This window comes from Corynebacterium sp. c24Ua_83, assembly GCF_039907245.1.
Lineage (GTDB): Bacteria > Actinomycetota > Actinomycetes > Mycobacteriales > Mycobacteriaceae > Corynebacterium.
Map to the genome: position 1 here is coordinate 1 of NZ_JASBOI010000004.1, position 115,343 is coordinate 115,343.

General features: G+C 62.0%; 100 protein-coding genes, 3 tRNA genes and 2 pseudogenes (1 of these 105 running past the window's edge). 85 read left to right on the forward strand and 20 right to left on the reverse strand.

The genetic code is table 11. From position 1 onward, the window contains the following. The 16 genes from QKE30_RS04320 to QKE30_RS04395 form a co-directional block, all read left to right on the forward strand. Window positions 1–450 (forward strand): type 1 glutamine amidotransferase domain-containing protein (locus QKE30_RS04320; protein ID WP_347934193.1); only part of this gene is annotated, 450 nt, incomplete at its 5' end. A gap of 201 nt (window positions 451–651) precedes the next feature. Then, window positions 652–724, forward strand: a tRNA-Thr gene (locus tag QKE30_RS04325). A gap of 73 nt (window positions 725–797) precedes the next feature. Next, a tRNA-Met gene (locus QKE30_RS04330) sits at window positions 798–871 on the forward strand. A gap of 306 nt (window positions 872–1,177) precedes the next feature. Beyond that, a tRNA-Trp gene (locus tag QKE30_RS04335) sits at window positions 1,178–1,250 on the forward strand. A 40-nt stretch (window positions 1,251–1,290) separates the two neighbouring features. Next, the gene (secE, locus tag QKE30_RS04340) at window positions 1,291–1,635 is read left to right on the forward strand and encodes a preprotein translocase subunit SecE (RefSeq protein ID WP_034986243.1); all 345 of its coding nucleotides are present in this window, start codon (window positions 1,291–1,293) and stop codon (window positions 1,633–1,635) included. A gap of 85 nt (window positions 1,636–1,720) precedes the next feature. Further along, on the forward strand, window positions 1,721–2,665 hold the full coding sequence (nusG, locus tag QKE30_RS04345) for a transcription termination/antitermination protein NusG (RefSeq protein WP_347934194.1): 945 nt from the start codon (window positions 1,721–1,723) through the stop codon (window positions 2,663–2,665). Between the two features lie 155 nt (window positions 2,666–2,820). After that, window positions 2,821–3,261 (forward strand): 50S ribosomal protein L11, encoded by a 441-nt coding sequence (gene rplK / locus QKE30_RS04350; RefSeq protein ID WP_034986238.1) that lies wholly within the window; start codon window positions 2,821–2,823, stop codon window positions 3,259–3,261. A gap of 85 nt (window positions 3,262–3,346) precedes the next feature. Next, complete coding sequence (rplA, locus tag QKE30_RS04355) at window positions 3,347–4,057, forward strand: 50S ribosomal protein L1 (protein ID WP_005292043.1); 711 nt, start codon at window positions 3,347–3,349, stop codon at window positions 4,055–4,057. Window positions 4,058–4,257: 200 nt separating this feature from the next. Further along, window positions 4,258–5,283, forward strand: a complete 1,026-nt coding sequence (locus QKE30_RS04360; RefSeq protein ID WP_347934195.1) for a DNA cytosine methyltransferase — start codon at window positions 4,258–4,260, stop codon at window positions 5,281–5,283. Beyond that, window positions 5,280–6,164, forward strand: a complete 885-nt coding sequence (locus QKE30_RS04365) for an NgoMIV family type II restriction endonuclease (RefSeq protein ID WP_347934196.1) — start codon at window positions 5,280–5,282, stop codon at window positions 6,162–6,164. Before QKE30_RS04360 ends, QKE30_RS04365 begins: the two co-directional genes overlap by 4 nt. Before the next feature lie 141 nt (window positions 6,165–6,305). Next, entirely contained in the window at window positions 6,306–8,072 is a 1,767-nt protein-coding gene (locus QKE30_RS04370) for a TIGR03773 family transporter-associated surface protein (RefSeq protein ID WP_347934197.1), read from the forward strand. A 116-nt stretch (window positions 8,073–8,188) separates the two neighbouring features. Then, window positions 8,189–9,640: an anchored repeat ABC transporter, substrate-binding protein gene (locus QKE30_RS04375; protein ID WP_347934198.1), complete on the forward strand. Its 1,452-nt coding sequence runs from the start codon at window positions 8,189–8,191 to the stop codon at window positions 9,638–9,640. Between the two features lie 74 nt (window positions 9,641–9,714). Next, window positions 9,715–10,758, forward strand: a complete 1,044-nt coding sequence (locus QKE30_RS04380) for a choice-of-anchor M domain-containing protein (protein ID WP_347934199.1) — start codon at window positions 9,715–9,717, stop codon at window positions 10,756–10,758. Further along, on the forward strand, window positions 10,740–11,474 hold the full coding sequence (locus QKE30_RS04385; RefSeq protein WP_347934200.1) for an anchored repeat-type ABC transporter ATP-binding subunit: 735 nt from the start codon (window positions 10,740–10,742) through the stop codon (window positions 11,472–11,474). The genes QKE30_RS04380 and QKE30_RS04385 overlap by 19 nt, the downstream gene beginning before the upstream one ends. Further along, window positions 11,471–12,349, forward strand: a complete 879-nt coding sequence (locus tag QKE30_RS04390) for an anchored repeat-type ABC transporter permease subunit (protein WP_347934201.1) — start codon at window positions 11,471–11,473, stop codon at window positions 12,347–12,349. The genes QKE30_RS04385 and QKE30_RS04390 overlap by 4 nt, the downstream gene beginning before the upstream one ends. Further along, window positions 12,342–15,074: a choice-of-anchor M domain-containing protein gene (locus tag QKE30_RS04395; RefSeq protein ID WP_347934202.1), complete on the forward strand. Its 2,733-nt coding sequence runs from the start codon at window positions 12,342–12,344 to the stop codon at window positions 15,072–15,074. The genes QKE30_RS04390 and QKE30_RS04395 overlap by 8 nt, the downstream gene beginning before the upstream one ends. A 37-nt stretch (window positions 15,075–15,111) precedes the next feature. On the opposite strand, the gene QKE30_RS04400 is transcribed toward QKE30_RS04395, so the two are convergent. Then, entirely contained in the window at window positions 15,112–16,035 is a 924-nt protein-coding gene (locus tag QKE30_RS04400; RefSeq protein ID WP_347934203.1) for an alpha/beta fold hydrolase, read from the reverse strand. A gap of 469 nt (window positions 16,036–16,504) precedes the next feature. Here QKE30_RS04400 and rplJ point away from each other — a divergent pair, with 469 nt between their 5' ends. The 6 genes from rplJ (at window position 16,505) to QKE30_RS04430 (ending at window position 27,013) form a co-directional block, all read left to right on the forward strand. Continuing rightward, the gene (gene rplJ / locus QKE30_RS04405; RefSeq protein WP_347934204.1) at window positions 16,505–17,020 is read left to right on the forward strand and encodes a 50S ribosomal protein L10; all 516 of its coding nucleotides are present in this window, start codon (window positions 16,505–16,507) and stop codon (window positions 17,018–17,020) included. 94 nt (window positions 17,021–17,114) lie between these two features. Further along, complete coding sequence (rplL, locus tag QKE30_RS04410) at window positions 17,115–17,501, forward strand: 50S ribosomal protein L7/L12 (RefSeq protein WP_296212616.1); 387 nt, start codon at window positions 17,115–17,117, stop codon at window positions 17,499–17,501. A gap of 195 nt (window positions 17,502–17,696) precedes the next feature. Continuing rightward, window positions 17,697–18,752, forward strand: a complete 1,056-nt coding sequence (locus QKE30_RS04415) for a DUF3068 domain-containing protein (protein ID WP_347934205.1) — start codon at window positions 17,697–17,699, stop codon at window positions 18,750–18,752. Window positions 18,753–19,041: 289 nt separating this feature from the next. Beyond that, window positions 19,042–22,554, forward strand: a complete 3,513-nt coding sequence (locus tag QKE30_RS04420) for a DNA-directed RNA polymerase subunit beta (RefSeq protein WP_347934206.1) — start codon at window positions 19,042–19,044, stop codon at window positions 22,552–22,554. A 134-nt stretch (window positions 22,555–22,688) separates the two neighbouring features. Then, window positions 22,689–26,660 (forward strand): DNA-directed RNA polymerase subunit beta', encoded by a 3,972-nt coding sequence (locus QKE30_RS04425; protein WP_239198745.1) that lies wholly within the window; start codon window positions 22,689–22,691, stop codon window positions 26,658–26,660. Window positions 26,661–26,818: 158 nt separating this feature from the next. Then, window positions 26,819–27,013 carry a DUF4236 domain-containing protein gene (locus tag QKE30_RS04430; RefSeq protein WP_239198742.1) on the forward strand — a complete coding sequence of 65 codons (195 nt, stop codon included), beginning with the start codon at window positions 26,819–26,821 and terminating at the stop codon, window positions 27,011–27,013. A 28-nt stretch (window positions 27,014–27,041) separates the two neighbouring features. On the opposite strand, the gene QKE30_RS04435 is transcribed toward QKE30_RS04430, so the two are convergent. Next, complete coding sequence (locus QKE30_RS04435; RefSeq protein ID WP_239198739.1) at window positions 27,042–29,435, reverse strand: ATP-dependent helicase C-terminal domain-containing protein; 2,394 nt, start codon at window positions 29,433–29,435, stop codon at window positions 27,042–27,044. Window positions 29,436–29,811: 376 nt separating this feature from the next. Between QKE30_RS04435 and rpsL the strand changes: the two genes are divergently transcribed. The 4 genes from rpsL (at window position 29,812) to tuf (ending at window position 34,670) form a co-directional block, all read left to right on the forward strand. Beyond that, window positions 29,812–30,183: a 30S ribosomal protein S12 gene (gene rpsL, locus QKE30_RS04440; RefSeq protein WP_034971062.1), complete on the forward strand. Its 372-nt coding sequence runs from the start codon at window positions 29,812–29,814 to the stop codon at window positions 30,181–30,183. 3 nt (window positions 30,184–30,186) lie between these two features. Next, entirely contained in the window at window positions 30,187–30,657 is a 471-nt protein-coding gene (gene rpsG / locus QKE30_RS04445; protein WP_005291999.1) for a 30S ribosomal protein S7, read from the forward strand. 244 nt (window positions 30,658–30,901) lie between these two features. Further along, window positions 30,902–33,016: an elongation factor G gene (gene fusA, locus QKE30_RS04450; RefSeq protein WP_239198736.1), complete on the forward strand. Its 2,115-nt coding sequence runs from the start codon at window positions 30,902–30,904 to the stop codon at window positions 33,014–33,016. 463 nt (window positions 33,017–33,479) lie between these two features. Then, the gene (gene tuf / locus QKE30_RS04455) at window positions 33,480–34,670 is read left to right on the forward strand and encodes an elongation factor Tu (RefSeq protein WP_239198733.1); all 1,191 of its coding nucleotides are present in this window, start codon (window positions 33,480–33,482) and stop codon (window positions 34,668–34,670) included. A gap of 130 nt (window positions 34,671–34,800) precedes the next feature. On the opposite strand, the gene QKE30_RS04460 is transcribed toward tuf, so the two are convergent. The 4 genes and pseudogenes from QKE30_RS04460 to QKE30_RS04475 all read right to left on the reverse strand — a co-directional run bounded on the left by QKE30_RS04460 (window position 34,801) and on the right by QKE30_RS04475 (window position 37,430). Next, complete coding sequence (locus QKE30_RS04460) at window positions 34,801–35,559, reverse strand: GntR family transcriptional regulator (RefSeq protein ID WP_347934207.1); 759 nt, start codon at window positions 35,557–35,559, stop codon at window positions 34,801–34,803. After that, window positions 35,560–35,907 carry a hypothetical protein gene (locus QKE30_RS04465; RefSeq protein ID WP_034986208.1) on the reverse strand — a complete coding sequence of 116 codons (348 nt, stop codon included), beginning with the start codon at window positions 35,905–35,907 and terminating at the stop codon, window positions 35,560–35,562. 164 nt (window positions 35,908–36,071) lie between these two features. Beyond that, a pseudogene (locus QKE30_RS04470) lies at window positions 36,072–36,404 on the reverse strand (LPXTG cell wall anchor domain-containing protein); the annotation flags it as partial. Between the two features lie 372 nt (window positions 36,405–36,776). Further along, on the reverse strand, window positions 36,777–37,430 hold the full coding sequence (locus QKE30_RS04475) for a sortase (protein ID WP_297666602.1): 654 nt from the start codon (window positions 37,428–37,430) through the stop codon (window positions 36,777–36,779). 989 nt (window positions 37,431–38,419) lie between these two features. On the opposite strand from QKE30_RS04475, the gene rpsJ reads away from it, so the two are divergent. Genes rpsJ through rpsQ form a run of 11 tightly spaced genes read left to right on the forward strand, consistent with a single transcriptional unit; the run spans window position 38,420 to window position 43,609 of the window. Continuing rightward, window positions 38,420–38,725 (forward strand): 30S ribosomal protein S10, encoded by a 306-nt coding sequence (gene rpsJ, locus QKE30_RS04480; protein WP_010120790.1) that lies wholly within the window; start codon window positions 38,420–38,422, stop codon window positions 38,723–38,725. A 46-nt stretch (window positions 38,726–38,771) separates the two neighbouring features. After that, window positions 38,772–39,428, forward strand: a complete 657-nt coding sequence (gene rplC, locus QKE30_RS04485; RefSeq protein ID WP_034986206.1) for a 50S ribosomal protein L3 — start codon at window positions 38,772–38,774, stop codon at window positions 39,426–39,428. Then, the gene (gene rplD / locus QKE30_RS04490; protein WP_011274166.1) at window positions 39,425–40,078 is read left to right on the forward strand and encodes a 50S ribosomal protein L4; all 654 of its coding nucleotides are present in this window, start codon (window positions 39,425–39,427) and stop codon (window positions 40,076–40,078) included. The genes rplC and rplD overlap by 4 nt, the downstream gene beginning before the upstream one ends. Beyond that, entirely contained in the window at window positions 40,075–40,380 is a 306-nt protein-coding gene (gene rplW / locus QKE30_RS04495; RefSeq protein ID WP_011274165.1) for a 50S ribosomal protein L23, read from the forward strand. The genes rplD and rplW overlap by 4 nt, the downstream gene beginning before the upstream one ends. Before the next feature lie 38 nt (window positions 40,381–40,418). Further along, window positions 40,419–41,261, forward strand: coding sequence for a 50S ribosomal protein L2 (gene rplB, locus QKE30_RS04500; protein WP_049048976.1), 843 nt, complete (start codon window positions 40,419–40,421; stop codon window positions 41,259–41,261). Window positions 41,262–41,277: 16 nt separating this feature from the next. Then, window positions 41,278–41,556, forward strand: a complete 279-nt coding sequence (gene rpsS / locus QKE30_RS04505) for a 30S ribosomal protein S19 (protein ID WP_005291963.1) — start codon at window positions 41,278–41,280, stop codon at window positions 41,554–41,556. A gap of 2 nt (window positions 41,557–41,558) precedes the next feature. After that, window positions 41,559–41,921 carry a 50S ribosomal protein L22 gene (gene rplV, locus QKE30_RS04510; RefSeq protein ID WP_005291960.1) on the forward strand — a complete coding sequence of 121 codons (363 nt, stop codon included), beginning with the start codon at window positions 41,559–41,561 and terminating at the stop codon, window positions 41,919–41,921. After that, the gene (rpsC, locus tag QKE30_RS04515; RefSeq protein ID WP_005291959.1) at window positions 41,921–42,664 is read left to right on the forward strand and encodes a 30S ribosomal protein S3; all 744 of its coding nucleotides are present in this window, start codon (window positions 41,921–41,923) and stop codon (window positions 42,662–42,664) included. Before rplV ends, rpsC begins: the two co-directional genes overlap by 1 nt. Before the next feature lie 5 nt (window positions 42,665–42,669). Next, window positions 42,670–43,086 (forward strand): 50S ribosomal protein L16, encoded by a 417-nt coding sequence (rplP, locus tag QKE30_RS04520; RefSeq protein ID WP_035010650.1) that lies wholly within the window; start codon window positions 42,670–42,672, stop codon window positions 43,084–43,086. After that, on the forward strand, window positions 43,086–43,319 hold the full coding sequence (gene rpmC / locus QKE30_RS04525) for a 50S ribosomal protein L29 (RefSeq protein WP_239198721.1): 234 nt from the start codon (window positions 43,086–43,088) through the stop codon (window positions 43,317–43,319). Before rplP ends, rpmC begins: the two co-directional genes overlap by 1 nt. After that, complete coding sequence (rpsQ, locus tag QKE30_RS04530; RefSeq protein ID WP_011274162.1) at window positions 43,316–43,609, forward strand: 30S ribosomal protein S17; 294 nt, start codon at window positions 43,316–43,318, stop codon at window positions 43,607–43,609. Before rpmC ends, rpsQ begins: the two co-directional genes overlap by 4 nt. A 395-nt stretch (window positions 43,610–44,004) precedes the next feature. On the opposite strand, the gene QKE30_RS04535 is transcribed toward rpsQ, so the two are convergent. The 7 genes from QKE30_RS04535 to QKE30_RS04565 are packed head-to-tail and all read right to left on the reverse strand — an operon-like array spanning window position 44,005 to window position 52,256. Next, window positions 44,005–44,229 (reverse strand): phosphopantetheine-binding protein, encoded by a 225-nt coding sequence (locus tag QKE30_RS04535; protein WP_011274159.1) that lies wholly within the window; start codon window positions 44,227–44,229, stop codon window positions 44,005–44,007. Further along, window positions 44,229–47,735 (reverse strand): isochorismate synthase, encoded by a 3,507-nt coding sequence (locus tag QKE30_RS04540; RefSeq protein ID WP_347934208.1) that lies wholly within the window; start codon window positions 47,733–47,735, stop codon window positions 44,229–44,231. Before QKE30_RS04540 ends, QKE30_RS04535 begins: the two co-directional genes overlap by 1 nt. Window positions 47,736–47,772: 37 nt before the next feature. After that, window positions 47,773–48,606: a 2,3-dihydro-2,3-dihydroxybenzoate dehydrogenase gene (locus QKE30_RS04545; protein ID WP_347934209.1), complete on the reverse strand. Its 834-nt coding sequence runs from the start codon at window positions 48,604–48,606 to the stop codon at window positions 47,773–47,775. Window positions 48,607–48,635: 29 nt separating this feature from the next. Beyond that, the gene (locus QKE30_RS04550; RefSeq protein WP_347934210.1) at window positions 48,636–49,481 is read right to left on the reverse strand and encodes an ABC transporter ATP-binding protein; all 846 of its coding nucleotides are present in this window, start codon (window positions 49,479–49,481) and stop codon (window positions 48,636–48,638) included. Next, window positions 49,478–50,581 (reverse strand): iron chelate uptake ABC transporter family permease subunit, encoded by a 1,104-nt coding sequence (locus QKE30_RS04555; protein WP_347934211.1) that lies wholly within the window; start codon window positions 50,579–50,581, stop codon window positions 49,478–49,480. Before QKE30_RS04555 ends, QKE30_RS04550 begins: the two co-directional genes overlap by 4 nt. Continuing rightward, window positions 50,581–51,606, reverse strand: coding sequence for an iron ABC transporter permease (locus QKE30_RS04560; protein WP_347934212.1), 1,026 nt, complete (start codon window positions 51,604–51,606; stop codon window positions 50,581–50,583). The genes QKE30_RS04555 and QKE30_RS04560 overlap by 1 nt, the downstream gene beginning before the upstream one ends. Beyond that, window positions 51,603–52,256 carry a GNAT family N-acetyltransferase gene (locus tag QKE30_RS04565; protein WP_347934213.1) on the reverse strand — a complete coding sequence of 218 codons (654 nt, stop codon included), beginning with the start codon at window positions 52,254–52,256 and terminating at the stop codon, window positions 51,603–51,605. Before QKE30_RS04565 ends, QKE30_RS04560 begins: the two co-directional genes overlap by 4 nt. Window positions 52,257–52,457: 201 nt before the next feature. Between QKE30_RS04565 and QKE30_RS04570 the strand changes: the two genes are divergently transcribed. The 9 genes from QKE30_RS04570 to QKE30_RS04610 all read left to right on the forward strand — a co-directional run bounded on the left by QKE30_RS04570 (window position 52,458) and on the right by QKE30_RS04610 (window position 70,451). Continuing rightward, window positions 52,458–53,870, forward strand: coding sequence for a SidA/IucD/PvdA family monooxygenase (locus QKE30_RS04570; protein WP_347934214.1), 1,413 nt, complete (start codon window positions 52,458–52,460; stop codon window positions 53,868–53,870). Beyond that, a complete protein-coding gene (locus tag QKE30_RS04575; protein WP_347934215.1) occupies window positions 53,867–55,534 on the forward strand; it encodes an amino acid adenylation domain-containing protein in 1,668 nt (555 codons plus the stop codon). Before QKE30_RS04570 ends, QKE30_RS04575 begins: the two co-directional genes overlap by 4 nt. Before the next feature lie 94 nt (window positions 55,535–55,628). Beyond that, a complete protein-coding gene (locus QKE30_RS04580; RefSeq protein ID WP_347934216.1) occupies window positions 55,629–56,636 on the forward strand; it encodes an ABC transporter substrate-binding protein in 1,008 nt (335 codons plus the stop codon). A 128-nt stretch (window positions 56,637–56,764) separates the two neighbouring features. Continuing rightward, window positions 56,765–64,138, forward strand: coding sequence for a condensation domain-containing protein (locus QKE30_RS04585; protein ID WP_347934217.1), 7,374 nt, complete (start codon window positions 56,765–56,767; stop codon window positions 64,136–64,138). A 57-nt stretch (window positions 64,139–64,195) separates the two neighbouring features. Then, window positions 64,196–66,253 carry a siderophore-interacting protein gene (locus QKE30_RS04590; RefSeq protein WP_347934218.1) on the forward strand — a complete coding sequence of 686 codons (2,058 nt, stop codon included), beginning with the start codon at window positions 64,196–64,198 and terminating at the stop codon, window positions 66,251–66,253. Window positions 66,254–66,571: 318 nt separating this feature from the next. After that, on the forward strand, window positions 66,572–67,528 hold the full coding sequence (locus QKE30_RS04595) for an iron-siderophore ABC transporter substrate-binding protein (RefSeq protein WP_347934219.1): 957 nt from the start codon (window positions 66,572–66,574) through the stop codon (window positions 67,526–67,528). Between the two features lie 36 nt (window positions 67,529–67,564). After that, on the forward strand, window positions 67,565–68,596 hold the full coding sequence (locus QKE30_RS04600) for an iron ABC transporter permease (RefSeq protein ID WP_347934220.1): 1,032 nt from the start codon (window positions 67,565–67,567) through the stop codon (window positions 68,594–68,596). A gap of 5 nt (window positions 68,597–68,601) precedes the next feature. Further along, on the forward strand, window positions 68,602–69,645 hold the full coding sequence (locus QKE30_RS04605) for an iron ABC transporter permease (RefSeq protein ID WP_347934267.1): 1,044 nt from the start codon (window positions 68,602–68,604) through the stop codon (window positions 69,643–69,645). Further along, on the forward strand, window positions 69,642–70,451 hold the full coding sequence (locus QKE30_RS04610) for an ABC transporter ATP-binding protein (protein ID WP_347934221.1): 810 nt from the start codon (window positions 69,642–69,644) through the stop codon (window positions 70,449–70,451). Before QKE30_RS04605 ends, QKE30_RS04610 begins: the two co-directional genes overlap by 4 nt. 9 nt (window positions 70,452–70,460) lie before the next feature. Here the strand turns inward: QKE30_RS04610 and QKE30_RS04615 are convergent, their stop codons facing one another. Next, window positions 70,461–71,378 carry a siderophore-interacting protein gene (locus tag QKE30_RS04615; protein WP_347934222.1) on the reverse strand — a complete coding sequence of 306 codons (918 nt, stop codon included), beginning with the start codon at window positions 71,376–71,378 and terminating at the stop codon, window positions 70,461–70,463. A 142-nt stretch (window positions 71,379–71,520) separates the two neighbouring features. Further along, window positions 71,521–71,862 (reverse strand): hypothetical protein, encoded by a 342-nt coding sequence (locus QKE30_RS04620; RefSeq protein WP_347934223.1) that lies wholly within the window; start codon window positions 71,860–71,862, stop codon window positions 71,521–71,523. A 613-nt stretch (window positions 71,863–72,475) separates the two neighbouring features. On the opposite strand from QKE30_RS04620, the gene rplN reads away from it, so the two are divergent. The 3 genes from rplN to rplE are packed head-to-tail and all read left to right on the forward strand — an operon-like array spanning window position 72,476 to window position 73,734. Continuing rightward, window positions 72,476–72,847 carry a 50S ribosomal protein L14 gene (gene rplN / locus QKE30_RS04625; protein WP_005291942.1) on the forward strand — a complete coding sequence of 124 codons (372 nt, stop codon included), beginning with the start codon at window positions 72,476–72,478 and terminating at the stop codon, window positions 72,845–72,847. Beyond that, the gene (gene rplX, locus QKE30_RS04630; RefSeq protein ID WP_005291939.1) at window positions 72,848–73,162 is read left to right on the forward strand and encodes a 50S ribosomal protein L24; all 315 of its coding nucleotides are present in this window, start codon (window positions 72,848–72,850) and stop codon (window positions 73,160–73,162) included. A 2-nt stretch (window positions 73,163–73,164) separates the two neighbouring features. Then, entirely contained in the window at window positions 73,165–73,734 is a 570-nt protein-coding gene (gene rplE / locus QKE30_RS04635) for a 50S ribosomal protein L5 (RefSeq protein ID WP_005291938.1), read from the forward strand. Window positions 73,735–73,892: 158 nt separating this feature from the next. Here the strand turns inward: rplE and QKE30_RS04640 are convergent, their stop codons facing one another. Next, window positions 73,893–74,294: a hypothetical protein gene (locus QKE30_RS04640; protein ID WP_347934224.1), complete on the reverse strand. Its 402-nt coding sequence runs from the start codon at window positions 74,292–74,294 to the stop codon at window positions 73,893–73,895. 474 nt (window positions 74,295–74,768) lie between these two features. On the opposite strand from QKE30_RS04640, the gene QKE30_RS04645 reads away from it, so the two are divergent. From QKE30_RS04645 to rplQ, 17 genes are all read left to right on the forward strand, one after another. Then, entirely contained in the window at window positions 74,769–75,152 is a 384-nt protein-coding gene (locus tag QKE30_RS04645; protein WP_347934225.1) for a hypothetical protein, read from the forward strand. Between the two features lie 359 nt (window positions 75,153–75,511). Beyond that, complete coding sequence (gene rpsH, locus QKE30_RS04650) at window positions 75,512–75,910, forward strand: 30S ribosomal protein S8 (protein ID WP_011274137.1); 399 nt, start codon at window positions 75,512–75,514, stop codon at window positions 75,908–75,910. 18 nt (window positions 75,911–75,928) lie between these two features. Continuing rightward, window positions 75,929–76,465 (forward strand): 50S ribosomal protein L6, encoded by a 537-nt coding sequence (gene rplF, locus QKE30_RS04655; protein ID WP_011274136.1) that lies wholly within the window; start codon window positions 75,929–75,931, stop codon window positions 76,463–76,465. Continuing rightward, a complete protein-coding gene (gene rplR, locus QKE30_RS04660) occupies window positions 76,465–76,869 on the forward strand; it encodes a 50S ribosomal protein L18 (protein WP_011274135.1) in 405 nt (134 codons plus the stop codon). The genes rplF and rplR overlap by 1 nt, the downstream gene beginning before the upstream one ends. A 40-nt stretch (window positions 76,870–76,909) precedes the next feature. Beyond that, entirely contained in the window at window positions 76,910–77,551 is a 642-nt protein-coding gene (gene rpsE / locus QKE30_RS04665) for a 30S ribosomal protein S5 (protein ID WP_035003035.1), read from the forward strand. Window positions 77,552–77,554: 3 nt separating this feature from the next. Continuing rightward, window positions 77,555–77,740, forward strand: a complete 186-nt coding sequence (rpmD, locus tag QKE30_RS04670) for a 50S ribosomal protein L30 (RefSeq protein WP_011274133.1) — start codon at window positions 77,555–77,557, stop codon at window positions 77,738–77,740. A 2-nt stretch (window positions 77,741–77,742) separates the two neighbouring features. Then, entirely contained in the window at window positions 77,743–78,192 is a 450-nt protein-coding gene (gene rplO / locus QKE30_RS04675; protein WP_034984966.1) for a 50S ribosomal protein L15, read from the forward strand. Between the two features lie 351 nt (window positions 78,193–78,543). Then, window positions 78,544–79,878: a preprotein translocase subunit SecY gene (secY, locus tag QKE30_RS04680; protein ID WP_269943980.1), complete on the forward strand. Its 1,335-nt coding sequence runs from the start codon at window positions 78,544–78,546 to the stop codon at window positions 79,876–79,878. Then, entirely contained in the window at window positions 79,875–80,420 is a 546-nt protein-coding gene (locus QKE30_RS04685) for an adenylate kinase (RefSeq protein ID WP_239387322.1), read from the forward strand. The genes secY and QKE30_RS04685 overlap by 4 nt, the downstream gene beginning before the upstream one ends. Window positions 80,421–80,556: 136 nt before the next feature. Next, entirely contained in the window at window positions 80,557–81,351 is a 795-nt protein-coding gene (gene map / locus QKE30_RS04690) for a type I methionyl aminopeptidase (protein WP_035003037.1), read from the forward strand. Between the two features lie 250 nt (window positions 81,352–81,601). Further along, on the forward strand, window positions 81,602–82,795 hold the full coding sequence (locus tag QKE30_RS04695) for a dicarboxylate/amino acid:cation symporter (protein WP_347934226.1): 1,194 nt from the start codon (window positions 81,602–81,604) through the stop codon (window positions 82,793–82,795). A gap of 250 nt (window positions 82,796–83,045) precedes the next feature. Beyond that, window positions 83,046–83,264 carry a translation initiation factor IF-1 gene (gene infA / locus QKE30_RS04700; RefSeq protein WP_003854422.1) on the forward strand — a complete coding sequence of 73 codons (219 nt, stop codon included), beginning with the start codon at window positions 83,046–83,048 and terminating at the stop codon, window positions 83,262–83,264. Window positions 83,265–83,511: 247 nt separating this feature from the next. Further along, on the forward strand, window positions 83,512–83,880 hold the full coding sequence (rpsM, locus tag QKE30_RS04705; RefSeq protein WP_005291872.1) for a 30S ribosomal protein S13: 369 nt from the start codon (window positions 83,512–83,514) through the stop codon (window positions 83,878–83,880). A gap of 3 nt (window positions 83,881–83,883) precedes the next feature. Beyond that, window positions 83,884–84,288, forward strand: a complete 405-nt coding sequence (gene rpsK, locus QKE30_RS04710) for a 30S ribosomal protein S11 (RefSeq protein ID WP_005291870.1) — start codon at window positions 83,884–83,886, stop codon at window positions 84,286–84,288. Between the two features lie 26 nt (window positions 84,289–84,314). Further along, the gene (rpsD, locus tag QKE30_RS04715; RefSeq protein ID WP_005291869.1) at window positions 84,315–84,920 is read left to right on the forward strand and encodes a 30S ribosomal protein S4; all 606 of its coding nucleotides are present in this window, start codon (window positions 84,315–84,317) and stop codon (window positions 84,918–84,920) included. A gap of 144 nt (window positions 84,921–85,064) precedes the next feature. After that, window positions 85,065–86,078 carry a DNA-directed RNA polymerase subunit alpha gene (locus tag QKE30_RS04720; protein WP_239199108.1) on the forward strand — a complete coding sequence of 338 codons (1,014 nt, stop codon included), beginning with the start codon at window positions 85,065–85,067 and terminating at the stop codon, window positions 86,076–86,078. Window positions 86,079–86,133: 55 nt separating this feature from the next. Next, entirely contained in the window at window positions 86,134–86,697 is a 564-nt protein-coding gene (rplQ, locus tag QKE30_RS04725) for a 50S ribosomal protein L17 (RefSeq protein WP_347934227.1), read from the forward strand. 166 nt (window positions 86,698–86,863) lie between these two features. Here the strand turns inward: rplQ and QKE30_RS04730 are convergent, their stop codons facing one another. Continuing rightward, a complete protein-coding gene (locus QKE30_RS04730; protein WP_239199114.1) occupies window positions 86,864–87,478 on the reverse strand; it encodes a cation transporter in 615 nt (204 codons plus the stop codon). 93 nt (window positions 87,479–87,571) lie between these two features. On the opposite strand from QKE30_RS04730, the gene truA reads away from it, so the two are divergent. Next, a complete protein-coding gene (gene truA, locus QKE30_RS04735; protein WP_347934268.1) occupies window positions 87,572–88,597 on the forward strand; it encodes a tRNA pseudouridine(38-40) synthase TruA in 1,026 nt (341 codons plus the stop codon). Between the two features lie 1,287 nt (window positions 88,598–89,884). Continuing rightward, window positions 89,885–91,180, forward strand: coding sequence for a type VII secretion protein EccB (eccB, locus tag QKE30_RS04740; protein ID WP_347934228.1), 1,296 nt, complete (start codon window positions 89,885–89,887; stop codon window positions 91,178–91,180). A gap of 218 nt (window positions 91,181–91,398) precedes the next feature. On the opposite strand, the pseudogene QKE30_RS04745 reads toward eccB, so the two are convergent. Then, a pseudogene (locus QKE30_RS04745) lies at window positions 91,399–92,262 on the reverse strand (S8 family serine peptidase); the annotation flags it as partial. Next, a complete protein-coding gene (locus QKE30_RS04750) occupies window positions 92,262–93,413 on the reverse strand; it encodes an EsaB/YukD family protein (RefSeq protein WP_347934229.1) in 1,152 nt (383 codons plus the stop codon). The gene QKE30_RS04750 and the pseudogene QKE30_RS04745, both read right to left, overlap by 1 nt. 231 nt (window positions 93,414–93,644) lie before the next feature. Here QKE30_RS04750 and QKE30_RS04755 point away from each other — a divergent pair, with 231 nt between their 5' ends. The 11 genes from QKE30_RS04755 (at window position 93,645) to QKE30_RS04805 (ending at window position 105,322) form a co-directional block, all read left to right on the forward strand. Beyond that, window positions 93,645–96,821 (forward strand): FtsK/SpoIIIE domain-containing protein, encoded by a 3,177-nt coding sequence (locus QKE30_RS04755; RefSeq protein ID WP_347934230.1) that lies wholly within the window; start codon window positions 93,645–93,647, stop codon window positions 96,819–96,821. Between the two features lie 53 nt (window positions 96,822–96,874). Beyond that, the gene (locus QKE30_RS04760) at window positions 96,875–98,203 is read left to right on the forward strand and encodes a type VII secretion-associated protein (RefSeq protein WP_347934231.1); all 1,329 of its coding nucleotides are present in this window, start codon (window positions 96,875–96,877) and stop codon (window positions 98,201–98,203) included. 150 nt (window positions 98,204–98,353) lie between these two features. Then, complete coding sequence (locus QKE30_RS04765; RefSeq protein WP_035003052.1) at window positions 98,354–98,641, forward strand: WXG100 family type VII secretion target; 288 nt, start codon at window positions 98,354–98,356, stop codon at window positions 98,639–98,641. Between the two features lie 60 nt (window positions 98,642–98,701). Then, window positions 98,702–98,983: a WXG100 family type VII secretion target gene (locus QKE30_RS04770; RefSeq protein ID WP_034984950.1), complete on the forward strand. Its 282-nt coding sequence runs from the start codon at window positions 98,702–98,704 to the stop codon at window positions 98,981–98,983. Between the two features lie 384 nt (window positions 98,984–99,367). Continuing rightward, complete coding sequence (locus QKE30_RS04775) at window positions 99,368–100,303, forward strand: PRC and DUF2382 domain-containing protein (RefSeq protein ID WP_035003054.1); 936 nt, start codon at window positions 99,368–99,370, stop codon at window positions 100,301–100,303. Window positions 100,304–100,600: 297 nt separating this feature from the next. After that, window positions 100,601–101,044, forward strand: a complete 444-nt coding sequence (gene rplM / locus QKE30_RS04780; RefSeq protein ID WP_034984948.1) for a 50S ribosomal protein L13 — start codon at window positions 100,601–100,603, stop codon at window positions 101,042–101,044. Beyond that, a complete protein-coding gene (rpsI, locus tag QKE30_RS04785; RefSeq protein ID WP_005291842.1) occupies window positions 101,044–101,604 on the forward strand; it encodes a 30S ribosomal protein S9 in 561 nt (186 codons plus the stop codon). Before rplM ends, rpsI begins: the two co-directional genes overlap by 1 nt. Window positions 101,605–101,764: 160 nt before the next feature. Beyond that, the gene (gene glmM, locus QKE30_RS04790) at window positions 101,765–103,108 is read left to right on the forward strand and encodes a phosphoglucosamine mutase (protein WP_035003055.1); all 1,344 of its coding nucleotides are present in this window, start codon (window positions 101,765–101,767) and stop codon (window positions 103,106–103,108) included. 176 nt (window positions 103,109–103,284) lie between these two features. Beyond that, complete coding sequence (locus QKE30_RS04795; protein WP_239317212.1) at window positions 103,285–103,593, forward strand: hypothetical protein; 309 nt, start codon at window positions 103,285–103,287, stop codon at window positions 103,591–103,593. Then, on the forward strand, window positions 103,590–105,092 hold the full coding sequence (locus tag QKE30_RS04800; protein ID WP_347934232.1) for a hypothetical protein: 1,503 nt from the start codon (window positions 103,590–103,592) through the stop codon (window positions 105,090–105,092). The genes QKE30_RS04795 and QKE30_RS04800 overlap by 4 nt, the downstream gene beginning before the upstream one ends. After that, the gene (locus tag QKE30_RS04805) at window positions 105,086–105,322 is read left to right on the forward strand and encodes a hypothetical protein (RefSeq protein WP_347934233.1); all 237 of its coding nucleotides are present in this window, start codon (window positions 105,086–105,088) and stop codon (window positions 105,320–105,322) included. The genes QKE30_RS04800 and QKE30_RS04805 overlap by 7 nt, the downstream gene beginning before the upstream one ends. Window positions 105,323–105,348: 26 nt before the next feature. Here QKE30_RS04805 and QKE30_RS04810 read toward each other — a convergent pair whose 3' ends face one another. Continuing rightward, the gene (locus tag QKE30_RS04810) at window positions 105,349–106,224 is read right to left on the reverse strand and encodes an alpha/beta hydrolase (RefSeq protein ID WP_035003060.1); all 876 of its coding nucleotides are present in this window, start codon (window positions 106,222–106,224) and stop codon (window positions 105,349–105,351) included. A 61-nt stretch (window positions 106,225–106,285) separates the two neighbouring features. Between QKE30_RS04810 and glmS the strand changes: the two genes are divergently transcribed. The 6 genes from glmS to groL form a co-directional block, all read left to right on the forward strand. Next, window positions 106,286–108,148, forward strand: coding sequence for a glutamine--fructose-6-phosphate transaminase (isomerizing) (glmS, locus tag QKE30_RS04815; protein ID WP_347934234.1), 1,863 nt, complete (start codon window positions 106,286–106,288; stop codon window positions 108,146–108,148). 79 nt (window positions 108,149–108,227) lie between these two features. Continuing rightward, window positions 108,228–109,949: an alanine racemase gene (gene alr / locus QKE30_RS04820; RefSeq protein WP_347934235.1), complete on the forward strand. Its 1,722-nt coding sequence runs from the start codon at window positions 108,228–108,230 to the stop codon at window positions 109,947–109,949. 257 nt (window positions 109,950–110,206) lie between these two features. Next, window positions 110,207–112,762, forward strand: coding sequence for a tRNA (adenosine(37)-N6)-threonylcarbamoyltransferase complex transferase subunit TsaD (tsaD, locus tag QKE30_RS04825; RefSeq protein WP_347934236.1), 2,556 nt, complete (start codon window positions 110,207–110,209; stop codon window positions 112,760–112,762). Between the two features lie 74 nt (window positions 112,763–112,836). Then, complete coding sequence (locus tag QKE30_RS04830) at window positions 112,837–113,265, forward strand: hypothetical protein (protein ID WP_034972438.1); 429 nt, start codon at window positions 112,837–112,839, stop codon at window positions 113,263–113,265. A gap of 177 nt (window positions 113,266–113,442) precedes the next feature. Beyond that, complete coding sequence (groES, locus tag QKE30_RS04835; RefSeq protein ID WP_034972436.1) at window positions 113,443–113,742, forward strand: co-chaperone GroES; 300 nt, start codon at window positions 113,443–113,445, stop codon at window positions 113,740–113,742. 12 nt (window positions 113,743–113,754) lie between these two features. Further along, on the forward strand, window positions 113,755–115,343 hold the 5' portion of the coding sequence (gene groL, locus QKE30_RS04840; protein ID WP_049049767.1) for a chaperonin GroEL. The gene runs 31 nt beyond the window's last position; 1,589 of the gene's 1,620 nt are visible here — the first part of the coding sequence; its start codon is at window positions 113,755–113,757; the stop codon falls past the right edge of the window.

The following is a 115,343-nucleotide window of genomic DNA, read 5'->3' on the forward strand; positions in this document are numbered from 1 at the left end:
GTCCGCAATGCAGGTGGCGCAGTGACTGTCCTAACCCCTGGTGGCGAGAAGATTGAGGGCAAGAACGGTTCTACCTCTGAGGCGGATGCCTCTACCGAGAGCTCTCGTGACGCTGAGTTTGACGGGATTATCCTTCCGGGTGGTACCGGAAACGCCGACCAGCTGCGCATGGACGAGGCAGCGGTCGAAATTGTGAAGAAGCATGTCGAGGCTGGAAAGCCACTGGCCGTGATTTGCCACGGGGCGTGGATTCTTACCGACGCGGACGTTCTCCGTGGCCGTACCTTGACCTCGTACCCATCGTTGAAGACTGACCTCCAGAACGCTGGGGCGAAGTGGGTAGACGAGGAGGTTCACGTGGATAACGGGTTGGTTTCTTCCCGTACTCCGGCCGATCTTGACGCGTTCAATGCGAAGTTGGTCGAGGAGTTCGCCGAGGGGCAGCACTAGAAACTCCCAGCGCGGAGCCGGGTCCCAGATGGGGCTCGGCTCCTTTCTCTTTAACTACCTAGTTTGCCGAAGGGTGAGATGCTTAAAAGCGTTCCTGAACAGCAGATTTGTGATTATCATTGAAAACTGGTTATGCTACTTCAGGCTTTGATCAACGGGCCAAAGCGGATAGCCCCGCTAGGTTTGATTGATTTAAGTTGTGCCCCCTTAGCTCAGTCGGCAGAGCGTTTCCATGGTAAGGAAAAGGTCGACGGTTCGATTCCGTCAGGGGGCTCTGTCATTTTATGCGCCCCGTCACGCGACGTTAGACACAGACCGTTGGCGGTCCGTAGCAAAGTGGCGACGATGGCGGTGTAGCTCAGCTGGTTAGAGCGCACGACTCATAATCGTGAGGTCGAGGGATCGAGTCCCTCCACCGCTACAAATTAAGACCAAGACCACCCGGTGATGTAAGTCGCCGGGTGGTTTTGCTTTTGCTGTCGCTACGCTCTGTGTCTCGCCTTAACCCGCCTGCCCTAAACCTGCGTGTCCCAACTCCGCAAGCCCCAGCACCCGCGCCCTATTTGGTCGCGCGGTCGTTATCCTGCTATTGTTTTTGAACGTTGCACTGAATGTGTGGCATGGAAGCTACGAGCCCTGCAAATGGGCACTGTGTTTCCTCGCTATCAGGATGTTGCTTCACCTATGTTGATCTGGTCGCGTACACTCGTGAACCAGAACTTCGATTAGGGGCGTGGCTCAATTGGCAGAGCAGCGGTCTCCAAAACCGCAGGTTGCAGGTTCAAGTCCTGTCGCCCCTGCACGATCTTCCTTGCAGGTACCTTTAAGGAGAACTTAGACGTGAGCGACGAGAGCAAAAAGACCGCAGCCGGTAAATCCGGCAATGGCGGCAGCCTTCGTCCGTCCGGCAAGCGTCAGGTGGCCGGTCAGGCCACCACGTCCCGCGCGGTCGCGAACTCCAACTCCAAGGCTCCGGAAGTTGTAAAGACCCGCAAGAACCCCTTCAGCGCCATCGTGGATTACATCCGCGGCGTGATTGCCGAAATGGGCAAGGTTATCTGGCCCACGGGTCGCGAGATGGTGAACTACACCATCATCGTCCTACTGTTCCTGATCTTCGTCTGCGCCCTTGTGGCCGGCACCGACTGGGCTGCTAGCTGGGGTCTGCGTCAGATCATGCGCTAACTTGTGTTAAGCTAGCGAACATCAACTTATATACCGCCTTCGCCGCCCGGCGATAGGCGGATTTTTAATGATGGAGGGTGCTTCCATGACCGAAGAGAACCAGAACAACAACCAGACCAGCGAGGCCGTTAGCGCAGAGAGCCTGGCTGCGGCCGCTCAAGAAGACGTACAGCAGGCTGTTGCTGAGGCGCACCAGGACGCTGCGGGTGCTGAGGCTGAGGGCGTCACTAATGATGACGCCGCAGCGCCAACCACCGAAGGGGCCGAAGAAACGACGAGCGCCGACGGCGCTGAGGCCTCCGAGGCTTCAGCAGCGGCCGAGGGTGCCGAAGGCGAGGCTGAGCAGTCCGCAGAGGACGCTGCGATGGCCGCCTACAAGGCTCGCCTACGCCAGTTCATGCGTGCGCTGAAGAAGCTGCCGGGCGAGTGGTACATCATCCAGTGCTACTCCGGCTACGAGAACAAGGTGAAGACCAACCTGGAGATGCGCGCCCAGACCCTGGGCGTGGACGAGCAGATCCACGAGGTTGTCGTGCCTATCGAGGAAGTTGTGGAGCTACGCGACGGCAAGCGCAAGCTGGTGAAGCGCAAGCTGCTGCCGGGCTACGTGCTGGTGCGTATGTCTCTGGATGACGCCTCCTGGTCCGTTGTCCGCGATACCCCTGGCGTGACCAGCTTCGTTGGCAACGAGGGCAAGCCCACCCCGGTGAAGATCCGTGAGGTTGCCAAGTTCCTGCTGCCGCCGGAGACCGCGAAGCCGCAGGAGTCCGAGGATGGCGAAGAGGCAGCAACCGGTGTGGACGTATCCGCAACGGGTGTGGCCACCCCGCCGAAGCCGGCCAGCGAGCAGGTTGTGGTGGATTACGAGGAGGGCGAGTCCGTCACCATCCTGTCTGGCCCGTTCGCTTCCGTTTCTGCAACCATCAGCGAGATCGATGCCGAGAACAACCGCCTGAAGGCCATGGTCTCCATCTTCGGCCGTGAGACCCCGGTTGAGCTGGAATTTGATCAGGTAGAGAAGCTGAACTAGAGTTATGCGGGTTGTCCGTGGGCTTATGTTCACGGCGCGACACGCAAGTTTTTCCATTTCCGGTAGCTGGTGAAATCCCGGCATCCGGTCGATGCGATTTTCCCGTGCTTACCTGTGCTACGGGATCGCGTTGATAACAGAAAGTAGGTTTTAAGATGGCTAAGAAGAAGGTTACTGGCCTTATTAAGCTGCAGATCCAGGCTGGTCAGGCTACTCCGGCACCGCCGGTTGGCCCGGCTCTGGGTGCGCACGGCGTGAACATTGTTGAGTTCACCAAGGCGTACAACGCTGCTACCGAGGCTCAGCGCGGCAACATCGTTCCGGTTGAGATCACCGTTTACGAAGACCGTTCCTTCGACTTCAAGCTGAAGACCCCGCCGGCAGCGAAGCTGCTGCTGAAGGCTGCGGGCATTCAGAAGGGCTCCGGCGTTCCGCACACCGACAAGGTCGGCTCCGTTACTTGGGATCAGTGCAAGGAGATTGCAACCACCAAGAAGGAAGACCTGAACGCTAACGACGTTGAGGCTGGCGCTGCCATCATCGCCGGTACTGCTCGCTCCATGGGCATCACCGTCAAGGACGCTCCGCAGAAGTAATTCCCTAACCGGATTCACAAACCGTGGCAAGGCTGCTTGCTTGGCCTGCACCACAACTCCAACGAAACTAAAGATTGGATTCACTATGAGCAAGACCTCTAAGGCATACCGCGCGGCAGCGGAGAAGATCGACGCTGGCCGCCTGTACACCCCGCTGGCAGCCGCTAAGGCTGTCAAGGAGACCTCTTCCAAGAACTTCGACGCTACCGTCGATGTTGCTATCCGCCTGGGCGTTGACCCGCGCAAGGCCGACCAGCTGGTTCGCGGCACTGTTTCCCTGCCGAACGGCACGGGTAAGGAAGTTCGCGTTGTCGTCTTCGCCGAGGGTCCGAACGCTACCGCCGCCGAAGAGGCTGGCGCTGACGTTGTTGGCACCGCCGAGCTGATCGAGAAGATCCAGGGCGGCTGGACCGACTTCGACGCTGCGATCGCTACCCCGGACCAGATGGCCAAGGTTGGTCGTGTGGCTCGCGTCCTGGGCCCCCGTGGCCTGATGCCGAACCCGAAGACCGGCACCGTCACCACTGACGTTGCTAAGGCTGTCGCCGAGATCAAGGGCGGTAAGATCTCCTTCCGCGTGGACAAGGCTGCTAACCTGCACGCCATCCTGGGCAAGGCTTCCTTCACCGAGAAGCAGCTGGCTGAGAACTACGGCGCTCTGATCGACGAGCTGCTGCGTCTGAAGCCTTCCTCCTCCAAGGGCCGCTACTTCAAGAAGGTCACCATGTCCTCCACCAACGGCCCCGGCGTTCCGGTGGACAACACCATCGTGAAGGACTTCACCGAAGAGGCCTAAGTCTCGTTTCCTAGTTTCCTTCTAGGATTTTCGCACCCTCGTTGCCTTCGGGCGGCGGGGGTGTTTTTTGCTAAATAGAGCATATGTTCTATTTATGACGTCAGAAGGTATTGAGTTTCTGCTGTTTTCGCAGGTCAACTATCAAAACAACCGGTTTTGAGGATTCCAGTTGTGTCATCGGGGCGTGGTATGTTCGAGCCATGCAAACACCGCTTACTTCGGTCGAAATCTGCGCTGGGGCTGGAGGCCAGGCGCTCGGGTTGGAGGCTGCCGGTTTTATTCACCGTGCGGTAGTCGAGCTCGATGGTCATGCTGTCAACACTCTTCGTGCGAACCGGCCAGCTTGGAATATTGTTCATGGTGATGTGCTAGATTTCGACATTTCCCCTTTTGCGGATGACCTCGATCTGCTAGCAGGGGGAGTTCCATGTCCGCCCTTCTCGATTGCTGGTAAACAGCTTGGGCAAGACGACGAGAGAGATTTGTTCCCGAGGGCGCTCGAGCTGACCGCGCAGTCGCGCCCAAAGGCGCTCCTGCTGGAGAATGTCCGCGGGTTAGCGCAGCCTAGATTTGCGCGCTACCGAAATGAGCTGGTCGCTGAACTGGAAGAGCTGGGTTACCGCACCTTCTGGGAGGTTGTTACCGCTGCAGATTTTGGAGTCCCCCAACTACGGCCTCGCTTCGTTCTGGTTGCTTTGAGGGAACCATATGCGGACTACTTTGCCTGGCCTGAACCTCTAGACACGCGAGTAACCGTTGGTGAGGCGCTTCATTCGCTTATGGCTGAGAATGGGTGGCCGGGTGCCGATGCATGGGCAAAGCGGGCAAACGATATTGGGCCGACGCTCGTTGGTGGCTCGAAGAAACATGGTGGTCCAGATGTGGGTCCATCACGCGCCCGTGAAGGCTGGAAGAGGCTCGGTGTGCGGGGTACAAGCATTGCTCACGAGGCGCCAGGGCCGGATTTCCCGGTTGGGCATGGTGCGGAAATGCCACGGCTAACTGTACGTATGGGCGCTGTGATTCAAGGATTCCCTTCTGAGTGGAAGTGGGAAGGTGGCAAGACCGCAGCGTGGAAGCAAGTAGGCAATGCCTTTCCACCGCCAGTGGCACAAGCGATTGGTGATCGCATTGTGGCGGCTTTGCGGCAGGATCCGTTGAGCGGAATGGTTCCGGCGGAGCCGGTGGTCCCAGAAATGAGTCTCTTGGAGGGAGTAGGGCTGTGAGTCACTCTGAATCGCTAATAACTCGGGCTCGTAAAGAGCTGCATCGAGAGTTAATTGATGAAGGCGTTTTGACCATTGCTGATGCAGTAAAAGGGAGGATTGCTTCAAATGCGGACAGTAGTAGTAATGCGTCCCGAGAAACTGCGCTTCATCTAGCTGATCAGCTAGGTGCGAGCGTTGCCCGTAAGAAGGCGGGACAGTCTATGGGTGCAGACTTCGAACGTGCGGTGGCTAAGTTTATCAAGAAGACTTTTACGCACATGCAGTCGGTGCGTCCGGGAACATGGGAGGTTCAGAATGTTGGAAGCTCTCGACGGCGCGAACATCTGTTCCTCTGTGAGCCGTACTCTCATTTGGCAGATCTAGCCGAATTGGTGCGCAGGTATCCGGAATTGGGGGCTGCCCTCGGAAATAGCTACTCGATTTCTCCTGACATCTTGGTTCTGCGTGAGCCCGTGACGGATGACGCGTTTAATGAGGGAGAGTTTCTGGTAGACGGTAATTCTGGTTTAGGTTCTCCTGTGAGGGCAAGTAATCGGGAGAATCCTGCCAAGATTGTCCATGCTGTTGTGTCGTGCAAGTGGACGATGCGGAGCGATCGAGCGCAGAACACCCGTGCGGAAGCCCTGAACCTGATTGAGCACAGGAAGGCGCGTGCTCCGCATATTGTTGCGGTGACGGGGGAGCCGTTGGTGACAAGAATCGCCAGCCTGGCTTTAGGTACTGGGGATATTGACATGACCTACCACTTCGCGCTACCAGAGCTCAAGAAAGCAGTGGAAGCTGTTGGTAATGACGACACTTGTGAGCTGTTGCATACGCTAATTGCAGGAGACCGTCTTCGGGACATCTCTGATCTTCCCTTGGATATGTCTGTCTAACCATTCGAGTGCTTACCACTTCTTTTTAGGGGTGGGGTAGCGCGGGAGGGGGGCTCCACACCCGTTGTTTGAAAATGGTTCCCACTTCACTATAGTCCTAAATGAAAACTAGACCCATTGTGTTTTAAAGGACTTAATCTGGTGCGCACATCACCCCTCGCGGCACTCTCAGTCGCTCTTCTCGCAGGCTTCGCAGCCTTCCTCGGCATTGGTAGCCTCGGCCCGCAGTCCCTACCTGAGGCAAAGGCCGATTCTGTCACCCTGAATCAGGGCCATATTGACGCCTTCCACGTCACCTCTTCGGGCAAAGGCAACCTCAAGCTCGATCTGACCGAGGATGCCACTGGTTCCCACGTGGTCCACGATCCGAACAGCGTCACCTTGGAGGTCGGGGCGCACGCCTACGAGCCCCGCACCAAAGATGTGGCAGAGGTCGGGGTGCCGACCTACTTCCTGCCGCAGACCCAAGAGCAGGACCTGATTTGGCCGGGCTGGGATACGCAAGGCGTCGCACCGCACTACCAGGGCGTAAAGATCAACTTCAATCGCGTGTGCGGCCCGGGCCGAGTGTTCATGTGGAGCCAGGCGTTCGGCGGCGCCACCCCGCTGCTCTCGGACGGGGTAGAGGTCAAGTCTGGCAACAGCATCGACCAGGCGAACCCAAGCCACGTCCACGCCAACTGGGGCTTCGAGCGCCCAGGCCGCTACTCCATGCAGGTGCAGGCCACCGCTGACGGTGCTGAATCGGAAGTGAAGACCTACACCTGGGTCGTCGGTAAGTCCGACCAGGATTCCAACGCCGACGAACCCGCCGAGGGTGCCACCCCGTGCGGAAGCGAGGACACAGACGCTGGCTCCGGGGCATCGGACAACTCGAACAGCGGTGGTAACGCCAGCGGTGGCGCTACCGGCGGTGGTTCCGCTGGCGCCAGCACTGGGAACAAGGCCGGTTCTGCGGGCAAGGCCGGCGCCACGGGTAAGTCGAGCCCAGCAGGAAAGTCCAGCTCCTCCAACAGCACTGCCAGTTCCGCCGGCTCCGCGGGAACACAAGGCTCGGCCACCTGCAAGAAGGGCGAACCTGCCCTCCGCCCGCAAATTAAGGATGACCGTCAGCAGCCAGCCAAGTGGACCAGCCCCAGTGCGCTGAACTTCGGTCTAGGATCCGCCGCGAAGACGAACCTTCCACAGTCTCTCGGCCCTGTTGGAGCTGGTACCGCCTGGATGATCGGTGCTACCCAGTCCAACGGAGTGCCGTGGGTGGGCGTCAACACCATGCACCCGGACCTCCTGGCGAATACTCAAGGTGATGTCACCTTCAAGCTGACGTCCTTCAGCGGACCGGGCAGCATGTACGTCTTCGAACAAGGCAACCTGGGCCAGGTTGTGGGCAAGGAATGGTTCAAGGCCAGCGGCGGGAATGCATCCGGCGCTCACGTGGTGCCGCGCAACTCGCACGTGCATCCGAACTGGGTTTTCTCTAAGCCCGGCACGTACAAGGTCGGCATAACCCAGACCGCCACCACCAAGCAGGGCAAGAAGATCAGCGCTCCCGCCACGCTGACCTTCACCGTCGGCGGCAGCGGCAACGCTAACAGCGGCCACTTCGACTTCGGCGCGACCGTCACCACTGACGGCGACTGCGCCTCCGGCGCAGAAGGCGGTTCCGGCGCAGCAGGAGCAGGCGGGGGCGCAGCCGGTGGAGATGCCGGCACTGCATCCGGCGCCGACGGCTCTCTTGCCGATACCGGATCGACCTCCGCGATGTTGGCCCTGGCCATCGCCGGCGCGGGTCTGATCGCTCTCGGCGCAGGCGTGGTCTACATGTTGCGCACGAACTCTCTGTCTGCTGATTCGGTGGCGGCTCTTCGTTCGATGACGCCACCTCGATCCCCGGGCGCAAAGTCCTAGGGATGGGGCACGCAGCTTCATCGCGGCGGGGGCTTGCCAAATCCTTGTGCGCGAATGTCTGTACGGTGCTGCTCGCAGCGGGCTTAACTGGGTGCGCCGCGGCAGGTGGTGCGAGTTTGCCCAGCAGGGATGATGGCATCACGGATGTCGTAGCCTCCACGCCGATCATCGCCGATATCGCCCGGCACGTTGCGGGCGATGCCGCCCGCGTGACCGCCCTGATTCCCAACACTGCTGATCCGCATACCTACGAGCTCACTTTGCGGGATGTGCGCAACCTTGCGAACGCGGACATCGCGTTCAACAACGGGCTGCTGCTGGAGCAGCAGTCGGTGCTGCGCACCATGGATAACGGAGTGCTGCCCGGCACGGAGGTCGTGGCTCTGGCCGACGTGGCCGCCAACCAGGGAGCCACCGTCATCCCGTTGGTGGAGAACATGGCGCTCGATACCGTCTGGTTGGGTCTGCGCGCCCAGGGGATCGGCGCCCGGCACGGCGGCTCCGCGCACTCCGAAGTGCACCTCAGTGTGACTGATGTGGAGGGGCCGGGCGATGCGGCGGCATACATCACCGGTACCTTCGGCCAGCCGGAGATCTTCTTCAACTCTCGCGATGGCTTCGATGCCTCCCGCGGGTACGAGGGCGATACGGCTACGCTGCCGGTCGACGCACACACCCACATGAGCTGGTCTTTCTCCAAGCCAGGCACGTACACCCTGCACTTGAGCGCATCTCTGGTGCCGGACGAGGGAAAACCGCCAGAGCACATTGCGGACCAGACCGTGCGTTTCAATGTGGGCACGGAAGACGGGGCGTCAAAAAAGATAGACAGCGGGCACTACGACATTGCGGTGAACGCCGACGACAACAGCATCAACCTCGTCGGCGATGGCGGCACGATCGACCCCAAGAAAGCCGTGGTTAGCGTGCCTAACCAGACCTTGCAGCCGATCCCGGGCGACCCGAACTTCCGCTTTCTCGGCACGGCGGGCGACGAGACCTACCTGCTGCCCCAAGCGGTGCTGGGCAAGCACGTCCACGGCGAGCTGGATCCGCACCTGTGGCACAACGCGAAAAACGCGATGGCTTACGTGAAGGTCATCCGCGACAAGCTCATCGCCGTAGACCCTGAGCACGCCGCCGACTACCAGCAGAACGCGCGAACCTACCTGGACGAGCTCGACCACCTTGACCGAGAGATCAAGCGCCAGGTCGGCACTATTCCCGAGGCCCGTCGGCACCTGGTGACGGCCCACGACGGCTACGCCTATTTTGCTGACGCCTACGGCCTGGACGTAGCCGGCTTCGTCACCCCGAACCCAGAAATCGAGCCGAGTACACGGGACCTTGTGAGCCTGACCCGCACCCTGGAAAACCTGCAGGTTCCGGCGGTGTTTATCGAGCCGACGATGGCGGGGCGTACGCGCGAGCTACAACAGATCGCCGACCGGCTGGGCGTGAGTGTGTGCCAGATACGCAGCGACACCCTCGACGACACTGCGCCGACGTATGTGGACCTGATGCGGACCAATGCGGAATCGATGGCGAACTGCCTGAGTGGCGCATAGACCACTGGCACGCAGGAACGACAACGACGTTTCAAGAACTAAGAAGAAAAAGAAGAATAAGGATCAAACAGAACATGCGAAACACACGGATCAGGAAGTCCTGTCTAGCTCCCGCGGCCGCCGCACTGCTGGCCGGGGGAGTAGTAGTGGCGGGAGTGCCGGTGGCCCCGCCGGTAGCAGTGGCGCAGGCGCAGAGCCAAGCACAGGACCCGGCGCTGCAGCAGACCGTGACAGACAAAGAGCAGCACGCTCCCGCGGGGACTTCGCACGTGTTTAGCCGCGGTCACGCGGACCTCGGCATGCGCCTGGACGGTGGCGAGTTGGACGTGCAGTTGCGCGACGATGCGGAGGAAAAGCCCATCTGGCGTGTGCTGGACGACGTGGTCTTCGACGTCTCCGACAAGGCCAAGCAGCAACTGCCAGCCGACGGTGGCTACGAGTTCACCGGCGCGCAGTCCGGCCAGGAAGTATGGGTGCTGCCGCAGACCGAGGTACAAGGCGTGCCATGGCTGGGATGGAACACACAGTCCCCGGCACTGATCGCCCAGGCCAGCCGCGGCGTGACCATGGAGTACCTGGGCCACCAGGGGCCCGGCCAAATGAGCATGTTTTTGCAGGCCGGCGGCTTTGAACAGCCCCAGGAGCTGTGGAACTCCGCGCAGCCCACTCCGCAGGACCTGTGGGTGGATCTGAACACGCACACGCACGCCAACTGGGTGTTCACCGAGCCGGGCGTGCACCGCGTGGCCATGGGCGTGCGGGTGAAGTTGAAGGATGGCTCCGAGAAGACCACCACGAAGGTTCTTAACTTTGCCGTGGGGGTGGACCCTTCCGAGGCACAGAACTCCAGCTGGGAGGGTGAGCTGCCGAAGGCAGGTGCTGCCGGTTCTTCTGGTGACGCCAACAGTTCCAACCCCAACAATTCCGCCAACGGTACAGATGCGAATGCCGACAACTCCGAGGAAGGCTCCGATGGCGGCAACTCTGCCCTGCCGTGGATCCTGGGCGGCATTGGCGTGGTTGTCGTCGCGCTGCTGGCTTTCGGTTTCCTCTCCCTGCGGAAGGGCGCCAAGGAGCGCAAGCGCGTCGAGGATGAACTATGGGGTCAGCTGAAGTGACCGCGCTGCAGATCGCGGATCTGAATGTCCGACTAGCTGGGCGGCAGATCCTCACCGACGTAAATCTCGAGGCACACCCTGGCGAGCTAATTGGCTTGCTCGGCCCCAACGGCGCGGGCAAGACCACCCTGATGCGCAGTGTCCTGGGTCTCATTCCGCGTACCAAGGGCAGCATCAAAGCCGCGAGCATAGGTTATGTTCCTCAGCGCCACGAGTTCGCGTGGGATTATCCCATCGACGTTCGCCACACAGTGCTGAACGGTCGCGCGGGGCTGATTGGCCCGTTCCGTCGGTCGCGCCGGGCAGACTTTGCGGCCACTGCGCATGCGCTGAAGCGCGTGAACTTGCAGCACTTGGCGGACCGTCCCATCGGTCAGCTCTCCGGCGGGCAGCGCCAGCGCGTGCTGGTGGCGCGCGCCCTGGCTGTGGAACCCACGCTGCTGTTGTTGGACGAGCCTTTCACTGGCATGGATTTCCCCAGCATCGAGTCGCTGGTGGAGATCCTGCAGGCCCTGGCCGCCGATGGCATGAGCATCCTGATGGTGACCCACGATCTGGCGCAGGCGGTGCACGTCTGTGATCGCGTGGTGCTGCTGAACGGTCGTGTGGTGGCCGATGGTGCGCCGGATCAGCTGCAGAACCCCGAGCCGTGGATGGAGACCTTCGACGTTCGCCCGGATTCGCCACTGTTGCGGGGAGTGGGGTTGGTGTCGTGATTTCCTTCTCCCAGTTCCTCGCCGACCTGACGAATCCCGCCCTGGCCTTCCTGCCGAAGGCGCTGCTGGTGGCTGTTCTCTCCGCGCTGGTCTGCGGTGTGATCGGCACTCACGTGGTGCTGCGCGGCATGGCGTTCATCGGCGATGCGGTCGCGCATGCTGTGTTCCCGGGCTTGGCCATCGCCTTCGCCCTGCAGGTCTCGGTAATCGCCGGTGGGGCGGTGGCCGGCGCCGTGGTGGCCCTGCTGATCGCCCTGTTCTCGCAGCGCAGGCGAGTGAAAGAGGACACGATCATCGGTATCTTCTTCGCCGCCGCGTTCGCCTTGGGCTTGGTAGTGATCTCGAAGGTGCAGGGCTATACGGCCAGCCTGAATAGCTTCCTCTTCGGCTCGATCACGGGCGTGTCCAATTCCGACATCATCTTCAGCGCCGTCGTCGGCGCCGTCGTAATTCTGGCCGTGGCGGCGCTGCACAAGGAGATCGTGGCGGTCTCCGTCGACCGCGAAACCGCCGCCGCCATGGGCATCCGCGTGCTGCTGATCGACGTGATCCTCTACCTCGCCGTCACCGCCGCCGTGGTGATGTCTGTTCGCACCGTCGGCAACATTCTCGTACTCGCGCTGCTGATCACTCCGGCCGCCGCAGCGCGACTCTGGACCGACCGACTGGTCGTGATGATGGCGCTGAGCGCCGTGATCGGCATGGTCGGTTCCTTCCTCGGCGTGTACGTGTCTTGGGCAATCGATGTGCCTACGGGCGCAACCATCGTCCTGGTGCTCACCGTTGTTTTTCTCTTTTCTTTCTTTGTGGCGACGCCCATTCGCGCCGCCCGGCAATCCAACAAACCCTCACAGGTGGTAACTACTGATGCATAAAAAAGATGAACTCTTCCAGCAGCTGGCCAAGCGGCAGCAGGCTGAGCTTAAACTGCTTAAGCAGCTCAAACGCAGCCAAAACAGGGCCGATCGGATGATGTGGGCAGCCAAGTCCACCCTGGCGGTATTGGGTGTGCTGGTGCTAACGGTGGTAGCCGGCGCCTGGAATGCGGCGTCACCACTAACCAGCGACCACCGCTCCGCCGAGGTGTTGCAGCGGGCGCAAGCAACACCGACAGGGCATAGGCCCGGAACGACCAGTGACGGACCGACCGTCGGCAAGGACGTGAAGAACCCGGCCACCGGAAAGATGCACGTTTGTGCGGGCAGGAAGCTGCTGTACAAGGCGCATGTGGATGCGATTTACGGAACGTATAACAAGGGCAAGCCGGACGTGATGGTCGTCGACGGACAGCAGCCCGTGCCCGCCGATGGCGTCTGTCTGCGACTGGCGCCCGACGCGATCGATGGCAAAGAGGCTTCCCGCATCAAGGTGCCTAACAAGAAGGCGCTGTCCTTCCTAGGCAAGCCCGGCACGGTGCTGTGGTACGCCCCGCAGAATGCGGACTTCACAAACCAATGGCGCCCGCTTTGGGCGGGGCTGGGGGCTTTTGACCCGGCGCATGAGCTTAAAGCGCCGACGGACTTTGCGGAGCCGAACCTGCACTTCCACATGAAGAAGTTCTCAGGCCCCGGCGACATGGAGGTCTTCTTCCACAACTCCGGCACCCCCACGCCGGAGCGTGTGCTCTCCACCAAGGGCGGTTTGAAGGATTACGACTACGAGGTCGGTGGGCACGGGCACTTCGGCTGGACGTTCTCTAAACCCGGGCTGTATCAGCTGACGATGCAGTGGGACGTCAAAAAGAAGGACGGCTCCACCGTAAAATCTGCAGAGCGCACCATCAACTGGCTGGTCGGCAGCGATAAGCAGGTGGGGCTGCCGGAGGGCACGACCACTGGGTTGAACGAGATCAAGAATCCGATCGCGCCGCTGGAGCCGGGCACGCCGGGAGATCAAGATCAGCCTGAAGAGCCCGAGCAGCCCGAAGACCCTGAGCAGCCAGGAGAGCCCGAGCCAGGCAAGAATGAAACGCCAGGCGACGAGGAAGATCCGAGCGATGGCACCGACACTCCCGCGCCGACCTGCGAAGCCCCGCAGGAGATCTCCGACGACGAGGTCCGCAGCGAGGTCAACGATGCCTTCGGTGAGGAGCAGGGATCCGAGCGCGCTGTGATTCCCAAGGGGCACATGGACATGGGCGTGGGTACGTCGGATGAATCGGACTCTGATCCGCACACCTTCCTGAAGGACAGCGCGGACCCGGCGAATGTGCAGGAGCGCGAGTCTGGAAGCTTTATTTTCCTAGTCAACAGCCCGAAGGCGAAAGTCGGAATTCCGGAAGGCTACCGGGAGGAACTGGGGGAGACCGCATACGCACTCCCGCAGGCACAGCAGGAGAACCCGGACGTCCCGTGGCTGGGCTTTTCCACCGAGCATCTGAACTCGGCAAAGAAGGGCGTGGACGTGACCATTAAGGACTTCGAGGGGCCCGGCCGAATGGTGACCCTGTCGGACAATGGGCTGGGTAGTGCGAGCCTGCGCCTGGATTCCGAGCACCGTGAGCACAAGGTCAGCTATGCGGTTGGAGCGCACGATCACCAGCAGTTCCTCTTCACCAAGCCGGGCGCTTACCGCGTAGTTTTCCGCTATCAGGGAACCACGGTAAACGGCGAGAAGTTCGACAAGGAGCTGGAGACATTCTTCGTCATCAAGGATGCGTGCGGCGACAGTGCCGGTGGGCCCGGGGATAGCACTGATCCCGGGGATAGCACTGATCCTTCCGACACCGACACAAGTGGAGACAAGTCCGGTCTCGAAGAGTTGCAGGAGTTTCAGAAGCACCTGGATAGCGAAAACGCGAAGCTCGGCAAGTACATGGATGAAATCGTCGGTGGCATCGAGGCGCTGCGCGGAAACCGCAAGGCACAGCAGAGTCCTTCCACCGGGGGAGCTGGCGGTGCCGGCACCAGTGATTCTTCGGCGGCAGGTGCCACTAGCAACAACTCTGCTGGCAAGAGTTCTGGTGGATCCCCTTCCAGCACCAACGCCGCATCGGATAACCACAGTGCTGCTAGTGAGGCCGAATCCGCGGGAGCTAGTTCCGGTGGTTCTGCCGGCTCGAATAGCTCCAGCAGTTCATCTGGGTCTGCCGACGGTGCTGCGGTCGCAAATGGTGGCGTCTCTGCTGGCGCCGCGGATGCAGGTTCTGCTGGCACAGTGGACGGAGCTTCCGCTGGCGCTGCGGCCGCAGAAGGCGGCGAAGTAGACGCCGAGTCTGAGGTTGAGGCTGAGGCTGCGGAAGGCGAAGGCGAAGCGGGCGGCGCCGGTGGCATCCATCGCATCAACGCAGCCCAAGGGCAGAAGAATGCCGAAGGGGCCGACAATACGGATGACGCGCAGAACGTAGCAACCGAGAAAACCGCCGTAGAGTCCTTTATGGATTCCCTTACCGGCGGTGGCTGGACGACTGGCTTCCTGCTGGGGCTGGGGCTGATGGGGCTGCTCGGCGGAGCACTCCTGTTCTTCGTAGCGGCCCGCAACATGCAGCGCGCCCATACCCTGCAGCTGCTGCAGGCGTACCGGGAAATCAGTCGTGACCGTGCGGAACAGGCCTATGCGGAGAGCGCCTACGCAGAAGACCTCCCCGCCGAGGAGGACTAAGGAAGGCTAGAGAAGTTTGGGACGGCGAGGAGCCTCGCTAGGCTTTCCGCCGCCCCGGCAGCCGGAACTCGCCCATCAGCGGAAGTACCACTCCGCGCTTCAGCGGGTGGGCGGCGCGGTAGGTGGCCGGACCGTCTTCGCCGGGCTCCAGGGCCTCCAGAATCAGATCCACCACGCGTGGCGAGTACAGCATCGCCAGGTGGCCGGAAAGGTCCAGCGGGTTGTCGTCCTGCACACTCAGGTTGCGCACCCGCGCGCCTTCCCCGGCGACCATCACCTGCTTCAAGCGAGGAGTCGCAATACCGTCGTACTTCGCAGTGATCATCGTGTAGTCCACACCCGGCGTAGTATCACCATCGCGGTTCAGGTGCTCGCCAAACTCACTGCCTAGGCGCTGGTCGATCGCCGCGCCGCCCAGGAACTTCTCCAGGAATCCCGCGAGCTTGTTGTTCGGGTCGATCTTGTCGCCCAGAGTCGAGATGCCCGACAGGGTAGTGCCGTGGTGCGCAGGTCCCACGCCCACCAGCCGGTCCACCTTGTTACGCGCCACATCCGCCCGGTCGGCGCCACCGGAATCGGAAAGGTATAGCCGCGCCTGCGCCACGCCCTGTGAGTGGCCGACCAGGTTCACTTTCTTCGCACCCGTGCGCTCGATCACCTCGTCGATGAAGGCCGCCACCTCCTTCTGGGAGGTGCGCAGGAAGTTGTTGGCGTACACGCCCGGCGCCTTGCCTGTAAAGGCAGACCGGTCTTTGCCGTAGTTCACGGCAAACACTGGGTGACCTGCCGCAATGAGGTGCTTGGCCACGTAGTCCCACGTGTTATATGCGTTGAGCCACGTGCCGTGGATCAGCACCGTCGGTGTCTTGCCGTCTAGCGGTGTGTCGAACTTATTGACGCCCTCCGGCAGTGGATTGTCGCGTCGCAGGCTGGATAGGAACTTCGGGATGAATGCGTCCATGAACCCCAAGGCTAATCAAAAATGCAGCCCCAGTTTTGGAAACGAAATAATTTCTCGCGCAGGGTGGCGTCAAAAAGGTAAAAACAGCGATTTGGAGGAAGGGGGAGCAGGGGTGTAACCTCCTTCGAGGAAGTTTGACTAGATCAACAACGAGATCACCAACGTCAAGTTTTCACCGAAGACCGTCGGTCATCACCGTCCGCGCGAACCTTAACTGGGGAGAGTGGGCAGGAGATTGAAGGATCATCGTCATAGATGACGGCCCACGCAGGTAACACGATTAGACGTTCGGATCGGATTCCAGCCCTAGAAAGCCGGGGATCCTACGAATGCGCCTTGTGCTTCTTGCGTAAAACGCCGGAAACGTGAGGCGCTTTGTCGTTTATGTACAGTGTTGCCCTTCAACAATGATCGTCGGTGGACGTACTGCAAAAACGTACACCGTAAACATCAGGAAGGAGGCGAGAGTATGGCTAATCCGAAGAACACCGCTTCGCTGGAAGAGCTCAAGGCACGCTTCGAGCAGGCACAGTCCACTCTGTTGACCGAGTACCGTGGCCTGTCCGTGGCTGAGACCACCGAGCTGCGTCGCGCACTGGGTTCGGACGTTACCTACTCCGTCGCCAAGAACACCATGATCAAGCTGGCTGCACGCGAAGCCGGCATTGAGCTTGATGAGTCCCTGCTGACCGGTCCTACCGCAATCGCATTCGTCAACGGCGAGGCCGTGGACGCTGCGAAGGCCATGAAGGACTTCGGCAAGGATCACAAGAACTTCGTGATCAAGGGTGGCTACATGGACGGTGCCGCGATTGATGCAGCTCAGGTTGAGGCAATCGCCGAGCTGGACAATCGCGAAACCACGCTGGCCAAGCTGGCCGGTGCCATGCAGGGTTCCTTGGCAAAGGCCGCAGGCCTGTTCAACGCACCAGCATCCCAGGTTGCACGCCTGGCCGCTGCACTGCAGGAGAAGAAGGAACAGTAAGTTCCCTCCGCTCATACATAAGACATAAAACATTTTGCCGGCCGGGTCGCCAACACTTTTCGGCCCACCGGCGCAACTACGAAAGGATGCCATCATGGCTAAGCTCACCAAGGACGAGCTCATCGAGGCTTTCAAGGAAATGACCCTCATCGAACTGTCTGAGTTCGTTAAGGAATTCGAAGAGGTCTTCGACGTCACCGCTGCTGCTCCGGTTGCTGCCGTTGCTGCTGCTCCGGGCGCTGAGGGCGGCGCTGCTGCTGAGGAGAAGGACGAGTTCGACGTCGTTCTGGAGGACGCAGGCGCTAAGAAGATCGGCGTTATTAAGGTTGTCCGCGAGATCGTCTCCGGCCTGGGCCTGAAGGAGGCCAAGGAGCTGGTTGAGGGTGCTCCGAAGGCTATCCTGGAGGCTGCTTCCAAGGATGACGCTGAGGCTGCTAAGACCAAGCTGGAAGAGGCTGGCGCAAAGGTCTCCCTCAAGTAAGCTCGCCTTACTTCCTGCACTTCGGCCTAGCGCCGACTGTGCAGGCCAATCAGAGCCGCTGGCAATCACATTTCGTGATTGCCGGCGGTTTTTTGTTGTCTTGCTACGCTTAAGTGACAAATATTGAATCGTGTGCCCAGTTCTCCGGGCGCGCGGGTAGCTAAAACTGATCTAATCGCAGATGGTGGCAGAGAAGTGACGAATAAAAAGGGCTCCGGCAAAGGCCTCTACATCCTGGGTGCGCTCGGTGCGCTGATTGGCGTAGCGCTGATCACTGTGGGCGTCATGCTCCCAAAGGTTGTATCGAACGACAAGGCCGTGCCTCTAGACCTGGCCGCGACAACGCTTACCCTGAACGACCCAGCGGCGGTCATCGGCCCGAACTACCAAGGGCTGGATGGTAAAGAGGACGTGACGGCGCCGGTCAATCGCCAGTTCAAGATCACGCTCGAGGAGCCCGCCACCGATGAGGAAGCCAGTGCGCGCGTCGGCGTGACCACCGCCCGTACGGACGTGGAGGACGACCTGGAATCGCTGCTGGACGCACAGGTCTGGAGCTTTACCGTGGATCGTCGCACGGGCGAGGCGAAGGGTAATGCGAAGGTCTCGGACACGCCCGCTACCCCGGCCACCGACGGCGAGATCGCCGGTTACTGGGCCAAGTTCCCGCAGGGTACTGAGCAGCGCTCTTACGACTATTTCGATATGACGCTACGTCGCGCGCTGCCTGCGGAGTTCACCGGCACCCGCAATGTCACCACCGCTGACGGGCGCGAGCACGAGCTGTACGTCTTCCGCCAGGAGATCCCGGCAACCTCCGTGGCCAAGGAGTACGCGGGAGTGCGCAACACTATCACCGTTGAAGGGGAGGACGGCAAGCCACAGCGCGCTCAGCTGTTCCACGAAGGCTGGCGCGAGCTGGCGGTAGAGCCGAAGTCCGGCCTGCTGGTGAGCGTGGAGGAGAACGTGAAGGACACGTACCGCGACGACTCCGGTAAGGACGTGCAGAACCTGCTGCAGTTCCACGGCAAGACCCCGCAGCGAGTGACGCAGTCCATGCTGGATCAGGCCATGGAGGTCAGCGGACAGCGCCACACCGATAAATGGGGGGTTGCATTGATTGTCGCGGGTGTTATTGTGGCAGCAGCATCCGTGGTGCTGGTTCTGTGGCGGCGCGCTAAGCGTAGGGCGGAGCACCGGAATGAGCGCCGGGCAGAGAAGCACCCTGAGAGCCCGGCTGAGGAAGCCTAGACATTCGCGCAGCGATGCTATAGGATAGTTCGTTGCGCTGGATTTGATTTGTTGAGCTATCGGCTACAACGAAACGACTACAAAGCTACGCAGAAGTGATGTGAAGACATTACACATGAAGCAGACTTTGCCAAACGAGCCAAAAAGGCCATTTGACAAGGTCGTTTAGTCGTTTCTGCGTGGGGATAGTTTGGCAGGGAAAATCCAACTAAATCGACCATCACGAGACCGTACACACACAATCACGGCCGCGCACTACAGCTCCACCACGTAGTGCCCGACCGATGTTGTGCTGGAAGGACCCATCTTGGCAGTCTCCCGCCAGACCAGCTCAGTGGCCGGAATTCCCGGAGCTCCGCAGCGACACAGCTTTGCGAAGATCGACGCTCCGATTGAGGTTCCAGGCCTTCTTGACCTCCAACGAGAGTCCTTCGCTTGGCTCGTTGGCACGCCTGAATGGCGTGCCCGCGCCCAAGCAGAGGCAGGGGAGGACGTCCGCATCATGAGCGGACTCGAGGAGATTCTCGAGGAGCTCTCTCCGATCGAGGACTACTCCGAGAACATGTCCCTCACCCTGTCCGACCCCCGCTTCGATGACGTGAAGTCCACCATCGACGAGGCGAAGGATAAGGACATCAACTACGCGGCACCGCTGTACGTGACCGCGGAATTCACCAACTCCATGTCTGGTGAGATCAAGTCCCAGACGGTCTTCATCGGTGACTTCCCGATGATGACCGACAAGGGCACGTTCATCATCAACGGCACCGAGCGTGTCGTTGTCTCCCAGCTCGTCCGTTCCCCGGGCGTGTACTTCGACGCCTCCATCGACGCATCCACCGAGCGTCCCCTGCACTCCGTGAAGGTGATCCCCTCCCGCGGTGCATGGCTCGAGTTCGACGTGGACAAGCGCGACACCGTCGGCGTGCGCATCGACCGCAAGCGTCGCCAGCCGGTAACCGTGCTACTGAAGGCGCTGGGCCTGACCACGCAGGAGATCACCGATCGCTTCGGCTTCTCCGAGCTGATGATGTCCACCCTCGAAAAGGACGGCGTGGACAACACCGACGAGGCCCTGCTGGAGATCTACCGCAAGCAGCGCCCGGGCGAGTCCCCGACGCGCGACTCCGCTCAGGCTCTGCTGGAGAACTCCTTCTTCAAGGCGAAGCGCTACGACCTGGCCAAGGTCGGCCGCTACAAGGTCAACCGCAAGCTGGGTCTGGGTGGCGATACCGATGGCGTGATGACCCTCACGGAAGAGGGCATCCTGACCACCATCGAGTACCTGGTACGCCTGCACGCCGGTGAGAAGTCCATGACCTCCCCGGATGGCACCGAGATCCCGATCGATACCGACGACATCGACCACTTCGGTAACCGTCGTCTGCGTACCGTCGGCGAGCTGATCCAGAACCAGGTTCGCGTGGGTCTGTCCCGCATGGAGCGCGTTGTGCGTGAGCGCATGACCACCCAGGATGCGGAGTCCATCACCCCGACCTCCCTGATCAACGTTCGCCCGGTCTCCGCGGCTATCCGTGAGTTCTTCGGCACCTCCCAGCTGTCGCAGTTCCTGGACCAGAACAACTCCCTGTCCGGCCTGACCCACAAGCGCCGCCTGTCTGCGCTGGGTCCGGGCGGTCTGTCCCGTGAGCGCGCCGGCCTGGAAGTCCGCGACGTTCACCCGTCTCACTACGGCCGCATGTGCCCGATTGAGACCCCTGAGGGTCCGAACATTGGTCTGATCGGTTCCCTTTCCTCCTACGCTCGCGTGAACCCGTTCGGCTTCATCGAGACCCCGTACCGCAAGGTTGTGGACGGGCAGATCACCGACGAGGTCTACTACTTCACTGCGGACGAAGAGGACCGCCACGTGATTGCTCAGGCGAACACCCCGTTCGACGAGAATCACCGGTTCACCGAGGAGCGCATTGAGGTTCGCCTGCGCGGCGGCGACGTGGAGGTCGTCCCGTACACCGAGGTGGACTACATGGACGTGTCGCCGCGACAGATGGTTTCCGTGGCAACCGCTATGATTCCGTTCCTCGAGCACGACGATGCTAACCGTGCACTGATGGGTGCCAACATGCAGCGTCAGGCTGTGCCGCTGCTGCGCTCCGAGGCTCCGTTCGTGGGCACCGGTATGGAGCTGCGCGCTGCTTATGACGCCGGCGACATGATCATCGCGCCGAAGGCAGGCGTGGTCGAGTACGTCTCCGCCGACTACATCACCGTCATGGACGACGAGGGTGTGCGCGATACCTTCATGCTGCGTAAGTTCGAGCGCACCAACCAGGGCACCTGCTACAACCAGACTCCGCTGGTGGACGAGGGGGACCGCGTTGAGGCCGGCCAGGTTCTGGCCGATGGTCCGGGCACCGACCACGGCGAGATGGCACTGGGCAAGAACCTGCTGGTTGCCTTCATGCCCTGGGAAGGCCACAACTACGAGGACGCCATCATCCTGAACCAGCGCATGGTTGAGGAGGACGTTCTGACCTCGATTCACATCGAGGAGTACGAGATTGACGCCCGCGACACCAAGCTGGGTCCGGAGGAGATCACCCGCGATATTCCTAACGTGGGCGAAGATGTCCTGGCTGACCTGGACGAGCGCGGTATCGTCCGCATCGGCGCGGACGTCCGCGACGGCGACATCCTGGTCGGTAAGGTCACCCCGAAGGGTGAGACCGAGCTGACTCCGGAAGAGCGCCTGCTGCGCGCCATCTTCGGTGAGAAGGCCCGCGAGGTCCGCGATACCTCCATGAAGGTGCCGCACGGCGAGACCGGTAAGGTCATCGGCGTTCGCGTGTTCTCCCGTGAGGATGACGACGACCTGGCCGCAGGTGTGAACGAGATGGTTCGCGTCTACGTCGCTCAGAAGCGCAAGATCCAGGACGGCGATAAGCTCGCCGGCCGCCACGGCAACAAGGGTGTTGTCGGCAAGATCCTGCCGCAGGAGGACATGCCGTTCCTGCCGGACGGCACTCCGATCGACATCATCCTGAACACCCACGGCGTGCCGCGCCGTATGAACATTGGTCAGGTCCTCGAGGTGCACCTGGGCTGGCTGGCTAAGGCCGGTTGGAAGGTCGACACTGATTCTCAGGATCCGAAGATCCAGAAGATGCTGGAGACCCTGCCGGAGGAGCTGTACGAGGTTCCGGCGGACTCCCTGACCGCCACCCCGGTGTTCGACGGTGCTTCCAACGCGGAGCTGTCCGGCCTGCTGCGTTCCTCGCTGCCGAATCGCGACGGCGAGCGCCAGGTCGACGACTTCGGTAAGTCCAACCTGATTGACGGCCGCTCCGGCGAGCCCTTCCCGTACCCGGTTGCAGTGGGCTACATGTACATGCTGAAGCTGCATCACCTGGTCGACGAGAAGATCCACGCTCGCTCCACTGGTCCCTACTCCATGATTACCCAGCAGCCGCTGGGCGGTAAGGCACAGTTCGGTGGCCAGCGCTTCGGTGAGATGGAGGTGTGGGCAATGCAGGCATACGGTGCCGCCTACACCCTGCAGGAGCTCCTAACCATCAAGTCCGACGACGTGGTTGGCCGTGTGAAGGTGTACGAGGCGATCGTGAAGGGTGAGAATATCCCGGATCCTGGAATCCCGGAGTCCTTCAAGGTCCTTCTGAAGGAGCTGCAGTCGCTGTGCCTGAACGTTGAGGTTCTGGCCGCCGACGGCACCCCGATGGAGCTGTCCTCTGACGATGACGATGAGCTGGAGAACGCTAACGCAGCTCTGGGCATCAACCTGTCCCGTGACGAGCGTCCGGATGCTGACATGGACGTCAGCTAGGGCGTTGACGACCCTAAACATCTGACTTTCGTACATTCGCCGTATTTTCGGCGCCTGAGCCCGACAAACAACACAGCTTAAGGCGCCGTAACTACCCAAAGCCCTCCGGGAAGAGGAGGGGAAAGGAAGTCCACGTGCTGGACGTCAACTTTTTCGATGAGCTTCGCATCGGTCTAGCGACTGCGGACGACATCCGTCGCTGGTCCCGTGGCGAGGTCAAGAAGCCTGAAACCATTAACTACCGCACTCTGAAGCCGGAGAAGGACGGCCTGTTCTGCGAGCGCATTTTCGGCCCCACCCGCGACTGGGAGTGTGGCTGTGGCAAGTACAAGCGTGTGCGCTACAAGGGCATCATCTGTGAGCGCTGTGGCGTTGAGGTGACCAAGTCCAAGGTGCGTCGTGAGCGCATGGGCCACATCGAGCTGGCCGCTCCTGTCACCCACATTTGGTACTTCAAGGGCGTGCCTTCTCGCCTGGGCTACCTGCTGGACCTGGCTCCGAAGGATCTGGAAAAGATCATCTACTTCGCCGCCAACATCATCACCTCCGTGGACGAGGAGGGTCGCCACAACGACCAGTCCACCCTCGAGGCGGAGATGCTGCTGGAGAAGAAGGAGGTCGAGCAGGAGCGCGATGCGGAGCTGGCCGACCGTGCCAAGACTCTCGAGGACGACCTGGCCGAGCTCGAGGCAGCTGGTGCCAAGAACGATGCCAAGAAGAAGGTGCAGAACGCGGCCGACCGCGAGATGCGCCACATCCGCGAGCGCGCCGAGCGCGAGATCGACCGCCTGGACGAGATCTGGAACACCTTCGTCAAGCTGGCTCCGAAGCAGATGATTGTGGATGAGAACATCTACAACGAGCTGGTCGACCGCTACGAGGATTACTTCACCGGCGGCATGGGTGCAGAGGCCATCCAGACCCTGATCCGTAGCTTCGACCTCGAGGCCGAGGCCGAGTCCCTGCGCGAGGTCATCCGTGACGGCAAGGGTCAGAAGAAGTTGCGCGCTCTGAAGCGCCTGAAGGTTGTCGCCGCGTTCCTGCGTTCCGGCAACGACCCGGCGGGCATGGTTCTGGACTGCATCCCGGTTATCCCGCCGGAGCTGCGCCCGATGGTGCAGCTGGACGGTGGCCGCTTTGCGACCTCCGACCTGAACGACCTGTACCGTCGCGTAATCAACCGCAACAACCGCCTGAAGCGCATGCTGGACCTCGGCGCGCCCGAGATCATTGTGAACAACGAGAAGCGCATGCTGCAGGAATCCGTCGACGCGCTATTCGACAACGGTCGTCGCGGCCGTCCGGTTACCGGCCCGGGCAACCGTCCGCTGAAGTCCCTGTCTGACCTGCTGAAGGGTAAGCAAGGCCGCTTCCGCCAGAACCTGCTGGGTAAGCGTGTGGACTACTCCGGCCGTTCCGTGATTATCGTTGGTCCGCAGCTGAAGCTGCACCAGTGTGGTCTGCCGAAGCTGATGGCCCTGGAGCTGTTCAAGCCGTTCGTGATGAAGCGCCTGGTGGAGAAGTCCTACGCGCAGAACATCAAGTCCGCCAAGCGCATGGTGGAGCGCCAGCGCCCCGAGGTGTGGGACGTGCTGGAAGAGGCCATCGCCGAGCACCCGGTGATGTTGAACCGTGCACCTACCCTGCACCGCCTGGGTATTCAGGCCTTCGAGCCGATTCTGGTTGAGGGTAAGGCCATCCAGCTGCACCCGCTGGCCTGTGAGGCCTTCAACGCGGACTTCGACGGTGACCAGATGGCTGTTCACCTGCCGCTGTCCGCAGAGGCGCAGGCCGAGGCTCGCATCCTGATGCTGGCTTCCAACAACATTCTGTCCCCGGCATCCGGTAAGCCGCTGGCTATGCCGCGTCTGGACATGGTGACCGGCCTGTACTACCTGACCCTGCTGAAGAAGCCGGAGGAGTTCGGCGGCCAGGGTGCCTACGCACCGGCCACCGAGGAAGGCCCGGCGCAGGGCGTGTACTCCTCCCTGGCCGAGGCGATCATGGCTTACGACCGTGGCGTGCTGGGCCTGCAGGCTCCGATCCACGTGCGTATCAGCCACCTGCGCCCGACCGCGGAGATCGAGGCCGAGCTGTTCCCGGATGGTTGGCAGCGAGGCCAGACCTGGCTGGCGGAGACCACCCTGGGTCGCGTGCTGTTCAACGAGCTGCTGCCGTGGAACTACCCATACGTAGAGGGCGTCATGGCGAAGAAGCCACAGGCTGCCGTCATTAACGACCTCGCGGCGAAGTACCCGATGATCACCGTGGCGCAGACGGTGGACAAGCTGAAGGATGCCGGCTTCTACTGGGCAACCCGCTCCGGTGTGACCATCACCATGCACGACGTGCTGGTTCTGCCGAATAAGCAGGAAGTTCTGGATAACTACGAGGCCAAGGCCCGCGTTATCGAGAAGAAGATGGCACGCGGCAAGATCAACGAGGCCGAGCGCTACCAGTCCCTGGTTGACCTGTGGAAGGAAGCGACCGACTTCGTTGGTCAGTCCGTCGAGGACCTGTACCCGGACGACAACCCGATTCCGATGATTGTGAAGTCGGGTGCTGCCGGTAACATGCGTCAGATCTGGACCCTGGCCGGCATGAAGGGCATGGTTACGAACTCGCGCGGTGAGTACATCACCCGCCCGATTAAGACCTCCTTCCGCGAAGGCCTGTCCGTGCTCGAGTACTTCAACAACTCCCACGGTTCCCGTAAGGGCCTGGCCGATACGGCACTGCGTACCGCCGACTCGGGCTACCTGACCCGTCGTCTGGTGGACGTGGCGCAGGACGTCATCGTGCGCGAGGACGACTGTGGCACCAGGCAGGGCGCTGTTATGCCGGTGGCCGTTCCGGTTCTGGACGTCGAGGGCAAGCCGACCGGTAACTACACCCCGGCGGACTTCGTCGAAACGTCTGTTCTTGGTCGTTACCTGGCTAGTGACGCCACCGCCTCCGACGGCACCGTCATCGTTGCCGAGGGCAATGTCGTTGGCGAGGGCGAGCTGAAGGCTCTCCTCGAGGCCGGCGTGGAGGAAGTAAAGGTCCGCTCCGTGATGACCTGTGCTACCAACACCGGCGTGTGCTCCACCTGTTACGGCCGTTCCATGGCGACCGGCAAGAAGGTCGAGATCGGCGAGGCCGTTGGTATCGTCGCCGCCCAGTCCATTGGTGAGCCGGGTACCCAGCTGACCATGCGTACGTTCCACCTGGGTGGTGTCGGTGGCGACATTACCGGTGGTCTGCCGCGTGTTCAGGAGCTGTTCGAGGCTCGCGTGCCGAAGGCGAAGTCCCCGATCGCGTCGGTGGACGGCAAGGTGCGCATCGAAGACGACGACAACTTCTTCACCCTCACCATCGAGCCGGATGACGGTTCCGACGATGTGGTGTACGAGAAGCTGTCCAAGCGCCAGGGCCTGGCAACGCTGGGCACCGGTGGCGTGGAGCGCCCGATCCGCGACGGCGACCACGTGAAGATGGGCCAGCAGCTGCTGAAGGGCGCTGCCGACCCGCACGAGGTTCTGCGCGTGATGGGCCGCCGTGGCGTTCAGCAGCACCTGATCAACGAGGTCCAGAAGGTCTACCGCGATCAGGGTGTGGCCATCCACGACAAGCACATCGAGATCATCGTGCGCCAGATGCTGCGCCGCGTGACCGTCATCGACTCCGGTTCGACCGAGCTCCTGCCGGGCTCCCTGGTGGATCACGCAGACGCAGTGGCTGCTTCCAAGGAGGCCGTCAAGACCGGCGGCCGTCCGGTGGAGGTTCGCGCCGAGATCATGGGTATCACGAAGGCCTCCCTGGCTACCGAGTCCTGGCTGTCCGCCGCCTCGTTCCAGGAGACCACCCGCGTGCTCACGGACGCTGCCATCAACAAGCGTTCTGACAAGCTGATCGGTCTGAAGGAGAACGTGATCATCGGTAAGCTGATCCCGGCCGGTACGGGCATTTCCCGCTACCGCAACATCAGCGTGGAGCCGACGGAGGAGGCCCGCGCAGCGGCTTACTCCCTGCCGTCCTCCTTCGGCGATGGCTTCTACGCCGACGACACCTACGGCGAGTTCACCGGCGCTGCCGTGCCGCTGGACGACATTGATCTGATGTAGGTCGGATCTGCTGCATGGTTGCCCGCAACTGACGGGCGGCCAGCAGCTTTTAGCGGGCGCTTCCCCTTGTACTAGAGGTCTTGAGCTTAAAGACCTCGTACTGCGGGCGGCGCCCACTTTTGCGTGCCTGCACTCGGCGGTGCTCTATGATGGCCTGCATGGGTATGATGTTTCGCAATTCCAAGAACTTCGGTCCGTTCCGCATTAACACCTCTTCCGGGGGCGTGGGCGGATCCACCCGTGTTGGGCCGATGCGCATTACGCAGCGCGCTGATGGCCGCCAGTCCGTCACGATCCGCACCCCGATCCGCGGCCTGAACTTCACCAAGACCTTCGGCAACAAGCGCCGCTAGGCGCGTGCGGGCCACGCGCCCGTGCGAATTAGCGACCTAGCGCCCGCTTTGTCTTCTTCGTCGCCGTCGCCGACCACGGATCCTCGGGCCACGGGTGCTTCGGATAGCGCCCGCGCATGTCCTTGCGCACGCCTTGGTAGGGGCCGTTCCAAAAGCTCTTCAGATCGTCTGTGACGGCCAGCTCGCGGCCCGCTGGCGATAGTAGGTGGAACAGAACTTTTTGCCCTTCGATGGTGGGGGATTCCGCCAAACCAAAGCATTCCTGCAGCTTAACACGCACAATCGGGCGCCCAGTTTCGTAGTGAACCGTTGGCGCCGATCCGCTGGGTACTTCCAGTCGTTCCGGCGCGAGTTCGTCCATTCGCCCCGCTTCGGGCCACGGCAGTTGGCGCATGATCGCCTGGTAAGCGTCGATGTCGGCGATCCTTTCGCCCGCCACGACCCGCTCGGCCTCGGGCGTGTAGTCGCCTGACGCAAGGTCCGGCCACGGTTCGCCGAGCTGCTCGCGGAGGTAGTCGACTCTTTCTTTTATTCTTGACGCCCCCTCCGTCATCCGTAGCCACCCGAGCCCCTCGGCAGCCAAGGCCGCGATGGCCTGGGTTTTCTCTTCTTCGCCTAGCTGGTTGACGGAGACTGGGGTGCTCGACAGCTCGATGGCTCCGAGGTGGCGAGTGCGCCGGGCGCGGAGCTTGCCCTCGGAGATGCGCGCGGTGACGTCCTCCCGCACCTGCGCTAGGTCCGGGTTGTCCAGCCGGGCGGCGGCGCGGATCAGAGGAGTGCGGCCCAGCTGGACCTCCGCCACCGCCAGCCATTCGGATCCGCCGAGCGGGCGGCGCAGCTCCGGCGCCAGGGTAGCGCGGGTGCCGGAGGCCAGCAGGTACTCGGCATCCTCGCCGCTACCGCCTCTATCCACTAGCTTCGCAACGCGGTCGGGGTATGCGGAGGCGACAACTTCGCCGGGAGCGGCCGGACCGTGGTCTTCCACCATCCGCGCGAAACGGCGCACCTCGGAAGTCTGTGGTTTCGCCTCGGCGAGGTCCCCCTGCAGGCCGGTCGACAGCGCAGCCACAACCTCGGCAGCGCCTGAGCCGTGGGCCAGCAGTGCCGCCCCCAGGCGTGGGTCGGCGGGAATGCGCGCGAGCTTCTGACCAGTCTCGGTAATCGCGCCGTTCCCGTCCAGCGCGCCCAAAGCGTGCAGCTCCTGGTTGGCGTCGGTGAGGGTTGCGGCCGGAGGGGCGTCCAGAAGAGAAATACCGGGCGAGCCCCAAGCAGCGAGGGTCAGGGCGGCGGCGACGAGATCCGACGAGAGGATCTCCGGGGTGATGTCCGGTGCGAAGTGGGAATAGTCGGCCGCGGAGTAGGCGCGATAGACCTGGCCGGGGCCGAGGCGACCGGCACGACCGGCACGCTGATCGGCGCTGGCCTTGGAAGTGGAGGTGGTGACCAGGCCCGTCATGCCGCGAGCTTGGTCGCGGCGGGGAGCGCGGGAAAGCCCTGCGTCGACAACCGCGTGCACGCCGGGGACGGTCAGGGAGGACTCAGCGATGGAGGTGGCGACGACGATGGGGGAGTTGCCTGTGAGCGCGGCATCCTGTTCGCGTGAATCCAGGCCGCCGTGGAGAGGGGCACTATCGGGTAGGTGAGAGCTCACCCAATCGATTTCCTTGCGGCCGGGAACGAATACCAGCGTGCGATGGCCGGGGTGGCCGGAGTCGCGGTGGTGGGCGTGGGCCTGCAGGGCCAGTTCTGCGACGTGGCGGTAGAACGCGGGCGATCCCTGGGCGCGTTCGGGGTGCGGGTGATAGGAGATGTCTAGCGGATGGGTGACCGCTGGGGTAGAGACGACCTTCGCACCCATGTAGTCGGCGAGCTTTTGAGTGTCGACGGTGGCGGACATTGCACAGAGGTAGAGCTCCCCGGCGGGGTCGCCTTCGCGCAGCAGTGCAACCTCCTGGCACATCGCGAGCACAAGGTCGGAATCCAGTTGGCGCTCGTGGACTTCGTCGATGAGAACCGCGCCCACGCCCTCCAGGGCGGGGTCGGCCAGGAGGCGGTTGAGGAGGACTCCTGGGGTGACGAATTCCACCAGGGTGCCGGGGTGGTGTTCTCCACGGATGCTGTAGCCGACGCGGTCGCCTACGCGGGAGCCGTCGAGGTAGGCGAGGCGCCGGGCTGCGGCGCGGACGGCCACGCGACGAGGTGCGGTGACTAGGACCTTCGGCGCTGCAGCTTCGTCGGCTTCGGGAGCCGTGCCTGCTTGGGACTGCAGGATGTTGGACAGTGCAGGCGGAACTAGGGTTGTCTTACCAGTTCCGGGGGGTGCTTCCACCACCAGTGGGCCGCGCTCCGGGATGCGCGGTAGAAGCTCGGCGGCGGGCAGGCCGTCGCCGATGATTGCTAAGTCGAACTGGTAGGAAGGCATCGGGATGATTGTAAGCACGGTGCCAGCCAGGGAGAGACTGAGGACGCTGTTCAACCGGAAATTTGGTAGCGCAGGCAAGGTGTATTAAACTTTTCGACCGTAGATTGTATTGTCTCCGCTGGTGCAGTGGCGGCCACAAGCTAACCGAGTTAGCTCGGGTCGATTGTGCAGCTGGGGTGCGATGCAGGGATCTCCACGTTATTGCGTGGGGTGATACGCCACGGAAGAGGCCCCGTAAGGAAGAGCCCCTTATTTTTCGTGTGTGCAGATCCTTTTTGAGATCCTCAAGCTACAGATGCTCAACACATAGGGCGGCCGCATCCAAAGCGGCGGCACTGTGCAACTGCACCAAAAAGAACCGAAAGAAAGTTCATCTATGCCAACTATTCAGCAGCTGGTCCGCAAGGGCCGTCACGACAAGAGCACGAAGGTTGCCACTGCTGCGCTGAAGGGCTCCCCGCAGCGTCGCGGTGTGTGCACCCGCGTGTACACCACTACCCCGAAGAAGCCGAACTCCGCACTGCGAAAGGTTGCCCGTGTTCGCCTGACCTCCGGTATCGAGGTTTCCGCCTACATCCCGGGTGAGGGTCACAACCTGCAGGAGCACTCCATGGTGCTCGTCCGCGGTGGTCGTGTGAAGGACCTCCCGGGTGTTCGCTACAAGATCGTGCGTGGTTCCCTCGATACCCAGGGTGTCAAGGACCGCAAGCAGGCACGTTCCCGCTACGGCGCTAAGAAGGAGAAGTAAACAATGCCACGTAAGGGTCCAGCACCTTCCCGACAGCTAGTCAAGGATCCAGTTTACGGCGACGTTCTCGTCTCCCAGCTGGTGAACAAGGTTCTCCTTGACGGTAAGAAGTCCACCGCAGAGCGCATCGTCTACGGCGCACTGGAGCAGTGCCGCGAGAAGACCGGCACCGATCCGATCCTCACCCTGAAGAAGGCTCTTGACAACGTCAAGCCGGCTCTTGAGGTTCGTTCCCGCCGTGTTGGTGGCGCTACCTACCAGGTTCCGGTTGAGGTTCGCCCCGGCCGTTCCACCACTCTGGCACTGCGTTGGCTGGTGACCTTCACCCGTCAGCGTCGTGAGAACACCATGACCGAGCGTCTCGCCAACGAGATCCTGGACGCATCCAACGGCCTGGGTGCATCCGTGAAGCGTCGCGAAGACACTCACAAGATGGCAGAGGCCAACCGCGCCTTCGCCCACTACCGCTGGTAGCAGCGGCTCCATAGCCTCACCGCCCAAACTTCATATCGGGGTAGTGGGGCTATAGTTTTTATTGACCGCGTGAGGGCGTCAATAAACCCTCGACGCGACGTGACAGCACAAAGCTGGCACAATAGAACGAGTACATAATCGCCTGCGGCTTGCGGGGCTTTTTAAAGCATTTGAAGAACAACAATGTGAACAACATGGAAGTTCCGGCCAAGTCGCTCAACAACGAAATGAGCGGGGTAACCCAGTGGCACTTGAAGCGTTGACCGACCTGAACAAGGTCCGCAACATCGGCATCATGGCGCACATCGATGCTGGTAAGACCACCACCACGGAGCGCATCCTTTTCTACACCGGCATCAACCGTAAGGTCGGTGAGACCCACGATGGCGCCTCCACGATGGACTGGATGGAGCAGGAGAAGGAGCGCGGAATTACCATTACGTCCGCCGCTACCACCTGTTTCTGGGAAGGCAACCAGATCAACATCATCGACACCCCGGGTCACGTGGACTTCACCGTTGAGGTGGAGCGTTCCCTGCGTGTTCTGGATGGTGCCGTTGCTGTGTTCGACGCCAAGGAAGGCGTGGAGCCGCAGTCCGAGCAGGTCTGGCGCCAGGCAACCAAGTACGACGTTCCGCGTATCTGCTTCGTCAACAAGATGGACAAGCTGGGTGCGGACTTCTACTACACTGTGCAGACCATTGTCGACCGACTGGGCGCTAAGCCGCTGGTGATGGCCCTGCCGATCGGCGCTGAGGACGACTTCGACGGCATCGTCGACCTGTTGAACATGCGTGCTCTGACCTGGCGCGGCAAGGTCGAGATCGGTACTGAGCCGACCTACGAGGAGATCCCGGAGGATCTGAAGGAAAAGGCTGAGGAGTACCGCGAGAAGCTCATCGAGACCGTTGCTGAGTCCGACGAAGAGCTGATGGAGCGCTACTTCGCCGGTGAGGAGATCACCGTCGACGAGCTGAAGGCACAGATCCGCAAGCTGACCATCAACTCTGAGGTCTACCCGGTTTACTGTGGCTCCGCCTACAAGAACAAGGGTATCCAGCCGATGCTGGACGCTGTGATCGACTTCCTGCCGAACCCGATGGACGTTGGCTCCATCGTCGGCCACGATCCGAAGGATCCGGAGACCGAGAAGCTGCGTAAGCCGTCCAAGGACGAGCCGTTCTCCGCTCTGGCCTTCAAGGTCGCCGTTCACCCGTTCTTCGGCAAGCTGACCTACGTTCGCGTGTACTCCGGTTCCGTGGAGTCCGGTGCACAGGTCACCAACTCCACCAAGGACAAGAAGGAGCGCATCGGCAAGCTGTTCCAGATGCACTCCAATAAGGAGCAGCCGGTGGATCGCGCATCCGCCGGCCACATCTACGCCTTCATCGGCCTGAAGGACACCACCACGGGCGACACCCTGTGCGACGCTCAGGACCCGGTCATCCTGGAGTCCATGGACTTCCCGGATCCGGTTATCGAGGTGGCCATCGAGCCGAAGACCAAGTCTGACCAGGAGAAGCTGGGTACCGCCATCCAGAAGCTGGCGGAAGAGGACCCGACCTTCACCGTTAAGCTGGACGAGGAGACCGGCCAGACCGTCATCGGCGGTATGGGCGAGCTGCACCTGGACGTTCTGGTTGACCGCATGCGCCGCGAGTTCAAGGTCGAGGCGAACATCGGTAACCCGCAGGTTGCTTACCGCGAGACCATCCGCAAGCCGGTCGAGAAGCTGGAGTACACCCACAAGAAGCAGACTGGTGGTTCCGGTCAGTTCGCGCGCGTCATCATCGCGCTCGAGCCTTACGAGCCGGAAGAGGGCTCCGACCAGACCTACGAGTTCGTCAACGAGGTCACCGGTGGCCGCGTGCCGAAGGAGTACATCCCGTCTGTAGACGCTGGTATCCAGGACGCTATGCAGTACGGCTACCTGGCCGGCTTCCCGCTGGTGAACATCAAGGCCACCCTGCTGGATGGTGCTTACCACGAGGTCGACTCCTCCGAAATGGCCTTCAAGCTGGCTGGTTCCCAGGCACTGAAGGAAGCTGTTGCCAAGGCAAAGCCGGTTCTGCTGGAGCCGCTGATGGCCGTTGAGGTCATCACCCCAGAGGAGTACATGGGCGACGTCATCGGCGACATCAACTCCCGCCGTGGCCAGGTTTCCTCCATGGACGACCGCGCTGGCGCCAAGATCGTCAAGGCCAAGGTGCCGCTGTCCGAGATGTTCGGCTACATCGGCGACCTGCGTTCCCGCACCGCCGGCCGTGCGAACTTCTCCATGATCTTCGACTCCTACGGCGAGGTTCCGACCAACGTCGCATCCGAGATCATCGCGGAGCGCACTGGCGGCAACGCTTAACCCTAAAGCAAGACCCCAAGCAAGGTTTCTTTAGCTTTGTGACGCCCCCTCGGGCGCCCACCACCCCGGGGCGCCTGTCGCGGAGCATCACGGGCCTAAGGGCCTTGCGGGGTAGGGGTCAGCACGGCGTAGCCCTGCGTCAATAAACAACCGAATAGAAAACTTGACTACCCCAATGTTCGTGGGCTTTTAGGTTTGCTCGTGGGGGCAAATTTTTCTAGACGGCAAAAGTGACGTAGGATGCGGTGTGCTGGCCGTTACCCAGTTCGCGTGTAGCGCGACTGGCCTCGAAGCACAAAGTCGAGGCGAAGATGTTCGTTACACGGATAATCTGATATTCGGCAAGAAGTAAGAAAAACTAGCCAGTGGGCGACCCGTAAACTGCGGGGAAGCAACTGGTTGGCAATAAAAGTTAATGTGGCTGCGAGAGTCGTAGCCACCGAGCAGTCCAGGAGGACACAAAGTGGCGAAGGCTAAGTTCGAGCGTTCCAAGCCGCACGTAAACATCGGCACCATTGGTCACGTCGACCACGGCAAGACCACCACCACTGCCGCGATCACCAAGGTTCTGGCTGACGCATTCCCCGAGGCCAACAAGTCCTTCGCTTTCGACGCCATCGATAAGGCGCCGGAGGAGAAGGAGCGTGGCATCACGATCAACATCTCCCACGTTGAGTACGAGACCGAGAAGCGCCACTACGCTCACGTTGACGCTCCGGGCCACGCTGACTACATCAAGAACATGATCACCGGTGCTGCTCAGATGGACGGCGCCATCCTGGTTGTTGCTGCAACCGATGGCCCGATGCCGCAGACCCGCGAGCACGTTCTGCTGGCTCGCCAGGTTGGCGTTCCGTACATCCTGGTCGCACTGAACAAGTGCGACATGGTTGACGATGAGGAGCTGCTGGAGCTCGTCGAGATGGAGGTCCGCGAGCTGCTGGCTGAACAGGACTTCGACGAGGAAGCACCTGTTGTTCACATCTCCGCACTGAAGGCCTTGGAGGGCGACGAGAAGTGGGCTAAGCAGATCCTGGAGCTCATGCAGGCCTGCGACGACTCCATCCCGGACCCGGAGCGCGAGACCGACAAGCCTTTCCTGATGCCGGTTGAGGACATCTTCACCATTACCGGCCGCGGTACCGTTGTTACCGGCCGTGTTGAGCGTGGCATCCTGAACCTGAACGACGAGGTCGAGATCCTGGGCATCCGCGAGAAGTCCCAGAAGACCACCGTTACCTCCATCGAGATGTTCAACAAGCTGCTGGACACCGCAGAGGCTGGCGACAACGCCGCACTGCTGCTGCGTGGCCTGAAGCGCGAAGACGTTGAGCGTGGTCAGATCGTTGCTAAGCCGGGCGCTTACACCCCGCACACCGAGTTCGAGGGCTCCGTCTACGTTCTGTCCAAGGACGAGGGCGGCCGCCACACCCCGTTCTTCGACAATTACCGTCCGCAGTTCTACTTCCGCACCACCGACGTTACCGGTGTTGTGAAGCTGCCGGAGGGCACCGAGATGGTTATGCCGGGCGACAACGTTGACATGTCCGTCACCCTGATCCAGCCGGTTGCTATGGACGAGGGCCTGCGCTTCGCTATCCGTGAGGGTGGCCGCACCGTTGGCGCTGGTCGCGTTACCAAGATCAACAAGTAGTCCTAACTACTCGCATGATCACCGTTTAGTGCTTTAGGCGCTAAACGGTTCAAGGCCCCGGGTTCCTGAAAGAAGGAGCCCGGGGCCTTCTGCATGTCCTGGAGAGCTAGCCCCGGAGTTAGCCCTGGAATTAGCCCCAGGGGAAACGATTCAACGTAGTCCAGCTGAGAACGTTGTTCTTGCCAGACGTGGGCACGGCGATACTGAGGGCGTCCGCAATATAGCGATCCTCACTCATCTCCAACGGCGTGCCCCTCGCATCGCGCGAGAGGCGCCGGTGCACCAGAACCGGATCGCCGGTCTCGAGGGGCAGCCACCGCGCATCGACCTCCCCGGCTTTCGCGGCGGAAAACACGTTGTCGGCAGCGAAGAAGTGAATGCCGTGGCGGGCGGCCAGCTCGTTGGTCACGGACGGACAGGTGGGATCCATCGGCTCGACCTTGGCACCGACCCAGGCGGGGTAGCGGGTGCGCTCCAGCATGATGGCGGACCCGTCGATGGTGCGCACGCGCAGCACTTTCAGGACTTTCTCGCCGGCGGGCACGCGCAGCAGCTCGGCATCCTTATCAGTCTGTTCCACCCATTCCTGGTGGATCACATGGCCACCAGGTGTGCGCCCGCGTCCGTAGGCCCACTGCGCGAAACTGCGGAACTTCGAGATCTCGGGGAAGCGGGCGGGCATGCGCAGCACGACCTTCCGCGCGCCCCGCTTGGAACTTAAGGTACCTTCGTCCACCAGTTGATTGAGCGCCTGGCGCATGGTGCCGGGGGCGACGTCGAAGCGTTCGGCCAGGACCCTTTCGCTAGGTATAGCCTCCCCGACCTGGAAACGCCCGTTGCGGATGTCCTCGCGCAGTTGCCGGGCGATTTGCTCGTAACGGGTGGACATTTATTTGTCTCCCTCGCGGTATCCCCGCCGGAACTCTTGCGGCAGCTTATGGAGTAGCGTGTTGCGTAGGTTACCGGCGAAGCGCCCGGCGTTGCGGGCGAAGTTCTCAGCCACCCCCATGGCTTGCTCGGCAACATCCATCGCCTGCTCGGCCTTGTCTTCGGGGATGAAGCTCGGCCGGTGTTCGCGGACCTGGCGGCGCAGGCGTGCGCGCCGGTCCCAGGCCTCGTCGAGGGCGCGCAGAGCGTCGATCAGCTCTGCGTCCGTCCCTCCCGCGTCGGGGTGGTGTTTCCGCACCAGGGCGCGCCGTTGCCGCTGGTATTCGGGGTTGTTGCGGTAGTCGCTCATTGCTGTTCCTTCTTTTGGTGACGCCACCTCAAGGCCGTTTGCCTAGAAATTCCACTAGAAGGTGATTGTAGTAGTGAAAAGCCCACCTCCTGCCTCCGGCGGGGCCGCCGGGTTGGGGGAGGTGGGCTTGAAGTGCTTAACTGCGTTGGTGCAGTAAAGCTGTTTTATGCGAACAGCTTGCGGCGCACAGCGAAGGCGCCAGCTGCGATCATTGCGATAACAGCCAGGCCAGCCAGGCCGCGTGCAGCGGTGTTGGAGCCGGTCTGTGCCAGCATGCCGCGGTCGCTAGCGGACTCGTCGGCTGCGCCCTGGTCAGCCAGCTGGCCGCCCTGAGCGATAACCTCGTCCTTGTTCTCGGCCAGCATCTTGTCGGAAGCTGCCCTGTCCTCCGGTGTCGGATCCTGGTGAATCCGGTTCTGATCCTGGATGTAAGTCTGCCCATCCTGTGAGAGATACCAAATGACGCCACCGATGATTAGCGTGGCGGGAAGTGCGACCAAGCCTAAGATAGTTCCGATTCTTCTGGAGTCGCTCACGACGGACAGTGAAGGCTGGGCAATCACAAACTGAGCCCCTTGATTGTGATCTCCTGACAATCCTGTGGTGGAAAACGGTACTGCTTCAGCCTGTGGGATTACAGCGCCACTATTGATGACGGAGGCTGCCAGGCTGATAGCTGCTACAGTACGAGTGAATTTTTTCATAGGAACCCTAAAGAACGTAGTTATAGGAGGGATGGCTCAGTGTTTGATCCTCTCTGAGGATACACTTTAAAGATTCTATTACAACAATCGCGCTATGGCTTAGATAGCTTTGGGAGTCCTAGATGACTTATCGGGAGAGGTCTTCAGGGGGGTGCGCCTATCTAATCATTCGTTGAGGTTAGGTCCAGTTGGAGAGGACGTCCCTCGATACTGCCAACCAACGACCGAGTTGCGTAAGGCTGGCGTAAATGGATTAGTTGGCTGAATACAGCTAATGGTCAGTAGGCGCCCCGGGGTAGCCCCCTCGCCCCACACGCTGGAGTCCTCCGAGAGCCCCTCCTTCACCGGATCGTGCAGATCGGTGGCTGCGTAAACCAGCCAGTTATCGCCGGAATCTGCCGTGCGCAGGTACAGCTTGTCGCCGACCTTCACTCGGTGGTGGTCGGCTGAGCCGTCATAGAGGTTGTCAAACACTGCGGGCACTCCCGCGCCGGTGTGCCCGGCGATCACCACAACGTCCGGGGAGTTCGTGCCCGGCAGGGAGTAAGGCTTATCGGCAGCGGTGTAAGTACAGGCCTTGTCTAGGGTTGCCGGGTCGATGGCGCCATCCTTCACCCTGCACGCCCCCTCCTCGAAGTCGGCATGCACGTCGATAGCCGGAATGAACATCTCCTCCGCCGCGGAAGGTGCGATCGGCGGCGACTGTTCGGCGATCACCTCGTTGCTCTCCAGCCCCTCTGGCGGTTTGACCGGCGCCTCCCGCTGCCACACTGCCACCACGGCCAGGATGACGAAAATGGCAACGCCGACCCGCGACAAAATGCGTCGGGTACGAGCATGCTGAATGCGGAAACCGCGTCTTGCCTCCTGAGTTGCGCGTTTCCCTTTCCGGGGAGTCGGATCTTCCTTGCGGTGTAGTGGCCGGCCCTCTGCTCGTGCGGTGGCCTCTACCCGTCGGCGCTGTGCCACCTCATACCGAGCGCTGCCCCTGGGTGGCAAGAATGCTGAGTTGGGGCGTGCACTGTTAGGAGAACCGTAGCGGGAGTCGCTCATAGCTGTCTCTCCTTATTACTGACGCCGCCTCGAGGCCATGCATGTGAAGTCTGAACTTACGTGGCGATTCTAGTGCTCAAAAGGTTACGGAAGTAAAGGTAACCGGTGCGTAGGGGCGTCAAAAAAGAAAAGAAAGAAGTGATTTGGTTTCGGCACGCCCGGTGTGGTTGAATACTTGACGTTGCTTTAACACGGCACATGAGGCCAGTAGCGCAGCAGCGAGGCTGGGCCAAGAAGGTGTCGATGGTGAAGTGAGCATGATCCATCGTCGGTGAAGAACCTCGCGAAAGTGATCCACAAGGAACACAGCGGGGCTGCTTTGCTGTGCGGTACTTAAAAAGTGGAAGGGCGACACGCCCGACCGCGGGTGCCGGAGGATGGGGCATGGTAAATGAACAGCGGCAGTAAGCGAAGGGATTCCCTTCCGACAAGGCGCGGAACACGTTTCCAAGCTTGTACTCCATATATTTCGTATATAAGGCCTCGGTAAAACGAATCCGGCCATGGAGCAAGCAAGGGGCGGGAACCGGGTGTTGTTACATCACTTGATTAACCAAGTGCGTATGGCGTGTGTTCATTAAAACCAAATGACCCGCTATCCGTCGATGGCACAAGCAAGTAAATGTAAGACACAAGCGACACTGGCGACTGGACCAGGCCCCAAGGCCGGACAGCGTTAAGACTAAGACAGATAAGAAGCGTGACTACCAGCTGTTTTAAATAGCAGGGAAGCGCTTTGAAGGAAGAGGACAAGCGTGGCGGGACAGAAGATCCGCATTAGGCTCAAGGCCTACGATCACGAGGCTATCGACGCTTCTGCCAAGAAGATCGTCGAGACGGTTACCCGTACCGGCGCTCGTGTTGTCGGCCCAGTGCCACTGCCAACTGAAAAGAACGTGTACTGCGTCATCCGCTCTCCGCACAAGTACAAGGACTCGCGCGAGCACTTTGAGATGCGTACGCACAAGCGTCTGATCGACATTCTCGACCCAACCCCGAAGACCGTTGACGCCCTCATGCGCATCGATCTTCCGGCCAGCGTCGACGTCAACATTCAGTAAGCGGCAAACGAGTCTGAACTACTGAAACGGCAGCGGAAGAGAAACTATGAGTGATATTGAGATCAAGGGCATCCTGGGCAAGAAGCTCGGCATGACCCAGATCTTCGACGAGGAAAACCGTGTTGTACCGGTCACCGTCGTCGAGGCTGGGCCCTGTGTCGTAACCCAGGTGCGTTCCAAGGAAACCGACGGCTACGAGGCCGTACAGATCGCCTTCGGCGAGATCGACCCGCGCAAGGTAAACAAGCCTGCCGCAGGTCACTTCAAGAAGGCTGGCGTGACTCCGCGCCGCCACGTTGCTGAGATCCGCGTTGCAGACGCATCCAGCTACGAGGTTGGCCAGGACGTCACCGTAGACATCTTCAACGATGTCAAGTTCGTCGACGTGACGGGCACCACCAAGGGCAAGGGCTACGCCGGCGGCATGAAGCGCCACGGCTTCGCCGGCCAGGGTGCTGCTCACGGTAACCAGGCCGCTCACCGCCGCGTGGGCTCCATTGGACAGGCAGCCACCCCCGGCCGCGTGTTCAAGGGCAAGCGCATGGCAGGCCGCATGGGTAACAACCGTGTTACCCAGCAGAACCTGAAGCTGGCCAAGGTCGACGCAGAGTCCAACCTGCTCCTGATCAAGGGCGCAGTTCCGGGTGTCAACGGCGGTCTCGTCGTTGTCAAGACCGCAGTGAAGGGCGGTGCACACGCATGAGCAATCTAAAGCTTGATGTCCACACCGCTGACGGTAAGACCAACGGCACGGTCGAGCTGCCCGCATCCATCTTCGATGCAGAGGCCAGCGTCGCACTGATGCACCAGGTCGTTACCGCTCAGCTCGCAGCAAAGCGTCAGGGTACCCACGCTACGAAGACTCGTGGCATGGTGTCCGGCGGTGGCCGTAAGCCGTTCCGCCAGAAGGGCACCGGCCGCGCACGTCAGGGCTCCATCCGCGCTCCCCACTTCACCGGTGGTGGCACGGTCCACGGCCCGCAGCCGCGTGACTACTCCCAGCGCACTCCGAAGAAGATGAAGGCCGCTGCTCTGCGCGGCGCCCTGACCGATCGCGTGCGTCACGACCGCATCCACGTGGTCGAGGAGCTGGTCCCGGGCCAGACCCCGTCCACCAAGGCTGCACGCGCTTTCATCGAGCGTCTGACGGACCGCAAGTCCGTGCTGGTCGTCCTGACCCGCGAAGACGTCACCGCATGGAAGTCCGTGAACAACCTGCCGCAGGTGCACACCCTGGTCAACGACCAGCTGAACACCTACGACGTTCTGAACGCGGACGACGTTGTGTTCTCCGTGGAGGCACTGAACGCTTTCATCAACGCCGCTGATAAGACCAAGGAGGAGGCAAAGTGAGCACTGTAGCTGATCCTCGCGATATCATCATCGCCCCGGTCGTATCTGAGAAGTCCTACGGCCTGATGGAGCAGAACGTCTACACGTTCCTGGTTCACCCCAGCTCTAACAAGACCCAAATCAAGATTGCCGTCGAGCAGATCTTTGGTGTGAAGGTCGCCAGCGTTAACACCGTTAACCGTGAGGGCAAGCGTAAGCGCACCCGCACCGGCTACGGCCAGCGCAAGGCAACCAAGCGCGCCATGGTGACCCTGGTCGCCGGCAGCGATCCGATCGACATCTTCGGTGGAGCGACCGCCTAAGGCGGCCGGACACCGAAAGGTAAAGAGGAAGCAAAAGTATGGCTATTCGTAAGTACAAGCCGACTACGCCGGGTCGCCGCCAGAGTTCTGTCTCCGAGTTCGCGGAAATTACCCGTTCGACTCCCGAGAAGTCTCTGCTGCGCCCGCTGTCGAAGACCGGTGGCCGTAACGTTCACGGCCACATCACGACCCGTCACAAGGGTGGCGGCCACAAGCGTCGCTACCGCGTTATCGACTTCCGTCGTAACGACAAGGACGGCGTGATCGCCAAGGTCGCTCACATCGAGTACGACCCGAATCGCACCGCTAACATTGCGCTGCTGCACTACCGCGATGGCGAGAAGCGTTACATCATCGCCCCCCGCGGTCTGAAGCAGGGTGCGCTGCTGGAGTCCGGCCCGAACGCCGACATCAAGGTTGGCAACAACCTGCCGCTGCGTAACATCCCGACCGGTACCACCATCCACGCTGTGGAGCTGAAGCCGGGCGGCGGCGCCAAGATGGCTCGTTCCGCTGGTGCCTCCATCCAGCTGCTGGGTAAGGAAGGCAAGTACGCAGTTCTGCGTATGCCGTCTTCCGAGATCCGTCGCGTAGACATTCGCTGCCGCGCCACCATCGGCGAGGTCGGCAACCAGGAGCAGATCAACATCCGCTGGGGCAAGGCCGGCCGTATGCGCTGGAAGGGCGTACGCCCGACCGTCCGCGGTGTTGTTATGAACCCGGTTGACCACCCGCACGGTGGTGGTGAGGGTAAGACCTCCGGTGGTCGTCACCCTGTGTCTCCTTGGGGTCAGCCTGAGGGACGCACCCGCAAGCCGAACCGTCCCAGCGACCGGATGATCGTTCGCCGTCGTCGCTCCAACAAGAACAAGAAGCGCTAAGAGGAGGTAGTAGAGAATGCCACGCAGCCTGAAGAAGGGCCCATTCGTCGACGAACACCTCCTTGCGAAGGTGGACGCTCAGAACGAAAAGGGCAACAAGAACGTCATCAAGACGTGGTCCCGTCGCTCGACCATTCTCCCAGATTTCATCGGCCACACTTTCGCCGTCCACGACGGTCGCAAGCACGTGCCGGTGTTCATCGATGATTCCATGGTCGGTCACAAGCTAGGTGAGTTCGCTCCTACGAAGACCTTCAAGGGTCACGTCAAGGACGACAAGAAGGGTCGTCGATAATCATGTCTGACACCGTAACCACCGCACGCGCTACCGCGCGTTTCGTCCGCGTCACTCCGATGAAGGCACGCCGCGTGATCGACACGATCCGTGGCAAGTCCGTCGAGGACGCACTGGCGATCCTGAAGTACGCTCCGCAGGCCGCTTCCGAGCCGGTCGCGAAGGTCGTTGCTTCGGCCGCCGCCAACGCCGAGAACAACTTCGGCTTGGACCCGCAGACGCTGGTCGTCTCTGAGGCTTACGCCGACGAGGGCCCGACCATGCGCCGTTTCCGCCCCCGCGCCCAGGGTCGTGCATTCCACGTCCGCAAGCGCACCAGCCACATCACTGTGGTCGTCGAGAGCCAGAAGGGAAGTGCTCAGTAGTGGGCCAGAAAATCCACCCCCACGGCCTCCGGCTGGGTATCACTTCCGAGTGGCGCTCCCGCTGGTACGCCGACAAGCAGTACGCTGACTACCTCGCCGAGGACATCAAGATCCGCGACTTCCTGTCCGAGGGTCTTGACCGCGCCGGCATCGCCAACGTTGTCATCGAGCGCACCCACGACCGGGTTCGCGTTGACATCCACACTGCCCGCCCGGGCATCGTGATTGGCCGCCGCGGCTCCGAGGCTGACCGCATCCGCGGCCAGCTGGAGAAGCTCACCGGTAAGCAGGTTCAGCTGAACATCCTCGAAGTCAAGAACATCGATGCCAACGCACAGCTGGTGGCACAGTCCATCGCTGAGCAGCTGACCAACCGCGTTGCCTTCCGTCGCGCTATGCGCAAGGCGATCCAGGGCGCTATGCGCCAGCCGCAGGTCAAGGGCATCAAGGTTGTTTGCTCCGGTCGCCTGGGCGGCGCGGAGATGGGTCGCACCGAGCGCTACCACGAGGGTCGCGTTCCGCTGCACACCCTCCGTGCTGAGATCGACTACGGCACCTACGAGGCTCACACCACCTTCGGACGCATCGGCGTCAAGGTGTGGATCTACAAGGGTGACGTCGTCGGCGGCCGTCGCGAGAGCCTGATGAATGCACGCGACGAGCGCCCGTCTCGCGGTCGTCGTGAGCGTCCACGTCGCGGTGGCGCACGTCGCCAGCGCGCTGAGCAGAAGCAGGAGGGCTAAGACACATGCTTATCCCGAAGCGCGTTAAGTACCGTCGCCAGCACCGCCCGACCCGTCGTGGCGTGTCCAAGGGCGGTAACCGCGTAACGTTCGGCGACTACGGCCTGCAGGCCCTGGAGCCGACCTACATCACCAACCGTCAGATCGAGTCCGCTCGTATCGCCATTAACCGCCACATGAAGCGTGGTGGCAAGGTGTGGATCAACATCTTCCCGGACCGTCCGCTGACCCAGAAGCCGCTCGGCGTGCGTATGGGTTCCGGTAAGGGCCCCGTGGAGAAGTGGGTTGCCAACGTTAAGCCGGGGCGCATCCTTTTCGAGGCCTCTTACCCGAACGAAGAGGTCGCCCTGGAGGCACTGCGCCGTGCTGGTAACAAGCTGCCCTGCAAGGTTCGCATCGTGAAGAAGGAGGATCAGTTCTAATGGCTACCGGAACTCCGGCACATGAGCTCCGCGAGCTCAACAACGAAGAGCTGACCACCCGCCTGCGTGAGGCGAAGGAAGAACTGTTCAACCTTCGCTTCCAGGCTGCGACCGGCCAGCTGACCAACAACCGTCGTCTGGGTGTTGTCAAGCGCGACATCGCCCGCATCTACACCGTCCTGCGCGAGCGCGAGCTCGGGCTGTCTATCAACCCGGGGGGTGACGCAGCATGAGTGAGGCAACCGTGAATGACAACGCAGCTGTGAAGAACGAGAAGGGCGCCCGCAAGGTTCGCTCCGGATACGTTGTTTCCACCAAGATGAACAAGACCATTGTGGTCGAGCTTGAGGACCGCAAGCAGCACGCACTGTACGGCAAGATCATGCGCCGTAACTCTCGCGTAAAGGTCCACGATGAGAACGAGACCGCCGGCGTTGGCGACCGCGTTCGCATCGAGGAGACCCGCCCGCTGTCCAAGGACAAGCACTTCCGCCTGACCGAGGTTATCGAGAAGGCTCGCTAGTCCTTATAGCTCTGAAAGTTCAGATTGCTATGGCAGCTATGGCTGCTTAGTCAGCCATAGCGCTAGACCCCCTCCCGCACTTTGCTGTGGTAGGGGGTCTATTTCGTTTCTTGCTAACGTCCTCGCAGGGGACAAAAGCTGTTGGGGTGTAGCGGAGGTAGGTAACTGCCGGCGTGGGGGCTAACTTCGGGGCGTTTAGGATATTTGTCCCGGATGACCCGTGGAAAGTGCAGCGTTGAGCGTGGAGAGTGGAGGCACGGGTGAGGTTTGGAGGGTGGACTATGGCGAGTGGAGACCCGAACGGTGCGTCCGCGTGTACACGTGACCGAGTCATGCCACACCCACCTGCATCTGTTCGGGTGTCAGCCTGTTGCCCGCCTAGACCCACATCTAGCTTAAATATCCAGCAGTTCGATCCAGGCCGTCAGCCGAGTATCCTCCGCTAAGTCGGCGAAGCTCACATCGTAGCCTTTCTCCTGCAGCCAAGTGAGAACCGTAACTAGCTGCAGAGAATTCATACCCTGGTCATAGAGTTCCTCGGAAACCTCGATCTCCGCTGGCTCCATCTTCATCGTCTCGGCTACACATCCGCGCAACTGGTCTTCAGTGATTGGTTCCATTAGTTCGCTACCTCAATCTTCCGTTCGGCCGTGCTATCTGCGTTGTTCTGTTGGATTCGTTTATTCACTTTGCCGACCCCGGTGGTGGGGAACTCCTCCACGATGTGCACGTGGTCCGGTACTGCGAACCGCGCGATACCGGCAGCCCGAGCATGCTTCCGGACAGCAAGTGGCGTTAGATCATCCACCCCATCCCTCAGGATCACATAGGCCCTGATGGCTTCGCCCAGATTGTCGTCCGGAGTGCCAACCACCGAAACATCGTGGATATCCGGATGGCTGAGCAACGCGTTTTCGACTGCTTCCGGAGCCACCTTTTCCCCACCGCGGTTGATCTGATCCTTTGCCCGGCCGACAACCGTCAGAGCACCATCGTCGACGGTGACGATGTCGCCAGTAATGTAAAAGCCATCTTCGGTGAATGCCCTAGAGTTGATCTCTTCAGCACGGTGATAGCCCCGGATCGTGTACGGCCCGCGGGTGAGTAGGTGTCCGGGGTGGCCTTCGGGGAGGGGGAGCGTGGCGTCATCAACAATGCAAATCTCATCGTGGCTACTCATGGGGCGACCCTGTGTATTGATTATTTCCTCGGTCGAGGCGTTTAACGGTGTGAAGTTTACGAGTCCCTCAGCCATGCCGAAAACCTGTTGCAGCTGGCAGTCGAGTTCCGGCCGGATGCGGCGGGCCACCTCGGCAGATAGCTTCGCCCCACCCACCCATAGCGTGCGCAGAGTGCGTAGGTCGTGGCGATCGCGAGCCGGCGCGTTGAGAATGCCCAGTACCGCCGGGGGTACCAGGGCGAGGTGAGTCGCACCGTGGCGGTCAATGGCAGGCAGCAGATCGCTGGGCATCGGTGAATTGGCGAAAACGATGTGCGCTCCGCGCAGCAGCGCACCCAGAATTCCCGGCGAGCTGAGAGTGAAGTTATGCGCCGCGGGCAAAGCGACGAGCAGGCAAGATTCCGTCTCCAAGTCACAGGCTTGCAGTGCACAACGGATCGAATAGAGATAATCCGCATGGGTTCGCGGGATTAGCTTCGGTAGGCCGGTCGTGCCACCGGAGAGCTGCAGGAACGCAAGCTCGTCTGCTTCTACATCGGCGGTTGGAGGGGCGGGTGACTCTTCGTTTGCAGCCTCCGAGTGCCCCGTTGATTCGGTAGCCCAGGGAGATTCGGCGGTCTCGTCGATGAGGATCGCTCGAACAGTGCGGCCATCGTCCAGCGGCTCTTGTAGCGTGGCGTGGACGCCCGCAAGGTGCCGATCGGGGCGCGACGTGCTGATGTAGAAGCGTGCTGGCGCGTGGCTGGCGAAGTGGCGCACCTCCGTGGAGCCGAGGTCAGGCAAGGCGAAGATGGGAATGGCGCCGAGCTTCCATAATGCCAAGAGAGTTTCGAGGAACACCACACTATTGGGAAGCTGCAGGATGCAGCCATCGCCCCGGCGTACTCCGGCTTGGTGAAGGTAGTGGGCGGCGGTCTCGACGCTGTTGTCTAGTTCGTGCCAGGACAGGCTGCGGTGGCGGTCCGTCGTGGCGGGTCGATTGGGAAAGGTGGCAACCGTTTGTTGGAAGACATCCCAGTGGGTGTGGTGGGTCCATATTCCCTGGCGGTGGTATTCCTGCGCCAGGGTACGGGGCATGTGGTTGGCCAGTACCTCTGGGCCGTGGCTTCCGTTAAGCGGGCTGAGGTGGGGCTCGGGATTGGGCGCTATGTGTGCTGACGGGAGCTGCGCGGTGCCTTCTGTATCTCCCTTTGCGGCCAGTCCCAACAGCGCACGCACCGGACCGAGTTTGAAGTTGGTTTCCTCGATCTCCTGGTCTGGCTGGGATTCGGCAACGATTCCGCCGCCGGCTCGGGCAGACACTTGGGAGCCTTGAACCGTGGCACTTCGGATAGCTACCCGCCACTCGCCATCGCCGTGGGAATCTGCGTATCCGATGGCGCCGCCGTACAGACCCCGCTCCGGCTCCTGCTGGCGCAAAAAGTCCAACGCAGCAGCGGACGGTGCTCCATTGACTGCCGGAGTGGGGTGTAGCAACGCAGCCAACTCCAGAACGGAGGTATCAGGGTTCCGCAACGTGCCTTCGATATGGGTTCCTAGGTGCCAGGTGTGCGACGTGGCGGTCAGCGTGGGTAATTCCGGAACGTGTAGCTGAGTACACAGGGGTTCAAGAACATTCCGGATGGCCGTGGTCACGAAGCGATGCTCGGCGATGTCTTTGTGGGAGAGCGTGAGCTCAATTGCCCGCGCCCAGTCCGTCACCGGGTCCTCCGATCGAGCGATAGTTCCGGCCAGCGGGTGGGAAACAATCCGCGCGCCTTCCTTGCGGATCAGTAGCTCCGGGCTAGATCCCACGAAGAAAGCTTCTTCGGGGCCGTTAGTCGTAGCTACCAGGTGCCCGTGCCCCGTGGCGGAGGTTTCCATGAACCCTCGCAGCAGGGCTTCCGGCTCCACAGGGCTAGCCAGCGTGTACTCCTCCTCGCGGGAAAGCACCACCTTTTGAAACTCGCCACGCCCAATCGCCTCCACGGCACGGCTAACCCGCCGGCCATGCTCTTGCAGGCTGGGGCGTTGTGAGATGTCCACCACGTCGGGAACCAATGGAGCCGTCTTCCAACGCGGAGCTCCCGTGTGCCGCTGAAAGCTCTCGGGGGCCAGCAATACCGGTGCTGTGTCTGGATCGAAGGGCAGCGCTCCCACCACGACGTCTTCCCGTCCTGCCTTCGCCGCCCTACGAAGTGCTGCGGCGGCTTGCTCTACCGTGCCATAACGAGTTTTGACGCCGCAGGTTGTCAGAGTCTGGTCGCTGTCGCTCATGACAAAGCTGGGTGGGCCACTAGCCTCCCCACTGGGCGGACCATCGTGCACCCCCAGCTGTTTCAGCGCGCTGGCCGTATCCAGGCTTCTTCCACAGCGCTTGGCTACCCAATCAATCGTTTCCTGGTGGTCCTGTGCCGTGAAATCCGCAATTCCGTCCGTGATCACAAACGGCTGAATGTCCTTCATAAACGCATCCACCGCGGTGACCTTGCAGCCCATGTGGCCATATACCCCGGTGATAATTAGCTGATCCCGCCGAGCGAAAGCCAGCGACTGGTAAAGGTCCGTGCGCTCGAATGCGGAATAGCGCCACTTCGTGAGTATCTGGTGATGCTTGCCTGGCGCCAACTCTTTGATGATCGACGCTTCCTCGGCTGTTTGTAAACCTTGTCCCCACATATCGCTTAAGAGCCCTCGTCGGGTGGGGTGCTGTTGCGGCGGCTGGGCGGAATAGAACACAGGAATACCCAGCTGATCCGCCGTGGTGATGAGGCGCGCGATGTTGGCGAGCGCCGAGTGTAGCGGTTCTTTGTTCCAGTCATAGGCAGCTAGGAAGTACTTCTGCATGTCGTGCACCAGCAGTGCTGCGCGCGCGGGCTCCAGGGCCCAGGATCTCGCCGGACAATCGGCGGGCAGTGTGGTGGATGGAGTGGGGATGGGATAGGGCGAAATGGGTGGAATTGCCATAGAGATAACCTTTCGTTGGGCTGGTGGGGTACAGAGGCTAGGCGTCTAGGGTGGCGCCACCATCAACACGGAGGTCGTGCATGGTGATGTGGCAGGCTGCAGGGGAGATAAGAAAGAGGCATGCTGCCGCGATATCTTCTGGCTGCGCGATGCGTTGTAAGGGGATGCCTAACCGGTAGTCCTCCGGTACACCGGCAAGGGTCTGCGCGGCTCGATCCTCGCCGTGCCAGCTGGTGCGTAGCATCGCGGTGTCTGTGGAACCAGGGGATACGCTGTTGCAGCGCACCCCGTGTGGGGCGCACTCTAGCGCCAGAGTTTTCAACCAGGCAGTCGCTGCCGCTTTGGAAGCTCCATAGGAGGCCATGCGTGCCCGGGGCTGTGCTGCTGCATTGGAAGTCACTGCCACAATTGCTCCAGTGCCGCGATCCACCATGTGCTGGGCGATTGCGGAGCATGTGCGGGCTAAGCCGGTGACGTTGACAGCGAAGTTGTTTTCCCAGGCTCCGGTCTCGTCGGGGTCCGTACCGATACCCGAGACTGTGTCAACTGCCGTGGGGCCCGTCAGTGCGCTATCTGGGATTAAGGTTCCCGCGCAGTGGATGAGTGCATCAATGTGCCCGTGAGCTGCCAGTGCTTTCGACAGGTGGCTTTCCACGCTGCGTGGGTCAGTCGGGTTTGAAGAGGTGATGTCTACTTCCGGTAGATCCCAGCCGATCACGGTGTGATCGTTCTGTCGTAGCAGGCGCACACACTCGCGGCCGATGCCTCCAGCAGCACCTGTCACGATCACCGTTTGTTGTAGTTGCGCTTGCTCCGGCGGCGACTCGGTTGGCTGCCGTGTGGCTAGGTGCGGAGGAATGTTGAAATCCATAGCGGACACTGTAATCGACTTAGGTTAGGCTAATCAAGGGTGTTATTTCTGGGTTTTTTGAGAGGGATGATGAGCGGGTCTCCAGTCTCCGGATCTTCGATCACCCGTGCTCGCAGGTCGAAAGCCTGCTGCAGTAGCTCTGCAGTAATGATCTCCGAAGGCGAACCGGAGGCCATCACCTGGCCTTCATTCATGACCACTAGATAATCGGAATAACGCACCGCAAGATTTAGATCGTGCAGCACCATAACCACGGTGCGGCCAAGCCGTTGGCACAGGTCCTCAACCAGTTCCAAGATGTCCACGGAAGTCGCCAGGTCTAAGTAGGTGGTCGGCTCGTCGAGGAAAAGGATGTCGGTGTTCTGCGTCAACACCATGGAAATCCACACGCGCTGGCGCTGGCCGCCAGAGAGTTCATCCAGCGTGCGGTTAGCAAGATCCTTGGAATCTGTTTGCTCCAGGGCCTCGAGTACCGCCCCTTCGTCCGTGGAAGACCATTGCCGGAACCACGCCTGGTGTGGGTGCCGCCCGCGAGCTACCAGATCGGAGACCAGCAGGCCCTCTGGGGCCACGGGCGATTGGGGAAGTACGCCCAATAGTCGGGCGACCTCCTTGCGTTTCATGGCCGTGATGTCCTGGTTATTCACACGAACGGTTCCCGTATTGAGGTCAAGTAGGCCGGACATGGCACGCAGCAATGTGGACTTACCGCAGCCGTTGGGCCCCACGATGGTAGTAATCTTGCCCGCCGGGAACGTGGCGCTAAGGTCGCGGATGATGGTGCGCTCGCCGTAGCCTACCGTGATCGAGGCCGCAACTACGCCGCTGGTGTCGCTTGGCTGTGCTGTATTTGGCTGGGGTGTGGAAGAGGTCATGCGTCTGTGCTCCTAGTGCGTTGAACGAGCAGATAGATGAGGAAGATGCCACCTAGGGCGGAGGTCACAATGCCCACCGGAAGTTCCACCGGCAGAATCGCTTGGGTGACGATGTCCGCCCCCAGCAGCAGTACTGCACCGGTGAGCGTTGAAGCCGCAAGCGGTGGGGTGGGTACGCCGCACATTCGAAGGGCCACCTGGGGTGCTACGAAGGCGACGAAGCCGATGGGGCCGGCGGCGGAGACTGCTACCGCAGCTAGGGCCACGGCCAGCGCCAGCATCGCGACCTGTATACCGTTGACCCGCTGGCCGAGTGCCCGAGCCAGATCGGGTCCCAAAGTGGTGGCCAGCGCCTGGTAGCCGATCCAGGCCAGTAGGGGACAGCACGCGATCACCAGGATCACCATCGGGATGGTGGTATTCCAGCCCGCTGTGGCCAAGGAGCCTGTGAGCCAGAACTGCGCTTGGGTAGCATTCCGTAGCTCCGAGCGGATCATAAGGAAATTGATGTAGGAACTGAGCAGCGCGGTGATGATGATGCCAAAGAGCACTAGTCGGTAGGAATCCGCCTGGCGCCGCCACGCCAGTGCCCAGATCGCTGTAGCGCTGAGTATCGCCCCTAGTAGTGCGGCCAGAGGGATTCCGATTCCGGACAGCCAGCCGAGAAATCCGCTGCCACCGCCGAGGACGATGACCGTCACGGCCATGGCTGAGGCGCCCGTGGTGATACCAAGGATATCCGGGCTGGCCAGTGCGTTGCGGGTGACTGTCTGAGTTAGCGCGCCAGACAGCCCCAAAGCACTGCCGACCGCGATGGCGGTTGCCACACGGGGCATGCGCCAGTCCAGGACCACTAGCCTTTCCACGCGGTTTCCCTCCCCGTGGAAGACAACCTCCAGCACTCGGGAAACGGAGATGGGGAAATCACCTAGTCCAATGGAAAATGCTCCCAAGAAAACGATAAGGGCCGCGGCAATGAGGCATACAAGCAGCACTCGTGGGCGCCAAACGAAGGAGATTGGTCCGATCCTGAATGCCGGACGGCCTGGAACCCGCTCGGTAGCGGTGAGCCTATTGCGCGAAGTCTTGTTGAGCCCCATCAGAGCGTCGCCACCTTCTTTCGGTAAATCAAGACGATGAAGAACGGTGCACCCACGAACGCCAGCACAATGCCCACCTGGAGCTCGCCGGGCCGGGCGATGAGGCGCCCCACCACGTCCGCGTAAAGAAGTAGTGCTGCACCGGCTAGCGCGGAGTACGGCAGAATCCACTTGTAATCCGGGCCGGTGAGGGCTCGGACGATATGGGGTACCACCAGGCCGATGAAGCCCAGCGGTCCTGCAGCGGCAGTGGCTGCACCTGCCAGCAGTGCGATGATGCCCATGCCACCTAGTCGCGCGGCCGCAGTGTTGATACCTAAGCCAGCAGCCACGTCGTCGCCCAGATTTAGGATGTTCAGCTGTGGGCCTGTGGCAAAGGCCAGGATCAACCCCAGAACCACAAACGGCAAGACGCTGAGCGCGATGTTCATATCCCGGCCCGCTAGGGAACCGACGGTCCAGAAGCGCATCCTATCCAGGTTGTTTTCACTTGTGAGAACGAAGGCGCTCGTGATGGCACTTAGCACTGCCGACAGCGCGGCTCCGCCCAGCACGAGGGTCAGGGGATTTACCGTGGCTCTGCCCGCGGAAGCTAGGCCGAAGACCAGCGCCGTGGCTGCGATTGCACCAAGGAAGGCAACCACCGCAGTCGCCCAAGGCGCGCTGATGTCCAACAGGGCGTAGCTGGCCACCACGCCCAGTGCCGCGCCGGAACTGATTCCCAGGATCCCCGGATCCGCCAGGGGATTGCGGGTATGTCCCTGGATTAGGGCGCCGGCTACGCCTAGTGCCGCGCCCACGATAATGGCCAATATGGTGCGTGGCAGGCGCAGCTCGGCGACCACGCGTTGGTTGACTGGAACCTCCTCCGGGGAGCTACTGGTAGCAGGGAGATCCCGAAGTGCAGCCCACACGTCCTCTGCGGGGATGGAACGGGCGCCGTACAGGAAACTGCAGATCGTGCCACTGACGACCAGTAGGAGTAGTACCCCCAGACCCAGTAGGCGGCTGGTGCGCACACTCATGGCGTGGCCTCCAATCGCTGTTGCGGCTCACGCCCTGCGCTAGGCCGTGTTAAGCCGAACAACCGTACGCGCCGGTCTGCCCGCTGCTGTCGCTCGCCGAAATCTTGGAAACCGGCCTTGGCCAGCGCCCGGTGCGTGCGGGTGTTGCGATAGTCCGGCTCGCCAAGCACCAGCTGGCACTGCGGGTCTTGCTCTAGCAGTGCTGCGGCCAGCTCGCTCAGAAAAGAAGAGAAGATCCCATGGCCAGTCAGTTCTGGCTTGCCGATTGCGATATGGGCTCCCAGGTCGTGTGGTTGAGAGAGATAGCTGCTGCCAATCTCGTCCCGGTGCGGGCGATAGATTTCCACGTACCCCACCGGGGTTGTGGCGTCATTCTCGTCAGACGGTGTAGGAGCTGCGGAGGCATCGCCCCTCGTGGCTTCCTTTGCAGCCCGGATGTGGGGGGAGCGGGGTATCGAATAGGACAGTATTGCGGCGCGAGCGTAGGTGGTGTGAGTTTTTGCGCCCCAGTCCTGGCGCCAGCGTTCGGCTGGCCAGGGTTGCTCCCACGTCTCGCGCAAGTGAGGGCGGGACATCCACTCGGCCACCAGATCGGCATCGGAAGATTCGGGATCTGGGTCCGCAGGACGTAGGGAAAAGGGGGGTTTCATCTGCGGTAACGGTGGCGGGGAAGGTAGGAAATCCGCTGTCGGGATGTCGTGGCGCAACCGGGCCAGTATTTCCTCCGGGCGGGGTTGGGGGCTTCCTGTGAGCAGTGACTCAGGCTGTTGCTGGGGGTCATTGTCAATCATGGGTAAGCATACTACCGTCTATGCGTAAGGTAAGCCTTCACTTGGTAAGGGAATGGTAAGTTGAAATCATTGGCGATCATCGGAGCGGGGCCAAAAGCGCTAGCCGTTCATGCGAAACTCCACGCTCTGCGCAGTCTGGGCGTTCCAACCCCGGAAGTAACCGTGCTGGATCCGCACGGCATTGGCGGTAATTGGAAGCCTTGCGGTGGGTGGACGGACGGGCGGCAGTTGCTGGGAACCTCGCCCGATAAAGATCTGGGATTTCCCTACCGCACGCGCATCGCGGGCGAGCTCAACGAGGCCGTGGACCGGAGCATGTTGGGGCTTAGCTGGGTGCGCTTCCTTACGGAGTCGGATCGTTATGCCTCTTGGATCGACCGTGGCCACCCCAACCCACCGCACTACCTGTGGGCTAGCTACCTGGAGTGGGCGGCGCAAAAGATGGGAATGCGGGTGGTTCCAGCAACGGTGCGGCTACTCGACGTGACCACTGAAAGTAGTGCCACTAGCCCTACGGGCACGGCCACCGGCACTGCCTCCCAGCCCTGCCGGTGGCGCCTCACTGCCGAGGACGCGCGTGGCGCCGAGTTCACTCTGGAGGCCGATAGTGTGCTCGTTACCGGCCCTGGCCGTAGCGACGGCAAAATTTCGGATGTTCCGGGTGTGCTCTCTGTGGCAGAATTTTGGGATCTCAAGGCGCGTGGAAACCTCCCCGAGGCCTCTCGTGTTGTGGTGATCGGTACTGGGGAATCTGCAGCTTCCGTGTTGGACCAGCTAATTCACCTCAATATTGAGGAAGCGCTGGCCGTATCGCCCCTGGCCACGATGTTCAGTCGTGGGGAGAGTCAATTCGAAAACGAGTTGTATACAGATCCGCGCAAATGGGTGGCACTCAGCGAAGCAGCGCGTAGAGACTTCATCCGCAGAACCGACCGTGGGGTGCTTTCTGTGCGGGTGCAGCAGGCGTTAGATTCCGATGATCGCGTGGCACATCGCCGTGGCGTTGTCCGCCGTGTGGAGCCGGCGGGCTCGCCGGACGCTGATTTTCGCCTGCGGGTGCATATTGATGATGAAGTGTGTGGCTCCTACACCGAGCTGTGCGATCTCGTCATTGACGCTCGCGGTGGTAGGCCCTTGTGGTTCTGTGATGTGATGACGCCACAGGTGCGCCACCTCCTGGAGCGCGCACTAGGCAACCAGTCCGATGCAGCGCTGAGCTCCGTTCCGGCCTGGGAGGCCAGTATTGGGGCAGATCTGGCAGTGGAGGGATTGGTTCCGCACCTGTTTGTTCCGGCACTGGCAGGTATGCGCCATGGGCCGGGGTTTGCGAACCTGAGCTGCCTGGGCGAGCTTTCCGATCGGGTAGTAGCTGGGCTAGGTGTAGGGGACGGCCTGGGCGGCAATGCCGCCGATGTGCAGGCTGGCATGCGAGCTGGGGTGCAGGCTGGGGTTCGGGCGGAGGTGCGTTCATGAGTGCATTTCCAGCACCGCGGCCTCATGGTCGCCGAGTGGAGCAGCGCTATGCCACGGTGGATGCGATGATCTGTGCGGCAGTCCAGGAGTGTGGGGTAGATAGCCCGCGGCTAGCGGTTACGGGGCCTGCTGGGGCCATTACTTGGCCAGGACTGGCTAGAGGTGCCAGTCGAGTGGCCGGCAATATTAGCAGCCGTGGGCTGGGTAGAGGGGACCGGATCGCGGTACTGGCGCGCCGGGATACTCGGCTACCGGTAATGGTGGCAGGGATTCTTCACTCGGGCGCAGTCTATTGTCCATTGGAGGTGGATTCTCCAACAGAGCGTTTGCGTTGGCAGCTGGAAGATCTTCAGCCGGAGCTGGTGATGTTGCTCGGTGTGGAGCAGTCTGCGGAACAGGAGCTGCGCCGAGTCGTCGCCGAAGCTTGCGCCGCTGAAGTGTGGGTTGGTGGCGCAGAGTGTGACCGCGAAAATATAGATGAATCGGGTGGCCCGCTGCAGGGGAGCGGTGCGCTGTTGGATGTGAACACGGACATTTGCCCGGAGGATCCCTGTTACATCACGTTCACCTCAGGTTCGACCGGGCGGCCGAAGGCGGTGGTGAATACTCACCGTGGCGTAGCCTGCCATTTGGAATGGAGCGCCCGGATCGTGGGGCCTGGCGAGGAACTTCGTGTGCTGCAGAAGGCGCCGGCGGTGTTTGATGTGGGTATCGCGGAGATCCTGAACCCCCTGGCTAATGGTGGAACGGTGGTGATGCCCGATTCACAGTGGTGGATGGGGGATATCGATGGCTTTTTGGATTTGCTGGTGGATTACCAGGTCAGTGTGCTGTCGATGGTGCCGAGTATGCTCGGCACGCTGCTGGATGTCATGGACGACATGGGTGAGCCTCTGGAAAGGTTGGCTGGGCTCAAGCATCTGCTGCTAGGTGGCGAGGCTGTGCCCAGTGCGCTGGCAGAACGGTGCCTGCGACAGATCGGTTGCCGGGTGCATGGACTTTATGGGCCCACGGAGGCCGCGATGGATGTGCTGTGGGTTGAATATACCGAGGAATTGCTGGCTGAGCTGGCGGGATTCAGCGCGGGGGATGGTCGGCAACCGTCGCTGTTGGGTCTGCCTCAAGACAATGTGAGCTGTTATCTGCGCGATGAGGATGGGAAAGAGGTTACCGATCCGGGCCAGGTGGGTGAGCTCTGCATTGCCGGGGTGCAGGTGGCTACTGGCTATTGGCGCCGCCCGGAGCTAACGGCACAATCTTTTGTGCCCAGTTGGTACCCACAGGTCGATGGCGGCCGTATGTACTGCACCGGAGATCTAGCACGATGGAACCAGGCGGGGTTGCTGGAATTCGTAGGTCGGGTGGGTGACCAGGTGAAGATCCGGGGCAACCGAGTGGAGTTGGGAGAGGTGGATGCGGCGCTGCGACGGGTTCCTGGTGTGCGGCAGGCGGCCAGTCGTGTCGTTGGCGAGGATTCACCAGTGCTGGTGGGCTATGTGGTGTGGGATCAGGAAGCAGTGGTGCTACCGCCTACGGAGGTGGCTGCTGTGCTGCGCGAATCGGTACCGGAGTACATGGTTCCCAGCCGTGTAGTGGCTCTCCAGGCATTGCCGCTGAGCAGTAATGGGAAGCTGAATCGTCGCGCCCTCCCCGATCCAAATTAAGTTAAAAAGTCTCAGATTACCCTTGCTAGCCTATCCTAGGTGATGGTAGCCTTACCTAATCTTGTTTGTTTAGTGAAATGGAAACCCATTCAGAATGAAGAACTCAAACGTTGTCCGTGCGCTCAGCGTCGCCGTGCTCTCCACTACCCTGGTGTTGGGAGCCTGCAGCTCCGATGCAGATGACAAGGCGGAAAATACTTCCTCAGGCGCAAACTCCGCAGCGAATTCCGGCGATAATGCCTCCGAAGTCAACATCAAGCACGCCAGGGGGGAAGACACATACCCCGTAAACCCCGAGCGCGTCGTTGCCATTGGTCCAGCCATCGACAACCTGCTGGCTATGGGCATCAAGCCCTCCGCCGTGGTGGTGTCTGCTAAGGACATGAATGCCCCGTGGCGCGACGGCAAGTTGGATGGCGTGGAGATTATCAAGCAGACCGATTTCAAGACTCTGCCGAAGGAAGAGATCGCCGCCGCTGCTCCGGATTTCATCGTCGGGGACTACTGGACGATCTCCGAGGATAACTACGCACAGCTCTCCGAGATCGCGCCCACTCTGGGTGGTATTGGCACCGAGGGTGAGGGGATCGGCTGGAAGTCGCAGCTGAAGGAGCTCGGCAAGATCTTCAACAAGGAAGATAAAGCTCAAGAAGTCATCGACCAGGATGAGAAAGTCTTCTCCGATGCGAAGTCCGAGCTGCCGAATATCGAGGGTAAGACCGGTGTGGTCTCCCAGTTCGCTCAGGGATCCTTTGGAGCTGTGGCCGACCCGAAGGATCCAGGAGCCTCCTTCATCTACGACCTGGGTATGAAGTTCCCGGAATCTCTGACCGACGGTTCTATTGAGGTAAAGCAGGGGCGCGTGACTCTGTCGCCAGAAAACGTCTCCGCCCTGGCTGCGGACTTCATGGTGATCTATAACCGCACCGGTGACATCGCGGAGGTGGAGAAGATCCCGGGCTACTCAGACCTGCCGCAGGTCAAGTCCGGCGCCACCCTGGCGGGTAACGAGGCTGTGGTTGCCGGCCTGAACACGCCGACCGCCCTGTCCCGTGCATGGGTCTTGGAGCAGGTCACGCCGACCTTGAAAAAGCTCTCTTAGTCTCTTTTTCTCCAGCACCCCTCGCGAGTGTGTCGCCCGGTGTGGCAGCGTGGGGTGTTTTCTTATGCCCTTTCTTGTTCGCGCACTCGCCTCCCCGCTGCCGCCCGCCGACTCACAAGGAACTTTACTTGTCTTCTACGCTGCCGTTAACGAGCGCTCAATACGGTGTCTGGAACGCCCAAAAACTCAACCCCGAATCGCCCTACTACGTGGTTGGTGAGGTACTGCACCTGGGGCCAGGGCACATTGAGCTGGAAACTCTGCAGCACTCCATTGCACAGCTGCAACAGGAAGCTGAGACATTGCGCGTGCGCGTCACGATGGATGGCCTTACCCCGCAACAGTCCGTGGTACAGGAAGGCCCCGGCGTCGACCGCGTGATTGACGTGCGGCACGCCGCGGATCCCCAGCGCAGCGCGGAAGCCTGGGTGGATGCGCTACGCGCCGAATGCGCCGAGACGATGCGCACCATGGTGGATCAGCCGTTGTGTCGTTATGTCATTATTCTTCTCGACGACACCGAGACCTGGGTTGTCCAGCTTTATCATCACCTTATTGTCGATGGCTTCTCGGCTTCCCTGCTCACGCGTCGCCTTAGTCAGATTTATACCGCTCGCGTGGCAGGAAAGCAGGCTCGTCCATTCCGGGCAGCTTCGCTGTCCGAACTGGTGGCGCTGGATCAGGAGTACCGCGAATCCGCGGAGCATACCCGGGATAAACAGTATTGGACGTCCGTACTCGCACAGCTTCCGGAAGTTGCTGAGCGCGCCACGATGAATACGGCCACAAAAGCAGAAGGCACAGGGCAAACCACAATCACCACCACCGTGCGTCTGGGGTCGGAGATCATGGAGACGGCCACGAAAGCCGCTACTGATGAGCAGATTACGTGGGTAGAGCTCATGATCGCACTGTACGGGGCGTTTGTTCACCGTCTGTTGGCTCCACGCTCGACCAGCGAACAATTCCTGGCTGTGCCCGTGATGGCACGCTCGCATACGCGAGAGCTCCGCACGCCTGCAATGGCCGTCAATGTGCTGCCACTGCGAGTCAACGTCGACAATCAACAAACGGTGCAGGAGTATCTACACCATGCGGTGGAGTCGCTGCATGGTCTACTGGCCCACCAGCGACTGCGTGGAGAGAGCCTACCGCAGATCACGGGGGACTCCCGGGTGGCTGATGTGCTACACGGAGTGGGAGTGAATGCTAAGGCCTTCACCACCCGGGCGGATTTCGCGGGGGTTCCGGGGCGGTTGCGCAATGTGGCGGGTGGGCCGCCGGAGGATTTGGGATTGGTGCTCACCCCGGCCGAGGATGGCGGACTGGACATGGCTTTTGAGACGGATCCGGCCCGCGTGAGTGCCGAGCATGCGCGGGCTCGGTTGGAGGCACTGCGGGAGTTCACGTGTCAGGCGCTTGAAGACACGTCCCGAAAGATCGGGGAGCTGCCACTGCATAGCCAGAGACGGCGCGTGGAAATGTTAGAGCAGCGGCGCGCCCAAGGTGTCGAAGTGGCCGAAAATAGCCGATCGCAGGACGCTCTGAGCACCGCTTTGTTCACGCTGCGAAACCGCACACAGGCACATCTGGTGGTTCACACTGCCGATGGTTGGGATACCGAGCCCGGAACTGAGGTGTTGGATCGCGAGGTACTGGGCGCTGCAGTGCTGGACAGCAAGGATCTCCACGCTACAGTGCATCGCCTGGCTGGTTACTTTCGCCGTGAGGTTTTGGGAAGCGACAGGTGGCGCCAGGCGGAACAAGCCACCAAGCAGGATAGGGCGCGACCAGTGCTCGCTCTCGAGATGGAGCGGGGACGCGAATTGGTCCTTGCTGTGTTGGCCGCTTTCGCCGCGGGCGTGCCCTTCGTCTATATCGATCCCACCAGTCCTGTCCAGCGCCGTGAGCAAATCCATGCGAACGCTGAACCGGTAGCCAGTGTGGATGCGGCGGCCATCCGCTACGCCCTAGCCTTGGGGAGTACCACCTCGGAGGAGAACGCCGTAGAACGGTCCGCGGAATCGGCAGCCTGTCCAGACCCGGAGCAATTGGCCTACCTGATCTATACTTCTGGATCCACCGGCAAGCCCAAGGGCGTGGAGGTTCCCCGCCGTGCAATTAGCTCTCTGTTTGCCCAACACCGCAGTGGATTGTACGACAGGCCGCACGCGGTGGTGGCGCATACGGCGTCTTTCAGTTTCGATGCAGCATTCGACCAGTTGCTGTGGCTGCTGGCGGGCCACGACGTGCACCTCTACCCGGAACAGGCCACTGGGGATGCAGACAAGCTGGTGGAACACTTCGCTACACAGCAGATCAATGTGGTGGATACGACTCCCTCCATGATGAAGGCGTTGTTGGCCGCGCAGCTATTGGAGAAAGTACCGAGCCTGCAGTTAGTGGTTTTGGGTGGCGAAGAGCTGCCCGCTGAGCTGTGGGATCACCTGGCGGCCACCGGCCTGGAGGTCGTCAATGCCTATGGCCCCACCGAAAGCACTGTAGATGCCCTTTTGGCCCGAGTGGAGCCGGGCGTGGCACACCTGGGGCGGCCCGTTGCCGGTATGCGTGCCTACCTGGTGGATAACGCCCTGCAGCTGGTAGGAGACCAAGAAGTAGGCGAACTGGTTCTAGCCGGTCCACAGCTGGCACTCGGCTACCGTGGCCTTCCGGAGGCCACCGATGCGGCGTTCAAGGAGGACGTTCGCATCGACCCGCGTCGGGCTCCGGAGCGCATTTACCGCACCGGGGATCGGGCACGATGGATTCCTGGGCGGGGCTACCAGTTTCTGGGGCGTGCCGATGAGCAAGTCGAGATCAATGGGCAGCGCGTGGAGCTGGCCGAAGTGGAAGCTGTACTAGCCAGCGTGAACGGCGTGCGGCACTGCGCCGTGGCACCACTGAATCGCAGTGGGCAGGCCACTGTGTTGGTTGCTGCGGTGGTAGGGGATTGGCCCGTGGACGCTTCAGATCTGACCGCTATCCGGCACCAGTTGCAAGCTGCTTTACCCGCCGCGGCGATCCCCCGGCGCATCCATCCAGTGCGAGCGCTGCCCACCACCACCTCCGGCAAGATCGACCGGGAGGCCATCGCCGGATACGGACTGCAGCCGCCGACCGCTGGTGCGAAGGAGGATACCGCAGCCCCCGAGGCGACCGAACGCGTGGAGGTCTCTAGCGCAGGTAACGCAACTACAAGCGGTAAAAACGACCCGCTTGCGCCGCTCGACCCTGCCCACCTCCTGCTGCATCGCACGGTGTGTGATGTCCTCCATCTACCGCCGCAGCAGACTGATCCTGATCAGGACTTCATCAGTTTGGGAGGGGAGAGTATTGCTGCTCTTCATGTGGCCTCTCGCGCACGTCAGCAGGGGCTGCTGTTGCAGCCGAAGGACCTAATGGGCGGCATTGCGTTAGCGCAGATTCCATTGGCCTTCCGTCCTCCGCAGAATCCGCAGGCTCCCCAGGCTTCGCAGGCTGCGCGCCCGACCGACCTTAGTTCTGGTGAAGACCTGGGCAAGGGGGGTAATTCGATCTCCAATAATGGGGACAATCAATGGCTGGATTGGGGTGTATTGCCGTGGAGTCCGGTGGCGCGCACGCAGATTGCAGCTGCTCCCACCGTGCAAGCGATGCGTCGCCACGTGATGTACCGGTGGCTAGATGTGCCACCCGGGTGTGGCCAAGCCGATGTACTGCGCGCGGTGGAGGTGCTTCAGCGCCGGCACGCGAGCCTGCGGATGTTGCTGGACTGGGACAACGTAGTGCAGCTGATCCCGCGTGTGCCACTGGCCAGTGCCACGGAGATTGTGGTGGAGCTTGCGCCGGACGGCCCAGATCCGGTGGAACAGCTGGCCGCCCGCATAGCCCCCGATAGAGGAGTGATGTGGCAGGTGGGGCTGTGTGCGGAAGGCGCGCTGGTGATGGTGCACCATCTGGCAATCGACGCGCTGTCCTGGCCGAACCTGCAGCGCGAGTGGAATGCTGTATTAATTGACGCCAACGTGAAGCTTCCCGCACTCACCGGCCTCCTGCGCGCCCACGGGATGCAGCGTGCCGTGGAGCACCAGGCCGTGCAGAACGTGCCACCGGGATCGGCGGAGCTGTCGGTCTTGCCGGAGTTGCCGGAGAAACTGCTATGCCCACGGGGGCAGGCCACGATGATGTGGCGACATATTGCGATGCCGGACGCTGCGGCGATGAGTTCCGAGCTGGCGCAGCGTTTTCGAACAGACCGACAGGTCGTGGTGGTGTCATTGTTAGCGCAAGCGCTACAGGCCGTAGGTTTGACCGAGCTTCAGCTGGTGGTGGAAGGGCACGGCCGCGATGGCGGCACCGGTGCCACTCGTTCTGGTGACTATGGCAGCACCGGTAGCGCGGTGGATTGCATGGAGCTGATCGGTTGGTTCACTACGGAGGAGCGTTGGGCTTTCTCTGTGAGGGCTGACGGTGCCTCCGTTCATTCATCCGCCAATTCTCCGAGGTTTATGGCAGCGTGGGTTCGCGCTGGGCGCGAGGCCGAGTCGCAGGCTCAGCCGTGGGATCCAGCTTCGTGCCCTCCAAACCGTCGTGTGGTGATTAATGTTCTGGATGCACAGCCGGGGGATAGATTCGGCGTGGTGGAATCCGACGACCGGCGGATGACGGAGGCTCTGACGATAAATGTCTTCCTCACCTCGGACGGCGCAGACGTGGAATACGTGGCGGACCTGGCAGCACTCAGGGATGCATCCCCGACCGTGCTGGAGAAACTGCACGAACAGCTACAGCGTGCGGCGCGGGACCTGCTGGTCGCGGATCGGTTGGTACTGCGCCAAGCACTACCTAGCGACTACCGGGCATTCGATACACAGCCGACGAACCCTCGGCTAGGCCACAGCTCAACCAACCAGCCCACACCGACCCTCAGCGTTGCTCATCTGCGCTCCCTGGAAGCCGCCCACGGTCCCCTGGAAGACATTGTCCCGGCTACTGCCTCCCAGCAGGGGCTGCTGTTCCACGGATTGGCCGGAACCGACCGCTACGTCATTGCCGCCGCCGTGGACCTTACTGGTGTGGCTTCCCCAGAGCTTATCCACCAGTCGATGCGGGCAATTCTGCGCCGCCACGCAGCACTGCGCGCCGTGTTCGATTGCAGCGACCTCCCGCTGATGCTGATTCCGGAGCGGCTCGATCTGCCCTGGACAATCCACGACTGCAGAGACTTCTCACCGGCTGCAGCTCATGCGTTCGTGGAACAGCTGCGGGAGTTGCGCGGCCACCGCGCCGTGGACCTGGAATCCGGCCCGCTAGTCACCGCAGACCTGGTGCTGTTGCCAGAGAGTAACCGACTAGAAACCAACCGCCCTGCCACACTTGTGCTGGGCAGCCATCACATCCTCACCGATGGCTGGTCCACCGCCGTGATGCTGCAGGATTTGCAGCGACTGCTAAGCGGCGAGGATCTGGACCCCGCGCCCTCCTTCGCGGAATTTGCTCGAAGCCTGTGCCAACGCAGCGTCGAACAACTGGAGCGGGAACACCGCGCCTGGCAACAGATTTTCACCGGCACCGATCAGCCCCATGAGGCCAGTCGCACAGGCGAGCACGGAGGTGTGATTGCGGGCTTGCGGCCGGTGGCGTCAAGTAAAAAGAGCACAACAGAAGCCCCAGAGGTGCCGCACGTACTGCACCGCGACACAGACGGGCGGGTGACAACGGCCGCGGCGAGCCTAGGGACCACACCCAGTGTGCTGGTACAAACCGCGTGGTTGCTCACGCTGGCTGCGCTGCATGGTGGGCGCCGAGTGACTACGGGGGTGACTCTTTCCGGCCGGTCCGCGGAGCAGCCGCGAATGGCTAGTGCGGTGGGCATGTTCATCACCACACTCCCGTTGCACGTACAACTCGAACCGGGGCACACGCTGCGCCATACCGTGCGACAGGTGGCAGATACCATGGCGCTGATCAGCGAGAACCAGACCACGCCGCTACAGGAGATCGAGACCCTGGTGGGAAGTGCACCGTTGTTCGACACCGCGGTGGTGTACGACCATCACGCACACTTCGGTGCACCGAGCGGTCCACACACAGTGGAGACCTCCGAGTCGTGCCTGCGCATCCAGGGGCTGCGCACCAGCGGTCGCACGCATTACCCGCTGACTGTCGTGTGCCCGCCCGGGGACGTTTTGGAAATTACGCTGGTGCACCGTCCGGATGTGGTGGAACGCATTCTTCCTGACGCCGCCGCGAGGTGGTTCGGCACATTCCTCAATGCACTGTGCGACGCCGCCACCGGTAGGGATCTCCGGTTGGTGGAGTTGCTTCCGGAGCGCGGCGAGTTTGAGGAGCCAGCGGACGGGCAAATAGAAGTAGATGGGCACAGCGAAGTAGAGGAAGCGGATACGTGCAATACCGGTAACCGGGAGCTTTCTGAGGACAACCCCGTATGCGCCCAGGTGCAGGCCGCCATGGAGAGCTTGCTAGGCAACCCGATCGGCCCCGAAGAGAACTTCTTCACCTCCGGTGGTGACTCCCTGCTGGCCATGCGTTTGATGGGTGTGCTGCGCAAGCAGGGCATGCAGTTGAAGATCCAGGACATTGTGGATGCTGGTACTCCGGCAGCCATCGCGGAACGGCTGGGGCAGGGCACTGGTGGAGCTATGAAGGCTAAGCAGCCGCCGAAGCCGCAGCAATCCCAGCGCTTACAGACTGCCGAGCATCCGCAACGCCGCCCGGTGTGGTGCCTCCATCCGATCGGCGGACATGGCTTGGCCTTCGCCCCGCTGGCCAGCCTTCTGGCGGACACTGAGTTTGACGCCCGCCTGATCGAACTACCGTCCCCGCTACCCCAGGTGGAAACACTGGCCGAGCTAGCGGAGCTCTACACCGAACAGATCCTGGCCGAGCAACAAGAAGGACCCTTCACGTTGGTGGGCTACTCCTTCGGTGGCGTGGTGGCTGAAAACATCGCTGCCGCGTTGCAGCGCCGGGGCTATGAGGTGCGGTTCTTAGGAATTCTTGACGCCTACCCCAGCGGCAGCAGCCCCAGCTCCGGTACGCATTCCTGGCCGCCGGGCACGCCCGATGGCAGGACAGCCTTTGGTGACTACGACGTTCGGGCAATTGCGCGTGCCGATGGGATGTCACACGAATTGGGCACTGTGGGCGTCGATATAGAAAGCAACATCCGTTTCTGCATGCAGATGCTGCACACAGCAGCACCCACCAGCTACGAAGGCCGGGTCGAGCTAGTGGTGGCAACGCAAAACAACAGTGATGTGGCACACGGGCAGTGGGATCCGGCTGCTGCGTGGAGGCGCCGTCCGGGGGCGTATCCGGTGCGGGTGAGCGAGCTTGAACTTACGCACGCGCAGCTGGTGAAAGCCGATGGCTGGAAGAACGTTTTCCAGCAATGGGCACCGCGGCTGCTGAACAAGAGTTCGGCTGACCGGCCAGCACCCGAGGCGACAGACATCGACCCTGCGCATGCCGCCCCACCGCATGCCGACCCTGCGCACTGACCCGCTACACACCGACTCACCGCACACCGCCAACCCAGAAACGAGAAAGGAATGACCATGGCGAGGAATAGCCGAGACAGGGAAATCTACCCCATTACGATCCGCGAACTGCAGGTTGCTGACATCGAGGACATCACACCAGGGATGCGTCGTATTACTCTGACGGGCGAACAGTTACGCGCCCACAGTGCATTCGGAGTAGAGGCACCACCACTAATCAGTGATGGTTTCGACGACGATATCCGTATCATCTTCCCCGACCCGGCCACCGGGGAGCGCCCTCACCCCATCACACGGGAGGACGCGACGGTGCTATGGCAAGAAGAGGTCAAAGATCTGTTTCGGACGTATACCGTCCGTTCCTTCGACGCCTCCCGGGGGCGCCTCGTCGTAGACTTCGCGCGGCATGGCCAAGGCTTGGCCGAGGACTGGTCTGCACGAGCTCGACCGGGGGATTCCCTGTATATCGCGGGGCCGAAATCGTGCGCAGCGCTGCCCACTCACACTCCGTGGTTGCTGATGGCGGGCGACGAGACGGCACTGCCGGCGATTTCCCGCTGTATAGAGACTTTGCCCGCCGGGTATAGGGCAGTGGCGATTATTGAGGTAGCCACGCGGGCACATGTCCAGCGACTGGAGTTCGAAGCACAGGTGGACATTCACTGGCAGGTGCGAGACGAGGGCGGGGACTTCGTGGCGAAAGCTACCGAGTTGTACGGAGAACACCCAGAGTGGGCGGCCGAGCCCGCCGCGATGCCCTATGTATGGGCTGCGGGAGAGGCCGGGCGATTGAAGGCGATCCGACGCTGGGTTCGAGCTCTGGGGATTCCGCGGGAAAACGTGGAGATTACGGGGTACTGGCGCGCAATGGCACCGGCACAATCGGAAGCAGGGGCGACGGCTACGCAGGGCGACAGTGAGGGGGCGGAGACAGGGGCTGTGACAAGCCACCGTAATGCGGTGATTGAGCTGCATGAACTCACCGAGATGGGGTCGGCGATTCTGGTGCGCCAAGCCGTAGGGTTGGGGATTTTTGGCCTGATTGATGAGGGCGCGGATCGAGTGGATCAACTGGCCGCAGCAACTGGCCTGCAGCAGGAGCTGGCTCTCCGGATTGCGCGTTACTTGGAGGCAGTGGGGTTAGTGACTTTGTCGGCGTATGCAGCACTGGATAGCTCAGCGGAGGATGTGGCGGACCAACGGGCGGTTCGAATCGGCCTCACTGCGCTGGGCAGCGAGTTAGCAAACCCGGATTCTCCAGTAAGGGATTGGATTGCCGGGCCGGCAGCCGCCAAGACCGCAGCACTTGGCCAGCTAGGGCAGGCACTGCAGAATCCGGCTGATACGGGCGAGCACCGCTGGGACTACATTGTGCAAACCCAGCCACAACTGGCCGTGGAGGAACACGAACAGGCGGCCTCCAGCGCTCAGTGGTCGGCCCCGGCCGCAGCGGAGATTCTGAGCAGCAAGCTACTAGCGCGACAGGATGCTGGCTCGCTTCGGTGCGCGGTGGGAGGTCCGGCCGCGGCGGTGTATGCGGATGAGATTCTACGTAAGATACCGCAGGCCAACGCCGTGGTGTTGGGGTCGTTTTCGGAGGCAGAAGATGACGCAAGGATTTCAGTAGGCGCAACAACTGCAGCGATGACGGAGCCTGGGGCCAGCGCAGAGGAGGTTATGCTGCGCGATATTGCTCCACGCCGCCGGGATCGTGCTCGCTATAGTGCACTGCACGCTCCAACGGTTGGGCGTAGCGGTGAGGATGTGCGCCGGGCGGATTGGGCTGGCACAGTGGCTACTTTGTGTGAGCAGGTAGATGCTGTGGTGCTGGTTGATCCGTGGCGGCGTTGGCCAGCTATAGAGCTGCAACAGCTGGTAGCTGCCGTACTACGTTTTGGGGCGCAGCTGTTCCTGGTGACCCCAGTGTTGCAGGAAAGCGGGGCCGAGGATCATGACTACGAGGAAGATTTATCACGCCTCGTTCTGTATGGATCGCAGCTGCCCACGGCCCGTGTGATTGCGAAGCACCTGGCTGCCGTGGGTGCGGTAGTGCGTTCGCAGCAGGCGGTGGGGTGGAGTGCCCAGCTGTTCGAGGTGGGGAGGGGAGGTAGGTAACTGCCGGTGGTCGGGCGAACCTCAGGACATTTGTCTCGGGCGAAGCGTGTGGAGGAGCGGCGGACGTTTGGTGGTTTGCTAAACCGTTTCTAAAGTGCCCCCTGTCGGCTGGCCCCTAGCGGCTGAGCTGCCTCCATATCGGCGGCCACACATCCCCCAAAATAATTAACTTAGGGCAGCATTTTGTGTGGTTAGCCTAACCTGTGTAATATAAACGCGATTGCTGTGTTGACCGTAGCCGAAAGAGGCCATCAGTCCCTTGGGGGCTATGGGTAATACACAGCGCTTCAAAGAGTTCCTTACACGTTAGGCTTCCACATGTTTCGAAACAATTCTCTGACCCGTCGAGCGGCACTGAAGACCGCCGCTGTCTTGGCAGCATCCACTCTTGTTCTGTCTGGTTGCTCCCGAGGCGATGACGTGGCGGCGTCAAAAAATGAGGGCACCGGGGACGAGCGCATCGCCGCAGTTGGCCTGGGAGACAGCGATACCTTGCTCGCCCTTGGCATCCAACCAGTCCTCGTAGCGCCCTGGGGTGCTGAGGGAGATGTTGATGCGTCTGGCGTCGGCCCATGGGCTACCGAAAAGCTCGGCGACAACAAGCCTGAAGTGGTTTACGGTACTGCCAACGGATTCACTGCTGAAATCCTGGAGAAGATCTCCGCCGCTGATCCGGACAAGATCATTGCGGTGAACTCCGCCGTAGACGCGCAGGCGAAGAAGGCGCTTAATGACATCGCCCCAACCACCGTTAAGCCAGACGGTGCCACGGACTGGCAGATCCCATGGCGGGATCAGGTCAACCAGATCGCCGGCGCTGTAGACAAGCAAGAAGAAGGCGACAAACTCGTCGAAGAAACGCAGAAGGCCTTCGACGACTTCCAAAAGCAGCACCCTGAGCTCAAGGGCAAGCGTGCGGCTATCGTCATGCCTTATCAGGGAAAGATCGGCCTGTACACCTCCGGTGACGGTCGTGGGCAGTTTATCAAGAGTCTGGGCTTCGAGATCCCGAAGGAGCTCGAAGGTAACGGGGGCGAGTTCTACCGCGACATCGCACCGGAGAACTACAGCGACCTCAACAACGTCGATTACCTCTTCGTCCTTGATTACCAGGGTGCCGCCGATACCTTGAAGAAGGATCCAACATTCAGCAAGCTGGACGTTGTTCGCGAAGGCAAGGTCCGCTGGATGGACGAAAACGTGGGCAATGCAATGAGTATGCCGAACCCATTGACCATCCCCTGGGCAGTCGACAAGTTCTCTGACGCAATCTAGTTGAAAGTGTCTGCGTCAAGAACTCGACATTCTTTGGTGTTTTCCCGGCGTTTGCTTGCTTTGGCCGCACTCGCTGGTTTGGCATTGCTTCTGCTCGCTTCCCTGTACTTGGGTTCCAAAGATCTTTCCATTGGCGAGGTGACCAGCATTCTTATGCATGGTCCGCACCCGTCCGCGCAGTCCGGGATTAATGCTGAACAGTCCGGCATTATTTGGGATCTGCGCGTTCCACGCACGCTCTTGGCTGTGGTCACAGGTGCGGCCCTGGCTATGGCGGGTGCCATTGCTCAGAGTTGGACCCGCAACCCCTTGGCAGACCCCGGCATTATCGGCGTGAACGCCGGAGCGAGCTTCGCAGTCGCCGCGGCACTGACCTTGGGCTGGGCAACGACGGTCGGGGAGCGGACACTTGTGGGACTCGTCGGAGCTGCCGTCGCCGCTCTAGTCGTGCTGTTGATTTCCCGTGTATCGCGTAACCCGCTAACTCTGGTGCTCGTGGGCGTGGGAGTTACCTTTGCCCTGCAAGCGGCGACGAACATGCTGAGCCTTTACTCTTCCGACACCCTGGAGGGGCTCCGCCGGTGGACTGTCGGCTCTACGGCTGGGCGGGGTATGGAAGACGTGGCCTTAGCTGCTTTAGGTCTAGCACTAGGTGCTCTATGTGGTGCGCTTGCAGCACGCCCGTTGGATCTACTTGCGATGGGTGAGGATTCCGCTCGTTCCCTTGGTAGCTCGCCCGCGAGAACCCGCTTGTTGGCTGCCGCAGCGGTGATCATCCTCGCCGGTTCTGCGACTGCCACCGTGGGGCTTGTGACCTTCGTGGGCTTCGCCGTGCCACACCTACTGCGTCCGTTCACTGGCCCGGCGCTTACCCGCCTCTTGCTACCAACTGCCATCCTCGGCGGCGCGGCTGTACTGCTAGCCGATATTGTGGGCCGCTTCGTCTTGCAGCCTAACGAGCTGGAAATGTCCATTGTCCTAGCTATTGTCGGCGCTCCAGTGATGATTCTGGCGGTGCGACGTAAGAAGAGTTCACCGACCTCGAATGACTCGGAGTTGGCGATATGAGCGATATGACGTCTATCCGTAGTATCAAGCGTTCACGAAGCAGACGCATCTTGGCAGCCACATCGGGGTTCGCCCTCATAGCGGCGCTTTGTTATTGCCTAATTCTGGGGCAAGGAGCGGTGAAGCTCAGCCCGATGGAAGTCATCGAAGTGCTCACCGGTGGGGGCACACAGCAAGCAATCAACGTGGTGTGGGATCTCCGCCTGCCGGTAGCAATCGCTACCGTTCTGGTCGGCGCGGCGCTGGGGCTGGCCGGCGCGTGGACCCAGACCATGGCTCGCAATCCGCTGGCCAGCCCGGACATTCTCGGTGTCTCCGGTGGCGCGGCGGTTTTGGTTGTGGCGGGCACCGTAGTTACCCGCCCTGCATGGAGCGAGGGGGTGCCGACGTTCTGGTGGCGTGCTGCACTCGCTTTGGTTGGCGCACTAGTGATCGTTGGTTTGCTCGTTCTGCTCGGTGGTTTCGGGACGTCGCAGCGCGTAGTGGTCATCGGCCTGGCGCTGTCTTTCCTCACGCAGTCTTTAGTGCAGTATCTGTTGCTCAGGGCTGACTTGACTCGTGCCACGGATGCCCAAACTTGGCTCGCTGGGTCTACCGGCTTTGTGCGTACGGAAGCGTTGTTGCCTATGGTGTTGGGCTTGTTGCCCTTCGTAGTTTTAGGCCTCTGCGTTACGCGCGACGTTCCTCTTCTTTCTCATGATGACGCCACCGCGTCCACACTTGGAGTAAATGTCACGAGGGTGCGAGCTATTTTGCTCATTGCCGCAACGGGCATTGTCGCGGTGGTGGTTTCCTTTGTCGGCCCAATTGGATTCGTGGCACTGTTGGCTCCTCAGCTGGCCAAGCTGGTGGCCGGAACGCCCACGCCCCATCCGCTGTGTTCTACTTTTGCAGGCTCTGCTCTATTAGCTGCATGCGCCGTCGTGGCGGGCGCACTGCCATTTACATCCCCTGTGGGTTTGGTTACCGCCATCATCGGTGGCCCCGCGCTGGTGCTGCTCGTGTGGTTGGCGGCCCGTCGCGGAACTCTGAAAGGAATGGTTCAATGAACGTTCGTGTTGATCGCGTCACCGTGGGCTACAACGACGGCCCAAGCATTGTTAAGGACGTGTCCTTCAACGCAGAGCCCGGGAAGGTCACCACGCTCTTAGGCCCCAATGGTTGTGGCAAGTCGACGTTGCTGAAGACGCTTTCTCGGCTGCTTGCTCCCACCGAAGGACAGGTACTTGCCCAGGAGAAAGACGTGCATAGTTTGCGGGCGCGTGAAGCCGCCCAACTAATTGCGCTTTTGCCACAACACCCGCTGTGTCCGGCGGGGTTGACCGTTGGAGAACTTGTGGAGCGCGGACGGCACCCTTATCGTCGATCGCTCTGGGGCGGGGGAGCGTCGGCGTCAGAAGATAAAGAAAAGGTTCGCGAGGCGCTGAAGAAGACGAAGGTTAACCATCTTGTTGCCCGCGACGTGGCAGAGCTATCTGGCGGCCAGCGGCAGCGCGTCTGGATGGCGATGGTGTTGGCGCAGGATACGCCGATTGTGCTGTTGGATGAACCGACTACCTACCTAGATCCGGCACATGCGATAGAGATTCTAAGTATCGTGCGGGAGCTCGCTCAAGAGGGCAAGACGGTGATTACCGTGCTTCATGATCTTGGCCTGGCGGGAGCTTTTAGCGACGAGATGATCGTCATGAAGGAGGGGGAAAAGATCGCCGAGGGTTCTCCAAAGGAGGCTCTGACGGTGGATGTGTTGCGCGAGGCATATGGCCTGAATGCCGAGGTGTGGGAAGATCCCAGCGGTATGGCGCCGATCATCGTGCCGCGGGGGATCGTTGCTAACCCGCCACAGAGTTCTTGAGCGGAGGGCCTAAGGCCTAGCCCTCCCAAGGAACCAATAGGGGCACCACTGCACGGATTCGCTATTGAGGCCCCATGTGTGGATTGCGTGGTGCCGAACTTCCTTGCAGAGTTGCCCTTCGCCCGCGACCCAGACGTACTTCGACTGGGTCGCAGGGTGTTCGGCACAGTCCAGTTGCTGCAGGTGGGACACCACTGCCGTGCTGAAGTCCGTTGTCGCGCTAAACAACACTTCTAGGCTGCCCAGTTTGCTCTCCCAGTCAGCGACGAGAGACGGCTCGAGGTCGTCGTGGTTCTCGGCGACAACCACGAGGTGCATGTCGCGCAGCTGTTCCGGGGCGAAGGTGTGCGTGTATTCCAAGATGGCTCGAATGGAAGGCGCGGCAGATGGGTCTGCGATCAGCGTTTGCGAATCGTGCGCGCGGTGCCAGAGGCCCTGGCATGTCCAGATGCCTACCTGGTCGCCAACACGAGTCGCAAGAGCCCAGGCGAGCCCCGGCCCGACATGCTCATCATCGGGACTATCGACGCCATGCGTCGCCACGTCGAAAGCCATCTGACCGCGTTCGGAGTCGAATGTGCGAACGGTGTACCAACGCAGGTTTGGGCGTTGGGCCTCCGGCATGGCTGCAACGCTTGCGCGGATATTGGCCCCGCCACCGTGGAGGGGTAAATGGAGATCCTCGCCGGACTTAGCGGGCATAAAGAGGCCAAAGAATTCGTCAGGGCCGGAAAGCTGAAAGCCGACTAGTTCAGGGGAGTGGATGACAATCCGTTTCAGGTTCTCTGCCGGGGTGCTGACGTCACAAACAGTGGCGCGAATGATTCGGTGGTGCGGCTCGGAAGGGGCGGCCAGGAGTTGGTGGTCAGAGAAGGCTGCGCGGTACGCGGGAGTGTTCGCTGGGGTACTCAAAGTCGACAGGTTCATGGTCATGATAGAGGTTAGCGTACCCTTGCCTAAAGCAAAGTGAAAGGGTGAGGGGATAGGAAAAGCCCCGCGGGGATCCGAGGATCGCCGCGGGGCTTGGGTCTCAGCTGAACGAATTTGTTCTAGCTTGAGAAGGCCGTTCTTACTTGGCCAGCTTGCCCAGCTTCTGGAAGTTGTTGAACAGGGAAACGATGCCGCCAACCAGGGCTGCAACGGTGGTGATCAGGGTGACGACGGTGGTCAGCTTCTTCAGGCCGGAGGTATTCTCGTCCCAGTCGAAGAACTTGTTTGCGGAACCAGCCAGCTCCTGCTTCTTCTCTTCCTTGGTCTTGGTGTCGCCGCCCTTCTTGCCCAGGCTGGTGGAGATGCTGGTGTCCTTGGAGCCGCCAGTGGTCGGGTTCTCCTCAGCAACAGCAGCGGCGGAGCCAGCAACTGCAACGGTAGCGGCGGTGGTCAGAGCCAGCAGGGACTTCTTGAGCTTCATGTGTTTAATCCTCACGTGAAAGATGGTGCGTCGGCCTGAACTGGCCGTGGTACGCGGACTAATTTAGCATGACCATGAACTTTAAGCACGGTGCAAAAGTGCTACCTGCCCCCTGAAGTGACCCATGAACGATCCTTCATACCTCCTGGGTGCAAGCTGAAAAGACGCCTGTTAGCACGAGGGAAGCGCTAGCTGAAACTGCCTCTCCGTCAGCGCGGGCGCCGTCCCGGGTACTAAAGTTTTTAAACATAATCCCACGCCACGGATATATTCTGACCAGTGGTTTTGAGAAACAAAACACCATGCTAGTTCAGTCTGTTAACAGACCTGCTGGAATGTGTGATCGATGGGGCGCGAGGGGCGTCAATAAGAAAGAAAAAAGAATTGCGCGGGGGTGAGCTAACATACCCCCGCTGCGCGAAATCCGCCGCCACTCAGAAAAACTCTGATACGGGGATTTGGTTGCCTGAATGGGGGTGTGGAAGAATATAGCGGTTGCCAGAAGGCGAACCGAGTTCACGATGAACCGAACGCGCTGGCACAGACCGCGTGCGCGAGGGTCGGAAATCCCACGCACGGCAAGCAAAAATCTAGGTCAAATTAGGAGACTCAAGTGATTCAGCAAGAATCGCGTCTGCGAGTTGCCGACAACACCGGTGCCCGGGAAATCCTGGTCATCCGTCCGCTCGGTGGTTCCGTTCGACGCTCCGCTGGTATCGGTGATGTCGTCGTAGCTACCGTCAAGGAAGCTGCACCGGGCGGCACCGTCAAGGCCGGCGACATCGTCAAGGCTGTCATCGTCCGCGCAAAGAAGGAGACCCGTCGTCCGGACGGCTCCTACATCGCATTCGATGAGAACGCGGCTGTCATCATCAAGGCAAACGACAACGATCCCCGCGGCACCCGTATCTTCGGCCCGGTCGCACGTGAGCTTCGCGACAAGAAGTTCATGAAGATCGTTTCCCTGGCTCCGGAGGTGCTCTAAATGAAGATCCGTAAGGGCGACACCGTACTGGTAATCTCCGGCCCGGACAAGGGTGCAAAGGGCAAGGTCATCGAGGCCTACCCGCAGCGCGACAAGGTCCTGGTCGAGGGCGTCAACCGAATCAAGAAGCACGTTGCAAACTCCGCTCCAGAGCGCGGCGCTGAGTCCGGCGGCATCGTTACCCAGGAAGCTCCGATCCACGTATCCAACGTGATGGTCGTTGACTCCGACGGCAACCCGACCCGTATCGGCTACCGCTTCGACGAAGACGGTAAGAAGATCCGCGTGTCCAAGCGCAACGGGAAGGACATCTAACGATGAGCGAAAACTACACCCCACGTTTGAAGACTCGCTACCGTGAGGAAATCCGCGAGAAGCTGAACGGCGAGTTCAGCTACGAGAACGTCATGCAGATCCCGGGCGTCACCAAGGTTGTCGTCAACATGGGTGTCGGCGACGCTGCTCGCGATTCCAAGCTGATCAACGGTGCAATCGAGGACCTGACCAAGATCACCGGTCAGAAGCCGCAGATCCGCACCGCGAAGAAGGCTATTGCTAACTTCAAGCTGCGTGAAGGCATGCCCATCGGCGCCCGCGTTACCCTGCGTGGCGACCGCATGTGGGAGTTCCTGGACCGCCTGTTGACCGTCGCTCTGCCGCGTATTCGTGACTTCCGCGGCCTGAACGACAAGCAGTTCGACGGCCACGGCAACTACACCTTCGGCCTGTCTGAGCAGACCATGTTCTACGAGATCGACGTCGACAAGATCGACCGTCCTCGCGGTATGAACATCACCGTCGTTACCACTGCAACCAACGACGACGAAGGTCGCGCGCTGCTGCGCGAGCTGGGCTTCCCTTTCAAGCAGAAGGGCTCCGCTGAGTAATTCAGCGTAACGAAACCCCGCTTCCCATCGAGGATCTCCTCGATAATTAGGGAAGCGGGGTTTGTTGTGTCCGGAGTCTGGCATCCGGAGCCCGGTATCTGGTACCCGGAGCCCGGAAGCCAGTACCCGCGGCCCGGAAGCCGGAATTCGCGACGGATTTACAGGAAGATCTTCACGATCTTGCCGATGAAGCCGATAACGTCCTTGACCTTGTCCAGGGTAGAGGTGGTCTCGTCCCAGCCAGCCAGGTTGTCGATGGAGCCCTTCAGCTTCTCCTTCTTCTCGTCGTCGATGGAGCCCTGGGTGCCCTCCTCGGTGGAGCCTTCGGAAGCGCCCTCGTTCTCGTCTGCGGCGTCGCCAGCCTCAGCCTCGTCGTCTGCAGCCTGGTCATCACCAGCGGTAGCGTCCTCAGCCGGCGCGGTCTCGTCGGCAGCCGGCTGGGTGGCGGTCGCGGAAGCGGCCGGTGCCTCGGGAGCCTCGTCTGCAACTGCGGCCGGAACGCCAGCCAGGGCAACGGAGGATGCTGCGGCCAGGGTGATGAGGGACTTCTTGAACTTCAAAGGAATCTCCTTCCGAGAAGGGTGTAAAAAACTGCGGTATGGCGACAAGTTGGGGCTCGGTTCTGCGAGTTCCGATCCGCTGCCGCCCGGTCTGTACTTCGTGTACGTAGAACATGTGTAGTGAATCGCCCCTCACCCTCGCAACGGATGCAGCAAAAGTGTGACATAACTCATGTAACGAACGAAACCCGCAGGTGGGAAGTCTTAAAGCCTCTGTCTCGACGCTAATGTAGCACAAATGCTACACACAGTTTCTACTCATTTTTCACCGCTTGACAAACCACTCAAACCCCGCATGCCACCGTTTTAATCGCCACTCAAGCCCTGCATGCAGCCACCGTTGCAGGCGTCGGCCTGTACTTTTGAGCTATGCATCCACACGGCGCCCCACATCCAGCGCACTCTCACTCCACTGGTCCGCACCACACCGCCCTTAACTGGAACGGCCTCGAGACCTTTCAGTCCTTCGACTCTATGAGTCTCGCCGCCCTCTGCGGTGGCCGCGCGCACATGACCATGGTTGCGGTCCAACAACTCCTCCGCGAAGGTGACCTAAAGGTCGGAACCCTTGCCGACAAGCTCGGCCCGATCGCTCGGCGCCTACCGTCCTCGGCCAAGAACAGCCTTTCCGTCTTGCTCCCCGTCGAGCCCATTCGCGCTAACCAGCCGTATCAACGCGCGGTTCTGCGCCGCACCAAGGGCCGCCTTTACTTTTTCGGTCGCCGGCGGTTGTCGAAGGCGGTTGATTCTTTTGTGACGCCCCTTGCCTCCGCCGGTCTTGTTCACCGACCGAAGCGCCTACGCATCCGCGGGATTGGAGACTGCCGGGATCCCCAGCTCACGGGAGTGGTCGGGTAAGCGCGCGGGCCTTTTGGGTTCGGTCGTGACTGGGACTGGCCTACTCCTGATCTGCTGGATTTCTGGCCCTAGGGGCGTCACAAAACAAGAAAAACAGCGATTTGGGGAAACCCGCAGGTGATTGCTAGAGTTATCAGGTCTTGCGTTGCCCCATGCCCAAAACCGGGTTGGCAGCGTGAGCAGTGTAAACATCAAACCACTTTGTTGTAGGCCCCTCGCCCAATAAAGCGGCCGCGCGGACACGGCGGCGAGCACCCCACGTTATTTAGCATGGGGCGCGCTAGTAGCCAGCAAGCGCGCGGTACACGCATCCTGGGTGGGCTGGGAACCGCAATGAGAAAGGCTATAGGTCAAAACTTATGACCATGACTGATCCCATCGCGGACATGCTGTCCCGCGTGCGGAACGCATCCAACGCGTTCCACGAGTCCGTCTCCATGCCTTCCTCCAAGATCAAGGCGAACATCGCCGAGATTCTGAAGGAGGAGGGTTACATCGCTGACTACACCGTCAATGACGCCAAGGTTGGCAAGACACTGGACATCGAGCTGAAGTACGGCCCGTCCCGCGAGCGTTCTATCTCCGGGCTGCGCCGTGTCTCCAAGCCGGGTCTTCGTGTGTACGCAAAGTCCAACGAGCTGCCGCAGGTTCTCGGCGGCCTGGGTGTGGCCATCATTTCCACGTCCCACGGCCTGCTGACCGACCGTGAGGCTCAGAACAAGGGTGTAGGCGGAGAAGTTCTCGCCTACGTCTGGTAACTAGAGGAGGTCTAAACCATGTCTCGTGTTGGCAAGGCACCGGTGGCTGTCCCCTCTGGCGTCACCATCAACATCAACGGCCAGTCTGTCGAGGTCAAGGGTCCGAAGGGCACCCTGAGCCAGGACATTCCGGCCCCGATCACCGTGGCACAGGAAGGCGAGGAGCTCGTCGTTTCCCGCCCGGATGATCACCGCAAGAATCGTTCCCTGCACGGCCTGTCCCGCTCCCTGGTCTTCAACATGATCGAGGGTGTGACCAAGGGCTACACCATCAACATGGAAATCTTCGGTGTTGGCTACCGTGTGCAGCTCAAGGGCAAGAACCTGGAGTTCGCACTGGGCTACTCCCACCCTGTGCTGATTGAGGCACCGGAGGGCATCACCTTCGCCGTGGATGGCAACACCAAGTTCTCCATCGCAGGTATCGACAAGCAGCAGGTCGGACAGATCGCCGCGAACATCCGCCGTCTGCGTAAGGATGATCCTTACAAGGGCAAGGGCATTCGCTACGAGGGCGAGCAGGTCCGTCGCAAGGTCGGAAAGACGGGTAAGTAATGAGCAACACTGCACAAAACGAAAAGCGTCTGCCGGTGGGCAAGGACATTTCCACCCGCCGCCGCACCGCACGCGCACGTCGTCACTTCCGTATCCGCAAGACCCTCTCCGGCACCCCGGAGACCCCGCGTCTGGTAATTCACCGCACCTCTCGCCACATGCACGCACAGGTCATCGACGATGTTGCAGGCCACACCCTGGTCGCAGCATCCACGATGGAAGCCGATGTGCGCGCTATGGAGGGCGACAAGAAGGCTCGCGGTGCGAAGGTTGGCCAGCTGATCGCCGAGCGCGCCAAGGCCGCTGGCATCGAGGCTGTCGTCTTCGACCGTGCGGGCTACAAGTACCACGGCCGCGTCGCCGCTCTGGCTGATGCTGCCCGCGAAGGTGGTCTGAAGTTCTAATGACCAACTCCACGAACAACACCAACGGAAGGAACGCGTGATGTCGGGACGTGAACGTAACGGCGGACGCTCCGCCGAGAACAACGACAAGAACGAGCGCAACGAGCGTAACGGCCGCAACGACCGCGGCGGACGTAACGATCGTCGCAACCAGCAGGATGAGCGCAGCCAGTTCATCGAGCGCGTGGTTACCATCAACCGCGTCTCGAAGGTTGTGAAGGGCGGTCGCCGCTTCAGCTTCACCGCGCTGGTCATCGTCGGCGACGGCCAGGGCATGGTCGGCGTCGGCTACGGCAAGGCTAAGGAAGTCCCTGCCGCCATCCAGAAGGGCGCAGAAGAGGCTCGCAAGAACTTCTTCCGCGTACCGATGATCAACGGCACCATCACCCACCCGGTTCAGGGTGAGGACGCTGCAGGCATCGTCATGATGAAGCCCGCAGCACCCGGTACCGGTGTGATCGCTGGTGGCGCTGTCCGCCCGGTGCTGGAGTGCGCCGGCGTGCAGGACATCCTGTCGAAGTCCCTGGGCTCCGACAACGCCATCAACATTGTCCACGCAACCGTGGCTGGCCTGAAGCAGCTGGTCCGTCCGGAAGAGGTTGCCGCACGCCGTGGCAAGTCCCTGGACGAGGTTGCTCCGGCCGCTATGCTGCGCGCCCGTGCAGCAGGACAGGGGGCATAAGCAATGGCTTTGAAGATCACCCAGGTTAAGGGCTTGGTCGGAACCAAGCCGAAGCAGCGCGATTCCATGCGCTCTCTCGGCCTGAAGCGCATTGGCCAGACGGTCGTCCGCGAGGACAACCCGATCGTCCGCGGCCAGATCAACACTGTGCGCCACATGGTCGAGGTCGAAGAAGTGGCAGGAGAGTAAACATGAGCGATCCAATTAAGCTCCACGACCTCCGCCCCGCTCCGGGCGCCAAGAAGGCCAAGACCCGCGTGGGTCGTGGTGAGGCGTCTAAGGGCAAGACCGCAGGTCGTGGTACCAAGGGCACCAAGGCTCGTAAGCAGGTTTCGGCAGCATTCGAGGGTGGCCAGATGCCACTGCACATGCGCCTGCCTAAGCTGAAGGGCTTCAAGAACCCCGCCAAGGTCACCTACCAGGTGGTAAACGTGTCTGACCTGGAGAAGGCATTCTCCAACGGTGGCGACGTCACCGTTGCAGACATCGTTGCAGCTGGTCTGGCTCGTAAGAACCAGCCGGTGAAGGTTCTGGGTAACGGCGAGATCAGCGTGAAGCTGAACGTCACCGCTAACAAGTTCTCGGGCTCTGCAAAGCAGAAGATCGAGGCTGCCGGTGGCACCGCTACCGAGGCTAAGTAAGTAAGACGGCTAGACGGCTAAAAGACTAGTTGTTCTAGCTCTAGCCGCGCTTAGCTTCTCAAGAATCGCCCCGTCAGTGCATTGTTGCGCTGACGGGGCGTTTTGTTTTATCTATTGACGCCCACATTTCGGCGAGTTCTGATTCCAGGTAGATAGAGCCGGGGTAGTAGCAGGGCAGTGGCGTTTAATTTGTAGTCCGCTATGGGTGGTACAGTATCGTAAGCATTTGTCCTGTCTGCTAACCTGTACAGGTTGCAATTAGTGTCGCCTCTATGCGGGCGTATCTTGAAGTGCAGGTGCGCTGGCCAGTAGATCCCGCACGAAGGTAAGAAACTACACAGGAGGCAAAGTTTGTCCGCCCTCACCTCGGCGTTCAAGAACGCTGATCTTCGCAAGAAGATCTTGTTCACGCTTGCGATGATCATCCTCTATCGCATCGGCGCTCAGATCCCCACCCCAGGGGTGGATTACGGCTCGATCCAGTCGCAGATCTCCGATCTAACCGACAGCTCGGCCATGTACTCGCTGATCAACCTGTTCTCAGGTGGCGCGCTGCTGCAGCTTTCGGTGTTTGCCGTCGGCATCATGCCGTACATTACGGCCTCCATTATCGTGCAGCTGCTGACAGTGGTGATCCCCAAGTTCGAGCAGCTGAAAAAGGAAGGCCAGTCCGGCCAGGCGAAGATGACGGAGTACACCCGTTACCTGACCGTGGCTTTGGCGCTGCTGCAGTCTGCGGGCATCGTGGCACTGGCGGATCGCCGCCAGCTGCTGGGCCAGGGCGTGCAGGTCCTGAAGGATGGTACCGGCGTGTTCGGCCTGGTAGTCATGGTGCTGGTCATGACCTCCGGTGCAGTGCTGCTGATGTGGATGGGTGAGCTGATCACCGACCGCGGTATCGGCAACGGCATGTCGCTGCTGATCTTCGCGGGCATTGCCACCTCTCTGCCGGCGCAGGGCGCCTCCATCCTCTCCGGCTCCGGCGGCTTCGTCTTCGCAGCGGTGCTGGTTGGTGTGCTGATCCTGGTCGTCGGCGTGGTCTTCATCGAGCAGGGCCAGCGCCGCATCCCGGTCCAGTACGCAAAGCGTATGATCGGTCGCCGTCAGTACGGCGAGACCTCCACCTACCTGCCGCTGAAGGTCAACCAGGCCGGCGTTATCCCAGTGATCTTCGCCTCCTCGCTGCTGACCGTCCCGATCCTGATCACTCAGATCATCCAGTCCGGCAACCCGGAGGGCGCGGGCCAGGAGAACTGGTGGAACCAGAATGTCATGACCGTGCTGACGGACCCGGCTGCCTGGCAGTACATCCTGCTGTATGTGGCACTGATCATCTTCTTCTCCTTCTTCTACGTTTCCGTCCAGTACGATCCCTACGATCAGGCGGATAACATGAAGAAGTACGGTGGCTTCATTCCGGGCATCCGCCCGGGCCGCCCGACCGCGGAGTATCTTGGATATGTGATGAACCGTCTGCTGATCGTCGGTTCCATCTACCTGGCGCTCATCGCCGTTCTGCCTAACATCCTCATCAACATGGGTGTGCAGACGGCGCAGGCCGCAGGCCAGGGGCAGATGCCGTTCGGTGGTACCGCCATCCTGATTCTGGTGTCCGTTGCCCTGACCACGATCAAGCAACTCGAATCGCAAGTTATGCAGTCTAACTACGAAGGATTCCTCAAATGAGACTAGTTCTGCTCGGCCCTCCCGGCGCTGGCAAGGGCACCCAAGCATCCCTGCTGTCCGATGCGCTGAAGATCCCGCACATCTCCACTGGCGATCTGTTTCGCGCCAACATCTCCCAGGGCACCGAACTGGGCAAGCAGGCGCAGGAGTACATGGACGCTGGCAAGCTGGTCCCGACCTCCGTCACTGCCGACATGGTCCGCGACCGCCTGAACCAGGAAGATGCCGCCGACGGATTCCTGCTGGACGGCTTCCCCCGCACCATCGAGCAGGCGGAGCTGCTGGAGAAGATGCTGCAGGAGGACGGCCACTCCCTGGACGCAGTCATCAACTACGTAGTCTCCGAAGACGTTGTTGTTGATCGCATGCTGGCCCGCGGCCGCAACGACGACAACGAGGACACGATCCGCACCCGCCTGGAGGTCTACCGTGAGGAGACCGCCCCGCTGATCGACCACTACAAGGACGTTCTGCTGAACATCGACGCGGAGGGCACCGTGGAGGACATCTCCTGCACCACGCTGAACGCGCTGGACAAGTAAACACCCTGTGCAAGAATCGCTGATCCCGCCAGCCGGCCCCACACGGTCCGACCTGGCGGGATTTGTGGTTATTCGCCCCGCGAGGGGGCGTCACTAAGAAAAAACGAGTAAGCAAAGAGAACAGAAGCGAAACCACATGGGCTTTAGGCGAAGGAATAAAAAGATCGCGGCGAAAACCGCCGAGCAGCTGGATGCGATGCAGGCCGCCGGGGAGATCGTCGGGCTGGCGCTGCAGGAGGTTAAGAAGGCTGCGGCGCCGGGAAAGACCACGCTCGACTTGGACCGCGTGGCCGAGCAGGTCATCCGCGACCACGGCGCCACCCCGACTTTCAAGGGCTACGGCGGCTTCCCGGGTTCCATTTGCGCGAGCCCGAACGACATGATCGTCCACGGCATCCCGTCCGCAGATGTGGTGCTGAAGGAAGGCGATCTGATCTCCATCGACTGCGGCGCAACGCTCGACGGATGGGTGGGGGACTCCGCCTGGACCTTCGGCATCGGCGAGATCGCAGACGAGCACGACCGCCTAAACCGCGCGACCGAATGGGTGCTGTACGAGGGGCTGAAGGCGATGGTGCCCGGCAACCGCCTGACGGACGTGTCCTGGGCGCTGGAGAAGGCGACCGAAGCCGCTGCGCGGAAGTTCGACGTGGAGCTGTGGATCGTCGATGGGTACGGCGGCCACGGCATCGGCCGCACCATGCATGAGGATCCGTACCTGGCCAACGAGGGCCGCGGTGGGCGAGGCCCGGAGATCCAGGAGGGCTCTGTGCTGGCCATCGAGCCGATGCTGGCGCTGGGCACGGCGGATTCCTACGTGCTGGACGACGAGTGGTCGGTGCTTACCGATGACGGCAGTTTCTCCTCGCACTGGGAGCACACCGTCGCCGCGACCGCCGACGGCCCGCGGATCCTTACGCCGCGCAAGTAGCTCTTTCTTTCTTGGTGACGCCCCCTGCCGCCCGCCCTGGCCGGTGTGGTGTCGGGGGCGCAGCAGTGTTGGGGATGGCAGGGGAGCGTAGTTGGGGAGAGCCGTAGTAGGGAAGACGGCAGTGGTGAGGGGGCAGCAGGGGTGGGGTTGATGGGCGAACGGCGATTATTGGGGGATCAAGTATTGCGAGTAGGCTAAACATAATCGTTTCTTGAGGACCTACAAGTATGTGCAAAGGGAAAGCGCCAGCATGAATGGATCCCGATTCTTTAATTCGCTGATATTCAAGATCATCGTCGCGATTGTCCTGGGTATCGTCTGCAGCCTCTTCTTCCCCGAGTGGGCAGGCCGCGTGTTCGCGACCTTCAATGGGCTGTTCGCCAATTTCCTGGGATTCTTCGTCCCGGTTCTGATCTTCGCCCTGATCGCCCCAGCTATTGCCAGCCTGGGGCGCGGGGCAGGCAAATGGCTGGGCGTGACCGCCGGCATCGCCTACGTCTCCACCATCGTCTCCGGTCTGATCGCCTATGGCGTGGCGGAAGGGCTTTACCCCTCGCTGCTGGGCAACGAGTCCATGATCGAGGCGAAGGATATTGACGAAGGCGCACTGGCGCCGTTCTTCTCCGTGGAGATGGATCCGCCGCTGGGCGTGATGTCCGCGCTGCTGTTGGCCTTCACCGTGGGTATTGCAATGGCCTCGATGCGCACCGAGGTTCTGTTCAAGGGCGCTGAGGAACTGCGCGAGGTGACCATGAAGGTCATCCAGAGCTTCATCATCCCGCTGCTGCCGTTCTACATCTTTGGCGTGTTCCTGACGATGGGTATGAACGGCAACCTGAAACTAACGCTGTCGCAGTTCGCTAAGGTGCTGATCCTCGCCGTACTGATGACGTGGGTGATCCTGGCGCTGCAATACGTGCTGGCCGGACTTTTCGCGCAGCGCAACCCGTTCACGGCGTTGAAGAACATGCTGCCCGCGTACTTCACCGCACTGGGTACCTCCTCTTCTGCGGCAACCATCCCGGTGACCCTGCAGTGCACCCGCAAGAACGGTGTCTCCCAGTCCGTGGCCGACTTCGTGGTGCCGCTTTGTGCAACGGTGCACCTATCCGGCTCCATGCAGAAGATCGCCCTGTTCGCGTTCTCCATCGTCTACATGACCGGCGTGGACATGACCGCAGGCATGGCCCTGGGCTTCATCTTCCTGCTGGGTGTGATGATGATCGCCGCCCCGGGCGTGCCGGGTGGTGCGATTATGGCGGCCGTGGGTCTGCTGCAGTCCCAGCTGGGCTTCGACGATGGCCAGGTGGCGCTGATGATCGCCGCCTACATCGCCATCGACTCCTTCGGTACCGCATGTAACGTCACCGGCGACGGTGCGATTGCGATGACCGTGAACCGCCTGGCGAAGGGCGAGCTGCGCCGTGAGGAGCAGCCCGCCTAGAGGCGTAGTCCGGGCCGCCGTCAAGGTTAGGCCACTAAGAAAGAAAAGCGCTCGTGTTAGCTCCCGAAGGGGGCTGGCGCGAGCGTTTTGGCATCCGTGCAGGTCGCGTGTATTGTAAGCAGTTGGTGCATGAGGCTTTCGCATCGGTAAGTGCCCTAGGCGACTGCCATGTGGGAGATCTTGAGACTGCACCGTATGTAGCAAAACATCACCCATACCAGCTATCTGAGCTGGGGAAACGTTGGAGGATATGGCAAAAGAAGGCGCCATCGAGGTTGAGGGTCGCATCGTCGAGCCCCTGCCAAACGCGATGTTCCGTGTCGAGCTGGACAACGGCCACAAGGTGTTGGCCCACATTTCCGGCAAGATGCGCCAGCACTACATCCGTATTCTCCCCGAGGATCGGGTTGTCGTGGAGCTGTCTCCCTACGACCTGACCCGTGGGCGTATCGTTTACCGCTACAAGTAAAACGTTAAGCCTCCATACATCCAATCTAGGTAGCAGCGTCGCCGAGGCGGCAGCTACCTGGTCACTACCTCTGGCCGCGGCGGCCGGAGCCCTCCTTCCAACACCCCAATAGTTGGGGTGTTGGTTTCGCACGTTCAAGGCACCTAGTGCCCGAACAGTCTCTTCCGTGACTGTTGGCGAAATACTCGAAGGATCAAAAGGGACGAGTGTGGAGAAAACCGTCGCTAAACCGGAAGGAAAATGCCCTATGGCACGCCTTGCTGGTGTTGACCTGCCACGCGAGAAGCGCATGGAGGTCGCACTGACCTACATCTTCGGAATCGGCCCCGCCCGTTCCAAGGAGCTGCTGGAAAAGACCGGCATCTCCCCTGATCTTCGCTCCAAGGATCTGACCGACGAGCAGCTGTCCGCTCTGCGTGACGTTATCGAGAACACCTGGAAGGTGGAGGGTGACCTCCGCCGCGAGATCCAGGCCGATATTCGCCGCAAGATCGAGATTGGTTCCTACCAGGGCCTGCGCCACCGTCGTGGCCTGCCGGTCCGCGGTCAGCGCACCAAGACCAATGCTCGTACCCGTAAGGGCCCCAAGAAGACGATCGCAGGAAAGAAGAAGTAACCTATGCCTCCGAAGACTCGTTCCGGCGCGCGCCGTACTGGCCGTCGCGTCGTCAAGAAGAATGTGGCCAACGGCCACGCATACATTAAGTCCACCTTTAACAACACCATCGTGTCCATCACGGACCCGAAGGGCGCTGTGATTTCCTGGGCTTCCTCGGGCCACGTCGGCTTCAAGGGCTCCCGTAAGTCCACCCCCTTCGCCGCTCAGATGGCTGCCGAGTCCGCTGCTCGCAAGGCTATGGACCACGGCATGAAGAAGGTTGACGTATTCGTTAAGGGTCCGGGCTCCGGCCGCGAGACCGCTATCCGTTCCCTGTCCACCGCGGGCCTCGAGGTTGGCACCATTGCCGACGTCACCCCGCAGCCGCACAACGGCTGCCGCCCGCCGAAGCGTCGTCGCGTCTAAAGAGAAGAAAGGATTAGGGATAGAAAATGGCTCGTTATACCGGCCCCGTAACCCGTAAGTCCCGTCGCCTCCGCGTCGACCTCGTCGGCGGCGACAACTCCTTCGAGCGTCGCCCCTACCCTCCGGGGCAGGCTGGCCGTGCTCGCATCAAGGAGTCCGAGTACCTCCTGCAGCTGCAGGAGAAGCAGAAGGCGAAGTACACCTACGGCGTTCTGGAGAAGCAGTTCCGCCGCTACTACGCAGAGGCCAACCGTCGCCCGGGCAAGACCGGTGACAACCTGGTCATCCTGCTGGAGTCTCGCCTGGATAACGTTGTCTACCGCGCAGGTCTGGCACGCACCCGCCGCCAGGCTCGCCAGCTGGTTTCCCACGGTCACTTCACCGTGAACGGCAAGAAGGTCAACGTTCCTTCCTTCAAGGTCTCCCAGTACGACATCATCGACGTGCGTGAGAAGTCCCGCTCGATGCTGTGGTTCGAAGAGGCTCAGGAAGCCCTGGTCGATACGATCGTTCCTGCTTGGCTGCAGGTCGTACCGTCCACTCTGCGCATCCTCGTGCACCAGCTGCCCGAGCGCGCTCAGATCGACATTCCGCTGCAGGAACAGCTGATCGTCGAGCTCTACTCGAAGTAAACCTGACGAACCTATTCGTTAGAATTACTTCGGATAGAACACCAAACGCGGTTTTCTACCGTCCGCACCGTCTACCAAACCTGGTGGCGGTAGTCCCCCTAACGGCGTCATATAGCGGTCGCCGAAAAAGGAGAAGCTTAAACAATGCTCATTTCACAGCGCCCCGCGCTCACGGAAGAGTTCATCGACGATTCCCGCTCCCGGTTCGTCATTGAGCCGCTGGAGCCGGGCTTCGGCTACACACTGGGTAACTCCCTGCGCCGGACCCTGCTGTCGTCCATCCCGGGCGCGGCAGTGACCTCCCTGCGCATCGAGGGTGTGCTCCACGAGTTCACCACCATCCCGGGCGTGAAGGAAGATGTTTCCGACATCATCCTGAACATCAAGTCCCTGGTTCTGTCCAGCGACTCCGACGAGCCCGTCTCGATGTTCATCCGCAAGGAAGGCCCGGGCGAGGTTACCGGCGCCGACGTTGAGGTTCCGGCTGGCGTGGAGGTCCACAACCAGGACCTGCACATCGCCACCCTGAACGAGCAGGGCAAGCTGGAAATCGAGATGACTGTCGAGCGTGGCCGCGGCTACGTTCCGGCTGCTGCAGCTTCTTCTGAGATCGGACGCATCCCGGTCGACCAGATCTACTCCCCGGTTCTGAAGGTCAGCTACAAGGTCGAGGCAACCCGTGTGGAACAGCGCACGGACTTCGACAAGCTGATTCTGGACGTGGAGACGAAGAACTCCATCACCGCCCGTGATGCCATGGCATCCGCAGGTAAGACCCTGGTGGAGCTGTTCGGTCTGGCCCAGGAGCTGAACTACGAAGCAGAGGGGATCGAGATTGGCCCGTCGCCGCAGGAGAGCGAGCACATCGCTGCCTACAGCATGCCGATCGAGGACCTGAACTTCTCCGTCCGCTCCTACAACTGCCTGAAGCGTGAAGAGATTCACACCGTCGGCGAGCTGGCTGCACGCACGGAGTCCGACCTGCTGGACATCCGTAACTTCGGCCAGAAGTCCATCAACGAGGTCAAGGTCAAGCTGGCTGGCTTGGGCCTGGGCCTGAAGGACGCTCCGGAGGGCTTCGATATCACCGATATCGAAGGCTACGACGCAGAGACCGGTGAGTTCATCGACACCGAGGGCGAGGACATCGCGGAATAACCCGGTGGTTAACCGCACGCGCTCACTGATTTAAAGATCCACACGAGGAGAACTAATGCCTACCCCAAAGAAGGGCGCCCGCCTGGGCGGTTCTGCTTCCCACCAGAAGAAGATCCTGTCCAACCTCGCTGCTCAGCTGTTTGAGCACGGCGCCATCAAGACCACGGACGCAAAGGCTAAGCTGCTGCGCCCCTACGTCGAGAAGATCATCACCAAGGCCAAGCGCGGCACCCTGGCGGACCGCCGCAACGTGCTGAAGCTCATCCCGAACAAGGAAGTTGTTGCTTACCTGTTCAACGAGCTGGCTCCGAAGTTCGAAGGCCGTCCGGGTGGCTACACCCGCATCATCAAGCTGGAGAACCGCAAGGGCGACAACGCTCCGATCTCCCAGATCTCCCTGGTGACGGAGCCGCTGGCCTCCACCGAGGCGGAGCGCGCTAACCGCGTTGCTGCTTCCAGGGCCAAGAAGGCTGAGGCCGAGGCTGCTGAGGCTAAGGCTGAAGAGGCTGAGGAGGCCCCGGAGGTTGAGGCTGACACCGCAACCGACAAGGCCGCTGAGGCTGAGGCTGCCGAGGCTGCCGACGAGGCTAAGGCTGAAGAGGCTGCTGAGGACAAGTAAGTCCGGCGCTCTCGCCTAGCTTTCGCTCTGGCTTAGCTTTCGCTTTCGCCTAGCTTTGAGGCGGGTCACGGTTACCCAATCGGGTAGCTCGTGGCCCGCCTTTTGTTGCTTATTGGTTGTTTACTTATTGACGCCACCCACCCCCGCCGTAGACCGTCCCAGTCGCCTAGTCCATCTCCAGCTCCGGCTCTTCCGCTCGAGCCTGCTCAAAGACCTCCTTTGCCGCCGAGAGGTTAATCAGACCGATGACCACGCCGACCACAATGTCCGGCCACGCGCTAGCCCAGAACATCATCACCACACCGGCGCCTAGGATCAGCACATTAGCCGCCGCATCATTCCGCGCGGCCAGCCAAGCACCCTGCACCAACGCACTATCTGCCCCGCGTAGTCGCAGCAAAAGCACTGCACAGACGAGGTTAATCACCAGAGCTCCGATGGCCGTCACGCTCAGAGTCACGGGCTCCGGGGGAGTGCCCGTCACAACCTTCCACGCGGCCGTGCCGAACGCTGCGAAAGCCGGAATCAGAATCAACCCCGCCAGGGCATAGCTGGCCTTCCGGCGGCTGGCGACCGACCACCCCAGGGCGGTGAGCACCAGAACGTTGATGAGGGTGTCTTCGAGGAAGTCTGCGGCGTCCGCAAAAAGGGCGGCGGAGCCGATGAGCAGAGCGATCGTCACCTCAACGACGAAGCCAAGGCCATTAAGGGCAGCGACCCACGCGACTAGGCGGCGGGCGCGCGAATCGAGGGTGGAGGCGGAGAATTCGTTGTCTTGCACGCAGACTAGACTAAGGCGCGCACAGTGCCCATGGCGAATGCAGCAGTTCAGCAGCAGCTAGCCGAACGTCCATCCGAAGGAGGCGCCCCGCCCATGCCCGATACCCCGCAGGTTCCGCAGGCCGACCCGGCCGGTCAGGCTGACCAGCCCAACCAAGCCGCCAAGCTGGTGCGCGTGCGCCTTGATGTTGCCTACGACGGCACGGACTTCCACGGCTGGGCCACTCAGTCCGGGGGCTTGCGCACGGTCGCGGGAGTGCTGCAGGAGAAGCTCTCACTGGTCACGCGCCATCCCATTGAGCTGGTCGTCGCCGGGCGAACTGACGCGGGAGTGCATGCCAGCGGCCAGGTCTGCCACGCGGACATCCCGGTAGATGCCTTCGAGCAGCGCTCGCTGACTCGCCCGGAGGATCTGGTGCGGCGCTTGTCCCGCATGTTGCCTGCGGACGTGCGGTTGCACGGGGCGAGTGTTGCTCCGCAGGGTTTTGACGCCCGCTTCTCCGCGCTGCGCCGGCACTACATCTATCGTGTGACGACTCACCCGGCCGGGCCTGTGCCGGTGCGGGCGCGGGATACGGCAGCGTGGCGCCACCCGATTGATCTGGAGAAGACTCAGGCGGCCTCCGACGCGCTGATCGGTTTGAACGACTTCGCCGCCTTTTGCAAGGCCCGCGAGGGTGCCACGACAGTTCGCGAGCTGCAGGAGTTCCGCTGGGTGGACGTCTCCACGGAGGCGGAACCGCAGACTTACGAGGCGCACGTGACGGCGGATGCTTTCTGCTGGTCGATGGTGCGATCCCTGGTGGGGGCGGCCCTGACGGTCGGATCGGGCAAGCGACCGGAGGATTTCACTCCGGGGCTGTTGAAGGAGACGAAGCGCAGTTCGGCCGTGCCGGTCGCGCCCGCAGAGGGGCTGAACCTGGTGCGGGTGGATTACCCGGCCGACGAGGAGCTGGCGGAACGTGCGCTGACGACCCGCGCCAAGCGCTCGCCGGTCGGGAGTGGGAGTGGCTCGGCGGACGCAGACGCAGTAGATGCGGAGCCAGCCGCCGGGCCAGATACCGCGCCGGATGCAGAGCCAGCCACGGAGCCAGATGCAGAGCCGGGCACTGCCCCGTGAGGGAAGCGGTGCTTGTGAGCATTCGACCTCGCGCGGCGGGGCCTTGCGCGCCTTGAACGAGCGGGCGCGGGAGTGGCCGCGGCCGCCGCCGGAGCTGTAGCCACAGCGGCAACCGGCGCGTTCTGTGGAACCGGCTGCGGCGCAGGTTTCGGCGCTGGCTTCGGCGCGGGCGCCGAGACGGCGAAGAAGTTGAAGTACTCCCGGTGTTCACCGTGAGCCAGGATGGTGCCCGTGCCAACCGGCGGAACCGCGATATACACATCCACTGTAGGGTGCCCCAACAGTTGCAGGCGCTCGCGCCCCTGGGCGAGCACGTCCTCCGCAGCGGCGAAGCCAACACTCCCATGACGTGAACCGCGCAAGGCTGCAGGAATCTCCACGAGCAGCACCCGAGTTTTCGTGTCCTCTTTGCTTGAAGCTGGATCTGTCGGATCCGCCGGACCCAGCTGTTCCGCCATACCCGACGCATTCGGCACGTGCGCTGCGTCCCTTGGGGCGGTTGCCCCGCCAACACCACCGCTAAACCTGCGCAGCTCGAAGAGCTCCTCCGGCCAGTTCATCGACCCCTCCAGCGCGCGCAGTTGCGCACTCGTTCCAAACACCGCAAAGGTCGCGCCGGGGATGGGGTGCACCAGCATGGGTTCGCCGGCATCGGTCAGCCCGATAAACCAGCCCGGCGCAGCCGGAACGCTCAACTGGTCCGCCAAGCCGGATACCTCCGCGCCCACCGGCGGAGCCTCCGCGGGCAGAGCCCACACCCCGCACCCGCTGGCGGCAAAAGGCATCCGCGCCGCCGCGTGCTCCGGCACGCCCACCAGCGTGGCAGAGGCATCCCCCAACCAGCCACGCCCGAAAGGCTTGGTGGGGACGGTAGCGGTGGAGAGGGTGGCGTCCATAAGAGAAAGACCTAAACCACCGGCCAACCGGTCGCCAGAAATCCGCCGTGACGACGGCTCGCCCCACAACCTGTCGTGCACGCAGAGCAGCCGGAACCAGCGCGTGCCCTGACCCGTGGTGGCGCGGCTGCGAGCGAAGGCGAACCAGCCCGCCACGATGCACCCGATCGCCACCAAACCGCATAAAACCCATGCCCACCAGGCGGTATGCCTAGCGTCAGAAGTCTCGGCAGCAAAAAGTGCCACTGAACCCATTATTCCCATCCCCCAAAGTATGAAATTCCCCCGAAGGCGAAGTTCGCCTCGCGCCAGCAATTCAACCATGAAATACTTGAGCGCGCTAGCGGGGGCTAGAAACAACAAAAACAACAAAGGGGGGAGCGCAGTAACCATGCGCACAACGGGGATACAAGTATCTGGATTTAACTTTCTGCTGCGCAGGCTCGAGCTCGCGCTGGTCATTGGGGACCCGCGGATGGCCCACGATCCACTGCGCAGCCAGCGGCGGGCGCTGGTCGTCGGCGTGCTGCTGAGCCTGCTGATCGCCGGTGGTGCGGTGATGCTGGGGCTACTGCGTCCGCAGCCGAGCTTGGATGGAGCCGACCTGGTGGCCGATGAAACCGGCACGCTGCACCTGCGCCTGGAGGATTCCTACCATCCGATTACGAACGTCGCCTCCGCGCGGCTGATTCTGCAGCAGCCCGTCGAGGTGCAGAAAACCACTGCTGAGCAGCTATCCCAAGTTCCGTTGGGCCAGCCGATCGGTATTCCGCAGGTGCCGGCGCTTTCTGCCGCGCCGGACCGCGAGTGGTTGTACTGCGACCGTGCGGACGGTGGCGTGGGCACGGTCGTGGCCGTCGAGCACATCAAGGCGCATCGCCACGCTCTGCTGGCTGCGCCTTCGGGTTATTGGCTTATTGACGCCACCACTCGCACCCGCATAACCCCAGATGCAGCCCGGGCTTTCGGCACGGAGGCGGTGCCCGCCAGCGATGGGTTGGTCCAACAGTTCCGCCGCAGCCCCGACATCGCCATGCCGACGGGGAAGACGAAGATGCCCACGCCTTTCGACGTGGCGGGCAGGGTAATCACTTCTGGCGACCGGGCGTTTCTGGTGGACCGAGCGGGCGTGGGGGAGGTCAAAGGTTCGCGGCGCGACTTTGCTTTGGCCAGCAGCCCCGTGCCGCCGGTGGAAGCCCCGCTGGCGGATGTGATGCGCCAGCCGAGCGTGGACGTGTTGGCGGGAATCCCGGAGTTCGACGGCGAGCAGCCCGTGACCTGGGCGCAGCCGCAGATGGTGTGCGCGGGGCCGCAAGGGTTGGCGGAGCCGGAGGATGGCGCCGCAGCTGGCAGCGGCGCAGGGAAGGATGGCACAGGCGCGGACTCAGCCGGAATCAGCGCCGTGCTGGCTGCCGACGAACCAACCGCCTTTTACGGCCCGCGGGGCACGTCGGCGCTGAAGACGGAGCGCGGATACGTGCTGGTCAGTGATAACGGAGTGCGCTACTCCGTGGGCAGCCAGACCGAGCTGCGCGCCCTGGGGTTCACCGCGGAACAGGAGGTTCAGTTCGCCCGCGTGGCCTCGCTGCCAGACGGCGGCCTGCTGTCTGCGGAGAAAGCCCGGCAGACGACCGTGGCGATGATGCCTAGCGCCAGCACGAGGGAGAGCACGACCGGCACGGAATAGTCGGCGGCCCCCGGCTGGTGAGGCTGGGTGCTGACGGTCTGCAGCTCGTAGTGTGCGCCGGTCGAGCCATCGCTGCCAATGCTGCCATTGTTGCCGTCGCTGCCGTTGTCGCCAACGCGGATCCGCGCATCCCGCAGGTCGAGCGCCTTATCCACGGCCGCGGCGGGATTCACAACCAGCATTTGCTTCCCCAATCCCGGTCCGCTCGCGCCGGGAGAGGCTGTGGCGGTCAGCAGCTCGCGGACCTCCTGCACACTAAGGTGCGGGACGATCTGCCAGACTAGCGCCGCTGTCCCGGACACCACCGGCGCGGCGAAACTGGTGCCCTCGAAAGGATCGGGGTTACCGACGATGGTGTGCACCTTCCCGCGCACATCCACCTGCCCTTCGACCGGCCCGCCGGGGGCGAACAGATCCACCCAGTGCGTCGGCGCGCTGTACTGCGCGGGCACGCGACCCTGGTCGGCGGAGTTCTCCTTCCCGGCAGCTGGCCCTGCAACTGACCCTGCACCGGCCCCTGCGCCTGCCGCCAGCTCCTGTGCCCGCGGCGCCACCGCGCCCACGGCCAGCACGGAATCCAGGCTGGAAGGAAATGTCGGCGCCCCCTCCGGGCACTGGCCCGTGTTGCCCGTGGAAGCCACCACCAGCACCCCGGCCTTCTCTGCCCGCCCTATGGCCTCCCGCAGTTCCGCCGTATCCTCGCAGGCCACCATCGAAATATTGATGATCTTCACCCGCGCCTTCAGCGCCCGGTCGATCGCGCGAACCAGATCCTCCACCGTGCCCTCAGCACGGGAGGCAACCGCGTTATGCCTAAACGAATGCACCTTTGCCTCCGGCGCTATTGCCCGCAACACGCTGGTCACCACGGACCCGTGCAGCACGCAAAAATCACGGTCTCCCACCACGCCCGGCCCGGCGGAACCCGTATCAACCACAGCCACGTCCACGTCCCGGCCCCGGGACAGGGCGTGCAGCGCTGGGTACGAGGGGGCGTCAATATCCGGCAAAGGCAAGGTACCCGGCGCCGCAACGGTGCCTTCCTGGCAGTTCCCGTGTGGCGAGGAATCCTGAATGATCATCAGCCGATGCCCCGAATCGCCTCGAAGATCCCCGTGGTCTGCAGCGCCAGGGGGATAGCCAGACAGAACGCAACGGCCTCTACCATGTCGATCACCCGCCCCAGCATCGGCGACTGCACGCGCACTGCCGGCAGGCCAACCAGCACCAGGCACGCCGCACCCCAGGGTTCGTGCAGCGCCAGCCACAGAATCGTCGCCGCGGACAGCACCGCCAGCGCCACCGAATGCACCGGCCGGGTGCTGCGCGCGCTCACTCCCAGCACGGCCACCAGCACCAGCAGCGCCGCACGCCACAGGCTCAGCGGTTCACCCCACGGCGCCAACTGGTACACGCACGCGCCCAGCACCGCCACGATGGCCACCACCAGGGCGGAATGCACCTCCACCACCTGGCCCGCACGGGTGGTCGTCGGCTGAGTAAACACACCAGTCGCGGGCACCTTCGGCAACTTAATGCCCGCCAGCCCGATCGCAATCTGCCCCGAGTAAGCCAGCGCGAACATCGCCAGCAGCAGAGTAACCCCCGGCCAGAAGTTCATCGCTGCGAACACCACCCACGTGGCCGTCACGATCCGCGCCGGGCCGCTGCGCCACACCATGAGAGCCGCCACAAAGCATGCACACAGCACATTCACGTGCAGCCCCAGCCCGAAACCGAGGATCGCCGCCAGGTAGGTGAAGTTGCGATGGTGCAGCGAAGCCGCCGCCGTGGCCAGTGCTGCCACTGCGGTTGCCACGATCGTTGCGGTGTCTGCCGAATGGTTGAGGTTAAGGACGCCCCCAGCTCCAACCAGCTGATTATCCAAAGGGTGCCACGCGGGAGTGGCTTGAAGGCTGAACAGCGCAACGATGGCCGCGGCGATCCAGGCAGCAGGGCTGGAGGGGATAGGGCCGGAGAGCTCCTCGACAGCCTCGGCCGGCGGGGCGGGAACGGTGGCGATCTGCAAGGTCAGCGACTCTCCGGGGCGCACCCCTGCCTCCGCCAGAGTGTGCTGGGGCTGAACCTGCCCAACCGCCCGGTGGAGGATCCAGTGTTCCCCCGGCTCCGCATCCACAAGGTGCGGTATGAGCTCCGCGACAGGCACATGGTCGGCGATTGCAGCGTTGATAGTGGTGCCCTTCGCAGGCACGGAAATGCTGAGAGCTAGCACAGTAGAAATCCCCCTGGTGGTGCACGTTTAGGCCGTGCCCGATTGAATCTGCAGCGAGGATCCCCCCTTTGGACCCCGCCGGTGTTTATTACACGGCACAGATAGTAACTCAGGCGAGGCGAGCTCGCTTGCCCTGCGGGTTGTCCGGGGAAGGTTTAGAATCAAAAACCACATCCAGGGGGTTGGATGGGGATTAGTTGGGGACTAGCAGGTAACCGGGGGATTTTTAGCATGCAAACACAGGCGCCGCCGACGCTGCCGAAAGATAAACAACCGTTCATCAGGCTGCTCTTGCCTGCCGTCATGTTGATCGCTGTGGTGGGCATGGTGGCTGCCATGGTGCTCTCCGGGTCGGGGCGCAACCCGATCAGCTTTATTTTTCCGCTGATGATGCTGGGCAGTATGGCGATGATGTTCCAGCCTGGCGCAAACGTGGACGAGACGCGACGTTCGTTCCACCGGCATATCGACGCGCTGAAAGATAGCGTGCAACGTAGCCACGCCGAGCAGCTGCAGGGCATGCTGGCGGCCCATCCGCATCCGCAGGCGCTGTGGACGCACGTGCAGACCGGCACCGACGTGACTGCCGAGCCGGGCGTGGTGCGCATCGGCACCGCCGTGCAGACCCCGGACGATCCGCTAGAGGTGCCGGTGAACGCCCCGCCGGAGGACCTGGAGCCGGTCAGCGCTATGAGCCTGCGGGAGGTCGCGCTGCGCTATGCCACCATCGAAGCCCCGGTGTCCGTGGAACTGGCGAGCTTCCACTGCATCGTGCTGCTCGGCGACGGGGCTGCTGGCCTGGCACGCGCCATGCAGGCGCAACTGGCGATGCAAGACCCGGACATCATCGGAATCACCGGGCCTTTCGAGGAGTGGCTGCCGCATGACGGGCCGCGCAAGGTGCACTTCTGCACGGGCGAGAGCCCCGTGGTTGCCGGCGCGGTGGTTACCGACCCGAGCGAGGAGTGGGTGGAAAACGCCAAAGGTCACGGCCTGTTGCTGCAGGTGGACGATGCCGCCGGCGGGTGCCTGCTGAGCGCCTGGACCGTCGATGGCTGGGTGCCCTTCGGAGTGGCCGACCAGCTCAGTGAGGTGGAGCTGGCGCAGATCTGCCGCGCCAGGTCCACCGTGAAATCCAGCACTTCGCTGCTGGAACTGCCGGGCGGGGACTTGCGCGCACCCATCGGCTTTTCTGGTGCGCCGGTGTACCTGGATATCAAGGAGTCCGCTTTGGGCGGCATCGGCCCGCATGGTCTGTGTGTGGGTGCGACAGGTAGCGGGAAGTCGGAACTGTTGAAAAGCGTAGTGATTAGCTTCGCCCACCAGCACAGCCCGGAGGAGCTGAATTTCGTGCTCGTGGACTTCAAGGGCGGCGCCAGTTTCCTGGGGATGGACCGGTTGCCCCACACTTCTGCGCTGATCACCAACCTGGCTGAGGAGGCGGGGCTGGTCGACCGAATGCAGGATAGTTTGCTGGGGGAGATGCATCGGCGTCAAGAGAAACTCCGCGCCGCAGGGCTGACCACGGCGGCCGAATACAACCGCGTCTACCCGGGGCAGATGCCTGCGTTGTTTATCGTGGTGGACGAGTTCTCCGAGCTGTTGCACGCCCGGCCCGAGTTCGCCGAGGTTTTCGCCGCGATCGGACGGCTGGGGCGCAGCCTGCGGATGCACCTGCTGCTGGCCACGCAGCGCCTGGAGGAAGGACGCCTACGCGGCCTGGAATCCCACCTGAGCTACCGCATCGCCCTGCGCACGTTTTCTGCCTCCGAATCCCGGGCGCTGATCGGCACCACCGAGGCCTACGAGCTGCCCGCAACCCCAGGAGCGGCGATTCTTTCCGCCGGGGACAAAGTGCGCTTCCACTCCGCCTATGTCTCCGGCCCGGAACTGCCCCGCGACCAGCGACTGGTGCGAGTGCTGGGCTCCACCGTGGAGGCGGAGACCACCACCATGCAGATGGTGATTGACCGGCTAGAGGGGCCGAATAAGAACCCGGTGTGGCTGCCGCCGCTGCCGGAAGACCTGCCCGCCAGTGAGGTCATGGAGCCCCGCGCGCCGGGCGTGGCCCGCATCGGACTGGAGGACCTGCCCTTCGAGGGGCTGCAGGTGCCGATGGATGTGGACCTGCGGCGCAAGCATTGGGCGATCGTCGGTCAGCCTCGTACGGGCAAGACCACGGCGGTGCGCAGCCTGGTGTTGGGGTGGGTTCTCAGCTCGCCGGGCTGGCCCGTGTACATCTTCGACCCGGGCGGCGGCCTGCGGGATCTCGCGCGTTTGCCGCAGGTGGCGGCGGTGGTGGGCCCCGACGGGCTGGCTCGCCTGTTCGACGAGATGGAGCAGACGGAAGGCCAGCGCCTGCTGGTTATCGACGGGTTAGACCAGGTGGGGACTGCCAGCGGTGGGGCGGGCGAGGAGGAACAGCGCCTCATCCGCCTGGCCACCACTGGGCTGGAGCGCGGCCTGCACGTGGTGGTCACAGCACTGCGGTGGAACTTCCGACCCTCGCTGCGGGACGTGCTGACCGGCCAGATCGAACTGCGGATGACCCCGCTGGATGCGCACTTCCGCGATGCGCAGAAATCCCTGCCCGACGTGCCTGGCCGGGGTGTGTCGCCCCGCGGCAAGCACGTGCAGTTCGCAAACTCCACCGCGCAGGACGTCGAGCACGTACGGATGGAAAGTGCCCGTCGCGGCGAGACGGAGGTGGCCATGCGGGTGCTGCCGGAGCGCATCGGTTGGAAGGAGCTGGGCGACCCGCAGGCATTCGCTATCGGCGGCCCGCGCCTGGATCCGGTCCGCTGGGATCGGGGTACTTTCCCCCACCTGGTGGCCATTGGCCAGGCGGGCAGCGGTGTGACGACCGCCCTGCGCGCCGTGATGCAATCCGTCGCTGACACCCGCAGCCACACCGGCGAGCCGCCGGAGTTCCTGGTCACGGACACGCGCCGCGGGTTGCTGGGGGTTGCGGGCTACCGCGTGCCGGAGGACTTCCGCGCGGACTTGGCCGAGTGGGTTGCCACGCTACGGGAGCGCATTCCAGGCAGCGACGTGACCCCGCAGCAGCTACGGGAACGCTCCTGGTGGTCCGGGCCGGAGCTATTCGTGGTGGTCGACGATGCGGACGCCGATCCCGGTCTCGACCAGCTGCTTCCCCTGTTGCCGTACGCCGCCGACATTGGCCTGCACCTGGTGCTCGGCCGCCGCTCGGGGCAGTTCGCCCGCGCGGCCTATCAGCCGTTGACGCAGGCCATGCGCGACCAGAGCGCGTGGTTGCTGTTTTCTGCGCCGCGCGAGGATGGACCGATCGCGGGGGTTCGTTTAGTACGACGCCCACAGGGGCGCGCCGCCTATGTGCACAAAGAAACCTGGACGGTGCACGTGGCCGAAATGGCAGAAGAGAACTGAGAACGGTTGAGAGTAACTAGGAACGATTGAGAGTAATGAGCGGGGTGGGGAAAATGAGGGTAGATCAGAAGATTGGAGAAGCCCGGGGACTGCTGGCCGAGGCGCTGGCGCTGCAGGAATCGGGTGTGCTGGTCAGTGGCATGACGGTGACGGATCTGGCCACGGAGTTCGTGGTGACCGGCGATGCCGAGATGCAACGGCCGGGATACTTGCAGTACGAGGGAGCCGATAGCGCAGCGGGGGCCACGGGCACTGCGAGCGCCGCGGGTGCCGTGAGTAGAGCGGACGCAATGGACGACGTGGAGTTCCAGCGTTCCGGGCTGAGCCTCGGCAGGCTCTCTGAACTCTTTGAGATGGTCAGCGAGGTGCTGGAACAAAGGCAGGAACACCCGGAGGCTGCGGCGGTGAACCCGCCGGAGCCTCGCGAGCTGTTCCCCTGGGGCATCGGACTGCGGGAGGTAGACGTTCTCGTCACCGGTTCCTTTGCAGTGCAGGTTGTGCACTATCTGCGGATCATGGGCGTGCGTGCGCGGCTGGTGGATAACGACATGGTGCTGCGGGTGGCCAGCGAGCTCGCGCTGGCACAGCAGGAGCTGGAACACCTCAACCTTGCCGAACCCGTTCGCCTCAGAGAGGTAGACAGCGGGGCGGCAGAGCCCGTAGAGGAAACGGATGAGTGGCAGGAGGTGGAGGAGGGGGCGTCAATAAGAAAGGAAGAAAGAAAAGACAACCGCAGGCTACCCGCGGCGCTGGCCGCCTTGGCGCTGTTTATCGTCGGCGGGCTGGTGGCGACGTTCACGGTGCTCGACTCACAGGCAGCAGAGAACACGGTTAGCGCCGATGGTGCGGGAAGTACAGGAAGCACTGGAATTACTGGAAGTACCGAGAGCACTGCGAGCGTGCAGGGTGACTCGAGTGTCGAGTCGGAGGAACCCGTTGCAGACGAACCCTTCCCCGAGCCGCACAGGAGGGGTGTGACCACGGCCGACCAGAGTTCACGGCGCGCGGACATACCGATCAGCGTGAACGTGGATGGGTGGCACTTGGGTGGTGCAACCCGTGCGCGCGAGGAATATGTCGGCGATGACGAGGGGATGCGCGTGCTGGTGGCGGCCAAGGAGACGCCACTGAAGACGCAGGAGGAGATGGATGCGGCGATGCTCGGCGCACTGAACGATGTGAGCGCGGGCGTCAGCGGGGTGACCGTTGTGTCCACCCAGCCGGTGAGCTACGAAGAGAACTATCCGAGTTCGACGACTCTGTGGCACGTGCGGCTGGTGGACGGGCACCAGATTTCGGTGGGCTGCCAGTACAGGCAGTGGAATGAGCAGCGGGAAAAGGTGTGCCAGGAGTTTGTGGCGACGGCGCGTCCGGAAAAATAGGGGAAAGCATGAAATGTGGGGACTACCGTGAACCTTTTCACAGGACGGCGAGTATAACCCTTACGATGACGCCTTCAACAGGGTTTTCAAGGGGATACCCGGCGGCATGATCGACAAATTGCAGAATCTTCAACAGGGGGATTTTAAAGCATGAGCTTTAAAACAGATGTCAGCACGATGAACCAGGCGGCGAACAACGTCGACCGTGTGAAGGACGAGGTCCAGGGCGAGCTCAGCCGACTGCGAGGTGTTGTGGACGACGTTTCCGGCAGCTGGAAGGGGCAGGCACAGACCTCCTTCCACTCGCTGATGGAGCGCTGGGACGAAAACGCGCGGAAGCTCAACGAGGCACTGCAGAGCATCGCGGACAACATCCGCGCCAACGCAGGCGACTTCGATACCACTGACGTGGACAACGCGGCAGCTTTCAACGCCTAACCCGGGTCCGTTGGACCCACAAGAGATTCATTACAGAATTCATTACAGAAGGGGACAGGAATGATTCAGTACAACTTTGCACAGATCGCCAATGCGGCGGATGACATCAACCGTGGCAACGGCACCATCAACGGTCTGCTGGGAGACCTCAAGCGCGATCTGCAGCCGATGGTTAGCGAGTGGGAGGGCGCGGCCTCCGACAGCTACCAAGCTGCTCAGAAGAAGTGGGATGACTCCGCACAGGAGATCAACGAGGTGCTGGGGCAGATCGCCCGCACCGTCCGCCAGGCAAATGATCGCATGAGTGAAATCAACACCAATGCAGCAAATAGCTGGGCATAAAGCCAGCTAAACAATCTTCTCCCGTCATATTCTCAGGCCCCCTTTGAAATGGAAAAGGGGAGCCTGAGATTTTTCTTTAATTGACGCCTCGCGTTGTGGAATAAGCGGGCGGGTTGCAGTGCTAGAAAACTTGACACAATCGTGATGTTTGCAATGACCTGGGAGAATGGGTGGATAAATCTAGCTTCATGCCTATTGGAAAGCATTTTGGTTGAAGTGTTAATAAAACCATGCGTAGCGTCTTTTGTGTACGGGAAAGACGACAACAATCAGCTACACCACTGCTGTTGTTACACCACTACGTAATTCCCCACTGTTGGTACTCACCAAGCAAGACAAACCCCCGTATTGCGTACCAACAAGGTGAAAGGATTTATTAACAAAATGAGCAACGACATCAAGGATCTTTTCAAGGCAACCGCATACGACAACGCTGGCGACAAGCTGGGCAGCGTCAAGGAAATCTTCGTTGACGACAAGTCCGGCCAGCCCACCTTCGTTGAGGTTAACCACGGCCTGTTCGGCATGAACTCCAGCCTGGTTCCGATGCGCGGCCACAAGTTCGACGGCGAGAACCTGAACCTGGCTTTCGCCAAGGACCGCGTCAAGGACGCGCCGGACTTCGACGCTGACCAGGCTCTGACCCCGGAGCAGCAGAACGAGATCTACCGCCACTACGGCCTTGACAATGTTGAGGACACCACCCGTTACGGCGAGGGCGCTGGCAACCAGGATGCAGGCGCGAAGGATGCAGGCGAGGAGCGCTCCACCCTGGATCGCCACGAGGCTGCCGGTGGTAACACCACTGCTGGCGCTGGCGTGGGTGCTGCAGGCGCAGGTGTTGCTGGTGCAGGCGTTGCAGGTGCGAACGCGGACCAGGCGGGTGCCACCGAGCGCGAAGCTGCTAACACTGACGCCGCCAACCGCGAGGCTGCCGTGAACAATGAGGGCGAGATCATCCGCTCCGAGGAGCGCCTGAATGTTCAGAAGGACAAGGTGCAGACCGGCGAGGCTCGCCTGCGCAAGTACGTAGTCACCGACACCGAGACCGTAGAGGTTCCGGTCACCCGCGAAGAGGTTCGCGTCGAGCGCACTCCGATCTCCGAGGAAGAAGCAGCTAACCTCAAGGGCAACATCGACGAAGCTGGTCAGGAAGCCTCTGTCACCCTGAACGAAGAACGTGTCTCTGTGAACAAGGAGACCGTCCCGGTGGAGAAGGTATCCCTGAACAAGGAGCAGATCACCGAGACCGAGCGTCACACCGAAGAGGTCCGCAAGGAGCAGATCGACTCCAACCTTGACGGCGACGTCCGTAAGTAACAACAAGGACTCAGCGACAGAGCCCCGGCTCGCCCTCCCCAATGGCAGGGGAGAGCTAAAGCCGGGGTTCTTTACTGTGCAACGTTGGCGGCGACCAGCTCGCGCGCCCAGGTAGGCGTTTTGGTCTGCGCGCCAACCTGCACTAAACTCCCAAGGGTTGTGTGCACAGTGCCCGGCCTGCCCGGGCGCATGCATTTCTGCGGGTCCCAACCGGCCGCCGCAGAAGCACTCACGTACTTCACGTTTAAGTGTTCATCTGGCTGGCAGTTCCAAGATCAAGACTTTAAGGAGTCCCCTGTGACTACTTTCCACCCGAAGAGCGGTGACATCACCCGTAAGTGGTACGTCATCGACGCCACCGACGTGGTGCTGGGTCGTCTTGCTGTTACCGCAGCTGACCTGCTGCGCGGCAAGAAGAAGCCCTACTTCGCACCAAACGTTGACTGCGGCGACAACGTCATCATCATCAATGCGGACAAGGTCCACATTTCCTCCAACAAGCGCGAGCGTGAGATGCGCTACCGTCACTCCGGCTACCCGGGTGGTCTGAAGACCATGTCCCTGGGTCGTTCTTTGGAGCTGCACCCCGAGCGCGTTATCGAGGAGGCAGTCAAGGGCATGATGCCGCACAACAAGCTGTCCCGCGCGTCCATCAAGAAGCTTCGCGTCTTCGCTGGCCCGGAGCACACTTTCGAGGCCCAGAAGCCTGAGACCTACGAGATCAAGCAGGTGGCACAGTAATGACTGAGTACAACGAGAACGTAACCGACGAGCAGAACGCTGCTGTCGAGGAGAACTTCGAGGGCGAGTACACCGCTACCGACGCAGTGAACGAAGAGTTCGTTGCCACCATCGGTGACTCCATCGCTTCCGAGGACGAGGCTGAGCAGGTTGAGGCTGAGCCGGTTGTCTTCGAGGGCACCATCCAGACCGTTGGCCGCCGCAAGGAGGCCGTCGTCCGCGTCCGCATGGTTCCGGGCTCCGGCGAGTTCCTGTGCAACGGCCGTTCCCTGGAGGACTACTTCCCGAACAAGCTGCACCAGCAGCTGATCAAGGCTCCGCTGGTTCTGCTGGACCGCGAGAACCAGTTCGACATCCAGGCCAACCTGAACGGTGGCGGCCCCTCCGGCCAGGCTGGCGCTTTCCGCCTGGCTATCGCCCGCGCACTGAACAAGTACAACCCGGCAGAGCGCACCGACCTGAAGCGCGCTGGCTTCCTGACCCGCGACGCTCGTGCAGTGGAGCGCAAGAAGGCCGGCCTGCACAAGGCACGTCGCGCACCGCAGTACTCCAAGCGTTAAATCGCTCCATTTTTTTGGTGGCGACGCCCCCACGCCCCAGCCGATCAACTTTTCGGTTGGGACGTGGGGGTTTCCCTTTTGTCTGGCTTTCAGATCAATTGCCTGCCCGCGGGAGTGGCACCCGCCCGACCTGCGGGGTGGCCGGGTAAGATCTCGCCCTATGGGTAAATTGTTCGGAACTGATGGTGTGCGCGGCCTGGCGAACAGGAAGCTGACCGCGCCGCTGGCGATGAAGCTGGGTGCCGCCGCCGCGCGCGTGTTGGTATCCAAGGAGGAAGTGGGTGGCCGCCGCCCGACCGCTGTGGTGGGCCGCGATCCGCGCGTATCGGGGGAGATGCTGACGGCCGCTCTGTCGGCGGGCATGGCCTCGCAGGGTGTGGACGTGTTGGATGTTGGTGTGATCCCGACGCCTGCCGTAGCCTTCCTCACCGACGACTTCGGCGCCGACATGGGCGTGATGATCTCCGCCTCCCACAACCCCATGCCGGACAATGGCATTAAGTTCTTCGCCGCGGGCGGCCGCAAGCTGCAGGACGACGTGGAGGACGAGATCGAAGCCACCATGCTGGAGCTGCCCGAGACGGGCCCAACCGGCGCGGCGATCGGCCGCATCCTGGATGAGTCCAACGACGCCCTGGAGCGCTACCTGGCTCATGTCGGCACGGCGATTAACCACCCGCTGGATGGCATCCGCGTGGTGGTGGACTGTGCCAACGGCGCGGCCTCTACCGCCGCCCCGGAGGCCTACCGCCAGGCCGGCGCGGACGTTGTGGCGATCCACAGCCGCCCGAATAGTTTCAATATCAACGATGGGGTGGGATCCACTCACATCGAAGTTCTGCAGAAGGCCGTGCTGGAGCACCAGGCGGACCTGGGCCTGGCTCACGACGGTGATGCGGATCGTTGCCTGGCCGTGGATTCCGAGGGCAATGTCGTAGACGGCGATCAGATCATGGCGATCCTGGCCGTGGCGATGAAGGAAAACGGGGAGCTGAAGCAGAACACCCTGGTTGCCACCGTCATGTCCAACCTCGGCATGAAGCTGGCCATGCGCGCCAACGGCATCAAGGTGCTGGAGACGCAGGTGGGCGATCGTTACGTGCTGGCTGAGCTGCTGGCCTCTGATCTTTCGCTGGGTGGCGAGCAGTCCGGCCACGTCATCATCTCCGAGCACGCTACCACCGGCGACGGCACCCTGACGGGACTGACGTTGATGGCGCGCATGGCGCAGACCGGCAAGCCGCTGTCCGAACTGGCCAGCGTTATGACGGTTCTGCCGCAGACGCTGATCAATGTGCCGGTGGCGGATAAATCCGTGATCGCCGACGACGAGCGCGTGGTCGAGGCCATCGCCAAGGCGGAGGAGGATCTGGGCGACGCTGGCCGCGTGCTACTGCGCCCTTCCGGCACCGAGGAGCTGTTCCGCGTGATGGTGGAGGCCGCTGATCCGGGCACGGCCCGTCGTATCGCGGGGAAGCTCGCGGCTGTGGTGGCGGAGGTTTAGGCTCTAGTCCTCTCGCCGGCCCTTCACGGTGCCGGGAAACTCCGGCGAACCTTTTTAACATCCGCGCAGTCTAACTGTGCGGATGTTTTGTTGTGCAGCGCGAAGCGCTTGTGTGAGGCGCTTGTGCGGGACATTAGTGCTGAGCGCTGCAGGGGAGTTCGAAGGGGGATGAGACCGTGGGAGAGTTGCATTTAGATCCGGTGCCCGCCGCCGATCGGGTGGCGGAGTTGCGCGATGCGCAGCTGAGCTGGGCGAATCATTTGGATGGCAACCGGCCGAGCGTGCCGGTGGCCGCGTTCGGCACGGGGCTGCAGGCTAAGGCGCAGCAGTTTCTGGATCTGGTTGATCAGGGGCATAACGTGCGGGTGAATTACGCCCGCCGGCTCGCCCAGGCAGGTGAAGACCTGACGGGGCTGGTGGATCGCGTGGGGCAGGCCGAGCAGGAAAACTCCGCCAGCCTGAACGCAGGGGGTGGCTGGGCATGACGGGCTCTCTGGACCTCCGGCTGAACGCTGCGCTCGCTGTGATGGCCGGCTTTGGCGCTGACGTGGAGGGGGCGAAGGCTGCGGCGTCATTTACCAACGGCATGAACCCAGAGACGATCCTTACGTCGCTTGGGCCGGCGAGCAACCAGAAACAACAGGCGCCGGAGCTGGCCGCCGCGGCGAGCGTGAAAGATAGCCTGAAGGGCACGGGTGAAGCGCAGCCGGGGACCGCGACGGAGAAGGCGGGGAAGGAGCAGCTGAACCACGAACACTGCGTGCAGGATCGTTGTGTGGCGGTGCGGGATACCGCTGAGATCATGGGCACGACCTCGGAGAACTCGGTGAGTCTGATCGAGGATATTGCCGAGAAGTTGGAGCTTTTCGGCATGGCGGCGGTCGGCCTGATCAGCGGTGGAAAGCCGTTGCTCGATCTGCTGGCGAAGTTGGCGGGGAAGCTCTCGGAGGACATTCTGCGCAGCCGCAACAATTGTCTGGATACCACCATGGATCAGCTGATCCGCGACGCGAAGCCCGCCGCCGAGCCCGGCAATTCGGACAAGCCGGTCTGCCAGGATCCCAAGCCTGCCGAGACCAAGTGCCCGCAGCCTGTAAAGGCCCCGGAAGGTGATTGCCCAGCACCGAAGAAGGTAGTGACGCCTCCTCAGGTGGCCGAGCAGCCGTGTGAGACGGGGCCTGCACAGCACCCCGCGCCACAGGCGGCGGCTCAGGTGGTTACGCAGACGGCTATGGCTCAGGCGCCGCAGCCGGCGCCCGCGCCAGCACCGGCGCCTATGCCCGCGCAGTCCTTGGTGCCGCCGCCTGCGCCACCAGCTCCGCCGGCCCCTCTGGCGCCTCCGTTGGCGGGCTCACTGCAGATCAACGTCGAGGGTGCGGTGAGGCTGTGGGAGCAGATCGTGCACTGTGCGACGGAGGCGCTGGCTCCACCGGCGGATCACTGTCCAGCTTCTGCCCCGGAGCCGGCACCGGAACCAACGCTAGAGCCTGAGCCGTGCCCGGAGCCGAAGCCGGAGCCGTGTCCGGAACCGGAACCTGAGCCGGAGCCAGCTCCACCAACCGAACAGGTTGAGCACAAGGAAGAGTGCGAGCCGGAGCCGGAGTCGGTCGGGAATCCACAGCCGGAACCGGAACCATCTGAGCCCTGTGAGGAGCAGAAGCCCGAGCCGAAACCGGAGCCGAAGCCGGAACCACCGCAGCAATGCGAAGAACCGAAACCTGAGCACAAGGCACCAACACCGCCGTCAAGCGATACGAAGGGCGAACCGATCACGCCCGCAGCACCCAGCCAGGAACCTGCACCGGAGCCAAATGTGGAGAATCATCCAAAGCCGCAGCCGGCGCCCTCTAAGCAGTGGACTCCGGACGTGTGGGTATCGGCAGCGGGAGCTGCATCCATTGAAATGACAGGCGCCTCTGTGGAATTGGCTGCTGCGGGGGCTGCGGCAGTGGGCGTCAATATCGAAAGGAGCGGTGAGTGGTGACCGGCAGGGAAGAACTTACGGCGCGCTACCAGCGCATCGTCGACGACTACATGGCAGAGGTCGAAGAATCGGTGCGGGAGTTCGAAGAGACACTCAAGGAATGCACGCGCCAACTTGAGGAGGCCAAGAAGGCTCAGGGGGACAGAGCAAATAAGACGGTCGGAAGCGCGAACGTGAACGCGACCGCGAGCACTGGCGCCCGCGGGGTGCGCGGGCGAATCTTCGACTAAGAGGTCAAACCTTAAGAAGCTGAGCTCTAGAAGATCTCCGCCAGGCGCTCGTCCAGATCCACGTTCTCCGGCAGGTTCTTGTACAGCTCGTGCTGGGTGGCGGTGCGGGTCTTCTTCAGCTCGGCGTGGCTATCGCGGAAGGAGGCGTACTTCTTCTCGTCCTCGGCCAGAACGAAGCCAGTCATCAGGCCGCGAGCCAGCTCTTGCTGGCTGAACTGCGGCAGGCCGGCGCCCAGGGCAAAGTTGCGGCCATACTTCTCGTGGAAGCCGCTGGAGGAAGCACCCAGCAGCTCACGGTAGACAACGTCCCCGCCCCAGTGGGCGGCCATGCGCTTGGCGTTACCCATCGGGGTCTCGCCCAAACGGCCAGCCTCCAGCACCAGACCCGGAGCCTTCACATACTTCGCGGCCTCCGTCGCATCCGGGGAAGTATCCGCTGGGTACACGGCCATCACACCATTGATGGTGGGCTCAGTATCGTAGCCCTTCAGCTCGCTACGGTGGCGGCGGCCCGTCGCAGCCAGCACGGCAGCCGAAGCCCCCATGCCGTGGCCAGCCAGGTAAAGCTCGTTCGGCTGCACTGTGACGTTGCCGTTGCCCAGGCGCACACCAGCCAGGATCTGCAGCGCGGTCTCCAAGTCAGCGGCAAAACCCCGGTGGTTCGGGGAGAGGCCCTTCTCCGTATCCGGCGCCGCCACTGCGAACCCCCAGCTGGCCAGGTGGCGCAGCGTCGCGTGGTACGCATCCACGCCGACACGCCAGTCGTGCCCGAAAGCGATGCCGGGGATGCCGTTGCCTTCCGCCGGGGTGTAAACGCGCCCCGGAATTCCAGCGAAGTTCAGGTCACCGACCATCACGCGGTGCGGGCCACGCTTGCCCAAACGAGTAATCAGGTTCTTCATCTTATCTGCCACAGCCCCACAGCTTACCGAAACGGACAAGCCATTGTGTATCGTCAGAGGCATGTGTGCAATTGTTGGCTACGTAGGTGACTCCGAGGCCCTCCAAATCGGGTTGGATGCGCTGGAGCGAATGGAATACCGCGGATACGATTCCGCTGGCATCGCAGTTGTCGAGCAGGGTTCCCTGCACCTCGAAAAGAAGGAAGGCAAACTGCAAAACCTCATCGACCGCATCGAGGAAGTCGGTCGCGATTCCTTCCACGGCTCTACCTGTATCGGCCACACCCGCTGGGCAACCCACGGTCGCCCGAACGACGTAAACGCACACCCGCACCGTTCCTTCGACGGCAAGGTAGCCATCGTCCACAACGGCATCATCGAGAACTTCTCCACCCTGCGCGCGGAGATCGAGGCCGCCGGCATCGAGCTGGAATCCGAGACCGACTCCGAGGTTGCAGCACACCTGCTGGCGCTCGCCTACAACGAAGGCGAGACCGCGGGCGACTTCCAGGCCTCCGCACTGAAGGTTCTTTCCCGCCTGGACGGCGCGTTCACCGTTCTGTTCGTCCACGACGACCACCCGGGCACCATCGTCGCGGGTCGCCGCTCCACCCCGCTGATCGTCGGCGTGGGCGAGGGCGAAATGTTCCTCGGCTCCGACGTGGCGGCCTTCATCGACCGCACCAAGAATGCTGTGGAGCTGGGCCAGGACAACGCGGTGGTCATCACCGCCGATTCCTACGACATCTACGACTTCGACGGCAACCCGGTGGAGGGCAAGCCCTTCACCATCGACTGGGACCTGGACGCCGCGCAGAAGGACGGCTTTGATTCCTTCATGATGAAGGAAATCCACGAGCAGCCCGCCGCGGTCCGCGACACCCTAGCCGGCCACTTCGACGGCCGCCATATCGTGCTGGACGAGCAGCGCCTGTCCGACGAGGACCTGCGCGGAGTGGAAAAGGTCTTCGTCGTTGCCTGTGGCTCGGCTTACCACTCCGGCCTGCTGGCCAAGTACGCCATCGAGCACTGGGTCCGCCTGCCCGTAGAGATCGAGGTCGCCAGCGAGTTCCGCTACCGCGACCCGGTGCTGGACCAGCGCACCCTCGTCGTGGCCGTTTCCCAGTCCGGCGAGACCGCCGACACGCTGGAGGCCGTGCGCCACGCGAAGATGCAGGGCGCCCGCGTGCTGGCCGTCTGCAACACCAACGGTTCGCAGATCCCGCGCGAGTCCGATGCCGTGCTGTACACCCACGCCGGCCCCGAGATCGGCGTGGCTTCCACGAAGGCTTTCCTGGCGCAGGTCGCCGCCAACTACCTGGTGGGCCTGGCCCTGGCTCAGGCTCGTGGCACCAAGTACGCCGATGAGATCGCGGAGATCTATTACGCCCTGGAGGCGCTGCCGGAGAAGATCGAGAAGACACTCGGTTTGCGCGAGCAGATCCTGCAGCTGGCCGAGGAGCTCGGCCCAGTGAAGACCATGCTGTTCCTGGGCCGCCACGTGGGCTTCCCGGTTGCCCTCGAGGGCGCGCTGAAGCTGAAGGAGTTGGCCTACATTCACGCAGAGGGCTTCGCCGCCGGTGAGCTGAAGCACGGCCCGATCGCCCTGATCGAGGACGACCTGCCCGTCGTTGTCGTGGTGCCCAGCCCGAACGGCCGCCCGGTGCTGCACTCCAAGATCGTCTCCAATATCCAGGAAATCCGCGCCCGCGGCGCGAAGACCATCGTCATCGCGGAGGAAGGCGACGAGGCTGTGCGCCCGTACGCCAACTGGCTGCTGGAGATCCCGGGCACCACGTCGCTGATGCAGCCGCTGCTGTCCACGGTGCCGCTGCAGTTCCTGGCCGCCGACATCGCGCGCCAGTGCGGCAACCAGGACATCGACAAGCCGCGTAACCTGGCCAAGTCCGTCACCGTCGAATAGTTCGGGGTTCTTTCTTAGTGACGCCCCCTGCCGTGCCCCTTTTCTTGGAATCCCAGGAAGGGTGGCTAAGGTTATGAACATGTCGGATCGTCACCTTGCGGAACTAGTCGTTGACCTGGATGCCATCGCGCATAATGTGCGCGTGTTCCGGGAGGCTGCGGCTCCCGCCGGGGTGCTGGCCGTTGTGAAGGCCGATGCGTACAACCACGGGGTGGACGTGGTGGCTCCCGCAATGCTGGACGCGGGGGTGGAACAGCTGGGGGTGGCCACTCTGGGGGAGGCTCTGCACCTACGCGAGATTCTTGGGGGACTGGGGGAGCGCTACGCTTCCGCGCCGATCATCGCCTGGATGTGGACACCCGATGAGGACCTGGCGGAGATATTCGCCGCGGACATCAACGTTGGCGTGCCCTCGCTGGCGCACGCGCGTGCCCTGGTGCAGCAGGCCGAAAAGGCGCAGGCCAGCGCTCCCGCGCGGGTGACGCTCATGGTGGATACCGGACTTTCCCGCTCCGGGGTGAGCCCCGCCGAGTGGCAGGAAACAGTCGAGCTGCTGGCATCCAAGACGGAACTGGTGGAAGTCACCGGCGTGATGACCCACATGGCCAGCGCCGACGATCCCAAGTCGGAGGCGAACAACCTGCAGGCCTCCCGCTTCGCGGAAGCTATCGAGTTCTGCCGCTCCCGTGGGCTGCGGGTACCCCGCAATCACATTGCAAACACACCGGCTACGCTGCACCGCCCTGATCTCGCCTATGAGCTGGTGCGACCGGGCGTCGGACTATACGGCATCGACCCGATCGGGGTGGACGTCGAACTGCGCGCTGCGATGACACTGCGCGCCCGAGTGACAACAACCCGAGTAGTGCCGAAGGGGGAGGGGGTGAGCTACAGCCACACTTGGCGGGCACAGCGCGATACCCGCACCGCCGTGGTGGCGCTCGGCTACGCTGACGGGCTGCTGCGAAGCGTATCCGGAAAGATGCAGGTGACGATCAACGGGAAGACATATCCGCAGATCGGGCGGGTGTGCATGGATCAGATCGTCGTGGAGCTGGGGCCGGCCGATGGTGCTGAAGGGGCTGCCGACGGCGCCGCAGACGTGAAACCGGGCGACTGGGCGGTGATCTTCGGCCAGGGTGGCACCAGTGCAGACGACTTCGCGGAGCTGGCGGGCACGATCAGCTACGAGGTGCTGACGATGCCGCGGGGCTCGAGGATCAAGCGGGTATTCAAGGGTGGCCGCCCGGATTTCTCCGCCGACGGTTCCTGCGCTGCCGCGACTGCCGATGACATGCGGGCTCTCGGCGAGCAGCTGGGCAAGCAGCTGGAGGCCGGGACCGTTGTGGTGCTTTCCGGCCCGCTGGGTGCGGGCAAGACGACCCTGACCCAGGGTCTGGCCGCTGGTCTGGGAGTGAAGGGGCGCGTGCAGTCGCCGACGTTCACCATCGTGCGGACTCACCGCGCCGGGCAGCGCGGGGTGGGGCTGTTGCACATGGACGCCTACCGCTTGCTGGGTGCGGACGTGGAGGAGGGCATCGAGCCGGGGCGCCACATCGACCGCAACGAGGTGCTCGACGCCCTGGAGAGCTTGGACATTGACGCGGACATTGACGACGTGGTCGTGGTGGCGGAATGGGGCCGCGGAGTGGTGGAGCCCCTAAGCGAGAAGGTGCTTGACGTGCAGATCGACCGGAGTAGCGTGGACGGCACTGCCGGTGGCGTGGAAAGCGCCGCTGACCCGGCAAATCCTGAAGCTTCGGCCACGGACGCACGCACCGTCACGTGGCGCTGGGTCTAGCTCAGCTGGGAGCGGCTGGACGCTCCCTGGCAAATTCTTAGGAAAAACTGGGGAATCTCTCGGACGGGGTTGCTTTGAGGAGCTTGGCCGTGCAATTATAGTTGACGAATCACCGTGAGGGGTGTTTCACAAGACGCTGGCATTTACGGGCCTGATCAACCCGCCAGTCGTACACCGTCCCTGAGAGGTTTACTGCGAGAGCCTCTCGGGGACTTCTTGTTTTCACCACCGCTTCCATCCGCCATAGAATAAATCCTATGATTTACGCCTTGGCCGTCGATACCTCTACCAACTACGTCACCTGCGGAGTTGTCCAGATCTCCGCGAATGGCCAGGTACGCGTGCTCTCCGAGCGCTTGGTGGATAACGTCCGCGGCCATATGGAGCTGCTCACGCCAAACATCCAGGCGTGCCTCGCCGACGCGGGGCTTTCCCCTCGCGACCTGCATACGGTCGTCGCGGGCACCGGTCCGGGGCCGTTTACTGGGTTGCGGGTTGGCATGGCTACTGCTGCTGCTTTTGGTGACGCCCTCTCGATCCCAGTCCACGGCATCCCCAGCGCGGCCGCCACGGCGTGGGGGCACGCAACCTCCTGGGTCGGGTCTAAAGCTTTCGGCGACTACCTGATCGTCTCCGACGCCCGGCGCCGGGAGTTCTATCACTCCCGTATGAGTTTCTACCCCGGCCTGGCGGGGCGGCTGTGCTCTGAAGTGCAGGTTCCAGCTTCGGTCCACGCGCCAGACGTGGTGCGAGAGATCCAGCGCGAGTTCGACCGCTGGCCGCTGCGGGTGCTCAGCGCTTCCGCGGTCGCAGAACAGGCGGAAGAGCTTCTTGGCTCCCAAGAGGGCTGCCAGATCGAAAGCGTGGATGCCCACCCCACGCCCCGCGGGCTGGTGCTCGCCGCGCTGGAGTCTCTCGGTTCGGTTCCGGGGTTGCTCGCCGACGCGTCGGCACTGCGCGCGCTGTACCTGCGCCGTCCGGATGCGAAGGAGCCGAAGGCGAAGGCTGTCTCGAAGGCGCTGGACTTCTCCCACGTGCAGGCAGATGTCGCACGGCAGAGTGGCGAGGCCGGGGCCGCAGAACCCCAGACCGCAGAACCCCAGGCCACAGACACCCAGAACGCTGACTCTCAGACGGCTCGCGTGCGCTCGCTCACTCCCGCCGACGCGCCCGCCTGTGCGGAGATCGAGCAGATCCTCTTCTCTGAGGATTCCCCCTGGTCCGCGGAAGCCTTCGCCAGCGAGATCGCCGCGCCGCACACGCACTGCCTCGCCCTGGAGGCCGCTCCCGAGGCAGCTGCAGACTCTGCCGATGGCCCCGGCGAACCCCAGTTGATCGGCTACGCCATCCTGGCCGTCGGCGGCCCAGCTAACGACCCGGAGGCGGAGATCCACACCATCGGCATTCTCCCCGAATGGCAGGGGAGGGGCCTATCCAAACTGCTCATGGATCCGCTGGTCGCTGTCGCCGACCGTCTGCGCGCCCCCGTGTTCCTCGAGGTCCGCACCGACAACCGTCCCGCTGTCGGGCTGTACGAGCGCTACGGCTTCACCATCGAAGGCACCCGCCGCGCTTATTACCAACCCTCTGGCGCCGATGCCTTCACCATGGTTCGCCCCGGCATGGTGCGCCCCGGCTTTGTTTCTGACGTCACCCCGACCCCAGATACCGGCGCCTCGAACCGGCCTACCTACATCATGGGCATCGAAAGCTCCTGTGACGAGACCGGCGTGGGCATCGTCGCCAGCACGGCAACTGCTGGTGAAGCAGTAGCTGACGACGGTGCTGCGCAGCTGGAGATCGTGGCGAACAAGGTGGCCTCCTCCATGGAGCAGCACGCCCGCTTCGGAGGCGTGGTCCCGGAGATCGCCTCTCGCGCGCACCTGGAGGCCATGCAGCCGACCATGCGTGCCGCCCTGGCGGATGCGCGCGAGAATGTCCCCGGTTTCCGCACTCCGGACGTTGTGGCCGCCACCGTTGGACCCGGCCTGGCCGGAGCCCTGCTGGTAGGTGCCGCCGCCGCGAAGGCCTACGCCCTGGCATGGGAGGTGCCCTTCTATGGCGTGAACCACCTGGGCGGGCACGTGGCTGTCGGAACCCTCGACGAGGGAGCCGCGGGTGGCTCCAACGAGGGAGCTGGCGCCGACAGCGACCTCAGCAACGCCATCGCGCTGCTGGTCAGCGGCGGACACACGCAGATTTTGCACATCACAGGCGTGGGCGCCCCGATGGAAGAACTCGGCAGCACCCTGGACGATGCCGCGGGTGAGGCCTACGACAAGGTCGCGCGCTTGCTGGGACTGGGCTACCCAGGCGGTCCGGTGATCGACCGACTGGCGGCGCAAGGTGACCCCAAGGCCATCGCCTTCCCGCGCGGCATGATGCGCCAGCAGGATTCGCGCTACGACTTCTCCTTCTCCGGGTTGAAGACCGCCGTCGCCCGCTACGTGGAGAATGCGGAAAAAGAGGGTGCGAGCCTGCCCATTGAAGACGTGTGTGCTTCCTTCCAAGAGGCAGTGGTGGACGTGCTCGTCACCAAGGCGCTGCGCGCCTGCGAGGATAAGGACGCCCGCGTGATGCTGCTCGGCGGAGGTGTTTCCGCGAACAGGCGCCTGCGGGAAGTGGCTGCCGAAAGGTGCGGAGAAGTGGGCGTCGAACTAAAAATCCCGCAGGCAAAGCTCTGCACCGACAACGGCGTGATGATGGCGGCGCTCGCGGCGCGCCTCGTTGCGGCAGGGGAGGAACCGAGCGGTTTAGCGACGCCTACCGACCCGTCGCTGGACGTGGAAGAGCCTGTCCTGCGCAATCACTAGTTTGCTGGCAAGATGTTCTGTGACTGTCCAAAAACTCACAACTTCTTCATCACACAACAAGCTAGGAGCCTAATATGCCACGCAGCATGCTGGTAACGCCGGACCTTCAGACGAAGGAAATGGACATTGACCTGTCGGAAGCTGCCGACGTTCTGGGCGGAAGCGAGCAGGATCGCCTGCACGTGGTTTTCGTGGAGAGTGGCCTGACCGTCGCCGCGATTTACTCCTCCGACGCACGCAAGGCGGAGAACCCGGAGCCGAACCCGCTGGCTTCCATGGGGCGCAAGGAGCAGGAGACCGGCGACTCCAGCTTCATCTCTGACCCGGCTCGCGCGATCCTCGGCCCCGTGCTGTTCGTCGGCGACGAGGGGGCTGGGCTGACCGACGAGGACATCGAGTCCATCCACAACGGCATCCGCGCAGTTGAGAACTACAAGGAAGACAACGCCAAGGATTACGAGCTGTGGTACAACGCGGTGGTTAACCTGACTAAGGGGATCTAGCGCCGGGGACCTAGCACCGGGGCTGGTTGAGCGTTAGCACTTGCGAGGGTAGAGTGCCAGATAGGTTGTTTGACTCACAGTTGTTCACCCGCGACGACGGCTGTATCTGGAAAACCAACCGGCACAACAGTTCACAAGAGTGAAACCTACAGCTCGAATACACGGAGGTATTCAATCGTGGCTAACGTCAACATCAAGCCCCTTGAGGACCGCGTCCTCGTCCAGATCGTCGAGGCGGAGACTACTACCGCATCCGGCCTAGTCATCCCGGACTCTGCTAAGGAGAAGCCGCAGGAGGCCACCGTCATCGCAGTCGGCCCCGGCCGCTGGGCAGATGACGACGACCGCATCCCGGTGGATGTGAAGGAGGGGGACACCGTCATCTTCTCCAAGTACGGCGGCACCGAGCTGAAGTACAACGGCGAAGAGTATCTGCTGCTGACCCAGCGCGACATCCTCGCTGTCATCGAAAAGTAAGCGGGTAGTTGCATGTCAAAACTCATCGCATTTGATCAAGAGGCCCGCGAGGGTCTGCAGAAGGGCGTAGACGCCCTGGCGGACGCGGTGAAGGTGACCCTAGGCCCGCGCGGCCGCAACGTCGTGCTGGACAAGGCCTTCGGTGGCCCGACCGTAACCAACGATGGCGTGACCATTGCTCGCGACATCGACCTGGAAGATCCCTTCGAGAACCTGGGTGCCCAGCTGGTTAAGTCCGTTGCCATCAAGACCAACGACATCGCCGGCGACGGCACCACCACCGCTACGCTACTGGCACAGGCTCTGATCAACGAGGGTCTGCGCACCGTGGCAGCCGGCGCCAACCCGATCGCCGTGAACCGCGGCATCGCCCAGGGCACTGAGCGCGTTGTGGAACTGCTGCGCGAGCTGGCGCAGCCAGTTGCGGACAACGCCGCCATCGCCAACGTCGCCACCGTTTCTTCCCGCGACGAAAAGATCGGCGCCATGGTTGCCGATGCTTTCGACAAGGTGGGCAAGGACGGCGTGGTGACCGTCGAAGAGTCCCAGTCCATCGAGGACGAATCGATCGTCACCGAGGGTGTTTCCTTCGACAAGGGCTACCTGTCTCCGTACTTCGTTACGGACCAGGAGACCGGCCACGCAGAGCTGGAAAACCCGCTGATCCTGCTGGTGCGCGAGAAGATCTCCTCCCTGCCGGACTTCCTGCCGGTGCTGGAGAAGGTTGCCAACTCCGGTAAGCCGCTGCTGATCGTCGCCGAGGACATCGAGGGCGAGCCGCTGCAGATGCTGGTGCTGAACGCCATCCGCAAGTCGCTGAAGGTCGCGGCCGTGAAGTCTCCGTACTTCGGCGACCGTCGCTCTGCGTTCATGGACGACCTGGCTATCGTCACCGGCGGTACCGTCATCGACAGCGAGCTGGGCCACAAGCTCTCTGAGACCACTCTGGAGCAGCTGGGTTCTGCCCGTCGCGTGAACATCACCAAGGAAGAGACCGTGCTGGTCGACGGTGCTGGTTCCGCCGAGGCCGTCGAGGAGCGCCGCAACCAGATCCGCAACGACATCGAGCGCACCGACTCCTCCTGGGATAAGGAGAAGTTCGAGGAGCGTCTGGCGAAGCTGTCCGGCGGCGTGGCCGTCATCCGCGCCGGTGGCGCTACCGAGACCGAGGTCAACGAGCGCAAGCTGCGTATCGAGGATGCGATCAACGCTGCACGTGCCGCCAGCCAGGAAGGTGTAATCGCCGGTGGCGGCTCCGTACTGGTGCAGATCGCCGCTGAGATCGAGGAGCTGTCCCGCCAGGCAGAAGGTGATGAGGCCATCGGCCTGCGTTCCCTGGCTCGCGCTCTGCGTCGCCCGGCATACTGGATCGCCGACAACGCCGGCCTGGACGGCGCCGTTGTGGTCTCCAAGATCGCCGAGCAGCCCAACGGCTCGGGCTTCAACGCCGCCACCCTGGAGTACGGCAACCTGCTGGAGCAGGGAATCATCGACCCGGTGAAGGTGACCCACTCCGCTGTGGTTAACGCCACCTCCGTCGCCCGCATGGTGCTGACGACTGAGACCGCCGTGGTGGACAAGCCGGCCGCTCCGGCTGCCCA

Coding starts and splice junctions, on each gene's coding strand:
- nusG (WP_347934194.1), top strand. CDS start 1,721: ATGACCGAAGAGAACCAGAACAACAACCAGACCAGCGAGGCCGTTAGC.
- rplK (WP_034986238.1), top strand. CDS start 2,821: ATGGCTAAGAAGAAGGTTACTGGCCTTATTAAGCTGCAGATCCAGGCT.
- rplA (WP_005292043.1), top strand. CDS start 3,347: ATGAGCAAGACCTCTAAGGCATACCGCGCGGCAGCGGAGAAGATCGAC.
- QKE30_RS04360 (WP_347934195.1), top strand. CDS start 4,258: ATGCAAACACCGCTTACTTCGGTCGAAATCTGCGCTGGGGCTGGAGGC.
- QKE30_RS04380 (WP_347934199.1), top strand. CDS start 9,715: ATGCGAAACACACGGATCAGGAAGTCCTGTCTAGCTCCCGCGGCCGCC.
- QKE30_RS04385 (WP_347934200.1), top strand. CDS start 10,740: ATGGGGTCAGCTGAAGTGACCGCGCTGCAGATCGCGGATCTGAATGTC.
- QKE30_RS04395 (WP_347934202.1), top strand. CDS start 12,342: ATGCATAAAAAAGATGAACTCTTCCAGCAGCTGGCCAAGCGGCAGCAG.
- QKE30_RS04400 (WP_347934203.1), bottom strand. CDS start 16,035: ATGGACGCATTCATCCCGAAGTTCCTATCCAGCCTGCGACGCGACAAT.
- rplJ (WP_347934204.1), top strand. CDS start 16,505: ATGGCTAATCCGAAGAACACCGCTTCGCTGGAAGAGCTCAAGGCACGC.
- rplL (WP_296212616.1), top strand. CDS start 17,115: ATGGCTAAGCTCACCAAGGACGAGCTCATCGAGGCTTTCAAGGAAATG.
- QKE30_RS04430 (WP_239198742.1), top strand. CDS start 26,819: ATGGGTATGATGTTTCGCAATTCCAAGAACTTCGGTCCGTTCCGCATT.
- QKE30_RS04435 (WP_239198739.1), bottom strand. CDS start 29,435: ATGCCTTCCTACCAGTTCGACTTAGCAATCATCGGCGACGGCCTGCCC.
- rpsL (WP_034971062.1), top strand. CDS start 29,812: ATGCCAACTATTCAGCAGCTGGTCCGCAAGGGCCGTCACGACAAGAGC.
- rpsG (WP_005291999.1), top strand. CDS start 30,187: ATGCCACGTAAGGGTCCAGCACCTTCCCGACAGCTAGTCAAGGATCCA.
- QKE30_RS04460 (WP_347934207.1), bottom strand. CDS start 35,559: ATGTCCACCCGTTACGAGCAAATCGCCCGGCAACTGCGCGAGGACATC.
- QKE30_RS04465 (WP_034986208.1), bottom strand. CDS start 35,907: ATGAGCGACTACCGCAACAACCCCGAATACCAGCGGCAACGGCGCGCC.
- rplC (WP_034986206.1), top strand. CDS start 38,772: ATGAGTGATATTGAGATCAAGGGCATCCTGGGCAAGAAGCTCGGCATG.
- rplD (WP_011274166.1), top strand. CDS start 39,425: ATGAGCAATCTAAAGCTTGATGTCCACACCGCTGACGGTAAGACCAAC.
- rplB (WP_049048976.1), top strand. CDS start 40,419: ATGGCTATTCGTAAGTACAAGCCGACTACGCCGGGTCGCCGCCAGAGT.
- rpsS (WP_005291963.1), top strand. CDS start 41,278: ATGCCACGCAGCCTGAAGAAGGGCCCATTCGTCGACGAACACCTCCTT.
- rplV (WP_005291960.1), top strand. CDS start 41,559: ATGTCTGACACCGTAACCACCGCACGCGCTACCGCGCGTTTCGTCCGC.
- rplP (WP_035010650.1), top strand. CDS start 42,670: ATGCTTATCCCGAAGCGCGTTAAGTACCGTCGCCAGCACCGCCCGACC.
- rpmC (WP_239198721.1), top strand. CDS start 43,086: ATGGCTACCGGAACTCCGGCACATGAGCTCCGCGAGCTCAACAACGAA.
- rpsQ (WP_011274162.1), top strand. CDS start 43,316: ATGAGTGAGGCAACCGTGAATGACAACGCAGCTGTGAAGAACGAGAAG.
- QKE30_RS04535 (WP_011274159.1), bottom strand. CDS start 44,229: ATGGAACCAATCACTGAAGACCAGTTGCGCGGATGTGTAGCCGAGACG.
- QKE30_RS04540 (WP_347934208.1), bottom strand. CDS start 47,735: ATGGCAATTCCACCCATTTCGCCCTATCCCATCCCCACTCCATCCACC.
- QKE30_RS04545 (WP_347934209.1), bottom strand. CDS start 48,606: ATGGATTTCAACATTCCTCCGCACCTAGCCACACGGCAGCCAACCGAG.
- QKE30_RS04550 (WP_347934210.1), bottom strand. CDS start 49,481: ATGACCTCTTCCACACCCCAGCCAAATACAGCACAGCCAAGCGACACC.
- QKE30_RS04555 (WP_347934211.1), bottom strand. CDS start 50,581: ATGGGGCTCAACAAGACTTCGCGCAATAGGCTCACCGCTACCGAGCGG.
- QKE30_RS04560 (WP_347934212.1), bottom strand. CDS start 51,606: ATGAGTGTGCGCACCAGCCGCCTACTGGGTCTGGGGGTACTACTCCTA.
- QKE30_RS04565 (WP_347934213.1), bottom strand. CDS start 52,256: ATGAAACCCCCCTTTTCCCTACGTCCTGCGGACCCAGATCCCGAATCT.
- QKE30_RS04575 (WP_347934215.1), top strand. CDS start 53,867: ATGAGTGCATTTCCAGCACCGCGGCCTCATGGTCGCCGAGTGGAGCAG.
- QKE30_RS04580 (WP_347934216.1), top strand. CDS start 55,629: ATGAAGAACTCAAACGTTGTCCGTGCGCTCAGCGTCGCCGTGCTCTCC.
- QKE30_RS04590 (WP_347934218.1), top strand. CDS start 64,196: ATGGCGAGGAATAGCCGAGACAGGGAAATCTACCCCATTACGATCCGC.
- QKE30_RS04595 (WP_347934219.1), top strand. CDS start 66,572: ATGTTTCGAAACAATTCTCTGACCCGTCGAGCGGCACTGAAGACCGCC.
- QKE30_RS04605 (WP_347934267.1), top strand. CDS start 68,602: ATGACGTCTATCCGTAGTATCAAGCGTTCACGAAGCAGACGCATCTTG.
- QKE30_RS04610 (WP_347934221.1), top strand. CDS start 69,642: ATGAACGTTCGTGTTGATCGCGTCACCGTGGGCTACAACGACGGCCCA.
- QKE30_RS04615 (WP_347934222.1), bottom strand. CDS start 71,378: ATGAACCTGTCGACTTTGAGTACCCCAGCGAACACTCCCGCGTACCGC.
- QKE30_RS04620 (WP_347934223.1), bottom strand. CDS start 71,862: ATGAAGCTCAAGAAGTCCCTGCTGGCTCTGACCACCGCCGCTACCGTT.
- rplX (WP_005291939.1), top strand. CDS start 72,848: ATGAAGATCCGTAAGGGCGACACCGTACTGGTAATCTCCGGCCCGGAC.
- rplE (WP_005291938.1), top strand. CDS start 73,165: ATGAGCGAAAACTACACCCCACGTTTGAAGACTCGCTACCGTGAGGAA.
- QKE30_RS04645 (WP_347934225.1), top strand. CDS start 74,769: ATGAGTCTCGCCGCCCTCTGCGGTGGCCGCGCGCACATGACCATGGTT.
- rpsH (WP_011274137.1), top strand. CDS start 75,512: ATGACCATGACTGATCCCATCGCGGACATGCTGTCCCGCGTGCGGAAC.
- rplF (WP_011274136.1), top strand. CDS start 75,929: ATGTCTCGTGTTGGCAAGGCACCGGTGGCTGTCCCCTCTGGCGTCACC.
- rplR (WP_011274135.1), top strand. CDS start 76,465: ATGAGCAACACTGCACAAAACGAAAAGCGTCTGCCGGTGGGCAAGGAC.
- rpsE (WP_035003035.1), top strand. CDS start 76,910: ATGTCGGGACGTGAACGTAACGGCGGACGCTCCGCCGAGAACAACGAC.
- rpmD (WP_011274133.1), top strand. CDS start 77,555: ATGGCTTTGAAGATCACCCAGGTTAAGGGCTTGGTCGGAACCAAGCCG.
- rplO (WP_034984966.1), top strand. CDS start 77,743: ATGAGCGATCCAATTAAGCTCCACGACCTCCGCCCCGCTCCGGGCGCC.
- QKE30_RS04685 (WP_239387322.1), top strand. CDS start 79,875: ATGAGACTAGTTCTGCTCGGCCCTCCCGGCGCTGGCAAGGGCACCCAA.
- map (WP_035003037.1), top strand. CDS start 80,557: ATGGGCTTTAGGCGAAGGAATAAAAAGATCGCGGCGAAAACCGCCGAG.
- QKE30_RS04695 (WP_347934226.1), top strand. CDS start 81,602: ATGAATGGATCCCGATTCTTTAATTCGCTGATATTCAAGATCATCGTC.
- infA (WP_003854422.1), top strand. CDS start 83,046: ATGGCAAAAGAAGGCGCCATCGAGGTTGAGGGTCGCATCGTCGAGCCC.
- rpsM (WP_005291872.1), top strand. CDS start 83,512: ATGGCACGCCTTGCTGGTGTTGACCTGCCACGCGAGAAGCGCATGGAG.
- rpsK (WP_005291870.1), top strand. CDS start 83,884: ATGCCTCCGAAGACTCGTTCCGGCGCGCGCCGTACTGGCCGTCGCGTC.
- rpsD (WP_005291869.1), top strand. CDS start 84,315: ATGGCTCGTTATACCGGCCCCGTAACCCGTAAGTCCCGTCGCCTCCGC.
- QKE30_RS04720 (WP_239199108.1), top strand. CDS start 85,065: ATGCTCATTTCACAGCGCCCCGCGCTCACGGAAGAGTTCATCGACGAT.
- rplQ (WP_347934227.1), top strand. CDS start 86,134: ATGCCTACCCCAAAGAAGGGCGCCCGCCTGGGCGGTTCTGCTTCCCAC.
- truA (WP_347934268.1), top strand. CDS start 87,572: ATGCCCGATACCCCGCAGGTTCCGCAGGCCGACCCGGCCGGTCAGGCT.
- eccB (WP_347934228.1), top strand. CDS start 89,885: ATGCGCACAACGGGGATACAAGTATCTGGATTTAACTTTCTGCTGCGC.
- QKE30_RS04755 (WP_347934230.1), top strand. CDS start 93,645: ATGCAAACACAGGCGCCGCCGACGCTGCCGAAAGATAAACAACCGTTC.
- QKE30_RS04760 (WP_347934231.1), top strand. CDS start 96,875: ATGAGGGTAGATCAGAAGATTGGAGAAGCCCGGGGACTGCTGGCCGAG.
- QKE30_RS04765 (WP_035003052.1), top strand. CDS start 98,354: ATGAGCTTTAAAACAGATGTCAGCACGATGAACCAGGCGGCGAACAAC.
- QKE30_RS04770 (WP_034984950.1), top strand. CDS start 98,702: ATGATTCAGTACAACTTTGCACAGATCGCCAATGCGGCGGATGACATC.
- QKE30_RS04775 (WP_035003054.1), top strand. CDS start 99,368: ATGAGCAACGACATCAAGGATCTTTTCAAGGCAACCGCATACGACAAC.
- rpsI (WP_005291842.1), top strand. CDS start 101,044: ATGACTGAGTACAACGAGAACGTAACCGACGAGCAGAACGCTGCTGTC.
- glmM (WP_035003055.1), top strand. CDS start 101,765: ATGGGTAAATTGTTCGGAACTGATGGTGTGCGCGGCCTGGCGAACAGG.
- QKE30_RS04800 (WP_347934232.1), top strand. CDS start 103,590: ATGACGGGCTCTCTGGACCTCCGGCTGAACGCTGCGCTCGCTGTGATG.
- QKE30_RS04810 (WP_035003060.1), bottom strand. CDS start 106,224: ATGAAGAACCTGATTACTCGTTTGGGCAAGCGTGGCCCGCACCGCGTG.
- glmS (WP_347934234.1), top strand. CDS start 106,286: ATGTGTGCAATTGTTGGCTACGTAGGTGACTCCGAGGCCCTCCAAATC.
- alr (WP_347934235.1), top strand. CDS start 108,228: ATGTCGGATCGTCACCTTGCGGAACTAGTCGTTGACCTGGATGCCATC.
- tsaD (WP_347934236.1), top strand. CDS start 110,207: ATGATTTACGCCTTGGCCGTCGATACCTCTACCAACTACGTCACCTGC.
- QKE30_RS04830 (WP_034972438.1), top strand. CDS start 112,837: ATGCCACGCAGCATGCTGGTAACGCCGGACCTTCAGACGAAGGAAATG.